Raw genomic sequence first — 114,025 nt, forward strand, 5'->3', positions numbered from 1 at the left:
CGAAGTGGTGGCCAGCAGACCGCCACCCGCGTGCACGCCACCACGCGGCTTGCCCTGCTCGTCCTTCTTCTCGTGGTCCTTCTTCGAGCCGTCGTCCTCCTTCGACGACTTGTGCTCCTTGTCCCAGTCGTCACCCGAAGTGGTGGCCAGCAGACCGCCACCCGCGTGCACGCCGCCGCGGGGCTTGTCGTGCTCGTCCTTCTTCTCGTGGTGCTCGCTGCTGTACGAGGAGTCGCCCTTGTCCCGGTCACCGGCGTTGAAGGCGTAGGCAGCAGGAGCCGTGATCGCGAGAGCCGCCGTAACGGTGGCTGAGGCAAACACAATGCGAGCAGAACGCATGAGGGTTTCCTTCCATCGCGACCACGTCAGTCGACTTGTGTCGGCTTATGGATCCGTAGCGCGACACCAACACCGTCAATCGACAGACCGCTGCGCACCACCTGGGCGGGTATCTGGGTGAACAGACCTCCCAGCCCGGCGTCCGCCGGGCGCCTCAGCCGCTGAGGGAAACCGGTGCGGCCGTCGCCCCGTCAGACCGGTGCGGGGGCGCGGCCGCCGCGGCCGCGCCCAGCAGCCCCGCGTCGGTGCCCGTGAGTGCCGGGGCCACCGTCAGGCGGCGTACGAAGGAGAGGGTGGCGTAGTCGCCCAGGGCCCGCCGCAGCGGCGCGAACAGGACCTCGCCGGCGCCCGCCACTCCCCCGCCGATCACCGCGACCTCGATTTCGACGAGCGTCGCGGTGGCGGCTATCCCCGCGGCGAGGGCCTGGGCGGCGCGCTCGAAGGACGCGACGGCGATCGGGTCCCCGGCGCGCGCGGCGGCGGCCACCGCGGCGGCCGTGGCGTCGCCGTCGGGGCCGGGCCGCCAGCCGTTGCCGAGGGCCCGGCGGGCGATGTTGGGGCCGCTGGCGATCCGTTCGACGCAGCCGCGCGACCCGCACGGGCACGGGTCCCCGTCCAACTCGACGCTGATGTGGCCGATGTGGCCGGCGTTCCCGGTGGGGCCCGCGTGGAGCCGGCCGCCCAGGACGAGTCCGCCGCCGACGCCGGTGGAGACCACCATGCAGAGCGCGTTGTCGTGGCCGCGGGCGGCTCCCTGCCAGTGCTCGGCCGCGGTCATCGCCACACCGTCCCCGACGAGTTGGACGGGCAGGCCGCCGGTCGCCCGGCGCACCCGCTCGACGAGGGGGTAGTCGCGCCAGCCGGGAACGTTGACGGGGCTGACCGTACCGGCGGAGGCGTCGACCGGACCCGCGCTGCCGATGCCGACCGCCGTGACGGCGGCCCACAGCGGCGAGGCGGCGAGCTGGGCCAGGACCGCCTCGACGGCGCGCATCACCGTCTCGCCGTCCTCACGCGCCGGGGTCGGCCGCTGGGCCCGTACGAGAATCCCGCCGTCGCCGTCCACCAGGGCACCGGCGATCTTGGTGCCTCCGATGTCGAGCGCGGCGGTGATGTCCGAGTGCATCGGTGTGTGGTCCCCCGTGAGAGCTGTCAGTTACCGGCGCGTACCTACGCGTACCCGCGAGTACCTGCGAATACAGACCTTGTTCAAGAAGAGTCTGCCTCAGTAGGCCAGCGTTGACAACGTTGTCCAGGGCCTATGCTCGACGCCAACAGGCTGATACACCCGTCCATCTCACTATCCGAACACTCGTCTCACCCGACCCTCCGACCGTCGGACCATCACATCCGACCCCCGACGCCTAGACCCCGACCCCGACTCCGACTCGACTCCGACCCTCCGACTTTCCGACGATGACGACAGGAAGCAGGAAGCGCACTGTGGCCCAGACCGCCCGCCGCCCCGACCACCGCTACGGCACCCGGCCCACCATGAAGGACGTGGCCGCCCGCGCGGGTGTCGGACTCAAGACCGTCTCCCGCGTGGTGAACGGCGAGCCGGGCGTCACCCCCGACACCGAACGCCGCGTCCAGGAGGCCATCGAGGCGCTCGGCTTCCGCCGCAACGACAGCGCGCGGGTGCTGCGCAAGGGCCGCACCGCCTCCATCGGGCTGGTCCTGGAGGACCTCGCGGACCCGTTCTACGGGCCGCTCAGCCGTGCCGTCGAGGAGGTCGCCCGCGCCCACGGGGCTCTCCTGATCAACGGCTCCAGTGCGGAGGACCCGGACCGGGAGCAGGAATTGGCGCTGGCGCTCTGCGCGCGCCGCGTGGACGGGCTGATCGTGATCCCGGCCGGTACCGACCACCGGTACCTGGAGCCGGAGATCAGGGCCGGTGTCGCCACCGTCTTCGTGGACCGCCCGGCCGGGCGCATCGACGCCGACGTGGTGCTCTCCGACAGCTTCGGCGGCGCCCGCGCGGGCGTGGCGCACCTGATCGCGCACGGGCACCGCCGGATCGGTTTCATCGGCGACCAGCCGCGCATCCACACCGCCGTGGAGCGGCTGCGCGGCTACCGGGCGGCGATGGAGGACGCGGGGCTGGCGGTGGACGACTCATGGGTCTCGCTCGGTTCGACCGAACCGGAGCGCGTGCGGGGCGCGGTCGCCGCGATGCTGGCCGGGCCCGAGCCGGTGACGGCGCTGTTCGCGGGCAACAACCGCGTGACGGTGACGGTGGTACGGGAGCTGGCCGGGCGCCCGCACCCGGTCGCGCTGGTCGGTTTCGACGACATCGAGCTCGCCGACCTGCTGGGCATCACCGTCATCGCGCAGGACGCGGCGGCGCTGGGCCGCACGGCGGCGGAGCGGCTCTTCCGGCGGCTGGACGGCGCGGACGACGCCCCGGCGCGAGTGGTGCTGGAGACGACGCTGATCCCGCGCGGCTCGGGCGAGATCGCGCCACCGTCGTCCTGACGGGAGCCGACCGCTCGCCGCCAGGGTCGCCGCGCGGTGAGGGACGTACGGGAGCTCCGTGGCGGCGGAGTGGCCCCCTTTCGCGCGTTTCGGCGGGGGGCCACGGTCACGTTCCGGGGAGCGGGTCCTGGTCGACGGTGTGCTCGGGCGGGGCGGGTGGTCGGCGGTTGGGGTCGCAGGCGGCGCCGTAGCCGTTCAGGCGGGAGGCCGGTGTGGTGAGTTCACGGCCGCAGCGTCGGCAGTAGCGGTGTCGGTAGCCGGTTGCGGGGTCGTCGACGAGGGTGGGCTGCCGGGGTGTGTGGTGAGGGGCCATGGAGTCGAGTGTGCAGCCTGTTGCCGACCGGGGGGAACGGCCGTAGCCGCTCCCCCCTCGCCGCGCGGGGCTCTGCCCGTACTCCTCGACTCCTCGTGAGTCGCACCCTCGTCGGCAGCGGCAACGAGCTTCCCGTACCGCTCGGCCGACGGCTGGTCAGCACACCGGCAGGCCGGGCACCGGCGCGTCGTTGTCACCGCCCTGGATGTAGACGTCGCTCACCCACACGCCGGCGTTGCCGCTGTCGTCGTCCGTCTTGGCCCACCACACGTTGGTCCACTCGCCGTGGGTCTCGCGGCGGCCGAGGTTCGACTGGCAGAAGAAATAGTTGGTGCCGGCGTTGAGGACACCCGCCTCGCTGCCGTCGGCGCGGTACGACTTCGCCCTGGCCCACACCTGGCAGTTGTACTTGCCGCCGCCGATGGAGTGGCACACGGGTGCGGGGGCGGGCGCGGAGGACGGCGCGGGGTCCGCCCCACCGCCCCCGCCCGTGTCCGTACCCCCGCCCGTGCCGCGCGTGGGCGGCTTGCGCGTCGGCGCGGGCGACGGGGAGGCGTCGGGCGCCTTCCCGGACGGGGTGCCGGACACCGGCGTGGCGGCGGACTCCGACGGCTCGGCGTCGTCGCCCGGTGTCGCGGCGGCGGAGGGTGACGCCCCGGCGCCCTGGCCGAGCGCGCGACCGGGGTCGCGCGTACCGGACGTGGGATCGGCCTGACCGCCCACGAGCGCCTGCCCACCCGCCGGCTGGTCGCGCTCCATGAGGACGTACGTCACGCCTCCGCCCGCCAGCAGGACGGCCGCGGTCGCCACGGCGACGAGGAGCCTGCCGCGGCTCTTGCGACGCGCCGCCGCACGCTCCGCCCGCCCGGCCACCGGAACGGCCGTCGGAGCGGCCGACGGCCCCGGTATCGGCCCAGGCCCCGGCCCCGGTACCGCACCCGCCGCCGACACCGGAGGCACCGGACCCGGGCCCGCCGCGGGCGGCGGGCCGAAGCCCTGCGGCCGGTGCGGCACGGCGTTCAGCTCGGTGGGCACGTACGCCGACGGGGGCACCGTCCGCGGCGCCCGCCCCTCCCCCACCTCCGCGAGGAGCCGTGCCGCCGTCGCCGCGTCCGGGCGCCGCGCGGGGTCCTTGTCCATGAGCAGTCGCAGTACGGGGCCGAGGGCCCCCGCGCGCTGGGGCTCGGGCAGCGGCTCCGCGACGATCGCGCTGAGCGTCGACCACGTCGACGTACGGCGGAAGGGCGAGGAGCCCTCGACTGCCGCGTACAGGGTGGCGCCGAGCGCCCAGATGTCGGAGGGGGGCCCCGGCTCGTGGCCCTGGGCGCGCTCGGGGGCCAGGTAGTCGAGCGAGCCGACGATCTCGCCGCTGCGCGTGAGGTGGGCGGTGGAGCCGTCGCCGGGGTCGTCCATGGCGGCGATGCCGAAGTCGGTCAGGACGACGCGGCCGGTGCGGTCCAGCAGGACGTTTCCCGGCTTGACGTCGCGGTGCAGCACGCCGACGGCGTGGGCGGCGCCGAGCGCCTCCATGACGCGGGCCCCGATCGAGGCGGCCTCACGCGGGTCCATGACGCCGCGCTCGGCGAGCACGTCGTCCAGGGAGGGCCCGTCGACCAGTTCCATGACGATGACGGGCCGGCCCTCGTGGTCGGCCACGTCGTGGACGGCGATCACCCCGGGGTGGCGTACGCGCGCGGCGGCCCGGGCCTCGCGCTGCATCCGCAGCCGCAGGTCGGCGAGCTCGTGCCCCGAGGAGTCCGTGTACGTACGAAGCTCCTTGAGGGCCACTTCGCGGCCCAGCACCTCGTCGAGCGCGCGCCAGACGACGCCCATGCCGCCGCGGCCGAGCTGCCGGATGACCCGGTAGCGCCCGGCGATCAATTCGTTCTCCCCCGAAGACACCGCTGGCCCGTCCCCTGTGTCGCGATTCCCGTCCGAATACGCGTACAGAGTACGGGCCGGCGGTGACAGCCCCGGCGCCTAGTGCGCCGTGGCCGTCAGATCCCCGCGCCGCGGAGCGGCGAAGCCGTCCAGGTCGGCGCGGGAGAGCCCGGTGAGTCGGGCGACCTCGTCGGTGTCGAGGGCGCCGCAGTCGATGCCGCGCAGCAGGTAGGAGCTGAGGGCCTTGGCGGTGGCGGGCTCGTCCATGACGTCGCCGCCGGCGTGGTTGGCGTACGCGGCCAGGCGCTTGGCGGCCTGCTCGAAGCCCTCGCGGTAGAAGGCGAAGACGGCGGCGTAGCGGGTCGGAAGGTGGCCCGGGTGCATGTCCCAGCCCTGGTAGTAGGCGCGGGCCAGGGCGCGGCGGGTGAGGCCGTAGTGGAGGCGCCAGGCGTCGTGGACCTTCTCGGTGGGGCCGACCGGGAGGACGTTGGTGGAGCCGTCGGAGACGCGTACGCCGGTGCCGGCGGCGGCGACCTGCATGATCGCCTTGGCGTGGTCGGCGGCCGGGTGGTCGCTGGCCTGGTAGGCGGCGGAGACGCCGAGACAGGCGCTGTAGTCGAAGGTGCCGTAGTGGAGGCCGGTGGCACGGCCCTCGGCGGCGTCGATCATGCGGGCGACGGTGGCGGTGCCGTCGGCGGCGAGGATGGCCTGGCTGGTCTCGATCTGGATCTCGAAGCCGAGGCGTCCGGCGTCGAGGCCGTGGGCCTTCTCGAAGGCCTCCACGAGCCGGACGAAGGCGCTGACCTGCTCGGCGTAGGTGACCTTGGGGAGGGTGAGGGCGAGGCCCTCGGGCAGGCCGCCGCGCTCCATGAGACCGGTGAGGAAGACGTCGGTGGTGCGGATGCCGCGGTCGCGTACGGCGGCCTCCATGCACTTCATGCGGATGCCCATGTACGGCGCGGCGGTGCCCTGCGCGTACGCCTCCGAGATCAGGCGGGCGGCGCGGGCGGCGTCGGCGTCCTCGTCCTTGCCCCCGTAGCCGTCCTCGAAGTCGACGCGCAGGTCTTCGATGGGCTCGCGCTCCAGCTTGGCCCGTACGCGCGCGTGGACGTCGTCGGCGAGCTCGTCGGAGAGGCCGAGGACGGCGGCGAGGGAGGCGGCGTCGGGGGCGTGCTCGTCGAGCATGGCGAGGGCCTGGTCGCCCCAGGAGCGGATGGTGCCCGCGTCGAAGACCTCACCCGGTACGTACACCGTGTGGACGGGCTGGCGGGTGCCGGGGTCGCCCGGGTAGCGGCGGGCGAGCTCCTCGTCGACCGAGACGAGGGAGGCGCTGATGCCCTCGCTGACCGCTCCGGCGAGGCTCGTCGCCACCTTCTCCTGCTGACCCTGACCCATTCCCACACCCTCCACTTTCCACTACACGGAAACAACAATCCGTATGGTGAAGTTAATGGGTGTCCGTGACCTGCGTCAATGGTCCCTCCAACGGGCCGGGGCCGCGCGGTGAGGTCACCGCGCGGCCCCGGGCCACGTCTGCACGCGTCTGCACGCGCCTGTACGCGTCTGCCGAACGATCCGAGGGATCAGCCCTTGCGGGACTTGACCTCTTCGGTCAGCTGCGGGACGACCTCGAAGAGGTCGCCGACCACGCCGTAGTCGACCAGGTCGAAGATCGGGGCCTCGGCGTCCTTGTTGATGGCCACGATGGTCTTCGAGGTCTGCATGCCCGCGCGGTGCTGGATCGCACCGGAGATACCCGCCGCGATGTACAGCTGCGGCGAGACCGACTTGCCGGTCTGGCCGACCTGGTTGGTGTGCGGGTACCAGCCGGCGTCGACGGCGGCACGCGAGGCGCCGACGGCGGCACCGAGCGAGTCGGCGAGCTCCTCGATGATCGAGAAGTTCTCGGCGCCGTTGACGCCGCGGCCGCCGGAGACCACGATCGCGGCCTCGGTCAGCTCGGGGCGGCCGGTCGACTCGCGCGGGGTGCGGGAGACGACCTTGGTGCCGGTGGCCTTCTCCGAGAAGGAGACGGCGAGGGCCTCGACGGCGCCCGCGGCCGGGGCGGCCTCCACGGCGGCCGAGTTCGGCTTGACCGTGATGACCGGGGTGCCCTTGGAGACACGGGACTTGGTGGTGAAGGAGGCGGCGAACGCGGACTGCGTGGCCACCGGGCCCTCGTCGCCGGCCTCGAGGTCGACGGCGTCGGTGATGATGCCGGAGCCGATGCGGACCGCGAGGCGGGCCGCGACCTCCTTGCCCTCGGCGGAGGACGGGACGAGCACGGCGGCGGGCGATACGGCCTCGTACGCCGACTGCAGCGCGTCCACCTTCGGCACGACGAGGTAGTCGGCGAACTCGGGCGCGTCGGCGGTCAGGACCTTGACCGCGCCGTGCTCGGCGAGCGTGGCGGCGGTGGCCTCGGCACCGGAGCCGAGGGCGACGGCGACGGGCTCGCCGATGCGGCGGGCGAGGGTCAGCAGCTCCAGCGTGGGCTTGCGGACGGCGCCGTCCACGTGGTCGACGTAGACGAGAACTTCAGCCATGGGACTTCAATCTCCTGCGATGCGAAGAGTCTGGGGGCGGGTGAGTGGCTCGCGCGAGCCCTAGATGAACTTCTGGCTCGCGAGGAACTCGGCCAGCTGCTTGCCGCCCTCGCCCTCGTCCTTGACGACCGTGCCGGCCGTGCGGGCCGGACGCTCCGCCGCCGAGTCGACCTTGGTCCAGGAGCCCTCGAGGCCGACCTCGTCGGAGTCGAGCTCCAGGTCCTCCAGGTCCAGGGACTCCACCGGCTTCTTCTTGGCGGCCATGATGCCCTTGAAGGACGGGTAGCGGGCCTCGCCCGACTGGTCCGTCACGGACACGACGGCCGGCAGCGCCGCCTCCAGCTGCTCGGACGCGGTGTCGCCGTCACGGCGGCCCTTGACGGTGCCGTCCTCGACCGAGACCTCGGAGAGCAGGGTGACCTGCGGGACGCCCAGGCGCTCGGCGAGGATCGCCGGCAGGACACCCATGGTGCCGTCGGTCGACGCCATGCCGCAGATGACCAGGTCGTAGCCGGTCTTCTCGATGGCCTTGGCGAGCACCAGCGAGGTGGCCATGACGTCCGAGCCGTGGATGTCGTCGTCCTCGACGTGGACGGCCTTGTCGGCACCCATGGACAGCGCCTTGCGCAGCGCGTCCTTGGCGTCCTCGGGGCCGACCGTGAGCACGGTGATCTCCGCGTCGTCCGCCTCGTCGGCGATCTGCAGCGCCTGCTCGACCGCGTACTCGTCCAGCTCCGACAGCAGGCCGTCGACGTCGTCGCGGTCGACGGTCAGGTCATCGGCGAAGTGCCGGTCGCCGGTGGCGTCGGGCACGTACTTCACACAGACAACGATCCTCAAGCTCACGCCGGCTCTCCTACACATCGTCATAACTGGGCTGCCTTGTTGCACGCAGCATAGGCGCCTGATGGGACGGTTTCCGCTCGGGGCGGCGGCCGCCCCGGACGAAATATTACTCGTCAGTACACCCAGTGCTTTCCCAGTAAGCAAGCGCTTTGAACTGTGACCTTGCCAACGCTGAGTAACCGGGGTGTACGTCCAGGATCCCTCAGTCCCGCAGGCCGCTGAACCGCCCCTGGTGGTAGAGCAGCGGCCGCCCGGCGCCGTCCGGGTCGCCGGCCACCGCCTGGGCCACGACGATGCGGTGGTCGCCCGCCGGGACGCGGGCCACGACGCGGCACACCAGCCAGGCCAGTACGCCGTCCAACAGGGGTACGCCCTCGGGGCCGGGGTACCAGCGGGTCGGCGGGGCGAAGCGGTCGGCGCCGCTCCGCGCGAAGGTGGCGGCCAGCTCGCTCTGGTGCTCGCCGAGTATGTGCACGCCGATGTGCTCGGCCTCCGCCAGCACCGGCCAGCTGGAGGACGAGGTGCCCACGCCGAACGAGATCAGCGGGGGCTCGGCGGCGACGGAGGTGAGGGAGGTCGCGGTGAAGCCGACGGGCCGCTCGCCGTGGGCCGTGGTGCCGTGCGCCGTGATGACGGCGACACCCGCGGCGTGCCGCCGGAAGACGGAGCGGAGGAGGTCGGGGGTGGCGTGCTGCTGCCGGAAGGGAACGTCGAGTTCGGACGGGGCCGTCATGGGACGCCAGCCTTTCGATGCGCGGCGGGTGCGGTCAAGGGAGACTCCGCGAAGTAGGTGCGAGATGCATCACGGCCGGTCACACGGCGTGCCCGAGGGCCGCGATGACGTCGGCCCTGCGCGGCTGGCCGGCCGCCCTGCGGACGATCCGGCCCGCCCGGTCCAGCACCAGCACGGTGGGGGTCCTGGCGATGCCCAGGGCGCGCACGAGCCCGAGGTGCTCCTCGGCGTCGATCTCGACGTGGACCACGCCCTCGACCATGTCCGCCACGTCGGCGAGGATCCGCCGGGTGGCGCGGCACGGCTGGCAGAAGGCGCTGGAGAACTGCACGAGGGTGGCCCTCTCCCCGAGGGCCTGCCCCAGTTGCCCGGGCCCCAGCACGCCGCCCGCGTCCGCCACGTCCTCCACACCCTCCACGTCCTTCGTCACCGCTCCCTCACCTCGTCCGACGTCGCCGTCCCGTGCAGCGCCGACGGGGCCCCGGCTGATTCCCGCAGCCCCCGTGAGCGGCCACGACGTGACAAGAATCTCCTCTCCCGACGGCGCCAGGACTGGCCTGCGGGCCGGACATGCGGCACGATCTGCCCCATGCCGGATACCTACGGCTGCGTAACTTCCGCCGGGAGAACCTCCCCAGGCATCGACGAAGAAGGGTCTTCTCCTGTGGCAGAACTCGTCTATCGGCCGGTCATCGGCGCCGCTCTCACGATGTTCAAGGCGCTCGACCTGAAGATCGACACTCAGGGTTCGGAGAACATCCCGCGCAGCGGCGGGGCGGTGCTGGTCAGCAACCACATCAGCTACCTGGACTTCATCTTCTCGGGTCTCGCAGCACTGCCGCAGAAGCGCCTGGTGCGCTTCATGGCCAAGGACGCGGTGTTCCGGCACAAGATCTCCGGGCCGCTGATGCGCGGCATGAAGCACATCCCGGTCGACCGCGAGCAGGGCGAGGCCGCCTACCACCACGCGCTCGAGTCGCTGCGCGCCGGCGAGATCATCGGGGTGTTCCCCGAGGCGACCATCTCGCAGTCGTTCACGCTCAAGAGCTTCAAGTCGGGCGCGGCGCGCCTGGCCCAGGAGGCGGGTGTGCCGCTGATCCCGATGGCGCTGTGGGGCACCCAGCGGCTGTGGACCAAGGGCCGGCCGCGCAACTTCAAGCGCAGCCACATCCCGGTGACGATCCGGGTCGGCGAGCCGGTGGAGGCGCCCACCGACCAGTACGCGGGCGCGATCACGCGGCGGCTGCGCGAGCGGGTGCAGGAGCTGCTGGAGGCGGCTCAGCGCGCGTACCCGGTGCGGCCGAAGGACGCGAGCGACACCTGGTGGGTCCCGGCCCACCTCGGCGGTACGGCTCCGACGCCGGCCGAGGTGCGCGAGGCCAGCTGAACCGCGGCGGCAGCGCGCCGGGCCGGCCGGGCGCCGCGGCGCTCAGAGCTCCGTCGGAAGCGTCTTCCACAGGTACGCACGGTCGCGGGCGGCCCGCAGGGCGCTCAGGACGACCGGGTGCGGTGCCGCGTACAGCACCGGGTAGTCGATCTCGCCGAGCTCCGGGCGTACGGGGAAGGCCAGCTGTTCGCGGTCCAGGCTGAACCGGGCGTCGACCCCCGGCTTGTTGCCCCGGGCGTCCTGCCGGGCCCAGGCGCCCCGGCCCGGCAGCCGGACGGCCACCAGGCCGTGCAGCACCGGATCGGTGCCGTCGTCTTCGGTGAGCCGCTGGTAGCACAGGGCGGTGGGGATGGAGCGGGCGCGCAGCAGCGCGGCGAGCGCGTGGGACTTGGCGTAGCAGATGCCGACGCGCAGTTCGAGCACGTCGGAGGCGCGCCACGGGACGCGCGGGTCGTCGACGTCGGCGGAGTGCCCGATGGTGTCACGGACGTATGCGAAGGCGGCTTTGGCGTATGAATATGCGTCGACGTGCTCTACGGTGAGTCGCGCCGCGATACCCCGTACCAGCGAGTGCTCGTGGTCGATTGCCTCATCGGCCGCGAGATACGCGGAGAGTTCCGGGGTGTGCTGAATCAGCTCCATATCCCCAAACCTAAGGAAGCGACCGGCCGGAAGTCAATGAATTTCCGGCCGGTCGCATATTCATGCACTGCATCGAAGGTCGCTGGGAAGCGCCTCAGCGTGCCATCTCTTCCTTCAGCGCCAGGACGAAGGTGTCGATGTCGTCCTCGGTCGTGTCGAAGGAGCACATCCAGCGGACGTCGCCCGCCGACTCGTCCCAGAAGTAGAAGCGGAAGCGCTCCTGGAGCCGTCGGGTGACCTCGTGCGGCAGCCGCGCGAAGACCGCGTTGGCCTGCACCGGGTACAGGATCTCGACGCCGTCCACCGCGCGCACGCCCTCCGCGAGGCGCTGAGCCATCGCGTTGGCGTGCCGGGCGTTGCGCAGCCACAGGTCCTTGGCGAGCAGCGCCTCGAACTGCACCGACAGGAACCGCATCTTGGAGGCCAGCTGCATCGACATCTTGCGCAGGTGCTTCATGTGGCGGGCCGCGTCCGGGTTGAGGACGACCACCGCCTCGCCCATGAGCATGCCGTTCTTGGTGCCGCCGAAGGTCACGACGTCCACGCCGACCGCGTTGGTGAACGCCCGCATGGGGACGTCCAGCGAGGCGGCCGCGTTGGCTATCCGGGCGCCGTCGAGGTGGACCTTCATGCCGAGGCCGTGGGCGTGCTCGACGATCGCGCGGATCTCGTCGACCGTGTAGACGGTGCCGAGCTCCGTGTTCTGGGTGATCGAGACGGCCTGCGGCATGGCGCGGTGCTCGTCCTCCCAGCCGAACGCCTGCCGGTCGATGAGCTCCGGCGTCAGCTTGCCGTCCGGGGTCGGGACGGTCAGCAGCTTCAGCCCGGCCATGCGCTCCGGCGCCCCGCCCTCGTCCACGTTGATGTGCGCGGACTCGGCGCAGATGACCGCGCCCCAGCGGTCGGTGAGCGCCTGGAGGGCCGTGACGTTGGCGCCGGTGCCGTTGAAGACGGGGTACGTCTCGGCGGTCGGGCCGAAGTGGCTGTGCATGATCCGCTGGAGGTGCTCGGTGTAGACGTCCTCCCCGTACGAGACCTGGTGGCCTTCGTTGGCGAGGGCGAGCGCCGCGAGGACCTCCGGGTGGGCGCCGGCGTAGTTGTCGCTGGCGAAGCCGCGTACGGTCGGGTCGTGGCGCCGCCGGGCGTCGGTCCTGACGGCGGCGGGGGTCACGGCTTGGGGGTCAGCCACAGGCGCTGTCCATTCACTTCCTCGGCGGGCTTCTCCCAGACGCCGGCGATGGCGTCGGCCAGGTCCTTGGCGTCCGTGAAGCCCGCGAACTTCGCATTCGGGCGCTCGGCGCGCATGGCGTCGTGCACCAGTGCCTTGATCACCAGGATGGCAGCCGCCGCCTTGGGCCCCGCCTCGCCCCCCGCCTTGCGGAAGGCGTCGCCGAGGGCGAGGGTCCACGCCTCGGCCGCCGCCTTGGCGGCGCCGTACGCGGCGTTGCCCGCGGTCGGCTTGGTCGCTCCGGCGGCGCTGACCAGGAGGTAGCGGCCGCGGTCGCTGCGCAGCAGCCCGTCGTGGAAGGCGAGCGAGGTGTGCTGGACGGTGCGGATCAGCAGCTTCTCCAGCAGCTCCCAGTCGGCGAGGTTCGTCTCCGGGAAGGAGGCGCTGCCGCGCCAGCCGCCGACGAGGTGGACCAGGCCGTCGATGCGGCCGAACTCCTTCTCGGTCTTGTCGGCCCACTCGCGCGTGGCGTTCAGGTCGAGGAGGTCGACGATGTCGCCGGTGACGGTGGCTCCGCCGTGCATGTACCGGGCGGCGTCGACCGCCTCGGCGAGGCGCTCCGGGTCGTAGTCGGCGCCGACGACCGTCGCGCCCGCCGCCGCCAGCCGCAGCAGGGTGGCGCGGCCGGCCGGGCCCGCCGCTCCGGCCACCGCGATGACCGCGCCTTCGAGCGCTCCGTTGCCGTTCCCGTTGCCGTTGCTGCTCATGGGCGTCGCCTCCTCCTGCGTACGAGAGCTCACGCGGCGACCTGCTCGGCGCTCTGCGCGGTGATCCCCTTGGTGGAGGCGATCACGCTCTTGAGCTTCTTGGCGAGGGCCTCATAGAACATGCTGAGCGGAAACTCGTCCGGAAGCACGTCGTCCACCAGTTTCCGCGGCGGCAGGCTCAGGTCGAGGGCGTCGGGGCCCTTGGCCCAGCGGGAGCCCGGGTGCGGGGCGAGGTAGGTGGAGACGAGGTCGTACGCCGCGAACCAGTGGACGAGCTTGGGGCGGTCGATGCCGTCGCGGTAGAGCTTCTCGATCTCCGCGCACAGCTCGTTGGTGACCTGCGGGGCCCGCTCCCAGTCGATCTTCAGGGTGTTGTCGGTCCAGCGCAGCACGTCGTGCTTGTGGAGGTACGCGAAGAGCAGCTGACCGCCGAGGCCGTCGTAGTTGCGGTTGCGGTCACCGGAGACCGGGAAGCGGAACATCCGGTCGAACAGCACGGCGTACTGCACGTCGCGGCCGTGCGCGTTGCCCTCGGCGTCCAGCTTCACGGCCTCCTTGAAGGCGGTGAGGTCGCAGCGCAGCTCCTCCAGGCCGTACATCCAGAACGGCTGGCGCTGCTTGATCATGAAGGGGTCGAACGGCAGGTCGCCGTGGCTGTGGGTGCGGTCGTGGACCATGTCCCAGAGCACGAACGCCTTCTCGCACCGCTCCTGGTCGCCCAGCATCTCGCGGATGTCGTCGGGCAGGTCGATGCCGAGGATGTCCACGGCCGCCTCGGTGACGCGGCGGAAGCGCGCGGCCTCGCGGTCGCAGAAGATGCCGCCCCAGCTGAAGCGCTCGGGGGCCTCGCGGACGGCGATGGTCTCCGGGAAGAGGACGGCCGAGTGCGTGTCGTACCCGGAGGTGAAGTCCTCGAAGGTGATGCCGCAGAAGAGCGGGTTGTCGTAGCGGGTGGCCTCCAGCTCGGCGAGCCACTCCGGCCAGACCATGCGCAGCACGACGGCTTCGAGGTTGCGGTCCGGGTTGCCGTTCTGCGTGTACATCGGGAACACCACGAGGTGCTGCAGGCCGTCGACGCGCAGGGCGGCGGGCTGGAACGCGAGCAGCGAGTCCAGGAAGTCGGGCACGGCGTAGCCGCCCGCGGCCCACTTGCGCAGGTCGGCGACGGCGGCACGGTGGTACGCGGCGTCGTGCGGCAGCAGCGGCGACAGTTGCTCCACGGCGGTGGCGACGCGGTCGAGCGCGGCGTCGACCGTGGCGCGGGCGGGGGCGCCCTCGGCGTCGAGGTCTATGGAGCCGTCCGCGGACTGCCAGGTGCGGATCTCTTCCACGGCATTCTTGAGCGCGGTCCATGCCGGGTGGTCGATCACCCTGGCGTCGGTCGATTCAGCCACGCCGACAGCGTCCTGCACAAGAATTTCCGTCATCACTCTTCCTCCACGGGAGAACCTCGCGTTAAGGCACCGTATCCATGGGCGGTTCTTCGCCACAAGGGGCTCAAGAATAAATTATCCTGCCGACCCCCCGTGGTCGCCGCTGTTTTTCCTGTCAGAGGGGGTTCGGGCGGCGGCATCACGCGCCGGACGGTGGTACGTCCCCGGGCATGGTTCCGGCCACGACCGCCTCCACCCGTTCGTGGCGGCCGGAACGGCACGCCCACGGACGAGTGAAGGCGGGTGCGCCGGGGGCGCACGGGAAGGGAAGCGGCCTACTCCATTCCGCCCCCGCGCGACCGGTTCCGCATCAGGAGGGCGCCGTTAGGCTGCTGCGACCGTGTCGCGTGGTCCTGGACTGGGAGCCGGACCGCGCCCCCCGGCCCATCGAAGGAAGCGAGAAGACCTTGAGTTTCCTCACCATCGGTCATCGCGGAGTCATGGGTGTCGAACCGGAGAACACCCTCCGCTCCTTCCGCCGCGCCGAGCGCGTCGGCATGGACGCCATCGAGCTGGACCTCCATCTGAGCAAGGACGGGGCGCTCGTCGTCATGCACGACGCCGACGTCGGCCGGACGACCGACGGCACCGGCCCCATCGCCGACAAGACCCTCGACGAGCTGCGGGCCCTCGACGCGGGGATGGGCGAGCGGATCCCCGTCTTCGAGGAGGTCCTGGACGCGGTGGACGCGCCGCTCCAGGCGGAGATCAAGGACGTGGCGGCGGCCCGCGCGCTCGCCGAGGTGATGCACCGGCGCGACCTGACGGGCCGGGTCGAGGTGTCGTCCTTCCACGACGAGGCGGTCGCCGAGATCGCCCGGCTGGTGCCCGGCGTACGGACCGTGCTCATCGCCAGCCGCTGGGAGGCGGACATCGTGGAGCGGGCGCACGCCGTGGGCGCCGCCACGCTGGCGCTGAACATCCGGCGGCTGACCCTGGAGACCACCGAGCGGGCGCGGGAGGCGGGGCTGCGGATCATCGGCTGGGTGGTCAACACGCAGCAGCACCTGCGGCTGGCGCGGGCGCTGGAGCTGGACGGGGTGACCACCGACCACCCGGAGATCCGCCGCACGAGCCGCTTCACCGCCTGAGCGCCCACCGCGTCCGCGCAGGCCGCCTGGTCCCGTTCGTCACAGGTGTAACCGAAATGCGCTCGGGAACCCGCGAGGTGTCCCAGCCATCCCCAGGACACCGGAACGGACGGAACGGACACATATGAGCAGCGGCTTCATGGGCCCGGAAGGCTTCGGCCCCGACGCCTTCAGCGAGTTCCTGGCCCGTTTCTTCGGCGGCGGAACGTCATCGTCCGGATCGGGCCGGTCCGGGCCCCGGTACATCGACATCGGCCGGCTCATGAGCGAGCCGGCCCGCCGGATGGTCGGCGACGCCGCCTCGTACGCGGCCGAGCACGGCAGTCCGGACCTGGAGACCGAGCACCTGCTGCGGGCCGCGCTGACCACCGAGCCGACCCGCGACCTGATCGCCCGCGCGGGCGCCGACCCCGACGCGCTGGTCGCGGAGATCGACCGGACGGCCGGTGAGGGACCGCCGCAGTCGCGGATCGCCGTCACCCCGGCGGTCAAGCGCGCGCTGCTCGACGCCCACGACCTGGCCCGGCACACCGGTGCCTCCTACATCGGCCCCGAGCACGTGCTGGCGGCGCTCGCCGCCAACCCCGACTCGGCGGCGGGCCGCATCCTGACGCAGGCGCGGTTCGACCCCGGGTCCGTACCGGGCGCGTCCGGCGCCCCGCGCGTACCGCCCGGCGGCTGGTCGGACTCCGGCGTGGACCACCGGCCGCTGCCGCAGCGCAGCACCCCGAACCTCGACAAGTACGGCCGCGACCTCACCGACATGGCCAAGGAGGGCCGGATCGACCCGGTCATCGGCCGCGAGCTGGAGATCGAGCAGACGGTCGAGGTGCTCTCCCGGCGCGGCAAGAACAACCCCGTCCTGATCGGGGACGCGGGCGTCGGCAAGACGGCCATCGTCGAGGGGCTGGCGCAGCGCATCGTCGAGGGGGACGTACCGCACACCCTGCGCGACCGCAGGGTGGTGGCACTGGACCTGTCGGGCGTCGTGGCCGGGACCCGCTACCGCGGCGACTTCGAGGAGCGGATGAACGCGATCATCGACGAGATCCGCTCCCACACGGACGACCTCGTCGTCTTCATCGACGAGCTGCACACGGTCGTCGGCGCGGGCGGCGGCAGCGGCGGTTCGGAGAGCGGCTCCATGGACGCGGGCAACATGCTCAAGCCCGCCCTCGCCCGCGGCGAGCTGCACGTCATCGGCGCCACGACGATGGAGGAGTACCGCCGCTACATCGAAAAGGACGCGGCGCTCGCCCGGCGCTTCCAGCCCATCCTGGTCCCGGAGCCGAGCCCCGAGGACGCGCTGGAGATCCTGCGCGGGCTCCAGGACCGGTACGAGGCCCACCACCAGGTCCGGTACGCGCCCGAGGCGCTGCTCGCGGCCGTCGAGCTGTCCGACCGGTACATCACCGAGCGGTTCCTGCCGGACAAGGCGATCGACCTCATCGACCAGGCGGGCGCGCGCGTGCGGCTGCGCGCCAACTCGGGCGACGCGGACATCCGGGTCCTGGAGCGCCAGCGCGAGCAGCTGCTGCGGGACAAGGACCAGGCGGTGGCGGCGGAGCAGTACGAGAAGGCCACCGAGCTGCGCGACCGGGTCCAGGACATCGAGGAACGGATCAAGGCGGGGCGCGGCGAACCGGCGGCGGGCGACGGCCGGGTCCTGGAGGTCACCGCCGAGGACGTCGCCGAGGTGGTCAGCCGGCAGACGGGCATCCCGGTGAGCAGCCTGACCCAGGAGGAGAAGGAACGGCTCCTCGGCCTGGAGGACCATCTGCGCAAGCGGGTCATCGGCCAGGACGAGGCGGTCACCGCCGTCTCGCAGGCGGTCCTGCGCTCGCGGGCGGGCCTCGCCGACCCGAGCCGCCCGATCGGCAGCTTCCTCTTCCTGGGCCCGACCGGCGTGGGCAAGACCGAGCTCGCGCGGGCGCTGGCGGACGCGCTGTTCGGCAGTGAGGACCGGATGGTGCGCCTGGACATGAGCGAGTTCCAGGAGCGCCACACGGTCAGCCGCCTGGTCGGCGCGCCCCCCGGGTACGTCGGGCACGAGGAGGCCGGTCAGCTGACGGAGGCGGTGCGCCGCCACCCGTACTCGCTGCTGCTGTTGGACGAGGTGGAGAAGGCCCACCCGGACGTCTTCAACATTCTGCTCCAGGTGCTGGACGACGGGCGGCTGACCGACTCGCAGGGCCGCACCGTCGACTTCAAGAACACGGTCATCGTGATGACCAGCAACCTCGGCTCGGAGGCCATCGGCACCGGCCGCGGCCAGCTGGGCTTCGGCGCGACGGACACCGAGGCGGAGGACGAGGCGATGCGCGAGCGGGCCCTGCGGCCGCTGCGCGAGCACTTCCGCCCCGAGTTCCTCAACCGCATCGACGAGATCGTCCTCTTCCGGCGGCTCGACGAGGACCAGCTGCGGCGGATCACCGACCTGCTGCTGGAGGAGACGCGGCGGCGGCTGCGCGCCCAGGACGTCACGCTGGAGTTCGAGCCGGAGGCGGTCGACTGGATCGCCCGCCGCGGCCACCAGCCCGAGTACGGCGCGCGCCCGCTGCGCCGCACGATCCAGCGCGAGGTGGACAACGAGCTGTCCCGGCTGCTGCTGGACGGCCGCCTCCCGGCGGGCGCACGGGTGCGGGTCGGCGTGGACGACGGACGGCTGACGTTCCGCACCGAGGAGCCGGCCGAGCCGGGCCCGTCCTAGGCTTCCCGCTCCGCCGCGGCCTGGAGGTCCTTGACCACGAGCTCCTTCACCAGCAGCTCGAACTCCAGGTCGTCGCGCTGGGGCACGCCGAAGCGCTCGTCGTCGTACGGGAAGGGGCTCGTTTTCCCGGTACGGCGGTAGCCGCGCCGCTCGTACCAGGCGATCAGCTCCTCGCGGATCGAGATCACCGTCATGTGCATCTCGCGCACGCCCCACTCGGCGACGGCCAGGCGCTCCGCCTCGGCGAGGATCCGCCGGCCGAGGCCGCCGCCCTGGAGGCCGGGGCGGACGGCGAACATGCCGAAGTATGCGGCGTCGCCTCGGTGTTCGAGCTGGCAGCAGGCGATGATCGCGCCGTCGCGCTCGAAGGCCAGCAGGCGGGAGCCGGGCGCGCTGATGATCTCGCGTACGCCCTCGGGGTCGGTCCGCTGCCCCTGGAGGTAGTCGGCCTCGGTGGTCCAGCCCGCGCGGCTGCTGTCACCGCGGTAGGCGGACTGCACCAGCTCGACGAGCGCGGGGACGTCGGCCTCGACGGCGTCGCGGTAGGTCAGCTCCGGGGCGTCCTGCGGCGGTGCGGTGTCCATGACCCTCCTCGGTACGGGTGTTCCGCGTGCGAGGGTAACCCGGTCGGGTGACGCGCCTCGCGCGCTCCCCTCATACGACTCTGCGCCCGTATGCGCCTGCGGCGGGGCGGGCATCCTCCCCCGAGCCGTCTCGTCGAACGGGGAGGTACGCCGTGCACGGACCCGCGATGTCCGGCTGGCTGCTGGTGGCGCTGTGCGCGGTGACCGGCGCGTACTGCCTGGCGCGGATGAGGCGCTGTGCCGGTGCCGAGCGTTCGGCGGCGGCGGGCGAGGCGCTGATGGGCTTCGGGATGGCGGCGATGGCGGTGCCCTTCTCCGCGCCGGGGGCCTGGGCCGTGTACGCCGTGGTGTTCGGGGCCGCCGCGCTGCACGCGCTGTGGTGGGCGGCCCGGCGCGGGACCGGTCACCTGCACCACCTCGTCGGGTCGCTGGCCATGGTGTACATGGCGGTGGCGATGTCCGGCGGAGGCGGCGGGGCGCACGCGGGGCACGGCGTCGCGGGCGGCTCCGGGGTACCGCTGCTGACGGGCGCGCTGCTGGCGTACTACGCCGTCTATGTGCTGCGGGCCGGGAACCGACTGGTCCCGATGGCCGTTCCGGGAGCAGGGGCGGTACCGCTAGGAGTGGCCGGACGGGGGGAACCGGCGGGGGCCACGCCCGGGATGGTGCTCGCCTGCCGGGTGTCCATGGGGCTGGCGATGCTGGCGATGCTGCTGTCGCTCTGACGCCTCTGCGAAACCGTGGCGTGCGTCACTTGGGGCGCGAGACCGTACCGAGGGGTAGGCCGCGCTCTTAAGGTGAGGCCCATGGTGGTCTCCCTCGCGCTGCTCACACTCGGCGTTCTGACCGCATGCGCGTCCCCGCGGCTGCTGGCCCGGGCCGACTGGGCGGAACGCGAGCCGGTGGTGGCGCTGTGGGTGTGGCAGTGCGTGGTGGCCTCGGTGCTGGTGAGCTTCGCGCTGTCGATGACCTTCAGTGCGGCGGCCGCCTGGCACGCGGTGCGCGGGCACGTCTTCGCACCCGCGCCGCGGGGCGTGGTGGAGGCGTACGCCCTGGCCGAGAACGGCCCGTGGTCCGCCGTGCTCGCGGTGCTGCTGGCCTGCGGCGGGCTGTGGAGCGCGGCCATGCTCACGCGCGAGATACGCCGGGCCCGGGCGCGCCGCCGCCGCCGTCGCGCGGAACTCCTCGTGCGGGCGCCGCTGTTGCCGGGCGAGAAGGGGTACGAGGACCCCCTGGTGCCGCTGGAGGGCAGCCGTCCGGACGCCTGGTGGCTCGCGGGGGCCGAGCCGCGGCTCGTCGTCACCACGGCCGCCCTGCGCCGCCTGAAGGGCCGTCAATTGGATGCGGTGCTCGCCCATGAGCAGGGCCACGCGCGCGCCCGGCACGACTGGCTGCTGCACTGCTCGGCGGCGCTGGCGACGGGCTTCCCCCAGGTGCCGGTGTTCGCGGCGTTCCGCGACGAGATGCACCGGCTGGTGGAGCTGGCGGCCGACGACGTGGCGTCGCGGCGGTACGGGCGGCTGACGATCGCGCTGGCGCTGGTGGAACTGAACGAGCACCGGGGCGTGTTCGGCCCGGGTCCCGCCCCGGACGCCCAGCTGCCGCAGCGGGTGAACCGCCTGCTGGCGGCCGCCCCGCGCCTCACGGCCGCCCGCCGCCTGCGCCTGACGGCGGCCGCCGCGCTGGTCCCCGTGGTACCGGTGCTGGTGGCGTTCGTCCCGGCGCTGCGGGCGCTGGGGTAGGCCGGTTCGTCGAGCACCGCGGCCCCGGTCGCCTCGGGACACGGTACGACCGGGTCGGTGTGTCCTGACCCGGTCTCACCGGGCCCGTCACTCGCGTAGGTCCTTGTTCAGGACGACCTGCCTGATGTGGGACCTGAGGAAGGTGAGCGTCAGTTCGGCCCGACGGGCGATCCACTGCTCTGTCGCAGGAGCGGGCACACCATAGCGACGCCGCCTGATGTCATCCACGACGTCGGCGGGGGCGCCCATGTCGGTGAGCACCCCGAGAGCGTCGGCCTTGGTGATCAGCTTGCCGTCCCGCAGCGTCGTTGCCGCCCTGGCCAAGGTCAGCAGGCCGAGGTCGATCCAGATGTCGCGCATCCACCACTCCGGGTGAGATAGGGCCGGCAACCAGAAGCTCTCCAGATCCTTGACGATGAAATCAGCGAGCTGCCCGTCGGTCACCGGCGGCAGGATGCCTGCGGGCGGCCGGCCGTACAGGACCAGCCCGAAGTCGTGCAGTTCACGTCTGGTCACCGGAGTGACCGGTCGGCGCATCAGCTCCTCGTGCGCCCACGTGAGGTGGCGGTGCGTGGCATCAGCCAGCTCCGTGACCGCGGGATAGCTGCAGTGCAGCTTCGACGCAAGCGTGATGTCCCTGCCCAGGTTCTGGTGCAGCTCTTCCAGTCGCCGTTCCTCCGCTGCCGTGCACGGTCGGCCTACGACCGCGATCAGGTCGAGGTCACTGCGGCCCGGCTGGTAATCGCCTCCAGCGAGTGACCCGTGCGCCCAGACGGAGATCGGCGGCACGACCGACCGGAGTGCACTGACGAAGCGCTCGATGAGCTGCTCGGTGATCTGGTCCCCCATGGGAGAAGCCTGGCCCACAGGGTCGCGGAAAGGAACCCGGAGCCGGAGCTGGATCTTTCCCGTCGCGTGGGAGCCTCGGTTCTGCGCCTGCGCGCCCCTACCCCTCGCGAGCTTCGCAAGCGGAGTGCCTGTTAGCGGGCCCCGTCGTCGGGGAGGATCAGATCATGCGCTCCCCCACACTCCCCCCGCCCACCCGCACCCCCTCCGCCTCCGCCGCCGCGCTCGGGTCCGGTGCCCTCGCGGGGGTGCTGCTGGTGCTGGTGGCGGTTGAATGGGGGCCGCTGGTCGCCTTCGACCGGGCGGTGGCGGACGGGCTGCACGACTCGGCCGTACGGAGCCCGGTGCTCACGCGCGTCAACCGGGTGCTGAGCGACTGGGTCTGGGACCCGTGGACCATGCGTGCCCTGACGGCCTTGGCCGTGGTGTGGCTCTGGCGGGCCCGGGAGCGGCTCCTCGCGGTGTGGACGGGGGCGGTGAGCCTGTTCGGGGCCGCCCTCCAGCAGACGCTCAAGACGGTGGTGGGCCGGGACCGCCCGCAGTGGCGCGACCCCGTGGACACCGCGCACTTCGCGGCCTTCCCGTCCGGGCACGCCATGACCGCCGCCCTCACCTTCGGGCTGCTGCTGTGGCTGCTGGCGCGGTACGGACGGGGTCCCGGCACGCGCGCGTGGCGCGGGGTCGCGGTGGCCGGCGCCGTGTCGGTGGCGGGCGTCGGGCTGACCCGGGTGTACCTCGGTGTGCACTGGGCGACGGACGTCCTGGGCGGCTGGCTCCTCGGCGCCTGTGTGGTGGCCGTCGCCGTCCTGGCGTACGAACGGACGGTGTTGTCGCGCCGGCGCTGAGCGGGCAGGGATACCGGCATGACGATCACGTGCGTCCTCTTCGACTTCTCCGGAACCCTGTTCCGCATCGAACCGGCCGAACGCTGGCTGCGCGCCGTCCTGGACGCCTCCGGGATCGCCGCCCCGCCCGACGCCGTCGCCCGCTGGGCCGAGGAGCTGGAGGCCGCCGGGGCCCTGCCGGGCGGCAGCGCCCCGCGCCGCATCCCGGAGCACCTGGCGGAGTGGTGGGCGACCCGTGACGTCACCGCGGACCACCACCGCGCCACGTACACCGCCCTGGCGCGCCAGGTACGGCTGCCGGACCCGGCGCTGTACGACGCGCTGTACGACCGCCACATGACGCCGGAGGCCTGGGAGCCGTACCCCGACGCGCGCGAGGTGCTCGCCGCGCTGCGCGAGCGGGGGGTGGGCGTCGCCGTGGTCAGCAACATCGGGTGGGACCCGCGCCCGGTGTTCCGCGCGCACGGGCTGGACCGGTTCGTGGACGCGTACGCCCTCTCGTACGAACACGGGGTCCAGAAGCCGGACGGGCGGCTGTTCCGGACGGCGTGCGAGGCGCTGGGGAGGGAGCCGCGGCAGGCGCTGATGGTGGGCGACGACCGCTATGCGGACGGCGGCGCGGCGAAAGTCGGCTGCGCGGTGCACTTCGTGGACCACCTGCCGGCGCGTGAGCGGCCGGCGGCGCTGCGCCCGGTGCTGGAGCTGCTGTAGGCCATGGGACCGGACGATCCCCCGCGTCGCCCGGTCCGCATGACACCAGCCCCCGCCGGACGGCCACAGGGGCGTCGCGCGAGGGTGCCCTGAGTATATTGGCTGAGAGCCAGTCAACGCAGGAGTTAAAGCATGTCCCCGCGGAGCGCATCGGTCAATGAAGAACTGCGGCGGCGTTCCCGGGAGCGGCTGCTGCAGGCGACGGTGGAGCTGGTCGGCGAACGGGGCTACGAGGCGACCACGCTCGCGGACATCGCGGACCGGGCGGGCTCGGCGCGCGGTCTGGTCTCGTACTACTTCCCCGGCAAGCGCCAGCTCCTGCAGTCCGCGGTGCACCGGCTGATGCACCTGACCCTGGAAGCGGCCCTGGAGCGGGAGCCGCGCACCGACGACGGGCGGGAGCGGCTGGCGCGCGCCATCGACGCGATCCTCGACCTGGCGGTGCAGCGGCCGCTGCTGATGCGCACGCACATGGCGGGGATCCTCCAGGCCGAGGGGTTCGTGCAGTGCCCCGAGCAGCAGCGGCTGGCGGCCCTGCTGCGGGACACGGTGGCCCGCTACGGAGTGCGTGACGTCGACGCGGACTACCCGCTGCTGCGGGCGCTGCTGATGGGCGCGGTCTTCGCGGTGCTGCTGCCGGGCGCGCCGATGCCCCGGGCGCGGCTGCGCGCGGAGCTGTTCCAGAGGTACGGGCTGGACTGGGAGCTCGGCGTTCCGCCGGACGACGGGGCGCCGTCCGGCGGAACGCGGGGCGAGGCGGTCGGTCAGTCGTCGTAATCGCCGTCGTTGTCGTTGTCGAAGTCGTCGAAGTAATCGGGCTGCGTCTGCACGTTGAGCTCGTGCATGCGCACGCGCTTCGCCGGGTCCGTACGCCGGTCGTCGAGCCGGAGGACGTCGAAGCCCTTGCGCTCGTCGTTCGAGTAGATGTGGCCGTTGTAGTAGTACGCCGACCAGGAGCCGCCGGTGGTCAGCTTGTCGGTGGTGAGCGGGCCCCGCTCGAAGTAGGCGATCTCCCTGGGCTTGGCCGAGTCGGTGAAGTCCCAGACGGAGAGCCCGCCCTGGTACCAGGCCTGGACCATGATGTCCCTGCCCTTGACCGGGATGAGCGAGCCGTTGTGGGCGACGCAGTTCTCGGTGTCCGCCTGGTAGCGGTCGATCTTGAAGTAGCTGCGGAAGACGAGCTTGCGCTGGTCGCCCTTGCCGACGATGTCGTAGATGCCGTCGGCGCCGCGGTTCGGGCCGGTGCGTTCGTTGCAGGTGGCGCCGACGCCGCCGCCGAGCTCGTCGGTGAAGACGACCTTGTTCGCCTTCTGGTTGAAGGTCGCCGAGTGCCAGAAGGCGAAGTTGACGTTGTCCTGGACGCGGTCGATGACCTTCGGGTTCTCCGGGTCCTCGATGTTCATCAGGATGCCGTCGCCCATGCAGGCGCCGGCGGCGAGGTCCTTGGAGGGCAGCACCGTGATGTCGTGGCAGCCGGTGGTCTTGGAGACGCCCGGGTTGGTGGGCCCGCCGGGGTTGCCGCCGCCGTCGGGGCCCTCACCCGGGAAGAGCACCGGGAAGTTCACCACCGCCGCCTTCTCGGGCGCCTTGCGCGGCACCTTGATGATCGAGATGCCGTCGTGCGGCGGTTGGCAGTCGGGGAAGGCGGCGCTGGGCGCGTACGAGGAGACGTACACGTAGACGTTGCGGCGCTCCGGCACCAGCGTGTGGGTGTGTGAGCCGCAGGCGGTTTCGACAGCCGCGACGTACCTGGGGTTGCGGACGTCGCTGATGTCGAAGATCTTCATGCCCTCCCAGGACGACTTCTCGGTCGCGGGCTGCGACGTGCTGCTGCAGGAGCTGTCGCTGCGCGAGGAGTCGGTGGAGAGGAAGAGCAGGTCGCCGGAGACCGATACGTCGTTCTGGGCGCCCGGGCAGAGGACCTGGGCGACGGTGACCGGCGCCTTGGGGTTGCTGATGTCGAAGACGCGGAAGCCGTCGTAGTTGCCGGAGAAGGCGTACTTCCCCTGGAAGGCGAGGTCGGAGTTGATACCGGTGAAGGCGTCGTGCGGGACGTTGGCGAGGTGGGTGATGTTCGCGCTGTGGACCACCTGGTCCACGCCGGGTATCTCACCGCTGCGGATGGCCGCCCGGACTTCCGCTTCCGCTTGCGCGGAGACGCTCTCCGGGGTGGCCGGCACGTCCCCGGGGTCGGGTGTGGCGGCCGCGGGGCCGGCCGTCAGCAGGGTGGCGAACAGTCCGGCCGCGGCGGTGGCCACGGCGAGACGTCTGCGCCGCCGCGCGTGAGTGGTGCGCAACGAGGTCACTGCGTCCTCCCTTGGATCCGTTCGGAGTCGAACGGGTTGCGGACCCCGGCAGTATGTTGCTTTGCATGCACATCTCAACAGAGCGCCTACGCGGTCGTTGAGGAAAGTTTCCGACCGGGGGGCGCGCGAAGGGGCCGCCCCGGGGCAGGATGACCACCGGCCGGCCCACGTGTCCCTGGAGGTTCGCCATGTCGCACCGCATCAGTGCCGCGCGTGTCCGCGGCTCCGCCGTCGCCGTGGCGGCCCTCGCCGCCGTACTGGCCCTGGGCGCCTGCGAGTCGGCGCCGCCGGCGCGATCCGACGACGGAGCGCGGGCCAGGGCGGGCGGCGACGGTGGCGGGGGCGGCGTGGTGGTGGCGCCCGGAAAGCCCGGCGAACCGGCCAGGACCCTGTCCCCCGAGCAGGCCGCCAAGGAGCGCCCCGACGACAGGCCGAACACGGCGGACGTCACGTACACCCGCATGATGATCGCCCACCACGGCCAGGCGCTGACCATGGCCGCCCTCGCGCCGAAGCAGGCCGCGTCGGAGCGGGTGAAGAAGGTGGCGGCGCGGATCGCCGCGGCGCAGCAGCCGGAGATCGACGCGATGAAGGGGTGGCTGGAGAGCAACGCGGGCCCCACGCCGCCCGCCGACCGAGGCCGAGGAGACGCCCACGATCACGCCCACGACCACGGCTCCATGCCCGGGATGGCCACCGAGGCGCAGCTGGCCCAGCTGCGCGCGGCGCGCGGCACGGCCTTCGACGAGCTGTTCCTGAAGCTGATGATCACCCATCACCAGGGCGCGATCACCATGGCCACGGAGGTGCTGTCCCAGGGCAACAACGTCCAGGTCGAGGAGATGGCGAACGACGTGATCGCGCAGCAGACCGCCGAGATCAACCGGATGCGCTCCCTGTAGGCCGGGCAAGCCCGGGCCCGGCCGGGCTCCCGCCCCGTACGGCTCCCGCCCCGCACGGCTCCGGCATCTCCCGCGACGGGCGCGGCGGTGCGATGCTGGAAATCCCTCCGGGAAGGAGCGCGGCCGTGCTGCGAATCGCCGTCGTCGGATCCGGGCCGAGCGGGGTCTACACCGCCCAGTCGCTGGTGGAACAGACCCGCGTGCCGGACGTCCGCGTCCACGTCCTGGACCGGCTCCCCTGTCCGTACGGGCTCGTACGGTACGGGGTGGCACCGGACCACGAGAAGATCAAGTCCCTGCAGAACAACCTGCGCACGGTGCTGGAGCACGAGCGGATCGGATTCGTCGGCAACGTCGAGGTCGGCGCCCGGGGCGTGGCCCCCCGGCGGCTGCTGGAGCTGTACCACGCGGTCGTGTACTGCGTCGGCGCGGCGCGCGACCGCAAACTGGGTGTGCCGGGCGAGGACCTGCCGGGCAGCTACTCGGCCACGGACTTCGTCTCCTGGTACAGCGCCCACCCGGACGCGGCCGGGAACGGCTTCGGCGTCGCGCTCGCCGCCCGCTCGGCGGTCGTGATCGGGGTCGGGAACGTCGCGGTGGACGTGGCGCGGATCCTCGCCCGCGGCCCGGAGGAGCTGCACCCCACCGATGTGCCGCAGGCGGCGCTGGGCGCGCTGGCGGCGAGCCGGGTGCGCACCGTGCACATGGTGGGCCGGCGCGGGCCCTCGCAGGCCAAGTTCACCACCAAGGAGCTGCGCGAGCTGGGCGCGATGCCGCAGGCCCGGGTGGAGGTGGACCCGGCGGACCTGGCGCTCGACCCGGCGTACGCGGACCCGGCGGCCCTGCCGGCGGTGAACCGGCGCAATGTGGAGGTGGTACGCGCCTGGGCGGAGAGCACGGCTCCGGAGCCCCGGGAGCGGGTCATCCGGGTGCGGTTCTTCCTGCGGCCGGTGGAGGTGCTGGAGCGCGGCGGCCGGGCGGCCGGGGTGCGCTTCGAGCGGACCGTGCCGGACGGCGCGGGCGGGGTGCGCGGGACCGGCGCGTACGAGGACGTCGAGGCCCAGCTGGTGCTGCGGGCGGTCGGCTACCGCGGGGTACCGCTGGAGGGGCTGCCGTTCGACGCCGCGCGCGGCACGGTGCCGCACGCGGCGGGGCGGGTGCTGCGGGACGGCGCACCGTCGCCCGGCGAGTACGTCGCGGGGTGGATCAAGCGGGGCCCGACGGGTGTGATCGGCACCAACCGGCCCTGCGCCAAGGAGACGGCCACCTCGCTGCTGGACGACGCGGCGCTGCTGCTGCGGCGCCCGGTGGCGGACGACCCGCTCGCCGCGCTGCGGAGCTGGGGGCTGCGGCCCGTGGAGTGGCCGGGGTGGCTCTCCATCGAGCAGGCGGAGGCGGCGCTGGGCCACACCCTGGGGCGCTCGACGGTCAAGATCGCCGACTGGGCGGGGCTGCTGGGAGCCGCCGGGGTGCCCGCGTAGCCCGCGGGGCGGCGTCCTGGTCGGGACCGGGGCCATGCCCGCGTAGCCCCAGCGGCGGCGTCCGGGTGGGGTCCCGGGCGGTGTCCGGGTAGGGACACCGCATGCAGACGTTCCTGCCGTACCCCGGTTTCACCCGTTCGGCGGAAGCCCTGGATCCGCGCCGGCTGGGCAAGCAGCGGGTGGAGGCGCTCCAGGTGTTCCGCGGGCTGACCGTGCCCGGGTACGGGTGGCGCAGGCATCCCGCGGTCCGCATGTGGACCGGCTACGAGGAGGCCCTCGTCCGCTACGGCCTGGACGTCTGCCGCGTCTGGACGGCCACCGGGCGCTCCGACACCTGCGCCGCCACGCTGATGCGCGACTTCCGCGCCTGGCGGCGGCCGGGAGAGGACGAACCCCGGCCGCAGGGCGCGCTCGCCGCGGCCGGGGAGCTGCCCCCGTGGCTCGGTGACCCCGCCTTCCACCTGAGCCACCAGTCGGCGCTGCTGCGCAAGGACCCCGACTTCTACCGCGGCCACTTCCCCGGGATCGCGGACGACCTCCCGTACGTCTGGCCGGCGTCCGACCGGGACCCGGAGGCCGTCCGCGAGCCGTAGCCGCGGTCAGTGCCCGGCCACGGCCTCCAGCGGGCTCAGCGCGGCCGCCCGGCGGGCCGGGACGGTGGCCGCGGCCGCGCCGATGACGAGGGACAGCAGGCCGATGAGGAGCAGCGTGCCCCAGGGCGGCGCCAGCGCGTACTGCTCCATCGCGCCGTTGGCGAGCGAGCCGACCGACCAGGCGCCGAACAGACCGCCCGCCATGCCGAGGAGGGTGCCGAACGCGGCGACGCCCACCGCCTCCAGACGGATCATCCGCCGGACGCCGGTGCGGTCCATGCCGAGCGCGCGCAGTACCCCGATCTCGCGGGTGCGCTCCGCGACCGACATGGCCAGGGTGTTGACGATGCCGAGCGCGCCGATCACGACGCCGATGGCGAGCATCCCGTACATCACCTTCAGCAGGTCGCCCAGGGTGCCGGCGGCCTCGGCGACGAGTTGTCCCTGGCCCTGCACCTTCAGCAGGGGGCTGTTGCCCACGGCGGCGCGCAGCTGCCGCTCCACGGTCTCCGGGTCCGCGCCGTCGTCGGTGCGGACGAGGATCCGCTGGACCGAGCCGGGGAGGAAGGCGTTCTCGGCCACCTCCGTACGGTCGCCGAGCGCGTCGCGGGCGATGGGGTTGTCCTGGTAGACGCCCACGACGGTGTACGGCTTCGGCTCCTGGTGCCGGCCGACGCGGGCGTCCAGCCTGCCGCCCGTGGTCAGGCCGAGGTCCCTCGCGAGGGTGCGGGAGAGGGCGATCCGGCCGGGCCCGAGGTCCTCGGCGGAGCCGCTGACGAAGTCGAGCTTCATGACGGCGTCCAGGGTGCGGGGGTCGACACCGGAGATCTCCCGGACTCCGCCGCCGGTGAAGAGGGTGGAGTCCGTCACGGCGCTCGCGGTCCGTACGCCGGCGGTGTCGGCCACCCGCCGTACGGCCGCCGGGTCGACCGCGGTCGTGGTGGAGCGGGTGCTGATCACGTAGTCGGCGCCGAGCCCGGCCGCGGCCTGGCGGTCGAGGGCCTGCCCGGTGGAGTGGCCGATGACGGCGAGACCGCTGACCAGCGCGGTACTGATCATCAGGGTGGCGGCGGTGGCCGCGGTGCGGCGCGGGTCGCGCAGCGCGTTCTCACGGGCGAGCCGCCCGGTGATCCCGTAGCGGACGGTCAGGCGTCCGATGAGCCGGATCACGGGCGCGGCGAGCAGCGGAGCGAGGACGATCAGGGCGGCGAGGACGAGGGAGCAGCCGAACATCGCCGTCCGCAGGTTCTCCTCCGAGGCGTCCTCCGCCCGCGTGAGCGACACCAGCAGACCTGCGCCAAGGACGAGGAGGGCGAGGCCCGTCGCGCCGCGGAGCCGGGACCGCGACCGGGCGGGGGTGGGAGGCTGCGCGGCCGTACGCATCGCCTCGACGGGCGCGACCCTCGCCGCCCGGCGGGACGGCAGCCACGCCGCGAGCACGGTGACGCCCACGCCCACCCCCAGCGCCGCCACGAACGAGCGGGGGCCGACCACCAGGGGGCCTCGCGGCAGCACGTTCGCGCCGGTGCTCAGCACGTCGGGCAGTACGGCGGCGATGCCGAGCCCGAGCAGGAGGCCGCCTGCGGAGGCGACGAGGCCGACGAGCAGGGCCTCCAGGAGGACGGAGCGGGACACCTGGCGGCGCGAGGCGCCGATGGCCCGCAGCAGCGCGATCTCACGGGTGCGCCGCGCCACGAGCATGGTGAAGGTGTTGACGATGAGGAACGAGCCGATGAACAGCGCGACCCCGGCGAAGACCAGCGGCACCTTCTCGTAACCCCGGGTCAGCGTGTCGACGAGGAGGGCCTGCTGGGCGGCCTGGGCGGCGCCGGTGGTGGCCTCGGCGCGGTCGGCCGGGAGCACCTCGGTGACCCGGCGGGCGAGCTCGGACGGGGCGGTGCCGGGTGCGGCGGACAGGTCGATGCCGGTGTAGTGGCCCGGGGACGCGAACAGCCGTTGCGCGGTCGCCCGGTCGAAGAGGGCGAGGGTGCCCCCGGCCGTGACCCGGGTATCCCGGGTGGTGACGATGCCGACGAGGCGCTTGGTCATGACGGGGCCGTCGGTGGCCAGGGTGATCATGTCGCCCAGGCGGAAGCCGCCCGCGGCGGCGGTGCCGCTGTCCACGGCCACTTCAGCGCTGCCGGCCGGGGCACGGCCCTCCACCACCGGGTGGCGGCTGTCCTCGCCGTCCTTGTCGGCTACGTAGGCGGCGGCCAGGTGGGACCACGCCCGGTCGGCTCGCAGCGGGGTGCCGTCCGCCGCGTTCAGGACCGCCGAACCGTCGACCGACGGTCGTACGGCGGCGACACCGAGTACCTCGGCCAGTCGCCGTACGAGCGCGTCGTCGAGCACGCCCCCGGCTCCCTGGCCGGCGGCGGGGGCGCCGGGCGGGGGCGGCTTCTCGGTCACGGTGACGGCGATGCCGGCGAAGCTCTTCGAGGCGGCGGCGCGGTGGGCCGCGGCGGTGGTGTCGGCGAAGACGAGGGTGCCCGAGACGAAGGCGACGCCGAGCATGACGGCGAGCACGGTCATCAGCAGCCGGGCCTTGTGGGCGCGTACGGTGCGCAGGGCGGTGCGGAACACGGTTCTGGTCGGTCCTTTCCGCTCAGCCCTGGCGGGAGCGGTCGCGGGGGTGGGAGGGGGAGGACGCGGGGTACGTCTCGTCCACGATCCGGCCGTCCGCGAGGAACACCACGCGGTCCGCGTACTCCGCCGCGACGGGGTCGTGGGTGACCATGACGACCGTCTGGCCGAGCTCGCGCACCGAGTCGCGCAGGAAGCCCAGCACCTCGGCCCCGGCACGGAAGTCGAGGTTTCCGGTGGGCTCGTCGCCGAAGACGATCGCGGGGCGGGAGGCCAGGGCGCGGGCGACCGCGACGCGCTGCTGCTGGCCGCCGGAGAGCTCGGCGGGCCGGTGGCCGAGGCGCTGGGAGAGGCCGACCATGGAGACCACGCGGTCCAGCCACTCCGGGTCGGGGCGGCGCCCGGCGAGGGCGAGCGGGAGCGTGATGTTCTCCAGCGCGGTCAGCGTCGGCAGCAGGTTGAACGCCTGGAAGATGAAGCCGATCCGGTCGCGGCGCAGCCGCGTGAGCCGGCGGTCGTCGAGCGTGCTCAGTTCGGTGGTGCCGACGCGCACGGAGCCGGAGCTCGGTGCGTCGAGTCCGGCGGCGCAGTGCAGCAGGGTGGACTTGCCGCAGCCTGAGGGGCCCATGATGGCGGTGAACTCGCCTTCCCGGAAGGCGATGCTGACCCGGTCGAGGGCGACGACGCGGGTGTCGCCGCTGCCGTAGACCTTCGTGAGGTCGGTGGTGGCGGCGGCGATGCCGGTCGTCGGGTGGAACGCCAGGGGGGCGGCGGTCACGGGGACCTCCTCTTCGAGTGCGGGTGCGGAAAGGTGCACGTCGAAGGGTGTCCGGCTGATGTATCGGGGTCTGGACCGGCGTGTATCGGGGGCCGCGCCGCTGCGTATCGGTTCTGTATGAGCCGGTCGGCGTGGTCGCGCAAGGCGTCAGTGCGCAGGCAGGCGCAAGGTGACGACGGCGCCGCCGTCCGGGTCGTTGTCGAGACGCAGGTCGGCGCCGAGGACCCGGGCCTGTCCGAGGGCGATGGTCAGGCCGAGGCCGTGGCCGGAGCCGCGTTCCACCGCGCCCGTGTGGAAGCGGCGGGGGCCGTGCAGCAGGAGGTCCGGCGGGAAACCGGGGCCGTGGTCGCGTACGACGACCGTGCGGCCCTCGACGGTGACCCGTACCGGGCCGGCGCCGTGCCGGTGGGCGTTGGTGACCAGGTTGCCGACGATCCGCTCCAGGCGGCGCGGGTCGGTCTCCACGGTCGTCCCGGCCTCGCCGGTGCCCTGGGTGACCTCAGTGCCCTCGGTGACCTCAGTGCCGGTGACGTCGGTCCTCTCGGTGACTTCGGTGACCTCCGTGTCGAGGCCGGTGCGGGCCACGGCCTCGGAGACGACGGCGACGAGCGGCACCCGGGCGCGTACGGGCTGCTCGGCACCGGCGTCCAGGCGGGAGATCTCCAGCAGGTCCTCGACCAGGCCCCGCAGGTCGCGTACCCGGGCGCGGAGCAGGTCCTCCGTCTCGCCCGGCGGCAGCAGGTCGGCCGCCGCCAGCAGACCGCCGACGGGGGTGCGCAGCTCGTGGGCGACGTCCGCGGTGAACTGCCGCTCGGTACGCAGCCGTCGGGCGAGGCTGTCGGCCATCCGGTCGACGGTGGCGGCGATCTCCGCCACCTCGTCGCGGCCCTTGGGGGGCCCGGTCCGGGCGTCGAGGTCCCCGGCGGAGATCCGGCTCGCGGTCTCGCCGACCCGCCGCAGCCTGCGGGCGAGCAGCCCGGCCCCGTAGACGGCGAGCGGCGCGGCCGCGGTGAGCGCGACCAGCGAGGCCACCGTCATGGTGATGTCGAGGCGGCGCAGGGTGTGGAGCTCGGGGCTCATGTTGACGCGGACGGCGAGCACCGGGCTGCCGGGGCCGCCGGTGCGCTGGGCGGCCCAGACGCTCGGGCCCAGGTTCCCCTCGACGCGCCCGTCGTGGGCGGTGTGCCGGTCGCCGTCGGCCGGGTCGCGCAGGGCGGCGGGCAGCTCGGCCGGGGCGAGCTCGGCGCCGTCCGCGAGCGTTCCGGTACGCCGGTACACGTCCATGGCCGAGTAGAGCGTGTTGAGGGCCTGTCCCTCGGCGCGGGAGCGGATGTCCTGCGCGGTCCAGAGGTGCACCAGCACGCCCACGGCCGCCACGACCAGGCAGGCCGTGGCGGCGGCCAGTGCGGCGATCTTCCAGCGCAGGGACGCGCGGGCCGGGCGGAGGAAGACACGGCCCGGGCGGAGGGAGACACGGCCCGGCCTCGGCCGGCGGAAGGGACGCACGGCGGCCTCAGCGCCTGAACTTGTAGCCGAAGCCGCGGACCGTCTCGATCCGGTCGCGGCCCAGCTTGCGGCGCAGCCGCTGCACACACAGGTCCACGACCCGGCTGTCGCCGTCCCAGCCGTACTCCCACACGTCGCGCAGCAGGGTGTGCCGCTCCAGTACGACGCCGGGGTGGGCGGCGAACGCGAGGAGCAGCTTCAGCTCGGTCGGTGTCAGCGCCACGGGACTGCCGGAGAGGGACACCTCCATCCCGGCCGTGTCGATGGTCAGGTCCCCGAAGACCAGCACCTCGCGCTCCTCACCGGGCGTCCGCTCGGGCGCCGGGGCGGCGGCGGAGGCGGAGGCGGGGGCGTAGGTCGCCCGCCGCAGGAGCGAGCGGATGCGTGCGACGAGTACGTACGTGTCCACGGGCTTGACCACGTAGTCGTCCGCTCCGGCCTCCAGACCGGCGACGACGTCGAGCCCGTCGCCGCGGGCCGACATCATCAGGACGGGCACCAGGCTGGTCTCCCGGATCCTGCGGCACAGGCCGATCCCGTCGAGGCCGGGCAGCATCACGTCGAGGATCAGCAGGTCGAAGGGCTCGTCGCGGAAGAGCTCCAGGCCGGTGAGGCCGTCGGCGGCGGCCCTCATCTCGTAGCCGTAACGCTCCAGGGCGACGGTGAAGGACCGGCGCATCAGGTCGTCGTCCTCCACCAGCAGCACGCGAACGGGGTGCGAGGACGTCCGGGCCGGGGCGGGGGAGGACACGGGCGGATGGCTCCTGTTCGGACGGGTCGGTGGAACGATACGGCAGACGCCGGCGCCGACCGCTCAGGAGCCGTCGAGACGGGCGGCCTGCCGCTCGGCGGCGGCGAGGACCGCGTCCAGCAGTCCGGGGAAGAGCGCCTCCAGGTCGTCACGGCGCAGGCCGTTCATCTTGGCCGTGCCCCGGTAGGTCTGGCGGATGACACCGCTCTCGCGCAGGACGCGGAAGTGGTGCGTGGTCGTCGACTTGGTCACCGGAAGCTCGATGTGCGAGCAGGCCACCTCGGACTCCGCCAGGGCCAGTTCCCGTACGACGCGCAGCCGCATGGGGTCGGCGAGGGCGTGGAGCACGGCTTCGAGGCGGATCTCGTCGCGCGCGGGGTGCGCGAGTTCGCGCGCGCCGGAGCCTGCGGTGCCGGAGCCCGCGGCGCCCCCGCCTCCGGCGGTTCCGGTAGTTCCGGCGGTTCCGGTTCCTCCGGAGCTGCCGGCGCTTCCAGTGGTCACAGCGGTCACGGCAGGCACGGTGGTCACGGGGGCTCCAGGTTCCTCGGGTTCCTGCATTGTACGAGAGGCCTCGTAGTTTGACAGGTGGCGTACTACGACGGTTATCGTATGAGGCGTACCGACCGGCCCCGCCGCGCATTGGAGTCCGCCGTGAGCGCACTGTTCGAGCCCCGCACCCTGCGATCGCTGACCATCCCCAACCGCGTCTGGATGGCGCCCATGTGCCAGTACAGCGCCGAGGCCGTCGGCCCGAACGCGGGCGTCGCGGGTGATTGGCACTTCGCGCACTACGCGGCCCGCGCCGCCGGCGGGACCGGCCTGATCCTGCTGGAGGCCACCGCGGTCTCCCCGGAGGGCCGGATCAGCCCGTACGACCTGGGCCTCTGGAACGACACCCAGGCCGAGGCGCTGCGCCGGATCACCGGCTTCCTCAAGGGCCAGGGCACGGTCCCGGGCATCCAGATCGCCCATGCCGGGCGAAAGGCCTCCACCGAGCGCCCCTGGAAGGGCGGCGCCCCGGTCGGCGCCGACGCGCACGGCTGGCGGCCGGTCGCCCCGAGCCCGCTGCCCTTCGACGAGGGCCACCCCGTACCGGAGGAGCTGACGCCGGAGCAGATCCGCGACATCACCGGGCAGTTCGCGGCCGCCGCGCGGCGCGCGCTCGACGCGGGCTTCGAGGTCGTCGAGATCCACGGCGCGCACGGGTACCTGATCGGCGAGTTCCTCTCGCCGCACAGCAACCACCGCACCGACGCGTACGGCGGCTCCTTCGAGAACCGCACCCGCTTCGCCCTGGAGGTCGTCGACGCGGTACGGGAGGTGTGGCCCGAGGAGCTGCCGCTGTTCTTCCGGATCTCGGCCACCGACTGGCTGGAGGAGCGGGCGGGGTGGACGGCCGACGACACCGTGCGGTTCGCCGCGCTGCTCAAGGAGCACGGCGTGGACCTGCTCGACGTGTCGACCGGCGGCAACGCGCCGCACGTCCGCATCCCGGTCGGCCCGGGCTACCAGGTGCCGTTCGCGGCACGGGTGAAGGCGGAGACGGGGCTGCCGGTCGCCGCGGTGGGCCTGATCACCGAGGCCGCGCAGGCCGAGAAGATCGTCGCCAACGGCGAGGCGGACGCGGTACTGCTCGGCCGTGAGCTGCTGCGCAACCCGTCGTGGGCCCGGCACGCGGCGCGCGAGCTGGGCGGCGAGGTGCACGTGCCCGACCAGTACCACCGGTCGGTCTGACGCCGGGGCCCGGCAGCGCCACCCGCACCGGGGCGGCGGCACCGGCCCGACACGGGGCGCGATGCCGGCCCCCACGCCGTGGCCGGCACCGGGGCGCGACACTGGGACCAACCGGTCGGACACCCCCGTTGACCTGTGCTGACGCCGCCGGGAGGGGTCACTGTCAGTGGGTGGGTGCACACTGGCCCGTATCCGCGACAACGGCGTCCTGGAGGTGTCGGCCATGACCGACGTACTGCTCACCGTAGGCACACGCAAGGGACTCTTCATCGGCCGCAGGCGAGACGGCCGATGGGAGCTCGGCGGCCCGCACTTCAACGCGCAGGCCGTGTACTCGATCGGGATCGACACGCGCCGGAGCACACCGCGCCTGCTGGCGGGCGGGGACAGCGCGCACTGGGGACCGTCGGTGTTCCACTCGGACGACCTGGGCGAGACGTGGACCGAACCGCGGCAGCCCGCGGTCAAGTTCCCCAAGGACACCGGCACTTCGCTGGAGCGGGTGTGGCAGCTGCACCCGGCGGGGCCGGCCGCGCCCGGCGTGGTCTACGCGGGCACGGAGCCCGCCGCGCTCTTCCGCTCCACGGACGAGGGCGAGACCTTCGAGCTGGTGCGCCCGCTGTGGGAGCACCCGACCCGGTCGCGGTGGGTTCCGGGCGGTGGCGGGGAGGCCGTCCACACCGTCGTCACGGACCCGCGGGACCCGGACGCCGTGACGGTCGCGGTGTCGACCGCCGGGGTGTTCCGCACCCGGGACGGCGGCGCGACCTGGTCGCCGTCGAACGACGGCGTCTCGGCGGTCTTCCTGCCCGACCCGCACCCGGAGTTCGGGCAGTGCGTGCACAAGATCGCGCAGGACGCGGCCGACCCGGACCGGCTGTACCTTCAGAACCACTGGGGGGTGTACCGCAGCGACGACGGCGGCGCCAAGTGGACCGACATCGGCGCGGGCCTGCCCTCCGACTTCGGCTTCGCCATGGTGGCCCACCCCCACCGGGCGGGCGTGGCGTACGTGTTCCCCATCGCCGCCGACGCCGACCGGGTCCCGGCGGACCACCGCTGCCGGGTCTACCGCACGAGCGACGCGGGCGGGACCTGGGAGCCGCTGTCGGCGGGTCTGCCCGAGGGCGACCACTACGGCACGGTGCTGCGGGACGCGATGTGCGTGGACGACGCCGACCCGGCGGGCGTGTACTTCGGCAATCGCAACGGCGAGCTGTACGCGAGCGCGGACGACGGCGACAGCTGGCAGCTCCTCGCCTCCCACCTGCCGGACGTGCTGTGCGTGCGGGCCGCGGTCATCGGCTGAGACCGGGTGGGGTCCACGTCTCGGGCGCCGGGTGAGAGGGGGTTCGCTGCGCCAGTAGAGTGACGGCCGTGGCAGCACGACCGTTGAATGAAATCGTCGAGCCGGGGTGGGCGCAGGCCCTCGCGCCGGTGGCCGAACGCATCGCCGCGATGGGCGACTTCCTCCGCGCGGAGATCGCCGCGGGACGCACCTACCTCCCGGCGGGGGCGAACGTCCTGCGGGCGTTCCAGCAGCCGTTCGACGAGGTGCGGGTCCTGATCGTCGGCCAGGATCCGTACCCCACACCGGGACACGCGGTGGGGTTGAGCTTCTCGGTCGCTCCGGAGGTGCGGCCGTTGCCCGGCAGCCTGGAGAACATCTTCCGGGAGATGCACACGGACCTGGGGCTGCCCCGGCCCTCCAACGGCGACCTGACGCCGTGGACCCGGCAGGGCGTGCTGCTGCTCAACAGGTCGCTGACGACGGCGCCCCGCAAGCCGGGCGCGCACCGCGGCAAGGGCTGGGAGGAGGTGACCGAGCAGGCCATCAGGGCGCTCGCCGCACGCGGCAAGCCGCTGGTGTCCGTGCTGTGGGGGCGCGACGCCCGCAATCTGCGCCCGCTGCTCGGCCGGCTCCCCGCGATCGAGTCGGCGCATCCGTCGCCGATGTCGGCCGACCGCGGCTTCTTCGGCTCGCGCCCGTTCAGCCGTACGAACGAGCTCCTGCTCCAGCAGGGCGCCCAGCCGGTCGAGTGGCGCCTGCCGTGACGCGGCGCGGCGTCGCATGAGCGACCGCGTGTGGGTGCTGGGCGTCGACTCCGGCGGGTCGGGGCTGCGGGTCGCCCTCGGGGCCATCGCCGGGGACACCGGTCGGGACACCGGTCGCGTGCGCGCCGTCGACGTCGCCGTAGTCGACAGCGTGGCGTTCGCGGAGCCGGTACGGACCGGGGAGCGGGGCATCGACGCCGGGCACCTGCTGGAGCGGCTGGTGCCCGCCGCCGAGGGCCTGCTGGCCCGGGCCGGTGTCGCCGTGCGCCCGGCCGCCGTCACCGCCGTCGCCGTCGGAGCCGCCGGGATGGCGACCCTCGGGGACGACCTGCGCGCCAAGCTGCCCGCCGCGCTGCGCGGTTCGCTCGGCGTGGACCGCCTCGCGCTGGCGGCGGACGCCGTCACCGCGTACGCCGGGGCGCTCGGGCAGCGGGCGGGCGCCGTGGTCGCGGCCGGCACCGGCATGATCGCGCTCGGCACGGACCTGTCGGTCTGGCGCCGCGCGGACGGCTGGGGCCACCTGCTGGGCGACTGCGGCAGCGGCGCCTGGATCGGCCGCGCCGGGCTGGAGGCCGCCCTGCGCGCGTACGACGGGCGGCGTGGCGGCTCGGCCGCGCTCCTGGCGCGCGTCGAGGCGGTGTTCGGCGACCCCAAGGGCCTGCCAGGCCGGCTGTACCCGCGCGGCGACCGGCCGGCGGTGCTGGCCTCCTTCGCGCCCGAAGTGGCACGGTGCGGCGCGGAGGGCGACCCGGTGGCGTCCGGCATCCTCGCCGGGGCCGCCCGGCACATCGCGGAAGCCGCTGCCGCGGTCTGCCCGCCCGGCGCCGACCGCGCCGACGCGGCCGACGCGGCCGACCCTGTCGGCCCGGTTGAAGTGGCGCTGACCGGCGGGCTGTTCGCGATGGGCGACGCCCTGCTCGTCCCCCTGCGGGCCGAGCTGGCGGAGCAACTGCCGTACGCGCGAACCGTCTCCGCCGGCGGCGATCCGCTCGTCGGCGCGCTGAGCGTCGCGGCGGCGCTCGCCACGGACACGCTGCGGCTGCCCCGGGAGCCGGGCATGCTCGAGACAACCGGCTGGTAGCCGACTGTTCGGGCATAGCCGGACAGAGGGCACGCGAGGGCCCCCTCCCCACGCGAGGGAGCAGCCAAAACCAGTAGCATGCGGCGACATGAGCTCCCCCACTGGGCCCGCTTCCGGCCTGCCTGTACGAATGCCGCGACCCCGCCAGTCCGGGCGGCACCGTCGCCCCGAACCCGTGGCGGCGCCCGAGGGCGCGCCCGCGCTCGTTCTCGCCGTTCCCGGCGCACCTTCCGCCGCCGTACGCGGGCTGGCGGAGGAGGTCGTGAGCATCGCGCGTTCCGAGCTGCCCGGCCTGGAGGCCGGGATCGGTTTCCTGGACGGCGACGACGCCGAGTACCCCACGCTCGCGGCCGTGGTGAAGCAGGCCGCCGCGCTGCGCGTCGAGCGGTACGAGCTGGCGCAGGCCGCCGGCCGTGAGGTCGCCGAGCCCGAGGGCCCGGCCGCCGTCGTGGTGCCGCTGCTGGCGGGCCCGGACCACGCCCTGATGGCGCGGATACGCGATGAGGTCGCGAACAGCGGTGCGCCCGCCCATCTGACCGATGTGCTGGGCCCGCACCCGCTGCTCGCGGAGGCCGTGCACGTCCGGCTGTCCGAGGCCGGGCTGGCCCGTGCCGACCGGGCACGGCTGTTCACGGTCGCCACGGCGGCCGACGGCATCGTCCTGGCCACGGTCGGCGGCGAGGAGGCCGTGCAGGCGGCCGGCATCACCGGCATGCTGCTGGCCGCGCGGCTCGCCGTCCCGGTGATGGCCGCCGCGCTGGACCAGGAGGGTTCGGTGGCCGCGGTCGCCGAGCAGCTGCGCGGCTCCGGTTCGCAGCAGCTCGCGCTCGCGCCGTACCTGATCGGGCCGGAGCTGGGCCAGGGCCTGCTGGAGGAGGCCGCGCAGGCCGCGGACTGCCCGGTGTCCGAGCCGCTGGGCGCGTACCCGGCGGTCGGCAAGCTGGTGCTGTCGCAGTACTCGGCGGCGCTGGGCCTCGCCCCGCAGCCGCAGGGCGCCCCGGTTCACTGACCCGCGCGCCCGGGCCGTACGAGGACCGCAGGGACCGTAACGGAAGGGCCCGCACCCGATGATGACGTCATCCGGTGCGGGCCCTTCGCGCGCCCTGCGGCCGGCGGGCGTCAGGTGAAGACCACCGGACGTCAGGTGAAGACCACGCAGGAGGCCGCCGGGACCTCGACGGCGCCCGCCCGGTACGGCACGCCCGTCTCCGGGTTCACGTCGAACCAGGTCACGTCGCCGGAGCGCTCGTTGGCCACGTACAGCCGCCGCCCCTCGGGGTCGAGCGCCAGGTCCCTGGGCCGGCGGCCGCCGCAGGGCACCGTGGTGACCGGCTCCGGCTTCTCGCGGGTCTCGTCGAGGGCGAGGACGGCGATGCTGTCGTCGCCGCGCACCGCTGCCCACACGAAGCGCCCGTCGCGCGCGACGGCGATCCCGGACGGGTGACTGGGGGTGTACGCACCCGGGGGCAGGACCGGGGTGGCGCCGACCCGTTCGAGGACGCCCGCCTGCCCGTCCCAGCGGCATACGGTGAGGGTCGGCTCCAGCTCGCCGAGGACGTAGACGTGGCCGCCGTCCGGATGGAAGGCCAGATGGCGGGGCCCGGTGCCCGGGGCCAGGGAGGTCTCGGCGAGCCGCAGGAGGGCGCCGCCGGCGAGCACGTACACGTGGACGGAGTCGGTGCCGAGGTCCACGGCGAGCAGCCGTCGGCCGTCGGGCGCGGGCACCACCTGGTGGGCGTGCGGGCCGGCCTGCCGCTCCGGGTGCGGGCCGGAGCCATGGTGCCGGTGTACGACGCCGGTGGCGGCGTCCGGTACGCCGTCGGCCCCGAGGGGCAGGGCGCTGACGCTGCCGTCGGAGTAGTTGGCGGTCAGCACGTGCCCGGCGACGAGCGCCAGGTGCGTGGGGCCCGCGCCGCGCACCCGGGCGGGTGCGCCGATGAGGCGGGGGGCGGCCCCGGTGACGTCGAAGGCGGCGACGGCGCCGTCCGGGGTCTCGGACACGGCGTAGAGCAGGGCGCCGCCGGGCGCGGCGGCCAGGAAGGACGGGTCCGGGAGCTCGTCCGTGGCTCCGGTGACGGTGAGCGCCCCCGTCTCGGGGTCGAGGTCGGCCGCGACGACGCCACGCCCTCCGGCCGACGTGAACGACCCGATGAAGGCCCTCCGGCCCCGGCGCCGGCCTCGGTCCCCGCCCTGGCCTCCGCCCTGGCCCCGGCCCCGTTCTCGGTCCTGCTCCTCTGCGTACCGCACGTGCGCCGCCCCTCTCCCCCGGGCCGACCACCCGGCACGGCCGACGCTAGCAGGTCCAGACCAATCGGTGGGCGCTCCGGTCAGGGCAGGGTCTGGAACGCGGCCGACGAGCGCGGCGAGGAGCGCAGCGGCACGGCCAGGTCGACCAGGACCCGCTCCAGCCCGTGGAGGTGCTGCAGCGCGGCCTCGGTGACGGGGTGGTGGTGGTGCGCGGCCGGCGCGGCGGCGGGCGCCGCCTCCGGGACCGCCTGCTCGGCCCGCTCGGCCTGCTCGGACCGCTCGGCCTGCTCGGCGCCCGGCGCGGGCACCACCAGCGCCTGGAGGGCGATCTCCACCCGCCAGCACGCGGCGGCGAGCCGCGCGTCGTGCGAGGCCTCCGGGTCCGCCGCGACCGACGTGAGGCCGCGCACCTCGCGGGCGCAGTCGTCCAGCAGAGCCAGGACCCGGCGGGCGCGGGACTTGCGGGCGCGCAGCGGGCTCAGCGGATGCACGAGCGGCGCCAGGGAGAGCCGAGCTCGCCCGAGCAGCACCTCCAGTTCGGCGGCGAGCGGCGCGGGGTCCGCGTCCGGGTCGCCCGCGAGGCGCCGCGCGGCCGAGGTGGTGCAGCCGTGGACGCAGCGCAGGGCGTGGGCGATCCAGGCGTCCGTCGTCGCGTGCGTGGTGATGGGCAGCACGAAGAGCACGGCCAGCGCCGCCCCGGCCAGCCCCACGCCGGTCTCCACGAGCCGCAGGGCCAGCAGGCCGGTGTCCAGCACGCCGAGCAGCCCGTACAGCAGGCTCGCCATCACGGTGACGGCGAGCATCATCCAGGTGTACGAGACCGCCGCCGTGTAGAAGATGCCGAAGACGCAGAGCCCGATCAGGGCGGCGGTGGCCACGGGTTCACCGTGCAGCGGGACGGCGACGAGCAGACCGGCGCCGATGCCGATCACCGTGCCGAGGACCCGGCGGAAGCCCCGTACCAGCGTCTCGCCGCGGGACGTCGTGTTGACGAAGATCCACCAGGCGGCGCCCACCGCCCAGTACCAGCGCTCGTGCGACAGCACCTGGCCCACGACCAGGGCGAACCCGGCCGCGACCGTCGCCTGCACCGCCTGCCGGGTGGTCGCCCGGCCCAGCCACCGCCCGCCGTCGAACGGCGTCGGTACGGCGGCGGGCGGCGCGAACCGCCGCTCGTAGCACCACAGGCCGAACCGTACGGCCGAGGAGGCGAGCAGCGACAGCAGGACGGCGGCGTACAGCTCGGGCAGCTGCCCGGGCACCGTGCCGAGGAACTGGGTCACGAAGAAGGCCATGAAGGCGAACACGCCGAGCGAGTGGCCGCGCGGCCCCCAGCGCCGGGCGTACACGCCCGCCCCCACGATGGCGAGGAACGCCAGGTCGCGCGCGAGCGGCTGGTCGTGCAGCACGGCGGCCAGAGCCAGGACCGGGAGCCCGACGACGGGCAGCAGCGCGGTCGTGACCGCCTGGCCGCGCACCGTCGCGTCCGTCACGGTGAAGAGGGCGAGCAGCGCCGCGAGGCCGCCGGTGATGGCGGCGACCAACGAGTGGCCGGCCGTCCCGCACAAGCCCACCGCCAACGCGATGCCGAGGACGGCCCGCGTGGCGCTGCGCAGCCGCAGTCGCCCGGGGTCCGGAGCCACGAACACCTTCTTCAGCACGGTTTCCCGGCCCTCCTTCACGTACATGACATGGCATGAAAAAGGCGCCGCGGAGTCCGCAGCGCCATCGATGGGTCCATCACAACACTGTCTCGCCCGTTGGCTCAAGTGGCCCCTCAATCACTGAGCCAATGGCCCAGTGAGACCCGACAAGCGTGCGCCAACGGGGAGCCAACGGCCCTCACCGGCGGCGAGGGCAGCCCGTCACGCGCGAGGCGTTCCGCAGGCGCGGCCCAGCGCTGCCACCACCGTTCCGAGCAGCGAGGACGCGGCGAGCAGCCCCAGGCGGTACGCGTCCGCGGAGCCGTCCCAGGTCAGCTCGCCCTGCTCGTGGACGACGAAGCCGTCGTACACCATCCACGCCACGACCGCGGCGAACGGCACCGAGCGCAGACTCGCGCGCAGACTCACCAGGGCCGTGAGCACGCAGTACGCGGCGAGGGCGGGCACCGGGTGGTGCAGCCACCGCACGGCGCCGAGCACGGGCAGGAGCCCGGCCGATCCGAGGGAGACGGACGCGCACACCACCGGCGTGGGGTACGCCGTCCAGGGCCCGGACCCGTCACGTGCCGAATGCCTCGCGGGCATCACGCCCTCCTCGCTCCGCCCCCGCATGTCGCCGACCCCCTCAGCGCAGCGGACGGCCGCCTCCAGGGCAACGCTCTTTCCAGCCGTGCGCCGCGTTCAACCGGCCGTCCGCGCAGCCGGCCGCGCGTTCAACCGGCCGTCCGTTCAACCGGCCGTCCGTTCAACCAGCCGTCCGCTCAACCAGCCGTCCGCTCATCCGGTCCGGGGGCCGCGCAAGCTGTGCCGCCGCATCAGCCGCGCGATGTCCTTCGCCGTCACGATCCCGACCAAACGTTCTCCGTCCACGACGAGGAAGCGCCCTCCGGCGCCCGGGCGGAGTTTGTCGAGGGATTCGGCCAGCGGATCGTCCGGGGCGGCGAGCGCGCAGCGCGACAGCGGAGTGGCCACGTCCCGCACGCGCAGCTCGTCCCTGCGCGCTTCCGGTACCGCGGCCAGCCGGGCGACCTCCACGACCCCGCTGGGACGGCCCTCGAAGTCGACCAGCGGCACGGCGGAGTGGCCGCACCCGGCCGCCACCTCGTCGATGAAGGCCCGCACGGTCAGCCAGTCGGCGCCGGTGACCACCGGGGCGGACATGGCGTCGGCCATCCGTACGCCGCGCAGGGCCGTACGGAAGACGGCACGCTGCCGTTCCGCACCGGCGACGACGGTGATGAACAGGCCGATCACGACGAGCCACAGGCCGCCGGTCATCCCGCGCAGAACGGAGAACCACCCCAGGATCATGAGCAGCACGCCCATGACCTGGCCGCTGCGGCCGGCCGCCCGTTCGGCGCGGTCCCGGTCACCGGTGCGCCACCACAGCGCCGCCTGCACCACCCGGCCGCCGTCGAGTGGGGCGGCGGGCAGCAGGTTGAACACGCCCAGCAGCAGGTTCATCCAGCCGAGCCACACCAGGACGGCGGCGGGCACGGGCCAGCCGGTCAGCCCGTGCAGTGCGACGCCCGCGCCGAGCGCGGCTCCGCCGACGGCCAGGCTGGCGAGCGGCCCGCTGACCGCGACCGCGAACGCCGCCACAGCCGTCTTCGGACTGTCCATCCGGGTGACCCCGCCCAGCGCCCAGAGGGTCACGTCGTCCACGGAGATCCGCTTCCACCGCGCCACCGCGGCGTGCGCGGCTTCGTGGAGCAGCACGCTGCCCATGAGCAGCAGCGCCCCTACGGCGCTGGCGACGGTGTAGACCGCGTCCGGGTGCCCGGGAGCCCAGGCGGGCAGGGTCCGGCGCCCCAGTCCGTACGCGAAGAGGACCGCGAGCAGCGGGACGCTCCAGTGCATCCGCAGCGGTACACCGCATACCCGTCCGACACGGAGTGAGCCCTTCATCGTCGCTCGTCTCCCCCAGGGAACCGCAGGCCGGGCGTCCGGCCGAGCGGCGCGGCGCCCTGCTCCATTGTCCTCCCCGGCGGGGTAATGGCGGCATATGTCCGGTTCATTGGGGGCAAGTGCTCGTCATGATCGGCGACGCGGATGATGACGACACGAACGGCGACGAGCAGGCGTCCGGGCGGCGGTCGGGCGAGAGCGGGCACCGGACGGTTCCGCACACGGCGGACGTACGGATCGAGGCGTGGGGTTCGTCCCGGGAGCTGTGCCTGGCCGAGGCGGTGCTGGGGATGGTGGAGTGCTTCGCCGACCTCGGCGGCGTCCGCCCGACGGCGGTGCGGCGGGTGCGGTTCGACGAGACCGACGACGACGATCTGCTCGCCGCGCTGCTCGACGAGGTCATCTTCCGGCTGGAGGTGCACGGGGAGGTGCCCGTGGACGTCGAGGCGGAGATGACGGACGGCGGGCTGGACGTCCGGCTCGCGGTCGCGGAGCTCTCCCGGGTCCCGGTCATCGGCGCGGCCCCGAAGGCCGTCTCCTGGAGCGACCTCCACCTCGCCCCGGGCCCGTACGGCTGGACGTGCGCGGCGACCGTCGACGTCTGACCACCGGGGGCGGGGACCGGCCATCAGCTCCTTCACCACCCGGGGTGGGTAGCGGGGACCGGCAGCCCTTCACCACCCGAGGCGGGGGAACTGCCGTCAGCCCTTCACCACCCCCAGCGGCACCAGGCGCACCACCTTGCGGCACAGGCCCGCGCCCTCGCTCGCCTCGACCACCTCCGAGACGTCCTTGTACGCCTCCGGTGCCTCCTCGGCCAGGCCGCGCCAGGACGCCCCGCGCACCGCGATGCCCCGCGACTCCAGGCGGGCGCGCAGCTCCTCACCGCGTACCGCGCGCAGGGCCGCGTGGCGGCTCAGCACCCGGCCGGCGCCGTGGCAGGTGGAGTGGAACGCGTCGCCGCCCGGCACGCCGGTCAGGACGTACGACGCGGTGCCCATGGTGCCGGGGATGAGGACGGGCTGACCGGCGGCGCGCAGGTCCTCGGGGAGGCCCGGGTGGCCGGGCGGGAGGGCCAGGGTGGCGCCCTTGCGGTGGACGCAGAGGGTGCGGGTCCCGCCGTCCACCGCGTGGCGCTCGATCTTGGCGAGGTTGTGGGACACGTCGTACACCAGGCTCAGCCGGGCTCCGGCCGTGCCGCGGAAGACGCGGCGCGCCGCCTCGCCGAGCATGTGGCGGTTCGCGCGCCCGTAGTTGGCGGCCGCGGCCATCGCCCCGAGGTAGGACCTCCCCACCGGTGAGCCGACCGGGGCGCACGCGAGCTGCCGGTCGGGCACGGTGATGCCGTAGCGCGCCATCGCCTTGTCCATCGTCCGCACGTGGTCGCTGCACACCTGGTGCCCCAGCCCGCGCGAACCGCAGTGGATCATCACGCACACCTGGCCGAGGGCGAGGCCGAAGGTGCGGGCGACCTCCTCGTCGTACACCTCGTCGACCGCCTGGAGCTCCAGGAAGTGGTTGCCCCCGCCCAGGCTGCCGACCTGTTCGAGGCCGCGCTGCATCGCCCGCTCGCTGACCTCGCCGACGTCCGCGTCGGGGACCGCCCCGGCGTCCTCGCAGCGCAGCAGGTCCCGGTCCTCGCCGTGGCCCTCCTCGACGGCGTACCGCGAGCCGCCCTCCAGTACCCGCCGCAGCTGCCCGGTCCCGCCGAGGTGCCAGACCGCACCCCGCCCGGGGCCGTGGGGGGCCGCCCGGCCCAGGCCGTCCATGAGCCGCGCCAGTACGGGCGCCAGGGCGCCCCGGTCGCAGTCGGCGGCGAGGAGCCGCACCCCGCACGAGATGTCGAAGCCGACGCCGCCGGGTGACACCACCCCGCCGTCGTCGACGTCGGTCGCGGCGACACCGCCGATGGGGAAGCCGTAGCCCCAGTGGATGTCCGGCATGGCGTACGAGGCGGTGACGATGCCCGGCAGGGTCGCCACGTTGACGACCTGCTCCAGTGATTTCTCGGCGTCCCGCAGCAGCCGCCGGGACGCGAACACGACCCCGGGGACCCGCATGTCGCGGTGCGGTGCGATGCGGAAGCGGTAGGGACGCTCCTCCGTGATCTCCATCGCGGCCTCCCGACCATCGCGCGCCGCGTACCCGCGCGCCGACCTGTCATGCCGACCCGCCACCTCGGGGTGCCGGGGATTGTTTGGCCGGGGGCCGCCGGTGCACCCGTCAGCGTGACGCAACGGACGTGACGCAACAGAGGAGGCGAGGAAGATGACCACATCGGTCAAGGACATGCTGAACACGTACCCGGCCGACCTCGGCGGTGTGGACCGCGAGGCGATGGCCAGGTGCATCGAGGAGTGCATCGCCTGTGCCCAGGCGTGTACGGCCTGCGCCGACGCCTGCCTGTCCGAGGGCATGGTCGGCGACCTGACCAAGTGCATCCGTACCGACATGGACTGCGCCGACATGTGCAACACCACCGCGTCGGTGCTCTCCCGGCACACCGGGTACGACGCCAACATCACGCGCGCGGTCGTGCGGGCGTGCGCCATCGTGTGCAAGGCGTGCGCGGACGAGTGCGAGAGCCACGCCGACATGCACGAGCACTGCCGGGTCTGCGCGGAGGCGTGCCGGCGGTGCGAGCAGGCGTGCAACGAGCTGCTGGCGAGCCTCGGCTGAGGCACACCCCCTGCCCACCCGTGGGAACGGGGTACTGTCACGTTCCGTGGCAGTGGACGAACTCGACACCCGGATTCTGCGGCTGCTGATCGAACAGCCGCGCACGAGTGTGCGCGAGTACGCCCGGATCCTGGGCATCGCGCGCGGCACGCTCCAGGCGCGCCTGGACCGGATGGAGCGCGACGGGGTGATCACCGGCACCGGGCCGGTCCTCTCCCCCGCAGCGCTGGGGCATCCGGTGCTGGCGTTCGTGCACATCGAGGTGACGCAGGGATATCTGGACGAGGTCGGCGAGGAGCTCGCCGCCGTCCCCGAGATCGTGGAGGCGTTCTCGATCACCGGCGGCGGGGACCTGCTGACGCGTGTCGTGGCCCGGGACAACGGCCATCTGGAGGACGTCATCCAGCGGCTGATCCAGATCCCGGGCGTGGTGCGTACGCGGACGGAGATGGCGCTGCGCGAGCGCGTGCCGCACCGGCTGCTGCCCCTGGTGGAGGCGGTGGGACGGGCCTCGCGCCCGCAGCGCCCGTGACCGCCTCCTCCCGCACGGCGGTCCTCTTCGATCTCGACGGCACGCTCGTGGACAGCGAGCCGAACTACTACGAGGCCGGGCGCCGGCTGCTGGAGAGCCACGGCGTCACCGGCTTCACCTGGGAGCGCCACACCGACTTCATCGGCATCGGGACGCGCGAGACGCTGGAGATCCTCAAGGAGGAGTACGGGCTCGACGCGCCGGTCGACGAGCTGCTGGCCGCCAAGAACGGCCATTACCTGGAGCTGGCGCGCGCGGCGACCGGGGTGTTCCCGCGGATGCGCGCGTTCGTGGAGCTCCTGCACCGGAACGGTGTCCCGATGGCCGTGGCGTCCGGCTCCTCGCGCGCCGCGATCGAGGCGGTGCTCGACGGCACGGGCCTGGGCGCGTACATCGCCACGCTGGTCTCCGCCGAGGAGGTCGAGCGGGGCAAGCCCGCGCCGGACGTGTTCCTGGAGGCGGCACGCCGACTGGGCGTGGAGCCGGCGCAGTGCGTGGTCGTCGAGGACGCCCCACCCGGCGCGGCGGCGGCCCACGCGGCCGGGATGCGGTGCATCGCCGTTCCGTACGTACCGTCGACGGCCGACGACCCGGCGTTCCGGACGGCGGGGCTGCTGCTGCGCGGCGGGCAGGGGGAGTTCACGGCGGTGGCGGCGTACGACTTCGTACGGGGCCGCTAGAGGACGTCTTGTCGATCAGGCCGGATCAGCGAGCGGCGTCTGGTGCATGGGGTCTCGCCAGGCCCATGCAGTTGCCTTTGAGCGGCGGGGATCGTCGCCCCGCGCGGGTGACGGGGTGGGACGCGGGCCGGCGGGTGCGGATCGGGATCCTGGTGAAGGTGTTCACCGCCGAGCTGGTCGATGCGGCGCGTCAGGACCATCACGGTGCTTCCGCGACCGGCTTCAGGTCGTGGATCGCAAAATGCAGCTGTGCGTCGTCCGTGGAATCCGCCCACAGGCCCTCTGCGTCGAGTACCGAGGCTGCGACCATGCGTGCTTCGGCGACGAGTTCGGGGTCGTAGTCGAATCCTGGCCACGGCAGCACCGGAAAACCGTTCGTCTCTCCGAAACGGCGCACCTGCTCGATGTCGCCCAGGACTGCGGACGGCAGTGATTCATTGGCCCAGGCCCAGAGCCAGGTCTGCTGGGGCAGGCTCACACTGCCGATCATCGTGAGTCGTCCCGTGAGAAACGCCTTGCCCCTGCGGGACCACGTGATCCGCGCGTCGTCGAGTGACCAGTGGTACTGGACATCCCCCGACAGGCCGTAGCGCTCAACCATCAGGGCCTGCCGTGGGCGGGCTCGCTCACGAGCCGCGAGCACCACCTCATCCCAGTCGGAATGGTCGTGCGGCGTGCCGTCCTCCACCGTGCCTCCTCGCGCAGAACTGTCGGCGAGATCCTCCCATCCCCTTCCAGCCGAGCGTGACAAGGGGCGAGCCTCATGCCGCGAGCGCAGGACCGCGCTGGCCCTGAGCTCTTCCAGGGGCTGCCGTCGGCGTGCGACGTTGAGACCACTGCATTGGTCTCCCCAGGCCCCCGGGGCCAGAGGGGGTGGCTGGCAAGACGGAGAAGGAAGCGTCGTGAGCCCGGCAAGATCGGCGAGACACTCCCTGGCGACCAGCGTGAGGGCACACTGCTCCCATGACCGCACCGGATGCCAAGACCGACCTCCGCGCCTCCCTCCAGTCCGCGCGGGACGCCTTGCTGTGGAAGCTCGAAGGGCTTTCGGAGTACGACGTCCGCCGACCTCTGACGCCGACCGGGACCAACCTCCTGGGCCTGGTGAAGCACGCGGCCGGCGTGGAACTGGGCTACCTCGGAGACACCTTCGGGCGGCCGTCGGGCGAGCCGCTGCCCTGGCTGGACGAGGGCGCGGAGCCGAACGGGGACATGTGGGCCACCGCCGACGAGTCGCGTGCGTGGATCGTGGACCTCTACCGCCGGGCGTGGGCGCACGCGGACGCCACGATCGACGCGCTGCCGCTCGACGCGGTGGGCCGAGTGCCGTGGTGGCCCGACGACCGGGACGAGGTGACGCTGCATCAGGCCGTGGTGCGCGTGCTGGCCGATACGCACCGGCACGCCGGGCACGCCGACATCCTCCGCGAACTCCTGGACGGCGCCGTGGGGGTGAAGCAGGGCAACGACAGCATGGCACCGGGTGACGCGGCGTGGTGGGAGGAGTACCGGGGCCGGCTGGAGCGCACGGCGCGGGAGGCCGACCGGGCCGGGTGACGGCGCATCGGCCCGGTCCGCCACCGCCACGCGCGCTCCCGTACGCGCGGTCAGAACCGGGCGTGGGAGGTGATGTCCGCGCGGAACTGGTCGATCATCGCGGGCGTCACCGTGGGCCGGCACTGGGCGATGGCCTCCAGATAGTCCTCGGTGCTCGCACCCGGCGCCTGGTCGTGGTCCTGGCCGGCGCCGCCGCGCAGGTCCCGCTCGAAGGCGGCCTGGGCCGCGATCCGCGCCGCGTGTTCGATGTCGGCGGGTGTGAACAGCTCGCTCGCCGCCACCAGGACGGACACGTCGACGTCGGCCCGGCCGTGCGTGTAGCGCGACCAGATCGCCGTGCGCGCCTCCTTGTCCGGCGTACCGATCGGGATCAGGTAGTCGAAGCGGCCCGGGCGCAGGAACGCCGGGTCCAGCGAGCGGATGGAGTTGGTCGCGCAGACCAGCAGCCGCTCGTCGCCCTCCCGGAAGCGGGGGATCAGCTTCAGCAGCTCGTTGGTCACGCCGTGCATCCCGCCGGGCTGCGCGGGCTCGGTGCGTACGGGTGCGATCTCCTCCACCTCGTCGATGAAGACGAGCACCCGCTCCAGCTCCGAGATGCGGGCGAACGCGCTGCGCAGCGCCGCCGCCAGGTTGCCCTCGTCGGCCAGCCGGGACGGCAGCAGCTCCACGAAGGGCCAGCCCAGCCGGGAGGCGATGCCCCGGGCGAAGGTGGTCTTGCCCGTTCCCGGCGGTCCGAAGAGGGCGATGGCGCGCGGCGGCTGCACCCCGTGCCGGGCGGCGCGCTCCGGCTCGGCGAGCGGCAGCACGACGCGCCGCTCGATGAGGTCCTTCTCCGGCTCCATGCCGGCCACCTTGGCCCACAGGTCGGCGGGCAGGAACCGCCCGCCCAGGTCCTCCAGGAGGTTGGCGGCGGGGCCGTGCAGCGGCTCGACCTTCTCGAAGTACGCGACGGCCGGGCGCCGGGTGTAGCCGGCGTTGATCAGGCCCTCGCCGAAGAGGTCCTCCTCGGGCAGGACGTAGGCGATCCGGCCGACCCGGGCGGCGAGGAGCCGCCGCTCCAGCTCGACCAGGAGGGCGCTCGCCAGGCCCCGGCCGCGCCAGGCCGACGCGATGGCGATCCGCATCACCCAGGCGCGCTCCCCCGCCACGCAGGCGAGCGCCGCGCCGATGGGCACGCCCTGGTGGACGGCGACGACGGCCGGCTGGCGGGAGGTCAGCGCGCCGATGCACTCGGCGAGCGAGAACACGGACTCCTGGCCGAGCTCGGCCGTGGTGTCGATCAGGTGGACGACCGCCGCGAGGTCGCTCTCTCGGTAGTCGTGTATGAGCCAGTTCACGCGGTACCCCCTCGTTCGTGATGTTCCGGCGAGGCTAGGGGGCGTGGGCGGACCGGCTCCTGTGCCGGTCTGCACAAGCGCGTGGCGCCGAGTACGCCGCCGTGTCGGTGGACGGACTCCGTCGAGGTGGTGGACGCGGCGGGCCGCGACTCGCGAGGATCCGGGGGACACACGGTGCCGGGGCGAAGGGGTGGAACGCGCGCATGGGGAAACACTGGGCGGACTTCCAGTACGAGATCTACCTGAACGGCATGAAGGGCGCCGTGCCGCGCCTGCCCACCGACCTCACCCGTCTCGAGGAGCTCACCGAGCGGCGCCTCGGGCCCGGCCCGGTCGGTTACGTGGCCGGCAGCGCGGGCAACGGCAGCACCGCGGCCGCCAACCGGGCGGCGCTGGAGCGCCGGCGGATCGTGCCGCGCATGCTGCGCGACGTGCACGAGCGGGACCTGTCCGTCGGGCTCCTCGGCCGCACACTGCCCGCGCCGCTCGCGCTCGCGCCCGTGGGCGTCCTGTCGATCCTGCATCCGGACGCGGAGCCGGCCGCCGCCCGCGCGGCCGCCGCGCACGGCGTTCCGTACATCCTGTCGTCCGCCTCCAGCACGCCGATGGAGCAGGTCGCCGAGGCGATGGGCGACGCGGAGCGGTGGTTCCAGCTGTACTGGCCCAAGGACCGCGAGGTCGCCCGCTCCTTCCTGGACCGGGCGAAGGCCGCGGGCTTCAGCGCGCTGTTCGTCACGCTGGACACGCCGCTGCTGGCGTGGCGGCCGCGCGACCTGGACCAGGCGTACCTGCCGTTCCTGCACGGCGTGGGAACCGCCAACTACTTCACCGATCCGGCGTTCCTCGCCGGTCTCGCCAAGCCGGTGCACGAGGACCCGAACGCCGCCGTCCTGCACTTCGTGAGCATGTTCGCCGACCCCGCCAAGACCTGGCCGGACCTGGCCTTCCTCCGGGAGAACTGGGACGGGCCGATCGTGCTGAAGGGCATCCTGCACCCGGACGACGCCCGGCGCGCCGCCGGGGCGGGCGTGGACGGGGTGGTCGTGTCCAACCACGGCGGCCGCCAGGTGGCCGGTTCCGTCGCCGCCGCCGACGCCCTGCCGCGCGTGGCGGAGGCGGTCGGCGACCGGCTGACCGTGCTGTTCGACAGCGGCGTCCGCACGGGCGACGACATCTTCAAGGCGCTCGCCCTGGGCGCCCGGGCGGTGCTGGTGGGGCGACCGTACGCGTACGGGCTCGGTCTCGACGGCCAGGCGGGCGTCGAGCACGTCATCCGCTGCCTGCTCGCCGAGCTGGACCTGACCCTGGCGCTGTCCGGGCACTCCACGCCCACCACGCCGGGCCCCGACGACCTCTTCGAGGAGTGGACACCGTGAAGAACGTCCTTGCCGTCGTCCCGTCCCACGTCGGCGGCCGCACCGCCGGTGCCGCGCTCGCCGGGCTGTTCCCGGGCGAGGCCCGCGTCACCGTCGTCGAGACGGCCGACGAGGACCCGGTCGCGCTGCGCGAGGCCGACGTCCTGATCACCGCCCTCGCCCCGGTCACCGCCGGCCACCTGGCGGCCGCGCCGCGCCTGGAGCTGGTCCAGTGCGCCGGCCACGGCTACGACTACGTCGACGTGGCAGCCGCCCGGGCGCGCGCCGTCACCGTGTCCACGATCGGCTCCAGCGCCGCGGAGAAGCAGAACGTCGCCGAGCAGACCTTCGCTCTCATGCTGGCCCTCGCCAAGCAGCTGATCCCCGCCCACACCGCCCTCGTCGACGGCGACTGGGCGCTGCCGCGCCTCCAGCGCTCCCTCACGGAACTGTCCGGCAAGACCCTCGGCATCATCGGCCTCGGCCGCATCGGCACGGAAGTCGCCCGCCGCGCGGCCGCGTTCGACATGCGCGTCCTGTACGCCGGCCCGCGGCGCGCCACCCCGGAGGCGGAGTCCCGCGCGGGCGGCGCCCGCCACACGGACCTCGACGAGCTGCTGCGCGCCTCCGACTACGTCACGCTCCACGCCCCGCTCACCGACGCCACCCGCCGTCTCCTCGGCGCCGACCGCCTGGCCCTCCTCAGGCCGACCGCCTTCGTCGTCAACACCGCCCGCGGCGCCCTCATCGACCAGGAGGCCCTCGCGGACGCCCTCGCATCCGGCACCCTCGCCGGCGCGGGCCTCGACGTCTTCGACCCGGAACCGCCGCCGTCGACCCTGCGGTTGCTGAAGGCCCCGAACGTGGTGCTCTCCCCGCACGTGGGCGGCGTCACGCGCGAGACGCTGGTCCGCATCGCCCTGGCCGCGGTCGAGAACGTCACCGCCTACGTGGCGGGGAAGCCGCCGCGGGATGTGGTGTCGTGAGGCCACGCCCGCCTGCTGCCCCCTACCGGCTCAACCGACACTTCTGCCGACTTCTACCGACTGCGGGAATTCCTGAAGCGTCCGGAACGAAGCAGTCCGCGGCATCCGTCGACGATGAGAGCCGTTCCCGACAGGACGGCGAAGATCGAGTAGGGGACGGTGGTGAGGGTGTCGGTGAGGTAGAGGGCGAGCAGCACCATGCCGACGGCGATTGCCGCGTACGACATCCATCCGTTCACGATGGCGTTTCCCCCTAGCCGAGAAACGACAGCCGCACCTGCCGGTCCGGGTTGTCCTTGTTCGTGTCGACCACGCACACCGACTGCCAGGTGCCCAGCGCCATCTCGCCGTCGATGACCGGGATCGTCGCGTGCGGGGGCACCAGGGCGGGGAGGACGTGGTCGCGGCCGTGGCCGGGGCTGCCGTGGCGGTGCTGCCAGCGGTCGTCGGCCGGGAGGAGGGTGTGGAGGGCGGCCAGGAGGTCGTGGTCGCTGCCGGAGCCGGTCTCCAGGATGGCCACACCGGTGGTGGCGTGCGGTGTGAAGACGTTCAGCAGGCCGTCCCGGCCCGCCGCGACCTCCCGCAGGAAGGACGCGCAGTCGCCGGTCAGGTCGTGGACCGTCTCCTTGGGGCCGGTGGTGATCCGCAGCGTACGGGTGGTGAATGCGTCGCTCATGCGTCCATGGTGTCACCGCGCGGCACGCCGTGCGGTGCCGTCGACGTGACGAGTCGTCAGTCGCCACCATGGGGGTATGGAGATCGACGGGGTGTCAGCCGAGGGGGCGCTGCCGGAGGCCGCCGATGTCGTGGTGGTCGGGGGTGGGGTCATCGGGGCGAGCGTCGCGTTCCACCTCGCGGAGGCGGGGGTCGGGCGGGTGCTGCTCGTGGAGCGGGACGCGCCGGGGTCCGGGTCGTCCGGGAAGCCGATCGGCGGGGTGCGCGCGCAGTTCTCCGATCCGCTGAACGTACGGCTGGGGCAGCGCAGCCTCGCGGCGTGGCGGGCGTTCGGGGAGCGGCCCGGGGCGGTGGTGGGGCTGGAGAGCGTCGGCTATCTGTTCCTGCTGGCCGACGAGGCCGAGGTTTCGACCTTCCGGCGGGCGATGGAGGTGCAGCACGCGTACGGCGTGCCGAGCCGGCTGCTGAGCCCGCGCGAGGCGCACGGGCTGTGCCCGTACGTCGATCCGTCGTCGTTCGTGGCCGCCGCCCACTCCCCCGCCGACGGGTACGCGCTGCCCGGTGCCGCCGTCCGCGGTTACCTGCGGGCCGCCGCGTCGCTCGGCGCGACCGTACGGAGCCGGTGCGCCGTCACCGGGATCGAGACCTCCGGCGGGGCCGTCCGCGCGGTGCGCACCAGCGCCGGGACCGTGCGTACCGGGGTGGTGGTCTGCGCGGCCGGGGCCTGGTCCGGGGAGGTGGGCGCGATGGCGGGGGTGGAGCTGCCGGTCACGCCGCTGCGCCGGCAGATCGCCCTCACCGGGCCGCTGGACCCGGCGCCGTCGCGGGTGCCGTTCACCCTGGACTACGGCTCCACGCTGTACTTCCACGGCGACGGCGCGGGCGGTCTCGTACTCGGGCTGTCCGATCCCCGTCAGGAGCCCGGCTTCGGGCGGGAGTTCAGCGAGGAGTGGCTGGACCTCTTCCGGGAGGCCGCCGCCCGGCGCGCCCCCGCGCTCGCGGACGTGCCGGTACGCGGCGGCTGGGCGGGCCTGTACGAGATGACGCCCGACCGCGACGCGCTGATCGGTGAGGCGCGCGGCGTCAGCCGGTTCCTGTACGCGACGGGGTTCTCCGGGCACGGCTTCCTGATGGCACCGGCGGTCGGGGAGGTGGTGCGGGACCTGTACCTCGGCAGGACGCCGTTCGTCGATGTCGCTCCGCTCGCCGCCGACCGCTTCGACGGCACCGCGTCCGGGGCCCGCGCGGAGGCGCACATCATCTGACCCGGTGGAGGGGAAGATGCACACGCCTCCCTTGGTTAGTGGAAAGGTGAACGATTTCCGGGTGTACGACGTGGTCGTCGTCGGCGCGGGACAGGCCGGGCTCTCCGCCGCGTACCACCTGCGCCGCACCGGGCTGGAGCCGGGCCGGGACTTCGTCGTCCTGGATCACGCTCCGCGCCCCGGCGGCGCGTGGCAGTTCCGCTGGCCCTCGCTGACGTACGGCAAGGTGCACGGCATGCACCAGCTGCCCGGCATGGAGCTGACCGGCGCCGATGACGGGCGTCCGTCGTCGGAGGTGATCGGCGGGTACTTCGCGCGGTACGAGGAGAGGTTCGACCTGCGCGTGCGCCGCCCGGTCGAGGTGGCGGCGGTGCGGGACGGCGGCGAGGGCGGCCTGCTGCTGGTCGAGACCTCGGAGGGGACGTACGCGACGCGCGCCCTGATCAACGCAACCGGGACCTGGGACCGGCCCTTCTGGCCGCGCTACCCCGGCCAGGAGACCTTCCGGGGGCGGCAGCTGCACACCGCGGACTACCCGGGGCCGGAGGGGTTCGCGGGTCTGCGGGTGATCGTGGTGGGCGGCGGGGCCTCCGGCACGCAGCACCTGATGGAGATAGCGGACGTCGCGGCGGAGACGACCTGGGTGACGCGCCGGGAGCCGGTGTGGCGCGAGGGTCCGTTCGGCGAGGCGGAGGGCCGGGCGGCGGTCGCGCTGGTGGAGGAGCGGGTACGGCGCGGACTGCCGCCGCAGAGCGTGGTCAGCGTGACGGGGCTGCCGGTGACCGACGCCGTCCGGCGGGCCAGGGAACGCGGGGTCCTGGACCGGCTGCCGATGTTCGACCGGATCACGCCGACGGGCGTGGCCTGGGAGGACGGGCGGACGGTCGACGCGGACGTCATTCTGTGGGCGACCGGTTTCCGGGCCGCCATCGACCACCTCGCGCCGCTGCGGCTGCGTGAGCCGGGTGGCGGCATCCGTCTGGAGGGCACCCGTGCGGTACGCGACGAGCGCGTGCACCTGGTCGGGTACGGGCCGTCGGCGTCGACCATCGGCGCCAACCGGGCCGGGCGGGCCGCCGTGCGGGACATCGGGCGCCTGCTGGAACGCTCCGGCGAGCGCGCACCGGTGCGGGTGCCGGCGCCACGCGCCGTCCCGGGCCGCGCGCCCGACCGGGTCTCCGCGTGAGCGTCAGCTCGCCGCCGCTGTCCTCCGGGCCTCGTTGAACTCCTGCACGTTCCGCTGGTGCTCGGCGTAGTCGGCGGTGAAGCGCGTGTCACCGGAGCGGACGGTCACGAAGTACAGCCAGTCGCCGGATGGCGGATTGATCGCCGCGTCCATCGCCTGCTCGCCCGGGTTGTCGATGGGGGTGGGCGGGAGGCCCTGGCGGTTGTAGGTGTTGTACGGGCTCTCCGTCCGGGTGTCCGCGTGCGAGGTGTCGAGGGTGGAGCGGCCCAGCGCGTAGTTGAGGGTGGAGTCCATCTGGAGGGCCATGCCCTGCGCGAGCCGGTTGTAGATCACTCGCGCCACCTTGCCCATGTCCTCCACGGTGTCGGCCTCGGCCTGCACGATGCTGGCGATGGTGACCGTCTGGTAGAGGCTCACGCCGTTGCGCTGCGCGCCCACGCTGACGCGGTCGGCCCCGAACCGTTCGTGCGCGGTGCGCACCATGTAGTCCAGCAGGCCGCGCGCGGTCGTCTTCTTGTACACGGGGTACGTGGCCGGGAAGAGGAACCCCTCGGGGTTGCCCTGTGCGTCGGTCGGCAGCTTGAGCCTGCCGCTCTCGGCGACCTTCCGCGTGGTGCCGGGCGGGGCTTTGAGCGCCTTGTCGACGGCGGCGTACACCTGGGTGGCCCGCCAGCCCTCGGGGATGAGGAGCATCCTCGGCTTCTCGGGCGGCGGTGGGGCCGGGGCCTCGCCTCTGAGCAGCAGCAACGGCACCAGCACCGCGGCGGCCGTGGCGACCACCAGACCTGCGGCGAGGGACAGCTTGCCCCGGCGGGTCATCCGGGACCTGCGCCGGGGCGTGCCCTGCGGGGACTCGTTCACCATGCGGGCACGCTAACCCGGGCCGTACGCCGAATCCGGCAGCCGGCCGCGCCCCGACACGTCGACCACCGAGTCGGCCCTGAACACGCGAACGCAGGATCGGATGTTCGCCTGAACGTGTGATCGCATCCGGTTTCCGGGCGGAACCCGGCTGCGGCGCATGATGCTTACGGTGCGCAAGCGACGGGCTGCAGACCTCGGTTGCGTCGTCCCACACATGCACGAAGCACAAGGAGAACGCACCATCATGAACGTGCTCACCGATCTGCTGGCCGGTTTCATCCACTTCGTGGGCTGGCTCGTCTGACGATCGCTCGACCCGGCGCCGCCGCTCCCCCGTCCCACGGGAGCGGCGGCGCTTCCGTGTGTGCGGGCGTAGGGGCGCCGGGGGTCATGGCGTTGCCGGGGCGAGTTCCGCGTCGCCGCGGACGAGCGCGGCGTACCGGCCGTCCAGGGCGAGGAGGTGGTCGTGGGTGCCGCGTTCCGCGATGCGGCCGGCGTCGAGGACGACGATTTCGTCGGCGTCCCGGACGGTGGAGAGCCGGTGCGCGATGGTGATGGTGGTGCGGCCGGCCGAGAGCGCGTCGATCGCCTGCTGCACCGCGTGTTCGGTGCCGGTGTCGAGGGCGCTGGTCGCCTCGTCGAGGATGAGGACCGGCGGGTCGCGCAGGATGGTGCGGGCGATGGCGAGGCGCTGTTTCTCGCCGCCGGAGAAGCGGTACCCGCGCTCGCCGACGAGGGTGTCGTACCCGTCCGGCAGGGAGGCGATGTGGTCGTGGATCTGGGCCGCTCGTGCGGCTGCCTGGATCTCCTCGTCGGTGGCGTCGGGCCGGGCGAAGCGCAGGTTGTCGGCGACGGACGCGTGGAAGAGGTAGGTCTCCTGGGAGACGACGCCGACGGCCCGGGCGAGGCTGTCGAAGTCCAGGTCGCGTACGTCGACGCCGTCGAGGGTGACGCGGCCGCCGGTGACGTCGTAGAGCCGGGGCACCAGGTAGCTGAGCGTGGACTTGCCGGAGCCGGTGGGGCCGACGACGGCGAGGCTGCCGCCCGCCGGGACGGTGATGTCGATGCCGTGGAGCGTCTCGCCGCTCTTCTCGTCGTACCGGAAGTCGACGTCTTCGAAGCGGACCTCGCCGCGGATCGTGTCGAGGCGGACCGGCTTCTCCGGCTCGGTGATGTCGACCGGCAGGTCGAGGTACTCGAAGATGCGCTGGAAGAGCGCGAGGGAGGTCTGGATCTCGACGCCCGTGGAGAGCAGGCTGACGGCGGGCCGGAACAGGCCCTGCTGGAGCGAGACGAAGGCGACGAGCGTGCCGATGGAGAGGGCGGCGCCGCCGGCCTGGAGCGCGAGTCCTGCGGCCCAGTAGAGCAGCGCGGGCATGGCGGCCATGACGATGCCGATAGTGGACATCCGCCACCGCCCGGCCATGGAGGAGCGCACTTCGAGGTCGACGAGCCGCTCGGACTCGGCGGCGAAGGAGCGGGTGAGGGAGTCCGCGCGGCCCATGGTGCGGCCGAGCAGGATGCCGCTGACGGAGAGCGACTCGGTGACCGTGGCGGCCATCGCGGCCATCTGCTTCTGCCGCTGGGTGGTGATCGCCTTGCGCTCGCGGCCGACGCGGCGGCTGATCCACACGAACAGCGGAAGCAGCAGCAGGGAGACGACGGTGAGCCGCCAGTCCAGCGCGAGCATCGCGACGACGGTGGCCACGACGGAGGTGAGGTTGGAGACGAGGGAGGTGGCGGTGGAGGTGACGGTGGCCTGCATGCCGCCGATGTCGTTGGCGATCCGGGACTGGACCTCGCCGGTGCGCGTGCGCGTGAAGAAGGCGAGCGGCATGCGCTGGAGCTGGGCGTAGACGGCGGTGCGCAGGTCGTGCATGACGCGCTGGCCGACCGTCGTGGAGATCAGCGTCTGGAGTACGCCGAAGACGCTCGTCACCACGGCGGTGAGGATCATGCCGAACGCGAGCAGCGTGAGCAGTCCGGTGCGGCCCTGCGGGATGGCGGTGTCGAGGATCTCGCGGAGCAGGAACGGCGAGGCGACGGAGACGAGCGACGAGGCCGCGACGAGCAGCCCGACGACGGCGAGCCGGGTGCGGTAGGGACGGAAGAGCCGGAGGATGCGCCGGATCTCGGCCGGCGGTTGTTCCGGATCGGGGGGCGGTGGTGTCCAGGTGGACTCGGCGTGGATGCGCATGGGCTCCTTCGGGCTGGGCGCGCCGCCGGGCTCGGCGGGCGCGCGGGTGGGTGACGCGCACGTCGGTGACGTACGGGTCGGCGACGCGCACGTCGGCGGTCGCGCACTTCGGTGACGCGCGGGTCCACGCGACACCGTGTCCGTGCCACGCGTGTACGTGAGCACGTGCGTCCGCGGGCACGCGCGCCCGGACGGCCACGTGGGTGGCACCCACGCGGACGACATGGACGCCGGTGCGCCCGTGTCAGGCACGCCCGCGTCGCGGGTGTCCCCTCGCGGCGCGACCGACGACGGCGACCGACGACGCGGCGAACGGCACAACGAACGAAGCAACGAACGAGGCGACGAACGAGGGCGACGACACCACGAACGATTCAGAGCTTAGCTCATTGTTACCTACCTTCACAATGAGCGTAGTCCTGATAGTCTTCCGTCATGAACTCCCCCGACGCCGACGGCCTGCTGGCCGAGCAGCTGCTGCGCCTGACCCGCCGGCTCCACCGCAGCCAGCAGCGCCAGCTCGAGTCGGCCGACGTCGCCATCACCCCGGCCCAGTCCCGGCTGCTGCGGATCGTCGCGCACTACGACCGCCCGCCCCGCATGGCGGACCTCGCGGCCCGGCTGGAGGTCGTGCCCCGGGCCGTGACGAGTCTGGTCGACGGCCTGGAGGCGAGCGGCCGGGTCCGGCGCGTCCCCGATCCGGACAACCGCCGGGTGATACGGATCGAGCTCACCGACACCGGCCGGGACACGCTGCGGCGGCTGCGCAGCGCGCGCCGGGCGGCCGCAGAGGACATCCTGGCTCCGTTGACCGCCGAACAGCGCGAGGTGCTCGGCGGCCTACTGTCCGCCCTCGTCGACGGGGTGCCGGAGCGGCGGCGCTGCTGAGACGAGGCCCGACGTCGAGGGGACCGTGACATGCCGTTGCTGGAGCCGAACCCGGACAGGCTGCGCCCCGGCGTGCGGCGGACACCGTCCCCCGACCGCGTACCGGATCTGGTGGCGCACGGTTCGCCCGGGCGGCTGCGGGACGAGCTGCTCGCCCTCCTGGGCCCCGACAAGGTGCTGTGGCGCGTCTCCGACCTCGTGCGGTACGCGTCGGACGCCAGCCCCTACCGCTTCGTGCCGCAGATCGTCGTGGTCGCCGAGACCACCGACGACATCGCCGCCCTCCTGGCGTACGCCCACGACAAGGGCCGCGAGGTGGTCTTCCGGGCCGCCGGCACCAGCCTCAACGGCCAGGCGCAGGGCGAGGACATCCTGGTCGACGTGCGCAAGCACTGGGTGGGCGTCGAGGTGCTGGACGGCGGCGCCCGCGCCCGCATCCGGCCCGGCACCGTCGTCGCCCGGGCCAACGCCACCCTCGCCCGGTACGGCCGGGTGCTCGGTCCCGACCCGGCGAGCGCCGCCGCCTGCACCGTCGGCGGTGTCGTGGCGAACAACGCCTCCGGCATGACCGCCGGTACCGAGCGGAACTCGTACCGCACGGTCTCCTCGCTCACCGTCGTCCTGCCCTCCGGGACGGTCGTCGACACCGGCGACCCGGCCGCCGACGAGAAACTGGCACGCGCCGAGCCCAAGCTGTGCGAGGAACTCCTCGCGCTGAAGGCGGAGATCGAGGCCGACACGGAGCTGACGGCCCGGATCCGCGCCAAACACCGGCTGAAGAACACCAACGGCTACCGGCTGGACGCCTTCCTGGACGGCTCGACACCCGTCGAGATCCTGCGCGGGCTGATGGTGGGATCCCAAGGCACCTTCGGCTTCATCTCCGAGGTCGTCTTCGACACGCTGCCGCTCGACCGCGAGGCCTCCACCGCGCTGCTGTTCTTCCCGTCCCTGCCCGCCGCCGCGGCCGCCGTGCCGCGGTTCACCGAGGCCGGCGCGGTCGCCGTCGAGCTGATGGACGGCAACGCCATGCGGGCCTCCGTCAGCGTGGCGGGGGTGCCCGCCGACTGGGCGGAGCTGCCCGGGGAGACCACCGCGCTGCTGGTGGAGTTCCGGGCGCCCGACCGGGCGACGCTGGCGGCGTACGAGCGGGCCGCCGACCGGGTGCTGGCGGGTCTGGAGCTGGTGGCGCCGGTCGCGTCGGTGACCAACCGGTTCACCCGGGACGCGGCGGCCATCGGCGGGTACTGGAAGGCGCGCAAGGCGTTCGTCACGGCGGTCGGCGGCTCCCGTCCGCCCGGTACGACCCTGATCACCGAGGACTTCGCCGTCCCCCCGGCACGCCTGGCCGAGGCGTGCGAGGCGCTCCTCGCGCTCCAGCGGGAGCACGGCTTCGAAGCGGCCGTCGCGGGCCACGCCGCCCACGGCAACCTCCACTTCCTGCTGGCCTTCGACGCGGCCGACCCGGCCGACACCGACCGCTACGCCGCCTTCATGGACGCCTTCTGCACCCTGACGGTCGAGCGGTTCGACGGCTCCCTGAAGGCCGAGCACGCCACCGGGCGCAACATCGCCCCGTTCCTGGAGCGGGAGTGGGGGCCGACCGCCACCGAGCTGATGTGGCGTACGAAGCGGGCCATCGACCCGGAGGGGGTGCTCGCGCCGCGGATCGTCCTGGACCGCGACCCGCGCGCCCATCTGCGCGGCCTGAAGACGATCCCCACGGTGGAGGCGCTCGCCGACCCGTGCATCGAGTGCGGCTTCTGCGAACCGGCCTGCCCCAGTGCCGACCTGACGACCACTCCCCGCCAGCGGATCGTGCTGCGGCGCGAGATGATGCGGCAGAGCCCCGGCTCACCGGTCGAGGACGGCCTGGCGGCGGCGTACGGCTACGACGCCGTGGACACGTGCGCGGGCGACTCCGTCTGCAAGCTCGCCTGCCCCGTGGGCATCGACACCGGCGCCCTGATGAAGCGGTTGCGCCACGAGCGGCACTCCGCGCGCGAGGAGCGGGTGGCGGCGCTCGCCGCCCGCAACTTCAAGGGGGTGGAGGCGGCGGCCCGGCTCGCCCTGTCGGCCGCGGACGCGGCCGGCGACCGGCTGACCGCGTCGGTGGCGGGCCTGGCACGCCGCGTCATCCGGCCCGACCTGGTCCCCGAGTGGCTGCCGGAGGTCCCCGGCGCGGCCCGCGCCCGTCTCCCGCGTACGGAACGGACCGGCGCGGCCGCCGTCTACTACCCGGCCTGTGTGAACCGGATCTTCGGCGCACCCGACGGCTTCGAGGACCCTCTCCTCCCCCTCCCCCAGGCCGTCGTCGCGCTGTCCGCGCGGGCCGGGCGGCCCGTGTGGATCCCGGACGACGTGGCGGGCACCTGCTGCGCCACGATCTGGCACTCCAAGGGGTACGAGGAGGGCGCGCGCGTGATGGCGAACCGCGTCGTGGAGGCCGTCTGGGGCTGGACCGCCGGAGGCCGCCTGCCGCTCGTCGTCGACGCGTCCTCCTGCACGCTGGGGCTCGCCCGGGACGTGGTGCCGTACCTCACCGACCGCAACCGGGCGCTGCACGGCGAGCTGACGGTCCTCGACTCGGTCGTGTGGGCCGCCGACGAGCTGCTGCCGCGCCTGGAGGTACGCCGCCGGGCGCGCTCCGCCGTGGTCCACCCCACCTGCGCGATGCTCCACCTCGGCGACCAGGACCGGCTGACGGCGCTCGCCGCGGCCTGTGCCGAGGAGGTGTACGTACCGGACGACGCCGGCTGCTGCGCCTTCGCGGGCGACCGCGGCATGCTGCACCCCGAGCTGACGGAGTCGGCGACGGCCCGCGAGGCGGCCGAGGTGACGGCCCGCCCCTTCGACGCGTACCTCTCGGCCAACCGCATGTGCGAGATCGGCATGGACCACGCCACGGGCCGCCGCTACCACTCAGCCCTCCAGGAACTGGAGCGGGCGACCCGTCCCTGAACCGGCCCCGCGCCTCCACGAAGACCGCGAGAGCCCGCGAGGGCGCACGAGAGTCCATGGGCTCGTCCCAAGAGTCCAATCCGCGCTCTTGCGCACCCTGAGCCACGACCGCCAGGGTCCTTCCCGGGATTCATGAACCCATCCGCGCACATCACGTACGTACGGGAGGTTCGATGAACGACGCAGCACCCGGGAACCAGGACTCGCCCAGCCGTCGCTCCGTCCTGCGGACCACGGCGGGCGTGGCGGGGGTGGCGGGGGCCGCCGGGCTGGGCCTCGGCGCACTCGGCGGCCCCGCCGCGGCCGACACGCCCGGGGACGTACCGGCGCCCCGGCGCCAGGGCAGCACCATGGCGGGCGTGCCCTTCGAGCGGCGGTCGACCGTACGGGTCGGGATCATCGGCCTCGGCAACCGCGGCGGCAGCATGATCGACCTGTTCCTCGCCCTCCCCGGCGTACGGGTGGTGGCGGTGTGCGACCCGGTCAGGGCGAAGGCCGAGCAGGCGGCCGCCAAGGTGGTGAAGGCCGGTCAGCCGTCCCCGGCCGTCTACGCCAAGGGCGAGGACGACTACGCCCACCTCTGTGCGCGCGGGGACGTCGACTTCGTCTATGTGGCGACCCCGTGGGACTCGCACTTCGAGATGGCGAAGGCGGCGATGCTGGCGGGCAAGCACGTCGGCGTCGAGTGCCCCCTCGCGATGCGCCTGGACGAGCTGTGGGCGCTGGTGGACCTGTCCGAGCGGACCCGCCGCCACTGCATGCAGCTGGAGAACTGCTGTTACGGCAGGAACGAGATGCGGGTGCTGCGCATGGCGCACGCCGGCGTGTTCGGGGAGTTGCTGCACGGCGCGGGCGCGTACAACCACGACCTGCGGGAGCTGATGTTCTCGCCCACGTACTACGAAGGCCCGTGGCGCAGGCTGTGGCACACGCGGCTGCGCGGTGATCTGTACCCGAACCACGGCTTCGGGCCGGTGGCCAACTACATGGACGTGAACCGGGGCGACCGGGTCGTCAGCATCAGCAGCTTCGGTACGCCGGCGCTCGGGCTGGCCGAGTACCGGGAGGCGAACATGCCGCCCGGGGACCCGAGCTGGAAGGAGACGTACGTCGGCAGCGATCGCACGATCAGCATGGTGACGACGGCGAAGGGCCGGGTGATCCGGCTGGAGCACGACGTGTCGACGCCGCATCCGTACAGCCGGATCAACAGCCTGGGCGGGACGAAGGGCGTCTTCGAGGACTACCCGGCGCGCATCTACGTCGAGCCGGACCACAAGGGCCACCAGTGGGGCGACTTCTCGGCGTACGCGGCGGAGTTCGACCACTGGCTGTGGAAGGAGCACGCCAATCCGCCCGGCGGGCACGGCGGCATGGACTACCTCATGGTCTTCCGCCTCATGCAGTGCATGAGGCTCGGGCTGGTCCCGGACTTCGACGTGTACGACGGGGCGACCTGGACGGCGCCGGTGCCGCTCAGCCACGCCTCGATCAAGGCGAAGGGCGCGCCGCAGCAGATCCCGGACTTCACGCGGGGCGAGTGGAGGAAGCCCCGCTCCGGAATGGATTCGGTCAAGCCGGAGTGACGCGGAACCGCGGGGCCCGCCGGCGTCGGCGGGCCCCGCGGTTCCGCCTCCTCAGCAGCGGCGGCGGTCCACCGTCAGCGTGCCCTGGACGGCGGTCAGGGTGCGGTCGTAGCAGCCCGCCGAGCCGTGCAGCCGGTAGCGCTCGGTGGTGGTGCCCACCGCGTGCCGCTGGTCGCGCGGCACGTTGGCGGTGTACGTCGCGTCGCCCGTGTACGTGTCGTCGAGGCGCGTCCAGGCCGTCCGCTCGCCGCCGCGCAGGACGAGGGTGTCGGCGCGGTCCCCGAGCGTGAGGACGGTGCGCAGCCGGTCGCCGGCGCCGAGCGTCGTCTCGCCGTCCATGGTGTAGGTGCGGTGGGTGCGGGTGACGGTCCGGCCGCTGGTGACGGTCTCGTCGTCCGTCCAGCCGGCCGTCAGCGCGTCGGTGGTCTCGCCGTCGGTCCAGCGGTGGACGGAGGTGTGGGCGAGGGACCGGGTGACGGTGGTGGCGACGCGGCCGTGCGAGGTGTCGAGGTACCCGGCGATGTCGAGCCGGTGCGCCGCCTCGGTGGCGAGGCGGTGCTCCCGGCCCGGTGTGTACGCCGTGGAGTTGGCGGGCGCGCCGGTGACGTGGCGGGTGAGCGCGCCGGTGACGACCTCGCGTCCTTCGTCCTGCCAGAGCAGGAGGTTGGTGGGCGTGGACCAGCCGGGCGCGCCGGCGGGCACCCCGGCGACGGTGACCTCGATCCGGTGCGGCCGCCCGTCGTTCAGCAGCGCGGCGAACGGTGTCAGGTCGTACACGACGGGCTTGATGTCGAAGGCGCGCGGCGCGGGGGTGACGTACCAGAGGAAGGGGTTGGACCAGCCGCCCGTCCAGACCGTGGGGAAGGGGGCGGCGATGCCCGCGAGGCGTCCGTCGACGCTGATCCGCACTTCGCGGTGCGGGCCTTCGGCGGCCTTGCAGGAGTAGGGGGCGGCCTCCGGGACGGACAGGTACCAGTACTCCTCGCAGCCGCCGCCGGAGCCGGTGGCGTACACCTCGGCGAGGATCCGTTCGGCGTTGCGCGGCAGCGCCGGTGACGGGGTGTCGAGCGGGATCACCCGGTCGGGGGCGTCGGTGGAGGTGCCGGGGCCGTACGCGGGGTGCGCGTAGAAGGTGAGCGTCACCGTGACGTCGAGGACGCCGGTGTACGTGTCGTCGACGACGTTCCCGATGAGCATCTCGACGGGGCCCGGGCGGCGCAGGGTGTCGCTGTAACGGGTGATGTCCTTCTCCACCGACCAGGTGATGCCGTCCGGGGAGGGCTGCGGGGTGGAGGTCCGGAAGACCTCGACGCCGCCGACGGTGAGGTGGCCGAGGCGGTCGTACTGCCGTCCTTTCACGCTGCCGTCGAGCCGCAGGACCACCGCGCTCCAGCGGTCGCCGCAGCCCTTCGGAGGCGTGTAGGCGCCCCGGTACGGGGTGAAGTCGCGGAACTGCGCCTTGGCGAGGGGCACTTCGCAGGAGCGGACGCCGGTGGGGCGCGGGACGGGCGGGGCGGCGGTGACGGGATCGTGCCAGTCGGTCCCGAACTCGGCCGGGGGCTGCGGCTGTTCCGCCGCGGCCGCGGGGGCGAGGGCGGAGGGGAGCAGCGCCGCCGTGACGGCCAGCAGGGTGCCGCGGACCGTGAGGCTGAGCATGCTCATGACTGTCCGTTGTCTCATGGGCCGCGAGTGAAGCGCGCGTCACGGGAGTGCGCCAGACAGCCCGGTGGACCTTGGCGCGTTTCGTTCCGTCCTGCCGGAAAATCGATTGCCGACCCCGCGTCCGGACGGCGAACCTTGCACGGTTTCCCCGCCGCCCGTCGCGAGATCCCTGGGACGTCATGCAGATTCAGCACCTTCCGTACGCCGATCCAGGTGACCCCGACGTGAGGTCGGGCACGCGTTTCCTCGTCTGGCTGGGCCGCAACCAGCTGGGCGGCCAGCTCGCGTCCCTGGCCTGGGGCCTGGTGCTCCAGCTCGGCATCGCCGGACTCCCGATCGGCGTGGGCCTCGCGGTGCAGGCGGTCGTGGACGGGTCCGCGGACCGGCTCGCGGGCGCGGGCGCGCTGCTGGCGCTGCTCGGCGCGGCCATCGCGGTGGGCGACACCATGCAGCACCGCACCGCCGTCACCAACTGGATCACCGCTGCCGCCCGGGTGCAGCAGTTGCTGTCCCGGAAGACCGCCGAGCTCGGCGCGGTGCTGACCCGGCGCGTCGCCGCCGGCGAGGTCGTCGCCGTGTCCACCAGCGACGTCGAGAAGATCGGCTGGTTCGTGGAGGTGCTGTCGCGGTTCGGCGCGTCGGCGCTCACGCTGGTCGCGGTCTGCGTCGGCCTGGTCTTCTACGCGCCCGCGCTCGGCGTCGTCGTGGCCATCGGCATCCCGCTGCTGGCGCTGGCGCCGCTGCCGCTGCTGCCGCGCGCCACCCGGCGGGCGGACGTCCAGCGCGAGAAGGCCGGCCGCGCCACCGAGCTGGCGTCGGACACGGTCGCGGGCCTCCGCGTCCTGCGCGGCATCGGCGGCGAGGAGCTGTTCCTCGGCCGCTACCGCGAGGCGTCCCAGGAGGTCCGGAAGGCGGCGGTGCGCAGCGCCCGCATGTGGGCGCTGATCGCGGCGGTCCAGGTGCTGCTGCCGGGACTGCTGCTGATCGGTGTGGTGCTGTACGGCGCGCGGCTGGCCCTCGACGGGCGGATCGCGGTCGGTGAACTGGTCACCGTCTACGCCGCGGTGACCCTCACCCACTACCCGCTGCGGACGGTGGAGGAGATCGCGATGGCGTTCGCCTTCTCGCGGCCCTCCGCGAAACGCGCGGCGCGCGTGCTGTCCCTGACGCGTACGACGACGGTCACCGGCGCCCACGGGGCCGGGGCCTCGCCGGGCGGCGATCTCTACGACCCGGTGACCGGGCTGCGCGCCCCCGAGGGGCTGTTCACCGCCGTGGTGTGCGGCGATCCGGACGCCGCCGGGCGGCTGGCCGACCGGCTCGGGGGGCATCCGGCCGAGGAGACCGACGGCCATGCCTCGGTGCTGCTCGGCGGGGTCCCGCTGGACGAGCTGCCGCTCGACCGGGCGCGCGCCCTCGTCCTCGTCCAGGACAAGGACCCGGTACTGCTCTCCGGCACGCTGCGGGAGCTGCTGGACGTGCCGTCGTCGGGTGCGGTGAGCGCCGGGGAGGCGCTGGCGGCGGCGGAGTGCGGTGATGTGCTGGACGCGCTCGCGCAGGCGTCGGTGGGCGCGGACGGCGATCCGATGCGGACGCGGATCACCGAGCGCGGCCGGTCGCTTTCCGGTGGGCAGCGCCAGCGGCTGGCGCTGGCCCGTTCGCTGGTGACCGACCCGGGCGTGCTGGTGCTGGACGAGCCGACGTCGGCGGTGGACTCGCACACCGAGGCGCGGGTCGCGGCGGGGATCGCGCGGCTGCGCGCCGGGCGTACGACGGTGGTGCTGGCGTCGTCCCCGCTGCTGCTGGACCGGGCGGACCGGGTGGTGCTGGTCCACGAGGGCGCGGCGGTGGCGGTGGGCACGCACCGCGAGCTGCTGCGCACGGAGCCCCGGTACCGCGCGGTCGTCACCCGCGAGACCGACGACGTACCGCCCGTGGCCGAGCCCGGACACGCGCTGGTGGATGTGGAGGAGAAGGCATGATCGGCATGGCACCGCCGGCGTACGACCCGGCGGCTCCCGAGACCGCGACGACGCTGCCGGTGGGCGGTGCCGCGACGGTCCGCGCGTACGTGGCGGAGCTGCTGCGCCGCCACCGGACGGCGTTCGCGGTGCTCGTCGCCGTCAACGCGGTCGCGGTCATCGCCTCGATGGCCGGCCCGTACCTGCTCGGTTCGCTGGTGGAGCGGCTCGCCGCCGGTACGCGCGAGCTCCATCTGCCGGTCACCGTCGCGGTGTTCGTGGTCGCGCTGGTGGTGCAGACGGTGTTCGTGCGGCTGGTGCGGCTGCGCGGGGCGATGCTGGGCGAGGAGATGCTGGCCGACCTGCGCGAGGACTTCCTCGTACGGTCGGTGGGGCTGCCGCCCGGCGTGCTGGAGCGGGCGGGGACCGGCGACCTGCTGTCCCGGATCACCACCGACATCGACCGGCTCGCCAACGCCATGCGCGAGGCGGTCCCGCAGCTGGCCATCGGCGTGGTGTGGGCGGGGCTGCTGATCGCCGGGCTCGCGGTGACGGCCCCGCCGCTGGCGCTCGCGATCCTGGTGGCGGCGCCGCTGCTGATCGCGGGCTGCCGCTGGTACTTCCGGCGGGCGCCGTCGGCGTACCGCTCGGAGGCGGCGGGGTACGCGGCGGTCGCCGGGGTGCTCGCCGAGACGGTCGACGCGGGCCGCACGGTCGAGGCACACCGGCTGGGCGCGCGGCGGATCGCGCTGTCCGACCGGCGCATCCGGGAGTGGACGGCGTGGGAGCGGTACACGCTCTTCCTGCGGTCCGTGATCTTCCCGGTGATCAGCGTCACGCACACCACGATCCTCGCCTCGGTACTGCTGATCGGCGGGTTCTTCGTGCTGCGCGGCTGGCTGGACGTGGGCCAGCTGACGACGGGCGCGCTGCTGGCGCAGATGCTGGTGGAGCCGGTCGGGATCATCCTGCGCTGGTACGACGAGCTCCAGGTCGCGCAGGTGTCGCTGGCCCGGCTGGTGGGCGTGCGCGAGGTCGAGCCGCACGCCGGGGACCCGGCCGTACGGCCCGACGGGCGCGCGGTGCGGGCGGACGACGTGCGCTTCGGGTACCGGGACGGTGTGGACGTGCTGCACCGGGTGTCGCTGGACGTCGCACCGGGCACGCGCCTCGCCCTGGTCGGCCCGTCGGGCGCGGGCAAGTCCACGCTGGGCCGGCTGCTCGCGGGGATCTACGCCCCGCGCGCGGGGCGCGTCACGCTGGGGGCGGCGGAGCTGTCGAGGATGCCCGCCGAGCGGGTCCGCGAGCACGTGGCGCTGGTCAACCAGGAGCACCACGTCTTCGTCGGCACGCTCCGGGACAACCTGCGGCTCGCGCGGACGGAGGCGCGGGACGCGGAGCTGTGGACGGCGCTGGCGGCGGTCGACGCGGAGGCGTGGGCGCGGGCCCTGGCGGACGGCCTGGACACCGAGGTCGGCTCCGGCGGGCTGGCCCTGACCCCGGCGCAGGCCCAGCAGATCGCGCTGGCCCGCCTGGTGCTGGCCGACCCGCACACCCTGGTGCTGGACGAGGCGACGTCGCTGCTGGACCCGCGCGCGGCCCGGCACCTGGAGCGGTCGCTGGCGCGGGTGCTGGACGGGCGGACGGTGGTGGCGATCGCGCACCGGCTGCACACGGCGCACGACGCGGACGTGATCGCGGTCGTCGAGGACGGCCGGATCAGCGAGTTCGGCAGCCATGACGAGCTGGTCGCGGCGGACGGGGCGTACGCGGCGCTGTGGCGCTCCTGGCACGGCTGACATGGCTACTACGGCCGATGCGGCTGATGCAGCCGATGAGGAGCGGGGCCCGGACCCGAACCGGGCCCCGGGCCCCGGGTCCCGGGCCCCGGGCCCCACCGGTCAGTGGGCGCCGTGGACCTCCAGGGCCGCGCGGACGGCCGACTCCAGGGCGCCTTCGATCCAGGCGGGCTTGACCGAGGTGTGGCAGCCGGCGAAGTGCAGCGGGCCCTCCTGGGTGCGCATGTCCAGCAGGATCTCGGTGTGCTGGCCGGGCAGCAGGACGGACGCCTCACCGTAGGCGTACGGGTCGCGCTGCCAGCTCTGGGTGCGGCCGACGCCGGTGAAGAAGACCTCCAGCCGCTGTCCGTACACCTCCTGCATGCCGCGCAGGGCGAGCGCGTAGCGGGCCTCGTCGTCGTAGGCGTCCCAGCGCCTGGCGTCGTCCGCCCAGCTGTAGGAGGCGAGGACGACCCCGCCGGCGCTGCCGGGGACGGGGTGGGAGGGGTTGAACATGAAGCGGTTCGGGTTGTCGGTCACCGACCCGCCGCCGATGACCCCGGCCGCCTCGGGCTGGTCGCGGGAGACCCAGGCGTTCGCCGCGTAGTGCGTGCGCTGGTCCTCGGAGAGGTGGCCCCGGGGGACGGAGGGGTGCGCGCCGAGCAGCCGCCCGTCCTGCGCCACCTGGCCCTTGCGGTACCGGTCGTACAGCCCGGGCTCCATGGCGTCCAGTTCGCGGCGCCAGTCGCCCTCGTCGAACTCCCACCAGCGGCGGCTGAATTCGAGGAGCACCTTGGTGGCGCTGTCGTAGTGCACCTCGGTGATGGCGCGGCGCTTGGCGTACGACAGCGGGGGCGAGACCTGGACGTGCCGGAAGCCGGAGAAGGGGATGGTGACGATCGCCGCGTCCCCGGTGAACCGCTCGTGGACCACCGTGCCGCCCCGGCCCTCGGAGACCGTGTCGACGGCCACGCGCTCCCCCTCGTCCCGGGTCTCGATCCGGGTGACGCGGCGGTCGAAGCGGACGTCGTCGCGGACCTGCTCCAGGAGCGCGTCGGCGAGGACGGCGGTGCCGCCGTTCAGCTCGTAGAAGGCGGTGCCGGGGCTGATCAGCGCCTGGCTGATGAAGCTGTGCAGGAAGGAGAGCGGCAGCCTGGAGGTCATGTTCTCCAGGGTTCCGATGAGGTCGATGGTGCGGGTGTCGAGCCCCGCGTACTCGGTCAGGAACCGGTACATCGACCAGTCGCCGAACCGCTGGACGACCCGGGCCCAGCCCTCGAGCAGCTCCGGCATCGGCTTGTCGGCCCGGGTGCCGTCGGGGCGCAGCGTGCTGTACTCGTCCCGCACGGGGTCGAGGGCACGGCGCACGATGACGGCCGCCGGGACGTCCTCGTACTTCTTCGGTACGCCGAAGGAGCGGTTGATCGCCCGGGGGTCCTTGGCGTAGTCGGCGCGGCGGGCCCTGATGCCGTTGACGCTGATCCAGGTGCGGTAGCGGGGTGTGCCGCCCGGGTCGGTGTCGACGTAGCGGAAGGGCCGCCGCTCGATGCCGAGCCGGTCGATCAGGCCGATGACGAGCGGGTGGCTGCCGGGGATGCGCATGGCGCCGGCCTCAGCGTACTGCTTCGGATCGGCGAAGGCCTGGGCGGCGTCCTCGTGACCGCCGGTGCGGAAGGTCTTGATGCGGCCGCCGGCGCGGTTGCCGTTGGCCTCGATGACGGTGACGTCGTGGCCCGCGCGCTTGAGCAGGTGGGCCGCGACCATGCCGGCCGGTCCGGCGCCGAGGACCAGCACCTTCTTGCGTCCCGACGCACCCTTGGGCAGTCCGTCACCGAGCAGGATCTTCTCGTACCGCGGGACCAGGGGCTTGTCGTCCTCGTCGAGTACGAGGAGGGCGCGGGCGACGGCGAGGCAGGTCTGCCGGTCGGCGGTGGAGCGGGGCGCGGCGGCCGCCGGCGCCTGGACGGCCGGGGTGACCGGTGCGGCCGTGGCGGGTGAGGCGGGGAGCAGGGTGGTGGCGGCGGCCGTGGAGGCGGCGGCGGTCAGCTGACGGCGTGTCAGGTGTGGGGAATCCATGATCAGAAGAAAGCGGATCTTGGGGGTCCACGACGGGGCTTCGCACCCCTTTCACCCGAACGGGACGATCAGATGAAGTTCAGCGCCGACGCGCCGCCCACCCCGCCCAGCAGCATGAACGCCGGCATCAGCACCTTGAGCTCCACCCAGCTGCCCGCGCGGAACCGCATCCCCTTCGGCGGCCCCAGCGCGTACCAGCGCTTGCCCTTGACGGGGATCGGCCACAGGATCGGGCAGCCCGAGACGGTCAGGGCGTCGCCGATGTCGTGGACGAGGGCGCCGAGCACGATGGGCAGGCCCAGCCACAGGTAGTCCATGCCGGGCTCCGTGAAGAGCCAGTTCGAGCCGTAGCCGGGCTTGTCCAGGATGCCCGCGAGGATCCAGGCGCTGGTGGCGCCCAGCAGCCACACCAGGACGTCGCTGGACATGCGGGCGGCCCGCCACAGCAGGCCCTCGACGGCGAGCACCAGGTGGACGAAGAGGATGGCGAGGACCGCCCAACGGTCGCAGGTGACGGCCAGCGCGGACGCCCCCGCGCCGCACAGCACCGCCCACACCCAGGTGTGCGTGAGGGTGCGGTGGCCGCCGCTGCGGCGGGCGTCGGCCCGCGTCTTGGTGGCCTTGTAGACGGCGTACGACAGCTTGTCGACGATCTCGCACAGCCCGCGCGAGATCGGGCCGAAGGCGCGCGAAATGGTCGCCGACTTGTGGTCGAGGTCGGGCGCGAGGGCCGCTCCGGCGCAGATCAGGGCGCCGACGACGAGCACCGGCCAGGGCATCGGATGCCCGGCCGCGGCGGTCGCGGCCCCCACCCCCAGCCACGCGGCCGCGCCGGAGAGTGAGTGTGCCGGTCCCATCATGTGCGTTTCCCCGCCCCGTTTGGATCTGTCGTGCGCCCCCGTTGACGGGACAGGGTATCGCTCTGTGATCTTCGTACCGGTGGCCGGTTCCCACTCCGGGGGGTCCGCCAGGCAAGATGGGGGCGTGACCCTTATCGATCAGCTGCCGCCCGACGCCGACCCCGATGCCCTCTTCGAGGCCTTCTCGTCATGGGCCGAAGGCCAGGGCATCACGCTCTACCCGGCCCAGGAGGAGGCGCTGATCGAGGTGGTCTCGGGGGCGAACGTGATCCTCTCCACCCCCACCGGATCCGGAAAGAGCCTGGTCGCGGCGGGTGCCCACTTCACCGCGCTTGCGAACGACCAGGTGACCTTCTACACCGCGCCGATCAAGGCGCTGGTGTCGGAGAAGTTCTTCGACCTGTGCAAGCTCTTCGGCACCGAGAACGTCGGCATGCTCACCGGCGACGCGTCCGTGAACGCCGACGCGCCCGTGATCTGCTGCACGGCCGAGGTGCTGGCCTCCATCGCGCTGCGCGACGGCAAGCACGCCGACATCGGCCAGGTCGTGATGGACGAGTTCCACTTCTACGCCGAGCAGGACCGGGGCTGGGCGTGGCAGATCCCGATCCTGGAACTGCCGCAGGCGCAGTTCGTCCTGATGTCGGCCACCCTCGGCGACGTCTCGATGTTCGAGAAGGACCTCACCCGCCGCACCGGCCGCCCGACCTCGGTGGTCCGCTCGGCGACGCGGCCGGTGCCGCTGTCGTACGAGTACCGGATCACGCCCATCACGGAGACGCTGACCGAGCTGCTGGAGACCAAGCAGGCGCCGGTCTACATCGTGCACTTCACGCAGGCGCAGGCCGTCGAGCGGGCGCAGTCGCTGATGAGCATCAACATGTGCTCGCGCGAGGAGAAGGACAAGATCGCCGAGCTGATCGGCAACTTCCGCTTCACCACCAAGTTCGGCAAGAACCTCTCGCGGTACGTCCGGCACGGCATCGGTGTGCACCACGCGGGCATGCTGCCGAAGTACCGGCGCCTGGTGGAGAAGCTGGCGCAGGCGGGGTTGCTGAAGGTGATCTGCGGTACGGACACCCTCGGCGTCGGCGTCAACGTGCCGATCCGCACCGTGCTGTTCACGGCGCTCACCAAGTACGACGGCACCCGCGTGCGCACGCTGCGCGCCCGTGAGTTCCACCAGATCGCGGGCCGGGCGGGGCGCGCGGGCTTCGACACGGCCGGGTTCGTGGTCGCGCAGGCGCCCGAGCACGTCATCGAGAACGAGAAGGCGCTCGCGAAGGCGGGCGACGACCCGAAGAAGCGCCGCAAGGTGGTCCGCAAGAAGGCACCGGAGGGCTTCGTCGGCTGGACCGAGAACACCTTCGAGAAGCTGATCGCCTCCGAGCCGGAGCCGCTGACCTCACGCTTCCGGGTGACGCACACCATGCTGCTGTCGGTGATCGCCCGCCCCGGCGACGCCTTCCAGGCGATGCGCCACCTGCTGGAGGACAACCACGAGCCGCGCAGGAACCAGCTGCGGCACATCCGCCGCGCCATCGCGATCTACCGCTCGCTGCTGGACGGCGGGGTCGTCGAGCAGCTCGACAAGCCGGACGCCGAGGGCCGCACGATCCGGCTCACCGTCGACCTCCAGCAGGACTTCGCGCTCAACCAGCCGCTGTCCACCTTCGCGCTGGCGGCGTTCGAGCTGCTGGACCCGGAGTCCCCGTCGTACGCCCTCGACATGGTGTCGGTGGTCGAGTCGACGCTGGACGACCCGCGTCAGATCCTCGCCGCCCAGCAGAACAAGGCGCGCGGCGAGGCGGTCGGCGCGATGAAGGCGGACGGCGTCGAGTACGAGGAGCGGATGGAGCGGCTCCAGGACATCTCGTACCCGAAGCCGCTCGAAGAGCTGCTGTGGCACGCGTACAACACGTACAAGAAGTCCCACCCGTGGGTCGGCGACCACCCCGTCTCGCCGAAGTCCGTCATCCGGGACATGTACGAGCGGGCGCTGTCCTTCACCGAGTTCACGTCCTTCTACGAGCTGGCGCGCACCGAGGGCATCGTGCTGCGCTACCTGGCGTCCGCGTACAAGGCGCTGGACCACACCATCCCGGACGACCTGAAGACGGAGGACCTGGAGGACCTGATCGCCTGGCTCGGCGAGATGGTGCGGCAGGTGGACTCCTCGCTGCTCGACGAGTGGGAGCAGCTGGCCAACCCGGAGGTGGAGACCGCCGAGGAGGCCCAGGAGAAGGCCGACCAGGTCAAGCCGGTCACGGCCAACTCCCGCGCCTTCCGGGTGCTCGTGCGCAACGCGCTGTTCCGCCGCGTGGAGCTGGCGGCGCTGGACCGCTTCTACGAACTCGGCGAGCTCGACGCCGAGTCCGGCTGGGACGCGGAGGCCTGGGAGCAGGCGATGGACGCGTACTGGGAGGAGTACGACGAGCTCGGCACCGGCCCCGACGCGCGCGGTCCCAAGCTGCTCTCCATCGAGGAGGACCCGGCCCACGGGCTGTGGCGCGTCCGGCAGACCTTCGCGGACCCCAATGGCGACCATGACTGGGGCATCAGCGCGGAGGTGGACCTGGCGGCCTCGGACGAGGAGGGCCGGGCGATCGTGCGCGTCACCGACGTCGGCCAGTTGTAGGAGGACCCCGTATGACCAACCCCGCCGAGCGACTCGTCGACCTGCTCGACCTGGAGCAGATCGAGGTGAACATCTTCCGTGGCGCGAGCCCGCAGGAGTCCCTGCAGCGGGTCTTCGGCGGCCAGGTCGCCGGCCAGGCCCTGGTCGCGGCCGGCCGCACCACGGAGGGCGACCGGCCGGTGCACTCGCTGCACGCGTACTTCCTGCGGCCGGGCATCCCGGGCCTGCCGATCGTGTACCAGGTCGAACGGGTCCGGGACGGGCGGTCGTTCACCACTCGCCGGGTCACCGCGATCCAGCGCGGTAAGACGATCTTCAATCTGACGGCCTCCTTCCACCAGCCGGAGGAGGCGGGCTTCGAGCACCAGCTGCCGCCGCGCCTGGACTTCCCGCCGCCGGAGTCCCTGCCGTCGGTCGCCGACGAGATCCGCGAGCACCTGGGGGCGCTGCCGGAGGCGCTGGAGAGAATGGCGCGCCGCCAGCCCTTCGACATCCGGTACGTGGACCGGCTGCGCTGGACGCAGGAGGAGGTCAAGGAGGCGGACCCGCGCAGCGCGGTGTGGATGCGCGCGGTGGGCCCGCTGGGCGACGACCCGCTGGTGCACACGTGCGCGCTGACGTACGCCTCCGACATGACCCTGCTCGACGCGGTGCGCATCCCGATCGAGCCGCTGTGGGGGCCGCGCGGCTTCGACATGGCGTCGCTGGACCACGCGATGTGGTTCCACCGGCCGTTCCGCACGGACGAGTGGTTCCTGTACGACCAGGAGTCCCCGATCGCGACGGGCGGCCGGGGCCTGGCCCGCGGGCGGATCTACGACCGCGAGGGGCGGCTGCTGGTGTCGGTGGTGCAGGAAGGGCTGTTCAGGCGGCACTGACCGCCGCGGCTCCCCGCCGGGCTCGGACCTTCGATGACGACGGTTTGGTGAACGACGGCTGCGAGAGCGGCGGGTTCGGGAACGACCGGTTCCAGAACGGCAGGTGTTCGTAGGCCGACACGACGCGTGATGCGCGGGCGAAACGATCACATGCGGCAGTATCGGGGCCATGGACGCAGTGGGCCGAGCCGAGCGCTCCCTCGGCCGGCCCCGGGTCCTTTCCCCCTCCCCGCTCTGGATCGTGCAGGTCATGCCGCGCAGACTCCGTGTCCTCTTGCTCGCGCTCTTCGCCTCCCTCGTGCCTCTCGCGTTCCTCGCGCTGCCGGCGTCCGCCGTCCCGGCACAGGCCGCCCAGCAACTCCCCGGCGGCAAGGCGAACTTCGTCGTCGCCGTCGGCCACATGACCGCGGGCTCCCGTGCCAACCGCGTGCGGCTGGGCACCTACTCCTTCGACACCGCCGACGGCACGGTCGCCGCCCGCATGCACCGGTGGGAACACACCGAGCCGCGCGCCCGGGCCGGCACCGGGACCGTGCCCGACGAATCGTGCTCCACCACCTCCCTCTCCACCACCGCCACGCTGGTCCGCACCTGTGAGATCCAGACGGCGGGCGGCTTCGCCGCCGAGCCCACCGACCTCGGTTCGGGCCGGTACCAGCTGGAGACGGAGACGGTCGAGGGCCGGCCGACGTCCGTCCTGTGGATCTTCTGGGACACCACCCCGCCCAGGACGGAGAAATGGGCGGTGGAGACCACATCGGCGCTGGCCCGGCTGTCCTTCCTGTACGCCAGCGACGCCACGGCCGGGTACGGCTACGGCAGCAACGCGCCGTTGACGACCCGTCAGGCGATGACGGCCGTGCGGGACCACCCGGCCCCGCTCCACCTCCAGGCACTGACGTGGGCCCACGACCGGGTCGACCCCGCGAGCGGCCTGTTCCAGCACCGGTCGTTCGAGACCTGCGTGCGGACGACCTGGTGCCTGACGCTGCTGCAGCCGACGTCCACGCGCGCCTGCCAGGCGACCGGCGGCTGCCCGGACTACGGCGGCGGCACCCCGGCGAACGTCACCTCCATCCAGTACTACCTGCAGTCGCTGTCCCCCCAGGACCGGCGGGACACCCTGTGGCACTGGTGCACCTGCCTCGCCCTGGAGCAGGGCCGGACCTGCTACACGGGCAACTCGCACGTGAAGCCGATACTGCAGATCATCGACGACGCGGGCACCTTCCGCGGCTGGGTCGGCGTCGAGGCGTCCTTCTACCCGTTCGCCGACGCCGACCCGCGCTCCCACGACATGCTCGGCGTCTTCCGCCTCGCCGACTGGACGACGTGACGCGGGTGACCGGGCCGGGGCGGGGCGGCGCCGGCCGGCCTGCTTTCATGGAGTCCGTCCGTACCGTGCCCGCTCTCCCCCTGCGAGGAGCCCCCCATGTCCCTGTACGACATCCCGCTGCGCACCCTGTCCGGCGAGCCGACGAGCCTCGCCGAGTACAAGGACAAGGCGGTGCTGATCGTCAACGTCGCGTCCAAGTGCGGTCTGACGCCGCAGTACGAGGGGCTGGAGCGGCTGCAGCAGCGGTACGCCGGCCGGGGGTTCACGGTGCTGGGCGTGCCGTGCAACCAGTTCGCGGGCCAGGAGCCGGGCACGGCGGAGGAGATCGCGACCTTCTGCTCGGCGACGTACGGGGTGACGTTCCCGCTGCTGGAGAAGTCGGACGTCAACGGGGACGGTCGGCACCCGCTGTACATCCAGCTGACGAAGGCGGCGGACGCGGACGGCGCGGCGGGCGACGTGCAGTGGAACTTCGAGAAGTTCCTCGTCGCGCCGGGCGGTGAGGTCAGCCGGTTCCGTCCGCGCACCGAGCCGGAGGCGCCGGAGCTGGTCGCGGCGATCGAGGCGGCGCTGCCGGCGGCCTGACGCGCGTCAGCGGGCCGGGGCCGGGCAGGCGGACCACAGGCCGGCGCCGGTCTGGCGGGCGGCTTGTTCGGCCCTGGTCATCGTGGGCCAGTACTTGTCGTTGGGTTCGAACAGCACCTTGGTGGCGTGGCCGCTGCGGACGAGGGACTCGTTGACGAAGACCTCCTTCTCGTTCCACACGTAGAGCAGGTACCGGTCGAAGCGGTCCTTGAGCTCGATGTCGCGTTCCGTGCGCAGTCTGCTGCCGATGGGGAGCAGTTCGGCGGTGCGCGCCGTGGCCTGGCGGCTGTAGCACTCGCCGCGCTCGGGGGTGTCGATCTCCAGCAGGCGTACGCGCGCGATCTCGCCGTCGGGGATGACGCGGCCGTCGCCGCGTACCTCGACGGTGTCGCCGTCGATGACGCGCAGGACGACCGGTCCGCGCTGCCTGGGCTCGGGGTTGCCGGGCTGTGCCGCAGTGGGGGCCGCGGTGGCGAGGCCCAGGACGGATGCGGCCGCGGCCAGGACGGCGGTGGTCCGGCTGCGGGGCGAGGAGCGGTGCATGGCGCCCCCTCTCAGCGGGGTTTCCGTCCTCCCAGTACAGCACCGTGACGGAGGCCGGGCGACCTCGACGTTTTGGCGCAACACCATTGACTTCTCCGGTGTACCCACCAGTAACCTCCTCTCGCGCCCCCCACGCGGCCCTCTTCGAGGTAGGTCATGAAGAAGCACCTGCTTTCCGTCGCCGTCGCGGGCACTCTGCTCGGCCTGAGCACCGCCGCCCCGGCCGACGCCACCGCCACCGCCACCGCCACCGCCACCCGGCATCCCGTGCTGTTCGTGCACGGGTACAACTCGTCCGGCTCGTACTGGAACACCATGGCGGACCGCTTCCGTGCGGACGGCTGGCCGTCCACGCACCTGCGGCAGTGGAGCTACGACTGGCGCCAGTCCAATGCCACCACCGCGCAGGAGGTCGCGGCCCAGGTCGACCGGCTGCTCGCGGAGACCGGCGCGTCCCGGGTCGACGTCGTCACCCACTCCATGGGCGGGCTGTCCAGCCGCCACTACACCAAGGAGCTCGGCGGCAGCGGGAAGACCGACGCCTGGGTATCCCTGGGCGGCCCCAACCACGGCACCGACGCCGCCGAGTCCTGCTACGACACCTCGTGTACGGAGATGCGCATCGGCTCGGCCTTCCTCACCGCGCTCAACTCCGGCGACGAGACCCCCGAGGGGGTTCGCCATGCCACGTGGTGGTCACCGTGTGACGGCTTCATCAACCCGGACAGCACCGTCGCCCTGAGCGGCGCGGCCAACACCCGGACGGCCTGCCTCGGGCACAACGCCCTGGGCACCGACCCGGTGGTGTACAGACAGGTCCGGGACTTCGTGCACCGCTGACGGCGCCGCCCGGGCCCGTCCGCGCGCTTGCGCCGCCGCGCTCAGGCCGCCGCGCTCAGGCCGCCGCGCTGAGGGTGTCCGCGAGGCGGTGGCGGGCGGCGCGGGCCGCCGGGAGGGCGGTGAGGGCGATCGCGCCGAGCACGGCGGCCGCGGCGAGGGCCGCGAGGTGCGGTGGGGTCGGGGCGTGGGCGATCCCCGCGCCGATGCCGGTGGCGTGTGCCTCGTGGTCGATGAGCCAGTGCGCGAAGGGCACGCCGAGGGCGGTCGCGAGGAGTGCGGCGGCCAGGGCCGTACAGCCGATGGCCGTCACGGTGACGGCCGCGATCTGGCGCGGGGACAGGCCGATGGCCTTGAGGGCCAGCAGGTCGCGTTCGCCGTCGCGCAGGCTGCCGCCGATCGCGGTGGACAGTTCGGTGAGGCCGATCAGGGCGAGCACGGCGATCAGGCCGACGACGACGCCGCGCAGTGCCGAGAGGCGGTCGGCGGGGGTGGTGACCTCGTGGACGTCGAGCCGGCCTTCGGAGGCGGCGGCGAGTTCGGCTCGGACCGCGCGCGGGTCGGCGCCGGGGGCCAACTGGAGCTGGTAGAGGGTGGCGCGCAGGGCGGGGTCGTTCTCGCGGAGGGTGTCGAGCGAGGTGGAGATGACCCGGCCGCCGTTCTCCGGCTCGATGCTGCGGCCCACCAGGTGCAGCACCTGCGGGTGGCCGCCGACCGTGACGCGGACCCAGTCGCCGACGCGTACGCCGAGGTGGTCGAGGAGCCCCTGCCCGGCCACCGCCTCGTCGGGGCCGTGCGCCGGGCGGCCCTCGGCGATGGTGTACGGGTAGGGCGCGGCGCGGGTGCCGAGGCCGCGCAGGGCGATGGTGCCGGTCTGGCCGGGCACGAGGGCGGCGACCTCCAGGCCCGGGTGCGCGGCCCGGACGGCGGGGTGCTCCGCGAGGAGCGCGGCCGCCTCGCGGTCGGTGAGGCCCGCGCCGGGGCGGGCGGTGAGCGCGGCGGCGAGGCCCAGCTGTTCGGGGCGGCTGTCGAAGCGCTCGATGGTCGTCCAGGCACCGAGCGCCACGATGATGAGCAGCAGCGGCAGCGCGAGCCGGACGACCGTGGCCGGGGCCCGCCGGCCGCGCCCGAAGGCCTGGTGCCATCCGAGGACGAGCGGGGCCGGCACCCCGGCCCCGAGCGCCGCGCGGCCGGCACGCGAGAGACCGGCCCCGGGGGCCGCGCCCGCGGGCAGCACCGGTACCGGTTCCACGCGCCCCGCGCGCCACGCGGCGAGGCAGGTCGCCGCGCCGATGAAGAGCACCGCCGCGACGGGCACCGCGAGCAGCGCCGCCGTATGGCCGGGCAGCCCCTGCCAGACCGCGACCGCGTCGCCGAGGCGGCCCGGCAGGCGGGCGCCGAGCGCCTGGATGAGCACGGTGGCGAGGACCGCGCCGAGGGCCGCGAAGGCGAGGTGCTGGACCAGGAAGACGCGTACGACCTGGCCGGGGGTGAAGCCGATGGCCTTGAGGACGGAGACGTCCCGCAGATGGCCGCGCACCCGGGTGCTGATGGCGCCGAACACGGCGAGCGCGGCGGCGATCAGGGCGCCGAGGCCGAAGAGCCCGAGGACCTGGCCGAGGAGCCGGGTGTCGCCCTGCGCCTCGCCGCGGGTCTGCTGCCAGGTGGTGACGTCGGTGACGGCTCCGGCGCCGAGGGTCGTGACGGCGCGCTGCACGGCGTAGCCGGTGGCGTCGGGGTCGGCGAGCCGCAGCCCGACGACCTGGCCGCCGGTGCGGTCGGCGGGCACGGCGGACGGCGGCGCCCACACGGTGCCGGGCCGTTCGCCCGGGCGGTAGCGGGGTTCGGCGGTGTCCGCGACGCCGACGACGGTGAGCGGGGTGCCGGAGGGCAGGGTGATCCGGTCGCCCGGTTCGGCCCACAGGGCGCGGGCGAGGGTGGACTCCAGGACGACGCCGTCCGGGACGGCGGGGTCGAGCCAGCGCCCGGAGGCGAGCAGGGGGCGGCCCGTCGCGGGCGGCCGGGCGCCCGCGGCGCGCAGTTCGACGGCGGCCCGGGCGCCGCGCGAGGCGACGGTGGTCGTCGCGGTGCGGTAGGGGCCGGCGGTGGCCTCGACGCCGTCGAGCGAGGCGAGCCGGGCGGCGTCGGCGGCGGGACCGGTGTGGATCCAGACATGGGCGCCGCGCGACTGGGCGAAGAGCCGCTGCCAGGGGTTGGTGGCGTAGCCGAAGAGGGCCGTCGCGAGGAGCAGTGAGGCGACGATGCCGGCGGTCGCGGCGATCATGAAGAGCGCCTCGCCCCGGTGGGTGCGGAGGTCGGCGTGCGCCCAGCGCAGCATGGCCCGCACGCCGGTCAGTCCTTCAGTTCGTTGAGTTCGAGGACGCCGGACAGGCCGCGGCCGGCGGCGCGCGGCGGGGTGGTGCCGAGTGCGGCGTCGTCGGCGATGCGGCCGTCGAAAAAGCTGATGACCCGGTCGGCGGCGCTGGCGAGCCGCGCGTCGTGGGTGACGAGCACGATGGTCTGGCCGGCCGCGTGGAAGCGGGTCAGCAGCCGCATGACCTCGCGGGTGCCCTTGCTGTCGAGGCTGCCGGCCGGCTCGTCGGCGAGGAGCAGCCGGGGCTGGTTGACCAGCGCGCGGGCGAGGGCGACGCGCTGCTGCTGGCCGCCGGAGAGCTCGCCGGGCATGCTGCGCTCCTTGCCCTCCAGGCCCAGCTCGGCGAGGAGCTTCTCGCGGGCGGCGCGGGCCTGCCGGGCGGAGCGGCCGGCGAGGAGCGCGGGCAGCTCGACGTTGTCGGCGACGGTGAGGTTGGAGACCAGGTTGAAGAACTGGAAGACGATGCCGATGCTGCGGCGCCGCTCCACGGCCCAGCGGGCCTCGCTGTAGCCGTCGGTGCGTTCGCCGTCGAGCCAGAGGGAGCCCTCGTCGGGGCGCTGGAGCCCGCCCAGCAGGTGCAGCAGGGTGGACTTGCCGGCGCCGGAGGGTCCGGTGACGGCGACGAACTCGCCGCGCCGGACGGTCAGGTCGACGCCGCGTACGGCGTGGGCGGGCGCGCCCTCGCCGTGGTGGGTCTTGACGAGCCCTTCGGCGCGCAGCAGGGGTATCGCGTGGGAGTCCGTCACTGCAGCTCCTCCAACTCCTCCTGGCAGCGCTCCAGCCAGTCGAGGTCCGCCTGGAGGTGGAGCATGGCGCCCTCGATCAGCAGGTGGGCGATGCGGTTGTCCCGGTCTTCGGTGGCGGCCAGCTTGGAGAGGTTGCGCATGGTGTTGAGGTACTCGCGGCGCTGTCTGTTGATGAGGGCGATCTGGTCGGCGAGGCCGGTCCGGGGGGCGAGCGCGAGTTTCATGAAGAACTCGTCGCGGACCCTCGGTTCGTCCGCCGTCTCCTCGAACCAGGCGCGCAGCGCTTCCTGCCCGGCGTCGGTGAGGCGGTAGATCTTCTTGTTGGGGCGGCTCTCCTGGGCGATCTCCTCGCCCTCGATGAGCCCGGACTTCTCCAGCCGGCCGAGGGTGACGTAGACCTGGCCGACGTTGGTGGGAGGGTACGCGGCGCCCAGCAGCTGCTCAAGGTCCTGCTTGAGCTCGTAGCCGTGGGCGGGTCCGCGGGCCAGCAGGGCGAGGAGGGGAAGCCGCACCGGTGCCGTCCTCCTCCGCGTGCTCCCAATGTGATGTGAGCTCTAGTATCGCCCATGCCTAACGGGTATACATGCCCTGACGCCGGACGAAGGTGTACGGCGCCGTGCTCAAGGAGGAACCTATGCGGTGGATGCGCGCCGCCGGTAGGGGGCTCCTCGCGGTCGCCGTCGTCCTGAGCGGGTACGTGGCCTCGGCCGCGCCCGCGAGCGGCGAGCGGGCGGCCGAGGTGCGCGGCGACGGGCGCGGGCCCCTCACGCTGGCCACGGCCGGGGACCTCACGGGCTATCTCGGCCCGGTGCTGGAGGGCTGGAACCGCGACCACCCCGGCGAGCGGGTCACGCTCGTCGAGCTGCCGGACTCCGCCGACGAGACCCGCGCGCAGATGATCACGGACCTGCGCCCGGGCGGGGGCCGCTTCGACGTCCTCAACATCGACGTCGCCTGGACCTCGGAGTTCGCCGCGGCGGGCTGGATCGCGCCGCTGGAGCGCGACCGCTTTCCGCTGAAGAGCTTCCTGCCGCCCGTGGTGGACACGGCGACGTACGACGGGAGGCTGTACGCCGTCCCGTACGTCACCAACGCCGGGATGCTCTTCTACCGCAAGGACCTGCTGGACCGCGCGGGCGCCGGTCCGCCGCGCACCTGGGCGGAGCTGGAACACCAGGCCCGGACCATCGCGCCGAGGTTCGGCGTGGGCGGGTACGCGGGGCAGTTCCTGCCGTACGAGGGGCTCACGGTCAACGCCGCCGAGGCGGTGTACTCGGCGGGCGGCACGATCCTCGGCGACGAGGGCGAACGGGTCACCGTGGACTCCGCCGCGGCCCGCGCCGGGCTGGGCTTCCTCGCGCGCGGGGTGCGCGACGGCTGGATCCCGCGCGAGGCCCTGGCGTACAAGGAGGAGGAGTCCCGGCAGGCCTTCCAGGACGGCAGGCTGCTGTTCCTGCGGAACTGGCCGTACGCGTACGCCGGCGCCTCCGGACCGGGGTCGAGGGTGGCGGGGAGGTTCGGCGCGGTGCCGCTGCCGGGGCCCGACGGGCCGGGCACGAGCGTGCTGGGCGGCTCCAATCTGGCGGTGAGCACCCAGGCGCGCCACCCACGGTCGGCGCGCGACCTCATCGCGTACCTGACCGGCGAGGAGGTGCAGCGCCGTGTCCTGACGGAGGGCGCGCTGCCGCCGGTGCGGGCGGAGCTGTACCGGGATCCGGCGCTGGTGCGGGCGTTCCCGTACCTGCCGACGCTGCGGGCGAGCGTGCTCGCGGCGGCGCCGCGCCCGAAGAGCCCGCACTACGAGCAGGTGAGCCTCGCGGTGCAGGCGGTGGCGCACGACGTGATGGCGCAGCACCAGTCGCCCGAGGCGGCGGTGCGGCGGCTGGCCGGCGAGCTGGCGGCCATCGCCCGCCGCCGCTGACGGCTCCGCCGGACCTGCTACATACCTGTTAGGTATCGACGCCTGCCATACCCCTCCTTTCCAGGAGGGGTAAATCGGTATATACACCCCCAACTTTCTGCTGTTTGCCGCACGTTCATTGACACTCCCTTGGCCGGGATACCTAACATGCATGCATAACCGCTACCCGCTCTGGGTGGCGTGCACCCCTTCACGAAGAAACAGGTCAACGGGTGATGCTCACAGCACTCAGCAGCCGCCACTGGTGGCGCGACGCGGTGATCTACCAGGTGTACGTCCGCAGCTTCCTGGACAGCACCGGCGACGGGATCGGCGACCTCGCCGGGGTCCGGGCCGGCCTGCCGTACCTCAAGAAGCTCGGCGTCGACGGCATCTGGCTGAGCCCCTTCTACCCGTCCCCGCAAGCCGACCACGGCTACGACGTCGCCGACTACTGCGACGTCGACCCGGTCTTCGGCGACCTGAACGAGTTCGAGCGGCTGGTCGCCGCCGCTCACCGCCTCGACATCAAGGTGCTCCTCGACATCGTCCCCAACCACTGCTCCAGCGAGCACGCCTGGTTCCGCGAGGCGCTCACCTCCGGCCCCGGCAGCGAGGCCCGCGCCCGTTTCCACTTCGCCGAGGGGCGCGGCCCGGACGGCGACGTACCGCCCAACAACTGGCACGCCATGTTCGGCGGCCCGGCCTGGACCCGGGTGGTCGAGGCGGACGGCACGCCGGGCCAGTGGTACCTGCACATGTTCACGCCCGAGCAGCCGGACCTGAACTGGCGCAACCCCGAGGTGCCCGCGCACTTCGACGACGTCCTGCGGTTCTGGCTGGACCGGGGCGTCGACGGCTTCCGCATCGACGTCGCCGCCGGGCTCTTCAAGCACCCGGAGCTGCCCGACTCCCCCGACCCCGAGGCCGACGCCCGCACCCGCGACTCGGTCAACCCGCTCGCCTGGAACCAGCCCGAGGTGCACGAGGTCTGGCGGGCCTGGCGCGCGGTGTGCGAGGAGTACACCGCCCGCGACGGCCGCGAGCGGCTGCTGGTCGGCGAGGTCTCCGTACCCACCGCCCGCGAGCACGCCAAGTACGTCCGCCCCGACGAGCTGCACCAGGCGTTCTTCTTCGACCTGCTGAGCGCGCCGTGGGACGCCGACACCTTCCGCAAGGTCATCGACGAGGCCATCCGCGACATCGCGGGCACCGGCTCCACCGTCACCTGGGTGCTCAACAACCACGACCAGGTGCGCACCGTCACCCGGTACGGCGAGTCCGGCACCGAGGGCAGCGGCCTGGGCGCCGCCCGGGCGCGGGCCGCCGCGCTGCTGATGCTGGCGCTGCCCGGCGCCGCGTACATCTACCAGGGCGAGGAGCTGGGCCTGCCGGAGGTCGTGGACCTGCCGGACGAGGTGCTCACCGACCCGATCTTCCGGCGCACCGGCAGCCGGGCCCGGATCCGCGACGGCTGCCGCGTGCCGCTTCCCTGGTCGGGGCACGCCTCGCCGTTCGGCTTCTCCACCGGGGCCGAGGGCGCGCGGCCGTGGCTGCCGCAGCCGGGCTGGTTCGCCGAGCACGCCACCGAGCGGGCGCTCGCGGACACCCGCTCCTTCTGGCACCTGTACCGCGAGGGCCTGCAACTGCGCCGCGCGCTGCCGCAGTTGGGCGAGGGCACGCTGCGGTGGCTGGACACGCCGCCCGGCGTCCTCGCCTTCGTACGCGGCGACGGCCTGGTCTGCGCCGTGAACTTCACCACCGCCCCGGTGCCCGCCCCGGTCGCCGGCGCCCCCCTGCTGTCCAGCGGCATCTGCCCGGACGGCTCCCTGCCCGGCTCCACCGCCGCCTGGTGGATCAGCGAGGACCACACCACCACCCCGAAGGGATCACAGAGATGACGCGACGACGGACAGTGCTCGCCCGCTGCTCGGCCCTCACCCTCACCCTGGCACTGGGCGCGACCGCCTGCGGCGGCGGCCCGGTCAGCGCGGGGGGAGGGAGCAAGGAGCTCAGCGGCCAGACCCTCAACGTGGCCGGTGTGTGGTCGGGCGCCGAGCAGAAGAACTTCCAGAAGGTGCTGGACGCCTTCACCGCGAAGACCGGCGCGAAGACGCAGTTCACCTCGACCGGCGACAACGTCTCCACCGTCGTCGGCAGCAAGATCGAGGGCGGCAACGCCCCCGACGTGGTGATGGTCCCGCAGCTCGGGGTGTTGCGGCAGTTCGCCGAGGAGAAGTGGCTCACGCCGCTCTCCCCGGCCACCGTGAAGGCCGTCGACGCCAACTACGCGCCGGTGTGGAAGGAGTACGGCTCCGTCGACGGCAAGCTCTACGGGCTGTACTTCAAGGCCGCCCACAAGTCGACCGTCTGGTACAGCCCGGACGCCTTGGAGCAGGCGGGCGTCACGCCCCCGAAGACGTACGAGGAGATGCTGAAGGCGGGGCAGGCGGTCTCCGACTCGGGTCTGCCGGCCTTCGCGGTCGCCGGTGAGGACGGCTGGACGCTCACCGACTGGTTCGAGAACGTCTACCTCTCCCAGGCCGGGCCCGAGAAGTACGACCAGCTCGCCCGGCACGAGATCAAGTGGACCGACCCCACGGTCGTCAAGGCGCTCACCACGCTCGGCGCGCTCTTCTCCGACAAGAAGCTGATCGCGGGCGGCCAGAAGGGCGCGCTCGCCACCGACTTCCCCGGCTCCGTCGAGAAGGTCTTCGGCCCGGAGCCGGAGGCCGGGATGGTGTATGAGGGCGACTTCGTCGCCGGGATCGCCAAGGACCAGTTCGGGAGGAAGATCGGCGAGGACGCGCGGTTCTTCCCCTTCCCGGCGGTCGCGGGCGGCAAGGCGCCGGTGGTCAGCGGCGGCGACGCGGCCGTCGTCCTGAAGGACGGCAAGAACCAGAAGGCCGCCATGGCGTTCCTGGAGTTCCTCGCGACACCGGAGGCGGCCGCCGCGTGGGCCGGGGCGGGCGGTTTCCTCTCCCCCAACAAGAAGCTGGACCTCGCCTCGTACGGGGATGACACGCTGCGCGAGACCGCCAAGTCGCTGATCGCGGCCGGGGATTCCGTGCGCTTCGACATGTCGGACCAGGCCCCGGCGGCGTTCGGCGGCACGAAGGGCGCGGGCGAGTGGAAGCTGCTGCAGGACTTCCTGCGCGACCCGAAGGACCCGGCGGCCACGGCGGCGGCGCTGGAGGCCGCGGCGGCCAAGGCGTACAAGCCGAACCAGGGCTGAGGCGAGAGTCATGAGCACACTCACCGCCCCTCCCCCGCCCGTCGCCAAGAGCGGGCCGGGCGCGCCCCGGCCCGTGGACGGCCGGGCCCGCGCCCGGCGGCGCCGGCGGACCATCGCCGTGGTGTTCGTCCTGCCCGCGCTGCTGCTGCTCGGCGCGCTGGTGGTCTACCCCGTGGTCTTCTCGGTCGGGCGCAGCTTCTTCGACGCGTCGGGCACCCGGTTCGTCGGCGGCGGCAACTACGCCGAGATGTTCCGCGACCCGGCGACGCTCACCGCCCTGCGCAACAGCGCGATCTGGGTGGTCGTCGCGCCGACGCTGCTGACCGGGCTCGGCCTGATGCTCGCCGTGCTGGTGGAGAAGGTCCGCTGGGCCACCGCCTTCAAGCTGCTGCTGTTCATGCCGATGGCGGTCTCCTTCCTGGCGGCCGGGATCATCTTCCGGCTGGCGTACGAGGAGGACCCCGACAAGGGCGTGCTCAACGCGGCGGTGGTCGGGGTGCACGGCGTGTTCGAGGACTCCTCCTCCTACCCGGAGGCCCGGCCCCGGGAGGGCGAGGGCCTGGACCGGGCGCCGGACGGTTCGTACCGCACCGCCGAACCGGTGGCGCCCGGCGCGACGGTGGCACTCGGCCTCGTCGGCGTACCGCCCAAGGAGCTGCCGGCGGAGGCGAAGGCCGCGGCCGCGGGGCCGGAGCCGGGTCCGCGTGAGGTGCGCGGCACCGTCTACCTGGACTTCACACCCGGCGGCGGGGGGCGCCCGGGCGTGGTGGACGCCGCCGAGCGGGGTCTGCCGGGGATGACGGTCGAGGCGGTACGGGACGGCAAGGCCGTCGCCACCGCGACCACGGCGGCCGACGGCTCCTTCCGCCTCGCGGACCTGGGCCCGGGCGCGTACACCGTGCGGCTGCCCGCGGCGAACTTCGCGCCGCCGTACGAGGGCGTCTCCTGGCTCGGCCCGGCACTCGTCACGCCGGCGATCATCGGTGCGTACCTGTGGATCTGGACGGGCTTCGCCATGGTGCTGATCGGCGCCGGGCTGTCGTCGCTGCCGCGCGACTGCCTGGAGGCGGCGCGGATGGACGGCGCGAACGAGTGGCAGGTGTTCCGGCGGATCACCGTGCCGCTGCTGGCGCCCGTGCTGACGGTGGTCTTCGTGACGCTCGTGATCAACGTGATGAAGGTCTTCGACCTGATCTACATCATCGCGCCGGGCCCGGTGCAGGAGGACGCCACCGTGCTGGCCACCCAGATGTGGCTGGTGTCCTTCGGCGGCGGCAACGACCAGGGGCTCGGCAGCGCGCTGGGCGTGCTGCTCCTGCTGCTGGTGATCCCGGCGATGGTGTTCAACGTCCGCCGTTTCCGGAGGAGTCAGTCATGAGCGCGAACACCGTACCGGCACCGGCTCGGGGCGGCGGCAGGCTGCGCCGGTGGCTGGGGAACAGCCTGGTGCAGGCGTTCCTGGCCCTGGTGGGCCTGATCTGGATCACGCCGGTCGCCGGGCTGCTGCTGTCGTCACTGCGCTCGGCGCGGGACAGCGCGTCGAGCGGCTGGTGGACGGCGCTGGCCGAGCCGGGGCAGCTGTCGCTGGCCAACTACGCGACGCTGCTGGACAACGCGGGCATCACCCGGGCCTTCTGGAACACCGTGCTGATCTCGGTCCCGACGACCGTGCTGGTCGTGGTGGTGGCGGCGCTGGCCGGATACGCCTTCGCCTGGCTGGAGTTCCCGGGCCGGGACTGGATCTTCCTGCTGGTGGTGGCCCTGCTGGTGGTGCCGGTGCAGGTGGGCCTGCTGCCGGTGGCGAAGCTCTTCGGGCAGCTGGGGCTGTTCGGCACGATCCCGGGCGTGGTGCTGTTCCACGTGGCGTACGGTCTGCCGTTCGCGATCTTCCTGCTGCGCAACTACTTCGCCGACATCCCGCGCGAGATGCTGGAGGCGGCGCGGATGGACGGCGGCGGCGAGTGGCGGATCTTCACCCGGCTCGTCCTTCCGGTGGGCCGCCCGGCCCTCGCGAGCCTGGCCATCTTCCAGTTCCTGTGGGTGTGGAACGACATGCTGGTGGCGCTGCTCTTCGCCGACTCCTCGTCGCAGCCGCTGACGGTGGAACTGCAGTCGCAGGTACGGCAGTTCGGCTCCAACATCGATGTGCTGGCGCCGGGGGCGTTCCTGTCCCTGGTGGTGCCGGTGGTGGTCTTCTTCGCCTTCCAGCGGCACTTCGTGCAGGGGGTGATGGCGGGTTCGGTGAAGTGAGACCCTGACAACCCGAGGCCCGCGGGGTGTGCCCCCGCGGGCCTCGGGTTGTCAGAACACGGGCAGCGCGGTGAGCGTCGTGCTGTCGCGCACGAAGACGCGGTGGGCGTCGCCCACCATCCAGCAGCGGTCGGGTTTCCGCAGGCCGCGGAAGCCCCAGATCGTCCCGCCGCTGTCCTCGCGGTGGCGGGCCGCCACCCCGGCCTCCGTCCTGGTCCCATCGACCTCGAATATCCAGAAGCCGTTGCCTTGGAGGACCAGCGGGGTGCGGGGGTGCCCCTCCGGGAGGAGGCCCCAGTCCCAGGTGACGGTCTCGCCGCTGCGGACGTCGAAGCGCAGCGGGGAGCCCAGCGCGGCCACGTAGACATGGCCGCCGTGCAGCGCCGGCGGCCCCCAGCGCATCGGCGTGCCGTCCTGCCGCGAGAGGTCCGCGATCCACTGCTGCTTGCCGGTGGTGATGTCCACGGCCCTGAAGCGGTGGCCCGAGAGGAAGAGCGTACGGCCCGACGCCAGGGTCTCCACCCGCTCGTCGGACTCCTGGCCCACCTTCCAGACCGTGCGGCCGTCGCCGGTGTCGAGGACGGTGACGTCACCGGCCTTGGTGGTGACGGCCAGGTGGCCGTGCGACACGGTGCCACGGGGCTGGGCCTCCCGGCGGAGGTCGGTGTCGAGGCGCACGGTCCAGCGGAGGCGGCCGTCGGAGCGGCCGACGGCACGCACCCGGTTGTCCTCGGTGGCCACGTACACCGCGTCGTCGTCCACGCCGAGGATCGAGGACGCCTCGGCCGGCGCCGTCCACTTCGGTTGGCCGGTGGAGGCGACGAAGGTCAGGAGCGTGCCGTCCCCGCCGATCCCGGCCACCAGCCGGTCGGAGAGCGACGCGTACCGGTGCACGGCCCGGGCCTCGGGCGCGGTCCAGCGGCGCTTGCCGTCGACGACGCCGTACGCCGTGATGCCGCCGTCGGAGGTGCCGGCCACCACGACGTCCCCGACCGGGAGGGGTCCCGGGGACTCCTCGGCGAGGACGTCCTTGAGCGTCCAGAGGGGCTCGGGCGACTGCCCGATGACGAAGTCCCCCTTCTTGGCGTCCAGCAGCCGACCCATCGGCGCCTTCACGGCGGGCGGGATGTCGAAGAGCGCGTTGGTGCGGCGGGGTCTCGTGCTCCACCAGACGGCCGCCGCGCCTCCCGCCGCGAGCACGGCGCCGCCCGCCGCGGCCGTCGTGAGGAGACGGCGGCGCGACACGGAGCGCGGGGCCTGGGTGGCGGTGCCCGGCACTGTCGAGGTGAGCGTTCGCAGGCCGAGTTCCCGCGTGGTGATGTCCTGCGCGATGGGGCCGTGCCGCCAGACGCGCCCCGCCCCACGGGGCGGGGCGGCCATGCGGACGAGGTCCTGCGGGGTGGGCCGAGCCGTGGGGTCCTTGGCGAGGCAGGGGCCGATCAGCGGGATGAGGGCCGCCGGGACGCGGTCCAGGCGCGGGGCGCCGTGGACGACCTCGTACTGGACGGCGGCGATGTTGGCGCCCTCGTACGCCCGCTGCCCGCTCGCCGCGTGGACGAGGACCGCGCCGAGCGAGAAGACGTCGGCGGGCGGGCCGACCCGGTGCCCCAGGACCTGCTCGGGCGCGCCGAAGCCGGGGGTGACCGGGACCTGTCCGGTGGTGGTGAGGGTGAGGCCGTGTTCGGGGCGGGCGATGCCGAAGTCGATGACGCGGGGGCCGTCCGACGTCAGCACGATGTTGGCCGGCTTGAGGTCGCGGTGGACGAGACCGGCGGCGTGGATGTCGTGCAGGGTCCGCGCGAGCGCTTCGGCGAGGGCGCGCACGGCGGGTTCGTCGAGCGGTCCGTACGCGCGGACCGCCTGCTCCAGGGTCGGGCCGGTGAGGAACTCGCTCGCGATCCACGGGCGCCCGCCCTCCGTCCGCGCGTCCAGGACCCTGGCCACCCCGGGGCTGGAGACCGCCTGCGCCATCCGCGCCTCGCGGACGAACCGCTGGGCGAGGTTCTGGTCGTGCGACAGGTGGGGGTGCAGCACCTTCACCGCCGCGGCCCGGCCCTCGCCGTCCTGGCCGACGTAGACCTTGCCCATGCCGCCCGCCCCCAGCACACCGAGCAGGCGGTACGGGCCGAGGCGGACCGGATCTCCGAATTCCAGCGGGTTCATGGCGGTGATCAGTACTCTCCGTGGTTCATCGCAGCGGGTATCCGGCTACGGAGGACGGGCCCACGGCGATGAGCCGCTGGGCGGATTCATGGGTGTAGTAGCGGGCCGGGGCGGCCTTGACCGTGCCCTTCGAGGCGCCCGTACGGAGGTCGGCGGCCAGCAGCCCGGACGGCGAAGGGCTGTAGACGGCGTCGCGGCCGACGACGGGCGCGTAGGCGAGCTCCGTCTCCGCGGTCTGACGGCCCTTCTGCGCCCACAGCGCCTTCCCGTCGGCGGCGGTGACCGCGACCAGGCCGCGCCCGCCCTCGACGGCGTACACGACGCCATTCTTCACGGTGGGCGGCCCGAACCGGGCCTGCGGCGTCGCTCCCTCGTGGCGCCAGACCACGTCGCCGCTGCGGAGGTCGAGCGCCCGGAGCCCGCCGGCCGCCGGGTAGACGTGCCGGTCGTCCACGGTGAGGACGGCGCGGGCGAAGGGCGCTCCGGGGCCGTCGAGCGGGGTGCTCCAGCGCGCCTTCCCGGTGCCGGCGTCGCGCACGACCAGGCTCAGGTCGCCCTGCTCCGACTGCTGTACGAGCACGAGGAACCCGCCCGTGACCTGGGCGGCGAGGAAGTGGAGACGCTCGGTGGCGTTGGACCGCGCGGGGAGCGGATCGGCCCACAGCTTCCTGCCCGTACGGCTGTCGAGGGCCGCCAGGAACCACGCCTGGTCCTTGCGGAACTCCCGCACGGACTGGGGGCCCCGGCACGCGGCCACGTAGACGGCACGCTGCCCGGCGCACAGCAGCTGCGTGCCGAGGGGGACGCCGCTCAGGTCGGTGGGTCCCGCGAGCGGGTTCGTCAGTTCTCCCGTCGCGGGATCGACGGTGGCGACCTTCAGCGGCTCACCCTCGGAGGCGTAGTCCAGGGCGAGGACGTGTGCGCCGTCGGCAGCCACGCGGTGAGGGAACACCAATTCCTGCGTCCAGCGGACCTTGCCGGTGCGCGGGTCCAGGCCCTGGAGGGAGCTGCCCTCGTACGGGGCGATGATCAGGTCCTTGAGGACGATCGCGTCGGGAGGCAGACGGTCGGGGTTGCTCCGGGCCTCGACCTGCCAGAGCAGCTCCCAGCGGGGCCCGGTTGCGGCGGTGCCCACCGGCTTCGGCGCGGCACTCCCGCCGCTGTTGCCTTCGGGCTTCCCGGTCCCCAGCCAGGCCCACGCACCGGCTCCCGCCGCGGCCAGGCCCGCGACGGAGCCGCCGCTCAGCGCGAGGAGCCTGCGGCGGGAGAGGCCGGTTCCACGGCCCGGCGCGGGGGCCGTGGCGGCGACGGTCTCGTACGCCGGGGGCGGCAGGCGCGTGGGGCGCACGTGCCAGACCGCCGCCGAGCGGCGGGCGATCTCCATGAGGAGCGGTTCGGGGAGGCACTCGGCGAAGTACTCCGGCTCGGTACCGAGTCGGGCGGCCAGCTCCATGGTGGAGGGGCGCTGGGCGGGGTCCTTGGCGAGGCAGTGGGTGAGGGCGGGGAACAGGGCTTCGGGGACGCCGGACAGGTCCGGTTCGGCGTAGCGCACGCGGTAGAGGACGTCGGCGGGCTGCCCGGTGCCGAAGGGGCCGTGGCCCGTGGCGGCGTGGACGAGGACGCTCGCCAGGGCGAACACGTCGCCCGCCGGGGTGTGTTCCCGGCCGGTGGCCTGCTCGGGGGACATGAAGGCCGGGGTGCCGGCGGCCGCGCCCGTACGGGTCAGGTGGGCGTCGCCGATCGCCCGCGCGATGCCGAGGTCGATGACCTTGGGGCCTTCGGCGGTGACCATGATGTTGGACGGCTTGAGGTCGCGGTGGACCACTTCCGAGGCGTGCAGCCGGGCCAGCGCCCGGCACAGTCCGGCGCCGAGCGCGCGGACCGCCGGTTCGGGGAGGGGGCCGAAGGAGGCGACGGCTTCGTCGAGGGGCGGCCCCAGCAGGTACTCCGTCGCCATCCACGGCGTCGTGGCCAGCGGGTCGGCGTCGAAGACGCGGGCGCCGTGGACGCCCCCGATGACGCGCGCCGCGTCGACTTCGAGGCGGAAGCGGGTACGGAAGGCGGGGTCGCCGGCGATGTGGGCGTGCACCGTCTTCAGGGCCGCGGTGCGGCCGTTGAGGGAGCGTGCGAGGTAGACGGTGCCCATGCCGCCGCCGCCCAGGCGGGCGATGAGGCGGTAGGCGCCCAGTTGGCGCGGGTCGTCGTGCGTGAGCGGCGAGAACATACGGTGCGTCAGTCCAGGGCGGTCGCGGGCGGGGCGGGGGCGGTCGTGGTGACGGCCGCGGCGAAGCCGTCCGTCGCGGAGGGCGTGGCGGCTTCTGCGGCGAGTACCTGCGCCGCCTGCCGGGCGAGGGCGACGACCACCCGGGCGGGCAGGGGCGTCGGATGGCCCGCCGTGTCGAGGACCGTGGGTACGGGGCTCGTCGGGGAGCCGGACGATCCGGGCGACGCGAGGGCGGCGTGCACCTGGTGGGCGGCCGGCCGGCCGGCGGGGTCACGGGCGAGGCAGCCCGCGATCAGGTTCCGCAGGGAAGGGGGGAGTTCGGCGTTCTCGGGCACGGTGTGCCCGGTGCTCGCGTACGCCAGGACCGCGCCCAGGCCGTACAGGTCGCCAGGTGGGCGGGGCCGGCCGCCGGAGGCCTGCTCCGGCGCCAGGCTGCCGGGCTCCAGGCCGGGCAGGCCCCAGCGCCGCTCGCCGTCGGGCGCGGCCGCGCGTACGGCTCCGAAGGCGGTCAGCCGGACGCCCTCGGCGGTGATGAGCACGGCGGACGGGGAGAGCCCGGCATGGGTGACCCCTTGGTCGTGGAGGGTGGCCAGCGTCCGGGCGAGGGCCGCGCCCAGGGAGCGGACGGCCGGCCCCGGCAGCGGACCGCCGTGGGCGTCGAGCGCCGCGGGCAGGGCGAGCGCGGGCACGTACGGGGCGGCGCGCCACGGGAGTCGGCCGTCCCGGCCGGTCCAGGTGACGCCCAGCAGCCCGGGCGCGGTGTGGCGGCGTGCGTTCTCGGCCTCGGCCCACCAGCGGTCCGGGTCGGCGTCGGCTCGGGGGACGGCGAGGAGGACGGTGTCGTCCCCCGAGGCACTGCGCGCGAGGTAGCGGCGTTCCGGGACGGCCGCCCGGGCGGTCTCGGGGTCGAATGCCCCGAGCACCAGGTAGGGGCCGATCCGCACCGGATCATCCTGACGCGGGCGTTCCATGTGCGATCCCCCTCGTACCGTGCGCCGAGCCCGGCGAGTCTAACCGGATATCAGTTCGGCGGGGCCGAGGGGGCGGTGGCGTACGCGGTCCGTCAGCGGATCGGCATGCCCGACAGCGTACGGGCGATGACCAGGCGCTGGATCTCGCTGGTGCCCTCGAAGATGGTGTAGATCGCGGCGTCGCGGTGCATGCGCTCCACCGGGTACTCGCGGGTGTAGCCGTTGCCGCCGAGGATCTGGACGGCCTGGGCCGTGACCTTCTTGGCGACCTCGCTCGCGTACAGCTTGGACATCGAGCCCTCGGCGGAGGTGAACGGCTTGCCGGTGGTGGCCATCCAGGAGGCGCGCCACACCAGGAGGCGGGCGGCGTCGATCTGGGTGCGCATGTCGGCGAGCTGGAAGGCGACGCCCTGGTTGTCGATGATCGGGCGGCCGAACTGCTCGCGGGTCTTGGCGTAGTCGAGCGCCACTTCGTACGCGGCGCGGGCGGTGCCGACGGCCATGGCGCCGACGGCGGGGCGGGAGGCCTCGAAGGTGGCCATGGCGGCGTTCTTCACACGCTCGCCCCCGTCCTTGCCGGCCTGCCTGGCCTTCTCTCGGGCGCGGGCGAGGCGCTCGTCCAGCTTCTCCTTGCCGCCGAGGAGGCAGGAGCCGGGGACGCGTACGCCGTCGAGGACGACCTCGGCGGTGTGGGAGGCGCGGATGCCGTGCTTCTTGAACTTCTGGCCCTGGGAGAGGCCGGGGGTGTTCGGCGGGACGATGAAGGACGCGTGGCCCTTGGAGCCGAGCTCGGGGTCGACGACGGCGACGACGACGTGGACGTTGGCGATGCCGCCGTTGGTCGCCCAGGTCTTGGTGCCGTTCAGCACCCACTCGTCCGCGGCCTCGTCGTAGACGGCGCGGGTACGCATCGAGGCGACGTCCGAGCCGGCGTCGGGTTCGGAGGAGCAGAAGGCGGCGACCTTGACGTCGTCGGCGTCGCCGTACATCTGCGGTATCCAGGTGCCGATCTGCTCCTCGGTGCCGTTGGCGAGGACGCCGACGGCCGCGAGGCCGGTGCCGACGATGGACAGGGCGATGCCCGCGTCGCCCCAGAAGAGCTCCTCCATCGCCATCGGGATGCCGAGGCCCGTGGGGTCGAAGAACTGCTGGGCGTAGAAGTCGAGGGAGTAGATGCCGACCTTGGCCGCCTCCTGGATGATCGGCCAGGGGGTCTCCTCACGCTCGTCCCACTCGGCCGCCGCCGGGCGCATCACGTTCTCGGCGAAACCGTGCAGCCAGTCACGGACCTGCTTCTGGTCGTCGTTGAGGTCGAGCGTGAACTCGGCGGCCATGTTCCCTCCCAGGGTGTTACTAACGGTAACCGCAGTCTGTTACCGGTAAGTAGCCGCTGTCAACCGGCAGCGGCGCGCGGGCGGGTGTTACGTTGCGCAAAGCCTCAGGACATCGCACGGGCGGGGAGAAGCACTATGGACACCACACACCGGACCGACCAACAGCGGTCGGCCGACCAGCGGCGACGCGAACTGCTCGAGGCCGCCGACCGCGTGGTGCTCCGCGACGGACCCCAGGCGTCGATGAACGCCATCGCCGCGGAGGCGGGCATCACCAAGCCGATCCTCTACCGCCACTTCGGCGACAAGGGCGGCCTGTACCGCGCCCTCGCCAAGCGCCACACGGACGCCCTGCTGGCCGCGCTGCGCGCCGCGCTGGACGCGCCGGCCGACCGGCGCCGGCGGGTGGAGGCGACGCTCGACACCTACCTCGCCGCGATCGAGGCGCGCCCGCAGGTGTACCGCTTCCTGATGCACCCGGCGGAGGAGTCCGGCCAGACGCCGGAGCAGGGATTCGACGTCGGCCGCCACTCGGCGCCGCTGCTGCGCCGCATGGGCGAGGAGCTCGCGGAGGTCATCGCGGAGCGCATAGACCTGGGCCCGGGCAGTGAGGCGCTGGCGCGGGTGTGGGGCCACGGCATCGTCGGCATGATGCACGCGGCGGGTGACTGGTGGCTCGGCGAACGGCCGTGCTCGCGGGAGGACTTGGTGCGGGGCCTGGCGGACCTGCTGTGGGGCCGCCTGGCGGAGGTCGACGACCGCGAGGGCGGCCCGGGCTTTTAGAGCGAGGCCGCTGCGCGGGGCTTTTCCCCCACCCCTCCCCCTACGCCTGGCGGCGTGGGGGCACCCCCACTTCCCGAACCGGGGCTTCGCCCCGGACCCCGTACGCGCTTCGCGCGTGTCCTCAAACGCCGGACGGGCTGACATTCAGCCCCGCCGGCGATTGAGGCGCGGGGGTCCGGGGTCGGAGCCCCCGGTTACGGGAAGGGGCGGGGTGGGGAACAAGCCCCGCGCAGCGGCGTCCTCAGCGTTCCCGCGCCCACGGCGCCCTGCGCGCCGCGCGCAGAGCACGGGCCCGGCGCCAGCCGGTGAGGCGGTCGGGGTACACCATGCCCTCCAGGTGGTCGCACTCGTGCTGGAGGCAGCGGGCGAAGAAGCCCGTGCCCTCCACCCGCACCGGCGCGCCCAGCCGGTCCACGCCCTCGACCACCGCGTGGTCGTAGCGCTCCGTGCCCGCCTCCAGGCCCGGCAGCGAGAGGCAGCCCTCCGGGCCGCGGACCGTCACCCCGTCCGCCTCGACCAGCCGCGGGTTGACGACATGGCCGAGGTGCCGGACATCGTCGTCATCCGGGCAGTCGTAGACGAACACCCGCAAACCGATACCGACCTGGTTCGCCGCGAGGCCGACGCCCTCGGCGGCGTACATCGTCGCGAACATGTCCTCGACGAGCCGGGACAGCTCGGGGCCGAAGTCGGTGACGGGCTCGCAGGGCGTGTGCAGCACCGGTTCGCCGAGCAGTGTCATGGCTCGTACGCGACCGGAACTGCCGGGGATCGGGCGGTTTCGCATGGCGTCAGCGTACGTTCCGCGTGGTTTCCGCGCGGTTTCCGCATAGGTTCGGCCGTCGCCCGACCGTTTCGGCAGGTGGCGCGGTTCGGGCGCCCGGGCGGATCTCGATAGGCTGAGCCCGGACCCACGCTAGGAGGAACAAGGACGATGGCAGGCAACACGGAGCCGCTGTCGCCGCGCGCCAAGCTGGCCGTGACGGCAGGAAAGGCCGCAGCGGCGGTGTCGCGTGCTGCGGGACGCGGCAGCGGATCGGTGATCGGCGGCAAGGTGGCGCTCAAGCTCGACCCCGACCTGCTGGGGCGGCTGGCGCAGCACCTGGACGTCGTCCTGGTGTCGGCGACCAACGGCAAGACGACCACGACCCGGCTGATCGCCGAGGCCCTGCGCGCCAGCGGCCCGGTCGTCTCGAACGCGCTCGGCGCGAACATGCCCGCGGGCATCACCTCCGCGCTCGCCGGCGGCTCGGACGCCAAGTACGGCGTCATCGAGGTCGACGAGAAGTACCTGGCCGGTGTCGCGCGCGACACCGAGCCGAAGGCGGTCGCGCTGCTCAACCTCTCGCGCGACCAGCTGGACCGCGCCGCGGAGACCCGCATGCTGGCGGAGAAGTGGCGCGAGGGGCTGGCCGGCTCGAAGGCGGTCGTGATCGCCAACGCCGACGACCCGCTGGTGGTGTGGGCCGCGTCGTCCTCCGCCAACGTGGTGTGGGTGGCCGCCGGTCAGGAGTGGAAGGACGACGCCTGGTCGTGCCCCGCCTGCGGCGGTGTCATGCAGCGCCCGGGCGACGACTGGTTCTGCGGCGAGTGCGGCTTCCGCCGCCCCGCCCCCAGCTGGGCGCTGAGCGGCGACCACGTGCTCGACCCGCACGGCTCGGCCTGGCCGATCCACCTCCAGCTGCCCGGTCGCGCCAACAAGGCGAACGCCGCCACGTCGGCCGCGGTCGCCGCGGTCTTCGGCGTACCGCCGCAGGTGGCGCTGGAGCGCATGTACCAGGTGCAGGCGGTGGCCGGACGGTACGACGTGGTGTCGTTCCTCGGCCGGGACCTGCGGCTGCTGCTCGCGAAGAACCCCGCGGGCTGGCTCGAAACGTTTTCGCTGATCGACGCGCCGCCGACGCCGGTGATCCTGGCCGTCAACGCCCGCGGCGCCGACGGCACCGACACGTCCTGGCTCTGGGACGTCGACTACCCGAGACTCGCCGGGCACCCGATCTTCGTGATCGGTGACCGCCGCCTCGACCTGGCGGTGCGCCTGGACGTCGCGGGCCTGGACTTCCGGGTGTGCGACACCATCGACGAGGCCGTCCAGCTGGCTCCGCCCGGCCGGATCGAGCTCATCGCGAACTACACCGCGTTCCAGGACGTACGCCGCCGCGTCGGCAACTGAGCACGAGCGATCGAGAGCCTCGAAGGACATGAGCATGAGCGACAGCAGTCTGCGGCTGGTGTGGGTCTACCCGGACCTGCTCAGCACGTACGGAGACCAGGGCAACGCGCTGGTGGTGGAGCGCCGCGCCCGGCAGCGCGGCCTGGACGTGCACCGGGTGGACGTGCGCAGCGACCAGCCCATCCCGACGTCCGGTGACATCTACCTGATCGGCGGCGGTGAGGACCGGCCGCAGCGGCTCGCGGCCGAGCGGCTGCGGCGTGACGGCGGGCTGAACCGCGCCGCCGAGAACGGCGCCATCATCTTCTCGGTGTGCGCCGGGTACCAGATCCTCGGCCACGAGTTCATCAACGACCTGGGCGAGCGCGAGCCCGGTCTCGGCCTCATCGACGTCATCTCGACGCGCGGCGAGGGCGAGCGGTGCGTCGGCGACGTGCTGGCCGACATCGACCCGCGCCTGGGCCTGCCCCAGCTGACGGGCTTCGAGAACCACCAGGGCATCACCCACCTCGGCCCGACGGCCCGCCCGTTCGCCCGGACCGTGTACGGCAAGGGCAACGGCACGGGGGACGGCACCGAAGGCGCGTACAACGACACCGTCTTCGGGACGTACATGCACGGGCCGGTCATGGCGCGCAACCCGCAGATCGCGGACCTGCTGCTGAAGCTGGCCCTCGACGTGAACGCGCTGCCGCCGACCGACGACCGGTGGTACGAGGCGCTGCGCGCCGAACGGATCGCGGCGGCGAGCCAGCCCGCCTGAGCGGGCGTCCGCTCGTCTGGCGGGGGGTCAATTGTCTGTTCCTCTGAAGAACGTCCAGTGGACGGACGCACGGTTCGGCCCCGTCACCCAACGCCGGTAGGGTGGCGGGGATCCAACCGGACGACGTGGTCCGGGAGTCGGCCCACGTTGCAAAGGTATTTCGGGCTATGCGCATTGGTGTGCTCACCTCCGGCGGCGACTGCCCCGGTCTGAACGCCGTCATCCGTTCCGTCGTACACCGCGCCGTCGTCGACCACGGCGACGAGGTCATCGGCTTCCACGACGGGTGGAAGGGCCTCCTGGAGTGCGACTACCGCAAGCTCGACCTCGACGCGGTGGCCGGCATCCTGGCCCGCGGCGGCACGATCCTCGGGTCGTCCCGCGTCCAGCCGGCGCACCTCGTCGACGGTGTCGAGCGCGCCAAGGGGTACGTCGCCGAGCTCGGTCTCGACGCCATCATCCCCATCGGCGGCGAGGGCACCCTCAAGGCCGCCAACCTGCTCTCCCAGGCGGGACTGCCCATCGTCGGCGTGCCGAAGACCATCGACAACGACATCGCGTCGACCGACGTCACCTTCGGTTTCGACACGGCCGTCGGCGTCGCCACGGAGGCGCTGGACCGGCTGAAGACGACCGCCGAATCGCACCAGCGGGTGCTGATCGTCGAGGTCATGGGCCGGCACACCGGCTGGATCGCGCTGCACTCGGGCATGGCGGCCGGCGCCCACGCCATCGTCGTCCCCGAGCGGCCCTTCGACATCGAGGAGCTCACGGCCCGGGTCGGCGAGCGGTTCCGCGCGGGCAAGCGCTTCGCGATCGTGGTGGTGGCCGAGGGCGCCAAGCCGCGTGAGGGCACGATGGCCTTCGACGAGGGCGGCAAGGACATCTACGGCCACGAGCGGTTCGCGGGTGTGGCCCAGCAGCTCGCGGGTGAGCTGGAGCGGCGCCTCGGCAAGGAGGCGCGCGCGGTGATCCTCGGCCACGTCCAGCGGGGCGGTACGCCGACGGCGTACGACCGGGTCCTCGCGACCCGCTTCGGCTGGCACGCGGTGGAGGCGGCACACCGGGGCGAGTTCGGCATGCTGACCGCGCTGCGCGGCACGGACATCGTGATGGTGCCGCTGGCGCAGGCGGTGGAGACCCTGAAGACGGTGCCCGCCGAGCGGTACGACGAGGCCGAGACCGTCCTCTGACCACCCGCATGGAACGTGAAACCTGAACGAACCGCCCCCGGTCGCAGACGCGGCCGGGGGCGGTTCTAGTCTTGTCCCCGCAAGCGGACAACCCCGTACGAATCAGGAGCCGGCGGATGGATCATCACAGCGGGCACGGCATGCCGATGGACCTTCCGCCGTTCACGCTGGGGCGGGCGCTCGCGTACTCGCCGGACACCTTCTTCCTGGTCGGCTGTCTGCTGGTGCTCGGCCTGTACGGGTGGGGCGTCGTCCGGCTGCGCAGGCGCGGCGACTCCTGGCCGGTCGGCCGGATCGTGTTCTTCACCGTGGGTGTGCTGACCGTGGCGCTGGTGATGTGCACCAAGCTGAACGACTACGGCATGGTCATGTTCAGCGTGCACATGGTGCAGCACATGGTCGTCAGCATGCTGTCGCCGATCCTGCTGCTGCTCGGCGCGCCCGTCACGCTGGCGCTGCGCGCGCTGCCGGTCGCGGCGCGGCGCGGCGGCAAGGGGCCGCGCGAGCTGCTGCTGGCCCTGCTGCACAGCCGCTACCTGCGGGTCGTCACGCACCCGGCGTTCACGATCCCGCTGTTCGTCGCGAGCCTGTACGGGCTGTACTTCACGCCGCTGTTCGACTTCCTGATGGGCTCGAAGCCGGGGCACATCGCGATGATGGTGCACTTCCTCGCGGTCGGCCTGGTGTTCTTCTGGCCGATCATGGGCGTGGACCCGGGCCCGCACCGGCCGGGCTACGTGATGCGGATGCTGGAGCTGTTCGCGGGCATGCCGTTCCACGCCTTCTTCGGGATCGCGCTGATGATGGCGTCGGAGCCGATGGTCGACGCGTACCGGAACCCGCCGGCCTCGCTCGGCATCGACGCCCTCACGGACCAGAGCGCGGCGGGCGGCATCGCCTGGGCGTTCAGCGAGATCCCCTCCGTGCTGGTGCTGATCGCGCTGGTGTACCAGTGGTACCGCTCCGAGCAGCGGCAGGCGGTCCGCAAGGACCGGGCGGCGGACCGGGACGGCGGCAAGGAGCTGGAGGCGTACAACGCCTACCTGGCGTCGCTGCACGCGCGCGGCCGGTAGCGGGGGCCGCCGGGCGCCTCCCGGCGGGTCGTGCGCGGCGGTAGCGCTGTGGGTGGCAGTGGGGCGACCATGGCCGTACGGCCCGTCGGCCCCACGGCCCAGGCCGGGAGGAGGGCACGCATGTCCAGACACACGTCCAGTCCCGCGAAGACGATGGGGGCGCTCACCATCGGCGCGCTGGTGCTGACCACGGCGTACACGGTGGCGCTCGGCAGCAACGGCTGGCTCTGGTTCGGGTGGGTCGTGCTCGGCCTGCTGACCCTCGGCGTCATCGCCCTCAAGGACACCTAGGGCCCTCTGGGACACCTAGGACTGCTCCGCGGGCGTCTTCCGGCGGCTCGATGCCCGCCGCCGGAGCGCCGCGGCCGCGCCCAGGACCAGGCCGACGGCGAGCACGACGAGCCCGCGCAGCCACACCTGGGCCTCGATCCGGGTGGCGAGCACGACGCACGAGGCCGCGCCGAGGACCGGCAGGACGACCGGCGCCCGGAAGTGGCCCGGGGTGCCGCCGGTGTCCCGGCGCAGGACCAGGACGGCGGTGTTGACCAGGAAGAAGACCACCAGCAGGAGCAGCACCAGCGTGGCGGCGAGGGTCTCGACGCTGCCCGTGACCGCCAGCAGCATCGAGAGCGCGGTGGTGGCCGCGATGGCCACCCACGGCGTACGCCGCCGGGGCAGCACCCGCGTGAGGAGAGCGGGCAGCAGCCCGTCGCGGGCCATGCCGTAGGTGAGGCGCGAGGACATGATGCCGGTGAGCAGCGCGCCGTTGGCGACGGCGACGAGCGCGATCGCGCTGAACAGCCACAGCGGCACGCCGCCCGCCGCCCTGACCACCTCGAGGAGCGGGCCGCTGGACTGCGCCAGGGTGCTGGTGGGGACGGCGGCCGATGCCGCGATGCCGACGAGGACGTACACGCCGCCGGCCGTGGCGAGCGCGCCGAACAGGGCGCGCGGGTAGGAGCGGCGGGGGTCGCGGGTCTCCTCGGCGACGTTGACGGAGGTCTCGAAGCCGACGAAGGAGTAGTACGCCAGCACCGCGCCGCTCAGGACGGCCGACGCCGCGCCCTTCTCGGCGGTGCCCAGCCGGGTGAGCCGGCCGGGGTCGCCGTCGCCGCGCAGCAGGAGCCAGGCGCCGAGCACGATGATGATCACCAGGCCGCTCACCTCGACGAGCGTGGCGACGACGTTGGCGCGGGTGGACTCGCGGATGCCGCGCGCGTTGAGCAGGGCCAGGGCCGCCAGGAACAGGACCGCGACGAGCGCGACCGGGACGGTGGCGAAGGCGGCGAGGTAGTCGCCCGCGAAGCCCCGGGCCAGTGCGGCGACCGAGACGACACCGGCGGCCAGCATGCAGAACCCCGCGAGGAAGCCGGCGAAGGGCCCGTAGGCGCGGGTGACGTAGTGCGAGGCGCCACCGGCGCGCGGGTACTTGGTGGCGAGTTCCGCGTACGACGCCGCCGTGAGCAGGGCCAGGGCGAGTGCGACGGTCAGCGGCACCCACACGGCGCCGCCCGACTCGGCGGCGACCTGGCCGATCAGGACGTACACCCCGGCGCCGAGGACGTCGCCGAGGATGAAGAAGTAGAGCAGCGGGGTGGTGAGCGCCCGCTTGAGCGGCCGGCCCTGCTGGGCCGGCCGCGCCGTGACTGCGGGATCCGTGGCTGTGGACATGCGGTCCGTTTTCCCTGGTGGGCCGGGAGCAAGCGGGACGTTCGTCCCGTCCGCGCCGGGCCGGACGGGCCGGACGGGCCGGACGGGCCGGGCGGGCCGGGCGGGTCTCACCTGCGCATGGGGCCCCAGGGGCGGCGCTGGCGCGCGACCTCGCGCTCGGCCTCCTCGATGACCTTGAGGTCGATCCAGCAGACCGGCTCGATGTCGCGGACCAGCGGCTCGTTGTCCGGGCCGCGGCCCACCTCGCGGCCGCGCAGGGCCCAGGGGCGTACGTCGCCGTCCCGTTCCTCGCGCAGGTGGCAGTAGTCGTAGAGGCGCCGGGCCACCCACAGCCGCACGGGGCGGTCCTCCCACCAGGTCTCGACCTGGAGGGGGTTCGCCGAGAGGCCGGGCATGGTGATGCCGGTGAGGTGGTCGGCGCTGTGCGTGTCCTTCACGTCGTCGGCGGGGCTGCGGGACCACCGGACGTAGAGCTCGCCGTGGCGTTCCACCAGGTCGCCCAGTTCCGCGAGGCTGCTCACCGTGGGCAACTCGGTCACGCCGTCGGGGGCCGTCCTGCGGCTGGGCGCCGCGTCGGTCTGGTCCATGGGGGGTCACGCTCCTCGTCGTGCCGACCGTCCTACCGGGACGTCCGCCGCGTACCCCTGGTGACGACCGGTGATTCCACCGATGCCGGTGTGGCGCGGGCGCCGGGACAGTGGCACCCCAGCGAACACGGCGGTTCCGCCCGGCGGTGATCCTGTCACCGCGAGCACACCGGGCTGCCCCGCCACGACCGAGAGGACGACTCAGTCGTGAAGAGATCCACTCTGGCGGCGTTCATCGCCACCACCTGCCTTGGCATGACCCTGACAATCACGCCGGGCGCGCAGGCCGCCGAGAACCCCTACGAGCGCGGCCCGGCACCGACCACCGCGAGCATCGAAGCCGTCCGCGGCCCCTACGCGGTCTCCCAGACGGAGGTCTCCTCCCTGGCGGTCACCGGGTTCGGCGGGGGCACCATCTACTACCCCACCACCACCGCCGACGGAACCTTCGGAGCCGTGGCCATCTCCCCCGGCTACACCGGGACCCAGTCCTCCATCGCCTGGTACGGCCCCCGGCTCGCCTCGCAGGGCTTCGTGGTCTTCACCATCGACACCAACACCACCCTCGACCAGCCGGACAGCCGCGGCCGCCAGCTCCTCGCCGCGCTGGACTACCTGACGCAGCGCAGCTCCGTACGCGGCCGGATCGACGCCACCCGGCTCGGCGTGATGGGCCACTCCATGGGCGGCGGCGGTTCGCTGGAGGCCGCCAAGAGCCGGCCGTCCCTCCAGGCCGCGATACCGCTCACCGCCTGGAACACCGACAAGAGCTGGCCGGAGATCAAGACGCCGACGCTGCTCATCGGCGCCGACAACGACACGATCGCGCCGGTCTCCTCGCACTCGGAGCCGTTCTACACGAGCCTGCCGAGCACGCTCGACAAGGCGTACCTGGAGCTGAACAACGCCAGCCACTTCGCGCCGAACACCTCCGACACCACGATCGCCAAGTACAGCATTTCGTGGCTCAAGCGGTTCATCGACAACGACACCCGCTACGAGCAGTTCCTCTGCCCGATCCCGCGGCCGAGCCTGACCATCGAGGAGTACCGGGGCACCTGCCCGCACACCTCGTGACACCAGGACGCGGTGCCCGGGCACAGAGTTGGACCGGCGGCGTTGGGCGCGTGCCCAACGCCGCTTCCGGCTGTCGTTACGCGGAAGTAACGTGCTGTGTGTGACCGGGATATACGGCCGGAGCGCTGAACTCGACGCCGTGGCGGCCCTGCTGGAGCGGGTGCGGTCCGGCCACGGAGGCGCCCTCCTCGTCGCCGGAGAGCCCGGCCTCGGCCGCACCGCGCTCCTCGACCACGCCGCCGCTCGGTTCGGGGACTACGGGCGCGTGGCGCACACGCGGGCGGTGGCGGTCGAGCGGGGCGTTCCGTACAGCGGGGTGCACGCGCTGCTCTCCGCCGCCGGGGTCCGCGGGGCGGCCGGTGTCCTGCGCGGCGGGCTGGAGCCGGGCGGACTGGCCGAGCTGCTGCGCGGGGCCGCCCCGGAGGCACGCCCCCTGCTGGTGTGCGTCGACGACGCGCACTTGTGGGACACCCCGTCGCGCGCCGCGCTCGGCTTCGCGGCCCGGCGCCCCGAGTCGCTGCGTACCGTCGGGCTGCTGGTGTCCGTGGCCGCGCACCGGGTGCGGGACCCCGAGTTCGCGGGGGTGCCGGTGGTGCGCCTCGCACCGCTGGCGGACCGGGCCGTGGCCGCGCTGGTGGACGAGCTGGCGGCCGGAATCACCGGCGGCGCCGCCGATCCGGCGGTGCGGGAGGAGCTGCTGCGGGAGCTGGCGTACGAGACCGAGGGCAATCCCGCGCTCGTCGCGGCGGTCGTCGGGGGCCTCACCCCGGCACAGCTCACCGGGGACGCGCCGCTGCCCCGGCCGCTCGTCGACGGCGGCACGCTCTCGCGGACGTTCGGCGGGCGGCTGTCGGGGCTGCCGCCCGACACCGGGTTCATGGTGCTGCTGGCGGCCGCCGCGCAGGAGCTCGCGCCGGGAGGCGGCGGCGCGGACGCGGCCGTGGTGCTGCGGGCCGCCCGGGCCGCCGGGATCGGGCCCGGGGCGCTGGACGCGGCCGAGGCGGCGGGCGTCCTGAGGATCGGGGAGGAGACGATCCGGTTCGAGAGCGCGCTGCTGCGGCGCACGGTCCTCGCGGGGGCCCCGCTGTCGCGGCGGCGCACCGCGCACGCGCTGCTCGCCGCGGCCCTCGGCGGCGAGGACCACCGGCTGCCGCACCTCCTCCACCGCGCCCTCGCCGCCGAGGGTCCGGACGCGGGCCTGGCGGCGGCGCTGGAGGCGGCCGCGGAGGCGGGCGGCACGCCGCCGGAGCGGGCGTCGGCCCTGGCCCGCGCCGCCGAGCTCAGCGGCGACGGCGCCACCCGGGCGGCGCGGCTGACGGCGGCCGCCGAGCTCGCCGTGGCGGCCGGGGATCCGCGGCGGGCGCGGGAGCTGCTCGCCGCCGCGCGGCAGGCCGCGCACGGAGCCGTGCGCGGCCGGGCCGAGCTGGTGCGCGGCACCCTCGCCCTGTACGACGGCCCCGTCGGTGACGCCCACGCGGAGCTGCTGGTGGCGGCCGCGCTGCTGGGCCCGTACGACCCTGAGCGCGCGCTGGCCGCGCGGCTCGCCGCCGTCGAGGCCGGGTGGGCGATGGGCGATGTGGCGGCGTGCCTGGCCGCGCTCGGCGGCGAGGGAGGGCCGCCGGAGCGTTCGCCCGACGAGCCCGGGGTGTCGTACGACTACCGGACCGGGCTGTACGCGGCGCTCGGTGGGCGGCTGGACCGGGCGCGGGAGCCGCTGCGCCGGGTGGTGCGCCGGGCCGCGGGGGACGACGACCCCGTGCGGCTGCTGCGGGCCGGGGCCGCCGCGCTGGTGCTCGGCGACAGCGCGGGCGCCTGCCGCGCCGGCGCCCGCGCGCTGGCGCTCGCCCGGGCCCGGGGCCTGACCGCGCTGGAGCCCCGGGTGCTGGAGCACCTGGCGTACGCGGAGCTGCGGGCCGGGCGGCACGCGCTGGCGCGGGCGCACGCGCGGCAGGGCCTGGGCGGGGCCCACCGGGCCGGGCTGCGCAACGTCGTCGCGCACCAGCACGCCGTACTCGCGCTGGTCGCATCGGTGGAGGGCGACGCCGGGGCCGTGGCGCGCCACGTGGGGCACGCCCTGGCGGTCGCGCGGGCGCACGGCCTGGCCCAGGCCGCCACGCTCGCCGAATGGGCGGCGGCCCGCGCCGATCTCGGACGGGGGCGGGCGGCCGACGCCGCCGCCCGGCTCGGGCCGCTGGTGCGGCCGGGGCCGCGCCGGGGCCACTTCGGCGTGCGGATGCTCGCCGTGCCGTGCTTCGTCGAGGCGGCCGTGCCGGCCGGGCTGTGCGGGGACGCGCGGGCGGCGGCCGCGGAGTTCGCCGTCTGGGCGGCGCTCGGCGCGGACGCGCAGGCCCCGGCGCAGCTGGCGCGGTGCCGGGCGCTGCTCGCGTGTGAGGCGGAGGAGGCGGACGCCCTCTTCCGGGAGGCGCTGCGCCGCCACGAGGAGGCGGGCGGCGACTTCGAGACCGCGCGCACGCTGCTGCTGCACGGCAAGTGGCTGCGGCGCCGGCGCCGTCCGCGCGAGGCGCGGGGCAGGCTGCGGGACGCCCTCGTCGCCTTCGAACGGTGTGGCGCCCTCCCCTGGGCCGAGCAGACACGAGCCGAACTCCGCGCCACGGGCGAGGCGTCGGGGCCCCGGCGGGAACCGGCCGGAGTGCTTCCGGTACTGACGCCGCAGCAGTTGCGGATCGCGCGCTGCGTCGCCGAGGGGGCCACGAACCGCGAGGTGGCCGCGTGGCTGTCGATCAGCCCGCGCACCGTCGACCACCACCTGCGCAACGTCTTCGCGCTGCTCCAGGTGCGCTCCCGGGTCGAGCTGGCGCGGCTGATGGACCGGGCGGACGGCGCCGGGGTGGCCCACCTGGCCGAGCAGGACGGCGCCGTGGCCTACGAGTAGGGGCGGGAGCCGCGGCTGTCCGCCCGCCGGCAGCCATCCGCCCCTCCCCACCACTGCTCGTATGATGATCGCCGCTGCAGTGGCACGGACGAGCACATCGACGGCGCCCAGGCCTGGGGCCTGCACCTCCAGGACGGGAAGCTCACCGTTCTCACCAAGGTGGACGATCACATGCTCGCCGACGGCGACCTCTTCGACGCCGCCACCGGCGAGGAACTCGACAACCGCGGGTTCCACGACCGGGTCTCCGTCGGGGACACGCTGTTCGAATACCGGGGGCTGCTGATCACCGGACAGGCGGGGTACCGGTCCTCGCCCTTCACCGCGTACGAGCGGTCCTGACGGCCCATCGGACGGCAGGGGGGCGCACGGCGGCGCACGAGGCGCACAGGGGGCGCCCGTTGGTCCGTACCGCGCGCCCCGTACGCCCCAGCGAAAGGTTCCTGCCCCCGCGTCCGGGGCAGTCGCATGTGTGGCATGCGAGCGCCCGGGAAGCGCCGGGCCGCCATCGGGAGGGGAACCGCCATGACGAAGGTGCTTGTCCTGCACAGCGTCGCCCTGTTGCGGTCGGCGCTGGCGGCGCTGCTCACCAGGGAATCGGAGGGGTCGGAGGAGTCGTTCGAGGTCTCCACCGGCGGCTGGTGCACGGCGCTGCGCGAGACGGAGTCGTTACGGCCCGACGTGTGCGTGGTCGACCTCGACTGTCCGGGCACCGCGACGCTGTGGGAGGACGGACGGTCCGGCGGCAGTGCGGCCCTCGGCTCCCGCAGCGGTCTGCTGGTGCTCGCCTCGGCGGGGCGCCCCGGTTCGCTGCGCAAGGCCTTCGAGGCGAGAGCGCTGGGCTACGTCGACAAGGACAGCTCCCCACGCCGCCTGGTGAGGGCCATCCGCAAAGTCGCGGCAGGCGAGCGGTTCGTCGACGAATCGCTCGCCTTCGGCTTTCTCGAGGCGTCCCGGATGCCGCTGACCGCGCGGGAGTTGAGCGTGCTGGCGCGGGCGGCGGAGGGCGAGTCCATCGCCGAGATCGCCAGAGGACTGCACCTGTCCAACGGCACCGTGCGCAACTACATGGCGTCGGCCACCCGGAAGGTCGGCGCGCGCAACCGGATAGACGCCATCCGTATCTCGCAGGGCGCGGGGTGGGTGTGAGGGCGAGCCGGACGGCTCACCCGTGGGAGACGCCCGCGAGATCGCGGTAGAGCGGCGAGGTGTCCAGCAGTTCCTCGTGCGGCGCGCACGCCGCCCGCGTACCGTCCAGCACCAGGACGCGGTCCGCCCGTACGGCCGACGACAGCCGGTGGGCGACGACGACCAGGGTGCCCGGGCGCGCGGCGAGCGTGCGCTCCGCGTGTTCCTCGGTCTCCGGGTCCAGGTGGCAGGTCGCCTCGTCGAGGAGGAGCAGCGGGGCCGCGGAGAGGTGGGCGCGGGCCAGGGCCAGGAGCTGCCGCTCCCCCTGCGACAGCCTGCCGGGGTCGACCACCGCGTCGAGGCCGCCGAGCCGCCGCACCAGGGGTTCGATGCGGAGCGCCGCGACGGTCTTCTCCACCTCGGCGGGCCGCGCACCGGGCCGCAGGTAGCGGAGGTTGTCCAGGACCGTGCCGCTGAAGACGTGGGCCTGCTGCGGCAGCAGGACGCGGCGCGGGTCCGGTCCGGGCGGGCCGTCGTGGACGCGTGCGGGGGCGCCGTCGACGAGGACCGTGCCCCCGGTCGGGGTGAGCAGCCCGGCCAGCACGGCCGTCAGCGTGGACTTCCCGATGCCGCTGGGGCCGACCACCGCGAGGTGCTCCCCCGGCTCGACGACCAGGTCGAGGCCGTCGAGCACGGGGCGGGCGCGGGGGCCGTACGCGAAGGTGACACCGCGCAGTTCGACGGCGGCGGCCGCACTGCCGCCGGGGCGAGGACTGTGCCGTATGGACGGCACAGCGCCCGGGAGCGCCGGCTCCTCCGTGCCGAACCGGTCCAGCACCACCAGGAGCCGGGTCCCCGCCGCGCCCAGCGCCGTCATCAGCGTGTGCAGCGCGGGCAGCAGCGCCTGGACGAGGTAGGTGAGCGCGCCGAGCAGGGCTCCCGCGGTGACCCCGCGCCCGAGCAGCCACGGCGTCGCCACCAGCAGGGCCACGACCGGCAGCCGCCCCGCCGCGCCCAGCGCGAGGGTGCGCACCCCCGCCCATCGGGCGAGGCGGCGCGACAGGCGCGCCTCCGCGCCGATCAGTGCGCCCACGTCCTCGGCGACCCGGTCCTGCCCGCCGCACGCCACCACGTCGCGGAGCCCCGCCCCCACCGCGCCGACCCGGGCGGACAGGGCCTCGTCCGTGTCGAGGAAGGCCCGCTGCGCGGCGGCCATCGGCGCCAGGGTGGCGAGGAACAGCAGCAGTCCCAGCAGCAGCGGCGGCACCACCACGAGCAGCAGCGCGGGCGCCAGCGAGGCCATCCCGAGCAGCGCGCCCAGCGCCGTGAAGACGAACGACCGGGCGGTGAGGACGAGTCCCGCGAAACTGTCCCGGGCCATCTCCGTCTGGTGCACGAGCCGCGAGACCGCCGCGCTGTTCGTGGCGGCGGCGCCGTCCGACCGCGCCGGGTCGGACACCGCCGCGGCCAGGGCCTGCGACACCGCCCGGCGCACCAGCCCGTCCCGCAGCGGCTCCACCAGACCGGCGAGCCCCGCGAACACCCCGCGTACGGCGAAGCCACCCAGCAGCGCCGCGGCCGCGGCGACCGCCAGCCACAGCAGGCCCGTGCCGGTACGCCCCGCGAGGAAACCGTCGTCCAGGGCGCGGGCGACGCCGTAACCGGTGAGGAAGGTGTGGGCCGATTCCAGCAGCGACCAGCCGACCAGGGTGAGCAGGGCGCGCCGTCGGCGCAGCAGGAAGCGGCGCCCCTGCGGGAGGACGCGGCGCAGCGGGCCATGGCCCGTCATGACGCGGTCCCGTCGGTCGTCACGGTTCCGTGGGTGACCGCGGTTCCGTCGGTCGCCGCGGTTCCGCCGGTCGCCGCGGTTCCGTCGGTCGCCGCGGTTCCGTCGGTCGTCGCGGCGAAGACCGCCCGGTAGGCCGGGTCCCGCCACAGCTCCGGGTGCGGCCCGGTGGCGCGTACACGGCCTTCGTCCAGCCAGATCACCAGGTCGGCGCGGGCCGCCGAGGAGAGCCGGTGGGCGATCACGAGCCGGGTGCCGTGGCGTACGTCGCGGGTCAGCGCCCGCTGTACCTCCCGTTCGGTGAGGGTGTCCAGGCTGGACGTGGCGTCGTCGAGGATCAGCAACCGCCCCGCATGGGCGAAGGCGCGCGCCAGGCCCAGGCGTTGGAGCTCCCCGCCGGACAGGGGCGCGTCCGGCAGCGGGGTGCCGTAACCGCCGGGCAGTCGCTCGATGAAGCCGTCCGCGCCCGCCGCGCGGGCCGCCGCGCACAGGGCGCCGGTCGGCGGCGTGCGCGCGCCGAAGGCCAGGGCGTCCGCGACCGTCGCGCCGAACAGCGCCGGGCGCGCGAAGGCGTAGCCGACCTCGCGGCGCAGCTCTCCCCGGTCGAGGAAGCGCAGCGGGACGCCGTCGAGCAGGACCTCGCCGTCGTCGGGGTCGGTGAGCCGGCCCGCGACGGCCGCCAACAGCGACTTGCCCGCCCCCGAGCGGCCGACCACCGCGACCGTCGCGCCGCCGGGCACCACGACGTCGATGCCGTGCAGCACGGCCGTTCCGTCGCGTACGACGCCGACGCCGCGCAACACGAGCGTGCCGGGGCCGCCCGGGGGCAGGCTCCCCGCCCCGTACGCGAGGGGCGGCAGCGTCAGCGGCTCGGTCGTGCGGCGGGCGGCGGTCCGGCCCCGGACCAGGGCGCCCAGCAGTCCGGCCACCGCGCCGACGCCCGCGGCGAGCGCCGCGTACCGCGAGGCCGCCAGCAGCTCGCCGACGCCGAGGGCGCCGGACGCGAGGCGCAGCCCGCCGACGGCGAGGACGAGGCAGACGAGCAGCGGCATCAGCACCCCGCTGCGGGCGACGGCGGCGCCGTACACGCGCCACATCCGCCGCCCCTCGGCGCCGAGTTCGGGCAGCGTGGACAGGACGCGCCGCCG

97 protein-coding genes and 2 pseudogenes (1 of these 99 running past the window's edge) are annotated in these 114,025 nt (G+C 73.6%); 51 read left to right on the plus strand and 48 right to left on the minus strand.

The genetic code is table 11. From position 1 onward, the window contains the following. Together AB0A69_RS14140 and AB0A69_RS14145 are read right to left on the minus strand one after the other, a co-directional pair. Positions 1-321 (minus strand): annotated as a pseudogene (locus AB0A69_RS14140) (hypothetical protein); the annotation flags it as partial. A 172-nt stretch (positions 322-493) separates the two neighbouring features. Beyond that, positions 494-1,465 (minus strand): ROK family protein, encoded by a 972-nt coding sequence (locus AB0A69_RS14145; protein ID WP_361420117.1) that lies wholly within the window; start codon positions 1,463-1,465, stop codon positions 494-496. A gap of 317 nt (positions 1,466-1,782) precedes the next feature. On the opposite strand from AB0A69_RS14145, the gene AB0A69_RS14150 reads away from it, so the two are divergent. Further along, entirely contained in the window at positions 1,783-2,817 is a 1,035-nt protein-coding gene (locus AB0A69_RS14150) for a LacI family DNA-binding transcriptional regulator (protein ID WP_361420120.1), read from the plus strand. 106 nt (positions 2,818-2,923) lie between these two features. Here AB0A69_RS14150 and AB0A69_RS14155 read toward each other — a convergent pair whose 3' ends face one another. The 7 genes from AB0A69_RS14155 to AB0A69_RS14185 all read right to left on the minus strand — a co-directional run bounded on the left by AB0A69_RS14155 (position 2,924) and on the right by AB0A69_RS14185 (position 9,536). Continuing rightward, on the minus strand, positions 2,924-3,130 hold the full coding sequence (locus AB0A69_RS14155) for a DUF6011 domain-containing protein (RefSeq protein ID WP_361420123.1): 207 nt from the start codon (positions 3,128-3,130) through the stop codon (positions 2,924-2,926). Between the two features lie 156 nt (positions 3,131-3,286). Further along, positions 3,287-5,032: a serine/threonine-protein kinase gene (locus tag AB0A69_RS14160; protein ID WP_361420125.1), complete on the minus strand. Its 1,746-nt coding sequence runs from the start codon at positions 5,030-5,032 to the stop codon at positions 3,287-3,289. Between the two features lie 78 nt (positions 5,033-5,110). Continuing rightward, positions 5,111-6,406 carry an aldolase/citrate lyase family protein gene (locus AB0A69_RS14165; protein ID WP_361420127.1) on the minus strand — a complete coding sequence of 432 codons (1,296 nt, stop codon included), beginning with the start codon at positions 6,404-6,406 and terminating at the stop codon, positions 5,111-5,113. A 188-nt stretch (positions 6,407-6,594) separates the two neighbouring features. Next, positions 6,595-7,557, minus strand: coding sequence for an electron transfer flavoprotein subunit alpha/FixB family protein (locus AB0A69_RS14170; protein WP_361420129.1), 963 nt, complete (start codon positions 7,555-7,557; stop codon positions 6,595-6,597). Between the two features lie 60 nt (positions 7,558-7,617). Beyond that, on the minus strand, positions 7,618-8,403 hold the full coding sequence (locus AB0A69_RS14175; RefSeq protein WP_361420131.1) for an electron transfer flavoprotein subunit beta/FixA family protein: 786 nt from the start codon (positions 8,401-8,403) through the stop codon (positions 7,618-7,620). 202 nt (positions 8,404-8,605) lie between these two features. Further along, positions 8,606-9,136 carry a flavin reductase family protein gene (locus AB0A69_RS14180; protein WP_361420134.1) on the minus strand — a complete coding sequence of 177 codons (531 nt, stop codon included), beginning with the start codon at positions 9,134-9,136 and terminating at the stop codon, positions 8,606-8,608. Between the two features lie 79 nt (positions 9,137-9,215). Beyond that, positions 9,216-9,536 carry a thioredoxin family protein gene (locus tag AB0A69_RS14185; protein ID WP_361420787.1) on the minus strand — a complete coding sequence of 107 codons (321 nt, stop codon included), beginning with the start codon at positions 9,534-9,536 and terminating at the stop codon, positions 9,216-9,218. Between the two features lie 264 nt (positions 9,537-9,800). Here AB0A69_RS14185 and AB0A69_RS14190 point away from each other — a divergent pair, with 264 nt between their 5' ends. Next, the gene (locus AB0A69_RS14190) at positions 9,801-10,523 is read left to right on the plus strand and encodes a lysophospholipid acyltransferase family protein (protein ID WP_361420137.1); all 723 of its coding nucleotides are present in this window, start codon (positions 9,801-9,803) and stop codon (positions 10,521-10,523) included. Positions 10,524-10,565: 42 nt separating this feature from the next. On the opposite strand, the gene AB0A69_RS14195 is transcribed toward AB0A69_RS14190, so the two are convergent. The 4 genes from AB0A69_RS14195 to AB0A69_RS14210 form a co-directional block, all read right to left on the minus strand. Further along, positions 10,566-11,165, minus strand: coding sequence for a transglutaminase family protein (locus AB0A69_RS14195; protein WP_361420140.1), 600 nt, complete (start codon positions 11,163-11,165; stop codon positions 10,566-10,568). Positions 11,166-11,259: 94 nt separating this feature from the next. Then, positions 11,260-12,354, minus strand: coding sequence for a low specificity L-threonine aldolase (locus tag AB0A69_RS14200; RefSeq protein ID WP_361420143.1), 1,095 nt, complete (start codon positions 12,352-12,354; stop codon positions 11,260-11,262). Next, entirely contained in the window at positions 12,333-13,100 is a 768-nt protein-coding gene (locus AB0A69_RS14205) for an SDR family NAD(P)-dependent oxidoreductase (RefSeq protein ID WP_361420146.1), read from the minus strand. Before AB0A69_RS14205 ends, AB0A69_RS14200 begins: the two co-directional genes overlap by 22 nt. Positions 13,101-13,129: 29 nt before the next feature. Then, on the minus strand, positions 13,130-14,527 hold the full coding sequence (locus tag AB0A69_RS14210) for a DUF6421 family protein (protein WP_361420149.1): 1,398 nt from the start codon (positions 14,525-14,527) through the stop codon (positions 13,130-13,132). Positions 14,528-14,940: 413 nt separating this feature from the next. Between AB0A69_RS14210 and AB0A69_RS14215 the strand changes: the two genes are divergently transcribed. Continuing rightward, positions 14,941-15,624: a glycerophosphodiester phosphodiesterase family protein gene (locus tag AB0A69_RS14215; protein ID WP_361420152.1), complete on the plus strand. Its 684-nt coding sequence runs from the start codon at positions 14,941-14,943 to the stop codon at positions 15,622-15,624. Positions 15,625-15,748: 124 nt separating this feature from the next. Further along, on the plus strand, positions 15,749-18,334 hold the full coding sequence (locus AB0A69_RS14220; RefSeq protein WP_361420155.1) for an ATP-dependent Clp protease ATP-binding subunit: 2,586 nt from the start codon (positions 15,749-15,751) through the stop codon (positions 18,332-18,334). Here the strand turns inward: AB0A69_RS14220 and AB0A69_RS14225 are convergent. After that, positions 18,331-18,918: a GNAT family N-acetyltransferase gene (locus AB0A69_RS14225; RefSeq protein WP_361420158.1), complete on the minus strand. Its 588-nt coding sequence runs from the start codon at positions 18,916-18,918 to the stop codon at positions 18,331-18,333. The genes AB0A69_RS14220 and AB0A69_RS14225 overlap by 4 nt on opposite strands. Positions 18,919-19,070: 152 nt before the next feature. On the opposite strand from AB0A69_RS14225, the gene AB0A69_RS14230 reads away from it, so the two are divergent. Together AB0A69_RS14230 and AB0A69_RS14235 are read left to right on the plus strand one after the other, a co-directional pair. Next, complete coding sequence (locus AB0A69_RS14230; RefSeq protein WP_361420161.1) at positions 19,071-19,643, plus strand: DUF5134 domain-containing protein; 573 nt, start codon at positions 19,071-19,073, stop codon at positions 19,641-19,643. 81 nt (positions 19,644-19,724) lie between these two features. Further along, a complete protein-coding gene (locus AB0A69_RS14235) occupies positions 19,725-20,660 on the plus strand; it encodes a M56 family metallopeptidase (protein WP_361420164.1) in 936 nt (311 codons plus the stop codon). A gap of 87 nt (positions 20,661-20,747) precedes the next feature. On the opposite strand, the gene AB0A69_RS14240 is transcribed toward AB0A69_RS14235, so the two are convergent. Beyond that, positions 20,748-21,509: a nucleotidyltransferase domain-containing protein gene (locus AB0A69_RS14240; protein ID WP_361420166.1), complete on the minus strand. Its 762-nt coding sequence runs from the start codon at positions 21,507-21,509 to the stop codon at positions 20,748-20,750. Between the two features lie 164 nt (positions 21,510-21,673). On the opposite strand from AB0A69_RS14240, the gene AB0A69_RS14245 reads away from it, so the two are divergent. From AB0A69_RS14245 to AB0A69_RS14255, 3 genes are all read left to right on the plus strand, one after another. Further along, a complete protein-coding gene (locus AB0A69_RS14245; protein WP_361420169.1) occupies positions 21,674-22,351 on the plus strand; it encodes a phosphatase PAP2 family protein in 678 nt (225 codons plus the stop codon). 18 nt (positions 22,352-22,369) lie between these two features. Beyond that, positions 22,370-23,062 carry an HAD-IA family hydrolase gene (locus AB0A69_RS14250; protein WP_361420172.1) on the plus strand — a complete coding sequence of 231 codons (693 nt, stop codon included), beginning with the start codon at positions 22,370-22,372 and terminating at the stop codon, positions 23,060-23,062. 132 nt (positions 23,063-23,194) lie between these two features. Further along, the gene (locus AB0A69_RS14255) at positions 23,195-23,839 is read left to right on the plus strand and encodes a TetR/AcrR family transcriptional regulator (protein ID WP_361420175.1); all 645 of its coding nucleotides are present in this window, start codon (positions 23,195-23,197) and stop codon (positions 23,837-23,839) included. Here the strand turns inward: AB0A69_RS14255 and AB0A69_RS14260 are convergent. After that, entirely contained in the window at positions 23,827-25,368 is a 1,542-nt protein-coding gene (locus tag AB0A69_RS14260) for a hypothetical protein (protein ID WP_361420178.1), read from the minus strand. The two genes, AB0A69_RS14255 and AB0A69_RS14260, sit on opposite strands and share 13 nt — an antisense overlap. Before the next feature lie 188 nt (positions 25,369-25,556). Between AB0A69_RS14260 and AB0A69_RS14265 the strand changes: the two genes are divergently transcribed. The 3 genes from AB0A69_RS14265 to AB0A69_RS14275 all read left to right on the plus strand — a co-directional run bounded on the left by AB0A69_RS14265 (position 25,557) and on the right by AB0A69_RS14275 (position 28,344). Beyond that, positions 25,557-26,270, plus strand: coding sequence for a DUF305 domain-containing protein (locus AB0A69_RS14265; RefSeq protein WP_361420181.1), 714 nt, complete (start codon positions 25,557-25,559; stop codon positions 26,268-26,270). Positions 26,271-26,395: 125 nt separating this feature from the next. After that, entirely contained in the window at positions 26,396-27,751 is a 1,356-nt protein-coding gene (locus tag AB0A69_RS14270) for an FAD-dependent oxidoreductase (protein WP_361420184.1), read from the plus strand. Between the two features lie 101 nt (positions 27,752-27,852). Continuing rightward, on the plus strand, positions 27,853-28,344 hold the full coding sequence (locus AB0A69_RS14275) for an MSMEG_6728 family protein (RefSeq protein WP_361420187.1): 492 nt from the start codon (positions 27,853-27,855) through the stop codon (positions 28,342-28,344). A gap of 6 nt (positions 28,345-28,350) precedes the next feature. On the opposite strand, the gene AB0A69_RS14280 is transcribed toward AB0A69_RS14275, so the two are convergent. From AB0A69_RS14280 to AB0A69_RS14300, 5 genes are all read right to left on the minus strand, one after another. Next, complete coding sequence (locus AB0A69_RS14280) at positions 28,351-30,927, minus strand: FtsX-like permease family protein (RefSeq protein ID WP_361420190.1); 2,577 nt, start codon at positions 30,925-30,927, stop codon at positions 28,351-28,353. 22 nt (positions 30,928-30,949) lie between these two features. Next, positions 30,950-31,705 (minus strand): ABC transporter ATP-binding protein, encoded by a 756-nt coding sequence (locus AB0A69_RS14285; protein WP_361420193.1) that lies wholly within the window; start codon positions 31,703-31,705, stop codon positions 30,950-30,952. Positions 31,706-31,852: 147 nt separating this feature from the next. Further along, positions 31,853-33,211: a HAMP domain-containing sensor histidine kinase gene (locus AB0A69_RS14290; RefSeq protein WP_361420196.1), complete on the minus strand. Its 1,359-nt coding sequence runs from the start codon at positions 33,209-33,211 to the stop codon at positions 31,853-31,855. 7 nt (positions 33,212-33,218) lie between these two features. Next, a complete protein-coding gene (cseB, locus tag AB0A69_RS14295) occupies positions 33,219-33,962 on the minus strand; it encodes a two-component system response regulator CseB (protein ID WP_361420199.1) in 744 nt (247 codons plus the stop codon). A gap of 63 nt (positions 33,963-34,025) precedes the next feature. Next, positions 34,026-34,325, minus strand: coding sequence for a helix-turn-helix domain-containing protein (locus tag AB0A69_RS14300; protein ID WP_361420789.1), 300 nt, complete (start codon positions 34,323-34,325; stop codon positions 34,026-34,028). A gap of 288 nt (positions 34,326-34,613) precedes the next feature. On the opposite strand from AB0A69_RS14300, the gene AB0A69_RS14305 reads away from it, so the two are divergent. From AB0A69_RS14305 to AB0A69_RS14325, 5 genes are all read left to right on the plus strand, one after another. After that, positions 34,614-35,696, plus strand: a complete 1,083-nt coding sequence (locus tag AB0A69_RS14305) for an NADH:flavin oxidoreductase/NADH oxidase (RefSeq protein WP_361420202.1) — start codon at positions 34,614-34,616, stop codon at positions 35,694-35,696. Positions 35,697-35,919: 223 nt separating this feature from the next. Further along, on the plus strand, positions 35,920-37,005 hold the full coding sequence (locus tag AB0A69_RS14310) for an exo-alpha-sialidase (RefSeq protein ID WP_361420205.1): 1,086 nt from the start codon (positions 35,920-35,922) through the stop codon (positions 37,003-37,005). Between the two features lie 68 nt (positions 37,006-37,073). Next, a complete protein-coding gene (locus AB0A69_RS14315) occupies positions 37,074-37,751 on the plus strand; it encodes a uracil-DNA glycosylase (RefSeq protein WP_361420208.1) in 678 nt (225 codons plus the stop codon). A gap of 16 nt (positions 37,752-37,767) precedes the next feature. Continuing rightward, on the plus strand, positions 37,768-38,832 hold the full coding sequence (locus AB0A69_RS14320; protein WP_361420211.1) for a BadF/BadG/BcrA/BcrD ATPase family protein: 1,065 nt from the start codon (positions 37,768-37,770) through the stop codon (positions 38,830-38,832). An 88-nt stretch (positions 38,833-38,920) separates the two neighbouring features. Beyond that, positions 38,921-39,841, plus strand: a complete 921-nt coding sequence (locus AB0A69_RS14325; protein WP_361420214.1) for a hypothetical protein — start codon at positions 38,921-38,923, stop codon at positions 39,839-39,841. Between the two features lie 131 nt (positions 39,842-39,972). On the opposite strand, the gene AB0A69_RS14330 is transcribed toward AB0A69_RS14325, so the two are convergent. The 4 genes from AB0A69_RS14330 to AB0A69_RS14345 all read right to left on the minus strand — a co-directional run bounded on the left by AB0A69_RS14330 (position 39,973) and on the right by AB0A69_RS14345 (position 44,651). Then, positions 39,973-40,983, minus strand: coding sequence for a lactonase family protein (locus tag AB0A69_RS14330; protein ID WP_361420792.1), 1,011 nt, complete (start codon positions 40,981-40,983; stop codon positions 39,973-39,975). Between the two features lie 176 nt (positions 40,984-41,159). Further along, on the minus strand, positions 41,160-42,740 hold the full coding sequence (locus tag AB0A69_RS14335; protein ID WP_361420795.1) for an FUSC family protein: 1,581 nt from the start codon (positions 42,738-42,740) through the stop codon (positions 41,160-41,162). A gap of 204 nt (positions 42,741-42,944) precedes the next feature. Continuing rightward, positions 42,945-43,328, minus strand: a complete 384-nt coding sequence (locus AB0A69_RS14340; RefSeq protein ID WP_361420217.1) for a hypothetical protein — start codon at positions 43,326-43,328, stop codon at positions 42,945-42,947. 192 nt (positions 43,329-43,520) lie between these two features. Continuing rightward, complete coding sequence (locus AB0A69_RS14345) at positions 43,521-44,651, minus strand: site-2 protease family protein (protein WP_361420220.1); 1,131 nt, start codon at positions 44,649-44,651, stop codon at positions 43,521-43,523. Positions 44,652-44,779: 128 nt separating this feature from the next. Between AB0A69_RS14345 and AB0A69_RS14350 the strand changes: the two genes are divergently transcribed. Beyond that, positions 44,780-45,256 carry an archease gene (locus AB0A69_RS14350; RefSeq protein WP_361420223.1) on the plus strand — a complete coding sequence of 159 codons (477 nt, stop codon included), beginning with the start codon at positions 44,780-44,782 and terminating at the stop codon, positions 45,254-45,256. Positions 45,257-45,352: 96 nt separating this feature from the next. On the opposite strand, the gene AB0A69_RS14355 is transcribed toward AB0A69_RS14350, so the two are convergent. Next, positions 45,353-46,765, minus strand: a complete 1,413-nt coding sequence (locus AB0A69_RS14355; RefSeq protein WP_361420226.1) for an RtcB family protein — start codon at positions 46,763-46,765, stop codon at positions 45,353-45,355. A 154-nt stretch (positions 46,766-46,919) separates the two neighbouring features. Between AB0A69_RS14355 and AB0A69_RS14360 the strand changes: the two genes are divergently transcribed. Genes AB0A69_RS14360 through AB0A69_RS14370 form a run of 3 tightly spaced genes read left to right on the plus strand, consistent with a single transcriptional unit; the run spans position 46,920 to position 48,542 of the window. Further along, complete coding sequence (locus AB0A69_RS14360) at positions 46,920-47,330, plus strand: four-helix bundle copper-binding protein (protein WP_361420228.1); 411 nt, start codon at positions 46,920-46,922, stop codon at positions 47,328-47,330. Between the two features lie 46 nt (positions 47,331-47,376). Further along, entirely contained in the window at positions 47,377-47,862 is a 486-nt protein-coding gene (locus AB0A69_RS14365; RefSeq protein ID WP_361420231.1) for an Lrp/AsnC family transcriptional regulator, read from the plus strand. Next, positions 47,859-48,542, plus strand: coding sequence for an HAD family phosphatase (locus AB0A69_RS14370; RefSeq protein ID WP_361420234.1), 684 nt, complete (start codon positions 47,859-47,861; stop codon positions 48,540-48,542). The genes AB0A69_RS14365 and AB0A69_RS14370 overlap by 4 nt, the downstream gene beginning before the upstream one ends. Positions 48,543-48,741: 199 nt before the next feature. Here AB0A69_RS14370 and AB0A69_RS14375 read toward each other — a convergent pair whose 3' ends face one another. Next, positions 48,742-49,230 carry a DUF6882 domain-containing protein gene (locus AB0A69_RS14375; protein ID WP_361420237.1) on the minus strand — a complete coding sequence of 163 codons (489 nt, stop codon included), beginning with the start codon at positions 49,228-49,230 and terminating at the stop codon, positions 48,742-48,744. 275 nt (positions 49,231-49,505) lie between these two features. On the opposite strand from AB0A69_RS14375, the gene AB0A69_RS14380 reads away from it, so the two are divergent. Next, positions 49,506-50,099, plus strand: coding sequence for a DinB family protein (locus AB0A69_RS14380; protein WP_361420240.1), 594 nt, complete (start codon positions 49,506-49,508; stop codon positions 50,097-50,099). A 50-nt stretch (positions 50,100-50,149) separates the two neighbouring features. On the opposite strand, the gene AB0A69_RS14385 is transcribed toward AB0A69_RS14380, so the two are convergent. After that, a complete protein-coding gene (locus AB0A69_RS14385) occupies positions 50,150-51,436 on the minus strand; it encodes a bifunctional GNAT family N-acetyltransferase/ATP-binding protein (protein WP_361420243.1) in 1,287 nt (428 codons plus the stop codon). 203 nt (positions 51,437-51,639) lie between these two features. Here AB0A69_RS14385 and AB0A69_RS14390 point away from each other — a divergent pair, with 203 nt between their 5' ends. Both AB0A69_RS14390 and AB0A69_RS14395 read left to right on the plus strand, forming a co-directional pair. Next, positions 51,640-52,812, plus strand: coding sequence for a lactate 2-monooxygenase (locus AB0A69_RS14390; protein ID WP_361420246.1), 1,173 nt, complete (start codon positions 51,640-51,642; stop codon positions 52,810-52,812). Beyond that, positions 52,800-53,777, plus strand: a complete 978-nt coding sequence (locus AB0A69_RS14395) for an NAD(P)-dependent oxidoreductase (protein ID WP_361420249.1) — start codon at positions 52,800-52,802, stop codon at positions 53,775-53,777. The genes AB0A69_RS14390 and AB0A69_RS14395 overlap by 13 nt, the downstream gene beginning before the upstream one ends. A 53-nt stretch (positions 53,778-53,830) precedes the next feature. Here the strand turns inward: AB0A69_RS14395 and AB0A69_RS14400 are convergent, their stop codons facing one another. Further along, positions 53,831-54,016, minus strand: coding sequence for a hypothetical protein (locus AB0A69_RS14400; RefSeq protein WP_361420252.1), 186 nt, complete (start codon positions 54,014-54,016; stop codon positions 53,831-53,833). 14 nt (positions 54,017-54,030) lie between these two features. Continuing rightward, the gene (locus tag AB0A69_RS14405) at positions 54,031-54,453 is read right to left on the minus strand and encodes a secondary thiamine-phosphate synthase enzyme YjbQ (protein WP_361420254.1); all 423 of its coding nucleotides are present in this window, start codon (positions 54,451-54,453) and stop codon (positions 54,031-54,033) included. Positions 54,454-54,529: 76 nt separating this feature from the next. On the opposite strand from AB0A69_RS14405, the gene AB0A69_RS14410 reads away from it, so the two are divergent. Together AB0A69_RS14410 and AB0A69_RS14415 are read left to right on the plus strand one after the other, a co-directional pair. Continuing rightward, positions 54,530-55,717 carry an FAD-binding oxidoreductase gene (locus tag AB0A69_RS14410; protein WP_361420257.1) on the plus strand — a complete coding sequence of 396 codons (1,188 nt, stop codon included), beginning with the start codon at positions 54,530-54,532 and terminating at the stop codon, positions 55,715-55,717. A 46-nt stretch (positions 55,718-55,763) separates the two neighbouring features. After that, positions 55,764-56,903: an NAD(P)-binding domain-containing protein gene (locus tag AB0A69_RS14415; RefSeq protein ID WP_361420260.1), complete on the plus strand. Its 1,140-nt coding sequence runs from the start codon at positions 55,764-55,766 to the stop codon at positions 56,901-56,903. A gap of 3 nt (positions 56,904-56,906) precedes the next feature. Here the strand turns inward: AB0A69_RS14415 and mltG are convergent, their stop codons facing one another. Further along, positions 56,907-57,767, minus strand: coding sequence for an endolytic transglycosylase MltG (mltG, locus tag AB0A69_RS14420; protein ID WP_361420263.1), 861 nt, complete (start codon positions 57,765-57,767; stop codon positions 56,907-56,909). A 388-nt stretch (positions 57,768-58,155) separates the two neighbouring features. Further along, complete coding sequence (locus AB0A69_RS14425) at positions 58,156-59,964, minus strand: ABC transporter ATP-binding protein (protein ID WP_361420266.1); 1,809 nt, start codon at positions 59,962-59,964, stop codon at positions 58,156-58,158. Between the two features lie 435 nt (positions 59,965-60,399). On the opposite strand from AB0A69_RS14425, the gene AB0A69_RS14430 reads away from it, so the two are divergent. The 3 genes from AB0A69_RS14430 to AB0A69_RS14440 all read left to right on the plus strand — a co-directional run bounded on the left by AB0A69_RS14430 (position 60,400) and on the right by AB0A69_RS14440 (position 65,399). Further along, positions 60,400-60,852 carry a MarR family transcriptional regulator gene (locus AB0A69_RS14430; RefSeq protein WP_355365265.1) on the plus strand — a complete coding sequence of 151 codons (453 nt, stop codon included), beginning with the start codon at positions 60,400-60,402 and terminating at the stop codon, positions 60,850-60,852. A 30-nt stretch (positions 60,853-60,882) separates the two neighbouring features. Then, positions 60,883-63,813 (plus strand): FAD-binding and (Fe-S)-binding domain-containing protein, encoded by a 2,931-nt coding sequence (locus tag AB0A69_RS14435; protein ID WP_361420269.1) that lies wholly within the window; start codon positions 60,883-60,885, stop codon positions 63,811-63,813. A 173-nt stretch (positions 63,814-63,986) separates the two neighbouring features. After that, positions 63,987-65,399 (plus strand): Gfo/Idh/MocA family oxidoreductase, encoded by a 1,413-nt coding sequence (locus tag AB0A69_RS14440; RefSeq protein WP_361420272.1) that lies wholly within the window; start codon positions 63,987-63,989, stop codon positions 65,397-65,399. Between the two features lie 51 nt (positions 65,400-65,450). Here AB0A69_RS14440 and AB0A69_RS14445 read toward each other — a convergent pair whose 3' ends face one another. Further along, positions 65,451-67,079: a peptide-N4-asparagine amidase gene (locus AB0A69_RS14445; protein WP_361420274.1), complete on the minus strand. Its 1,629-nt coding sequence runs from the start codon at positions 67,077-67,079 to the stop codon at positions 65,451-65,453. A 161-nt stretch (positions 67,080-67,240) separates the two neighbouring features. Between AB0A69_RS14445 and AB0A69_RS14450 the strand changes: the two genes are divergently transcribed. Next, on the plus strand, positions 67,241-69,043 hold the full coding sequence (locus AB0A69_RS14450) for an ABC transporter ATP-binding protein (protein ID WP_361420277.1): 1,803 nt from the start codon (positions 67,241-67,243) through the stop codon (positions 69,041-69,043). Then, positions 69,040-70,821: an ABC transporter ATP-binding protein gene (locus tag AB0A69_RS14455; RefSeq protein WP_361420280.1), complete on the plus strand. Its 1,782-nt coding sequence runs from the start codon at positions 69,040-69,042 to the stop codon at positions 70,819-70,821. Before AB0A69_RS14450 ends, AB0A69_RS14455 begins: the two co-directional genes overlap by 4 nt. A 102-nt stretch (positions 70,822-70,923) precedes the next feature. Here AB0A69_RS14455 and AB0A69_RS14460 read toward each other — a convergent pair whose 3' ends face one another. Both AB0A69_RS14460 and AB0A69_RS14465 read right to left on the minus strand, forming a co-directional pair. Further along, complete coding sequence (locus AB0A69_RS14460; protein WP_361420283.1) at positions 70,924-72,876, minus strand: FAD-dependent oxidoreductase; 1,953 nt, start codon at positions 72,874-72,876, stop codon at positions 70,924-70,926. A gap of 68 nt (positions 72,877-72,944) precedes the next feature. After that, the gene (locus AB0A69_RS14465) at positions 72,945-73,736 is read right to left on the minus strand and encodes a metal-dependent hydrolase (protein ID WP_361420286.1); all 792 of its coding nucleotides are present in this window, start codon (positions 73,734-73,736) and stop codon (positions 72,945-72,947) included. A gap of 124 nt (positions 73,737-73,860) precedes the next feature. On the opposite strand from AB0A69_RS14465, the gene AB0A69_RS14470 reads away from it, so the two are divergent. From AB0A69_RS14470 to AB0A69_RS14485, 4 genes are all read left to right on the plus strand, one after another. Next, positions 73,861-76,374 (plus strand): DUF3516 domain-containing protein, encoded by a 2,514-nt coding sequence (locus tag AB0A69_RS14470; RefSeq protein WP_361420289.1) that lies wholly within the window; start codon positions 73,861-73,863, stop codon positions 76,372-76,374. 11 nt (positions 76,375-76,385) lie between these two features. Then, positions 76,386-77,252 (plus strand): acyl-CoA thioesterase II, encoded by an 867-nt coding sequence (locus AB0A69_RS14475; protein ID WP_361420291.1) that lies wholly within the window; start codon positions 76,386-76,388, stop codon positions 77,250-77,252. A 250-nt stretch (positions 77,253-77,502) separates the two neighbouring features. After that, on the plus strand, positions 77,503-78,588 hold the full coding sequence (locus AB0A69_RS14480) for a hypothetical protein (protein ID WP_361420294.1): 1,086 nt from the start codon (positions 77,503-77,505) through the stop codon (positions 78,586-78,588). Positions 78,589-78,684: 96 nt separating this feature from the next. Then, positions 78,685-79,173 (plus strand): glutathione peroxidase, encoded by a 489-nt coding sequence (locus tag AB0A69_RS14485; protein ID WP_361420297.1) that lies wholly within the window; start codon positions 78,685-78,687, stop codon positions 79,171-79,173. Between the two features lie 6 nt (positions 79,174-79,179). On the opposite strand, the gene AB0A69_RS14490 is transcribed toward AB0A69_RS14485, so the two are convergent. Beyond that, entirely contained in the window at positions 79,180-79,716 is a 537-nt protein-coding gene (locus AB0A69_RS14490; RefSeq protein ID WP_361420300.1) for a thermonuclease family protein, read from the minus strand. A gap of 156 nt (positions 79,717-79,872) precedes the next feature. Between AB0A69_RS14490 and AB0A69_RS14495 the strand changes: the two genes are divergently transcribed. Then, complete coding sequence (locus AB0A69_RS14495) at positions 79,873-80,556, plus strand: triacylglycerol lipase (protein WP_361420303.1); 684 nt, start codon at positions 79,873-79,875, stop codon at positions 80,554-80,556. Between the two features lie 55 nt (positions 80,557-80,611). On the opposite strand, the gene AB0A69_RS14500 is transcribed toward AB0A69_RS14495, so the two are convergent. Genes AB0A69_RS14500 through AB0A69_RS14510 form a run of 3 tightly spaced genes read right to left on the minus strand, consistent with a single transcriptional unit; the run spans position 80,612 to position 84,185 of the window. Further along, positions 80,612-82,900, minus strand: coding sequence for an ABC transporter permease (locus AB0A69_RS14500; RefSeq protein WP_361420306.1), 2,289 nt, complete (start codon positions 82,898-82,900; stop codon positions 80,612-80,614). A gap of 5 nt (positions 82,901-82,905) precedes the next feature. Continuing rightward, entirely contained in the window at positions 82,906-83,673 is a 768-nt protein-coding gene (locus AB0A69_RS14505) for an ABC transporter ATP-binding protein (protein ID WP_361420309.1), read from the minus strand. Beyond that, the gene (locus tag AB0A69_RS14510) at positions 83,670-84,185 is read right to left on the minus strand and encodes a PadR family transcriptional regulator (protein ID WP_361420312.1); all 516 of its coding nucleotides are present in this window, start codon (positions 84,183-84,185) and stop codon (positions 83,670-83,672) included. The genes AB0A69_RS14505 and AB0A69_RS14510 overlap by 4 nt, the downstream gene beginning before the upstream one ends. 122 nt (positions 84,186-84,307) lie before the next feature. Here AB0A69_RS14510 and AB0A69_RS14515 point away from each other — a divergent pair, with 122 nt between their 5' ends. From AB0A69_RS14515 to AB0A69_RS14535, 5 genes are all read left to right on the plus strand, one after another. Beyond that, positions 84,308-85,594, plus strand: a complete 1,287-nt coding sequence (locus AB0A69_RS14515; RefSeq protein WP_361420315.1) for an ABC transporter substrate-binding protein — start codon at positions 84,308-84,310, stop codon at positions 85,592-85,594. 215 nt (positions 85,595-85,809) lie between these two features. Further along, positions 85,810-87,474 carry a glycoside hydrolase family 13 protein gene (locus AB0A69_RS14520; RefSeq protein ID WP_361420317.1) on the plus strand — a complete coding sequence of 555 codons (1,665 nt, stop codon included), beginning with the start codon at positions 85,810-85,812 and terminating at the stop codon, positions 87,472-87,474. Beyond that, complete coding sequence (locus AB0A69_RS14525; protein WP_361420320.1) at positions 87,471-88,808, plus strand: ABC transporter substrate-binding protein; 1,338 nt, start codon at positions 87,471-87,473, stop codon at positions 88,806-88,808. Before AB0A69_RS14520 ends, AB0A69_RS14525 begins: the two co-directional genes overlap by 4 nt. 10 nt (positions 88,809-88,818) lie before the next feature. Next, positions 88,819-90,186, plus strand: a complete 1,368-nt coding sequence (locus AB0A69_RS14530; RefSeq protein WP_361420323.1) for a sugar ABC transporter permease — start codon at positions 88,819-88,821, stop codon at positions 90,184-90,186. Then, positions 90,183-91,058: a carbohydrate ABC transporter permease gene (locus AB0A69_RS14535; RefSeq protein ID WP_361420326.1), complete on the plus strand. Its 876-nt coding sequence runs from the start codon at positions 90,183-90,185 to the stop codon at positions 91,056-91,058. Before AB0A69_RS14530 ends, AB0A69_RS14535 begins: the two co-directional genes overlap by 4 nt. Before the next feature lie 51 nt (positions 91,059-91,109). On the opposite strand, the gene AB0A69_RS14540 is transcribed toward AB0A69_RS14535, so the two are convergent. The 4 genes from AB0A69_RS14540 to AB0A69_RS14555 form a co-directional block, all read right to left on the minus strand. Continuing rightward, complete coding sequence (locus AB0A69_RS14540) at positions 91,110-93,221, minus strand: serine/threonine-protein kinase (protein WP_361420329.1); 2,112 nt, start codon at positions 93,219-93,221, stop codon at positions 91,110-91,112. Between the two features lie 25 nt (positions 93,222-93,246). Further along, the gene (locus AB0A69_RS14545) at positions 93,247-95,445 is read right to left on the minus strand and encodes a PQQ-binding-like beta-propeller repeat protein (protein ID WP_361420332.1); all 2,199 of its coding nucleotides are present in this window, start codon (positions 95,443-95,445) and stop codon (positions 93,247-93,249) included. Positions 95,446-95,453: 8 nt separating this feature from the next. Continuing rightward, positions 95,454-96,416 carry a serine/threonine protein kinase gene (locus tag AB0A69_RS14550; protein ID WP_361420335.1) on the minus strand — a complete coding sequence of 321 codons (963 nt, stop codon included), beginning with the start codon at positions 96,414-96,416 and terminating at the stop codon, positions 95,454-95,456. Between the two features lie 92 nt (positions 96,417-96,508). Further along, on the minus strand, positions 96,509-97,750 hold the full coding sequence (locus AB0A69_RS14555; RefSeq protein WP_361420338.1) for an acyl-CoA dehydrogenase family protein: 1,242 nt from the start codon (positions 97,748-97,750) through the stop codon (positions 96,509-96,511). A gap of 135 nt (positions 97,751-97,885) precedes the next feature. Here AB0A69_RS14555 and AB0A69_RS14560 point away from each other — a divergent pair, with 135 nt between their 5' ends. Then, the gene (locus AB0A69_RS14560) at positions 97,886-98,533 is read left to right on the plus strand and encodes a TetR family transcriptional regulator (protein WP_361420341.1); all 648 of its coding nucleotides are present in this window, start codon (positions 97,886-97,888) and stop codon (positions 98,531-98,533) included. A gap of 241 nt (positions 98,534-98,774) precedes the next feature. On the opposite strand, the gene def is transcribed toward AB0A69_RS14560, so the two are convergent. Beyond that, positions 98,775-99,320 (minus strand): peptide deformylase, encoded by a 546-nt coding sequence (gene def / locus AB0A69_RS14565; protein WP_361420344.1) that lies wholly within the window; start codon positions 99,318-99,320, stop codon positions 98,775-98,777. Positions 99,321-99,467: 147 nt separating this feature from the next. Between def and AB0A69_RS14570 the strand changes: the two genes are divergently transcribed. The 5 genes from AB0A69_RS14570 to AB0A69_RS14590 all read left to right on the plus strand — a co-directional run bounded on the left by AB0A69_RS14570 (position 99,468) and on the right by AB0A69_RS14590 (position 104,026). Next, entirely contained in the window at positions 99,468-100,706 is a 1,239-nt protein-coding gene (locus tag AB0A69_RS14570) for a MurT ligase domain-containing protein (RefSeq protein ID WP_361420347.1), read from the plus strand. Between the two features lie 34 nt (positions 100,707-100,740). Further along, positions 100,741-101,469 (plus strand): glutamine amidotransferase, encoded by a 729-nt coding sequence (locus tag AB0A69_RS14575; RefSeq protein ID WP_361420350.1) that lies wholly within the window; start codon positions 100,741-100,743, stop codon positions 101,467-101,469. A gap of 167 nt (positions 101,470-101,636) precedes the next feature. Then, positions 101,637-102,662, plus strand: coding sequence for a 6-phosphofructokinase (locus AB0A69_RS14580; protein ID WP_361420353.1), 1,026 nt, complete (start codon positions 101,637-101,639; stop codon positions 102,660-102,662). 116 nt (positions 102,663-102,778) lie between these two features. Next, positions 102,779-103,735 (plus strand): cytochrome c oxidase assembly protein, encoded by a 957-nt coding sequence (locus tag AB0A69_RS14585; protein ID WP_361420356.1) that lies wholly within the window; start codon positions 102,779-102,781, stop codon positions 103,733-103,735. A gap of 120 nt (positions 103,736-103,855) precedes the next feature. Then, a complete protein-coding gene (locus AB0A69_RS14590; protein WP_361420359.1) occupies positions 103,856-104,026 on the plus strand; it encodes a hypothetical protein in 171 nt (56 codons plus the stop codon). Positions 104,027-104,041: 15 nt separating this feature from the next. Here AB0A69_RS14590 and AB0A69_RS14595 read toward each other — a convergent pair whose 3' ends face one another. Both AB0A69_RS14595 and AB0A69_RS14600 read right to left on the minus strand, forming a co-directional pair. Beyond that, positions 104,042-105,406 (minus strand): APC family permease, encoded by a 1,365-nt coding sequence (locus AB0A69_RS14595; protein ID WP_361420362.1) that lies wholly within the window; start codon positions 105,404-105,406, stop codon positions 104,042-104,044. A 107-nt stretch (positions 105,407-105,513) separates the two neighbouring features. Further along, positions 105,514-105,993 (minus strand): DUF6098 family protein, encoded by a 480-nt coding sequence (locus AB0A69_RS14600; protein ID WP_361420364.1) that lies wholly within the window; start codon positions 105,991-105,993, stop codon positions 105,514-105,516. Between the two features lie 255 nt (positions 105,994-106,248). Between AB0A69_RS14600 and AB0A69_RS14605 the strand changes: the two genes are divergently transcribed. The 4 genes from AB0A69_RS14605 (at position 106,249) to AB0A69_RS14620 (ending at position 111,112) form a co-directional block, all read left to right on the plus strand. After that, positions 106,249-107,070, plus strand: coding sequence for a dienelactone hydrolase family protein (locus AB0A69_RS14605; RefSeq protein WP_361420798.1), 822 nt, complete (start codon positions 106,249-106,251; stop codon positions 107,068-107,070). 100 nt (positions 107,071-107,170) lie between these two features. After that, entirely contained in the window at positions 107,171-109,963 is a 2,793-nt protein-coding gene (locus AB0A69_RS14610) for a LuxR family transcriptional regulator (protein WP_361420367.1), read from the plus strand. Positions 109,964-110,122: 159 nt separating this feature from the next. Then, the gene (locus AB0A69_RS14615) at positions 110,123-110,305 is read left to right on the plus strand and encodes a hypothetical protein (protein WP_361420369.1); all 183 of its coding nucleotides are present in this window, start codon (positions 110,123-110,125) and stop codon (positions 110,303-110,305) included. A 183-nt stretch (positions 110,306-110,488) separates the two neighbouring features. Beyond that, positions 110,489-111,112 (plus strand): response regulator transcription factor, encoded by a 624-nt coding sequence (locus AB0A69_RS14620; RefSeq protein ID WP_361420372.1) that lies wholly within the window; start codon positions 110,489-110,491, stop codon positions 111,110-111,112. A 31-nt stretch (positions 111,113-111,143) separates the two neighbouring features. Here the strand turns inward: AB0A69_RS14620 and AB0A69_RS14625 are convergent. Both AB0A69_RS14625 and AB0A69_RS14630 read right to left on the minus strand, forming a co-directional pair. Further along, positions 111,144-112,880, minus strand: a pseudogene (locus tag AB0A69_RS14625) (ABC transporter ATP-binding protein); the annotation flags it as partial. After that, positions 112,877-114,025 carry the 3' portion of an ABC transporter ATP-binding protein gene (locus AB0A69_RS14630; RefSeq protein ID WP_361420375.1) on the minus strand. The gene runs 657 nt beyond the window's last position, so only the last 1,149 of its 1,806 coding nucleotides appear in the window; its start codon lies off the right edge, out of view — the gene reads right to left on this strand; its stop codon occupies positions 112,877-112,879. The gene AB0A69_RS14630 and the pseudogene AB0A69_RS14625, both read right to left, overlap by 4 nt.

It is taken from the genome of Streptomyces sp. NPDC045431 (assembly GCF_040646655.1).
Lineage (GTDB): Bacteria > Actinomycetota > Actinomycetes > Streptomycetales > Streptomycetaceae > Streptomyces.

Bases quoted from the DNA above. Each gene is read 5' to 3' on its own strand.
- AB0A69_RS14145 (WP_361420117.1), bottom strand. From the start codon at position 1,465: ATGCACTCGGACATCACCGCCGCGCTCGACATCGGAGGCACCAAGATC.
- AB0A69_RS14155 (WP_361420123.1), bottom strand. From the start codon at position 3,130: ATGGCCCCTCACCACACACCCCGGCAGCCCACCCTCGTCGACGACCCC.
- AB0A69_RS14165 (WP_361420127.1), bottom strand. From the start codon at position 6,406: ATGGGTCAGGGTCAGCAGGAGAAGGTGGCGACGAGCCTCGCCGGAGCG.
- AB0A69_RS14170 (WP_361420129.1), bottom strand. From the start codon at position 7,557: ATGGCTGAAGTTCTCGTCTACGTCGACCACGTGGACGGCGCCGTCCGC.
- AB0A69_RS14180 (WP_361420134.1), bottom strand. From the start codon at position 9,136: ATGACGGCCCCGTCCGAACTCGACGTTCCCTTCCGGCAGCAGCACGCC.
- AB0A69_RS14195 (WP_361420140.1), bottom strand. From the start codon at position 11,165: ATGGAGCTGATTCAGCACACCCCGGAACTCTCCGCGTATCTCGCGGCC.
- AB0A69_RS14205 (WP_361420146.1), bottom strand. From the start codon at position 13,100: ATGAGCAGCAACGGCAACGGGAACGGCAACGGAGCGCTCGAAGGCGCG.
- AB0A69_RS14210 (WP_361420149.1), bottom strand. From the start codon at position 14,527: ATGACGGAAATTCTTGTGCAGGACGCTGTCGGCGTGGCTGAATCGACC.
- AB0A69_RS14220 (WP_361420155.1), top strand. From the start codon at position 15,749: ATGAGCAGCGGCTTCATGGGCCCGGAAGGCTTCGGCCCCGACGCCTTC.
- AB0A69_RS14225 (WP_361420158.1), bottom strand. From the start codon at position 18,918: ATGGACACCGCACCGCCGCAGGACGCCCCGGAGCTGACCTACCGCGAC.
- AB0A69_RS14235 (WP_361420164.1), top strand. From the start codon at position 19,725: ATGGTGGTCTCCCTCGCGCTGCTCACACTCGGCGTTCTGACCGCATGC.
- AB0A69_RS14240 (WP_361420166.1), bottom strand. From the start codon at position 21,509: ATGGGGGACCAGATCACCGAGCAGCTCATCGAGCGCTTCGTCAGTGCA.
- AB0A69_RS14245 (WP_361420169.1), top strand. From the start codon at position 21,674: ATGCGCTCCCCCACACTCCCCCCGCCCACCCGCACCCCCTCCGCCTCC.
- AB0A69_RS14250 (WP_361420172.1), top strand. From the start codon at position 22,370: ATGACGATCACGTGCGTCCTCTTCGACTTCTCCGGAACCCTGTTCCGC.
- AB0A69_RS14255 (WP_361420175.1), top strand. From the start codon at position 23,195: ATGTCCCCGCGGAGCGCATCGGTCAATGAAGAACTGCGGCGGCGTTCC.
- AB0A69_RS14265 (WP_361420181.1), top strand. From the start codon at position 25,557: ATGTCGCACCGCATCAGTGCCGCGCGTGTCCGCGGCTCCGCCGTCGCC.
- AB0A69_RS14275 (WP_361420187.1), top strand. From the start codon at position 27,853: ATGCAGACGTTCCTGCCGTACCCCGGTTTCACCCGTTCGGCGGAAGCC.
- AB0A69_RS14310 (WP_361420205.1), top strand. From the start codon at position 35,920: ATGACCGACGTACTGCTCACCGTAGGCACACGCAAGGGACTCTTCATC.
- AB0A69_RS14320 (WP_361420211.1), top strand. From the start codon at position 37,768: ATGAGCGACCGCGTGTGGGTGCTGGGCGTCGACTCCGGCGGGTCGGGG.
- AB0A69_RS14325 (WP_361420214.1), top strand. From the start codon at position 38,921: ATGAGCTCCCCCACTGGGCCCGCTTCCGGCCTGCCTGTACGAATGCCG.
- AB0A69_RS14340 (WP_361420217.1), bottom strand. From the start codon at position 43,328: ATGCCCGCGAGGCATTCGGCACGTGACGGGTCCGGGCCCTGGACGGCG.
- AB0A69_RS14345 (WP_361420220.1), bottom strand. From the start codon at position 44,651: ATGAAGGGCTCACTCCGTGTCGGACGGGTATGCGGTGTACCGCTGCGG.
- AB0A69_RS14350 (WP_361420223.1), top strand. From the start codon at position 44,780: ATGATCGGCGACGCGGATGATGACGACACGAACGGCGACGAGCAGGCG.
- AB0A69_RS14355 (WP_361420226.1), bottom strand. From the start codon at position 46,765: ATGGAGATCACGGAGGAGCGTCCCTACCGCTTCCGCATCGCACCGCAC.
- AB0A69_RS14360 (WP_361420228.1), top strand. From the start codon at position 46,920: ATGACCACATCGGTCAAGGACATGCTGAACACGTACCCGGCCGACCTC.
- AB0A69_RS14380 (WP_361420240.1), top strand. From the start codon at position 49,506: ATGACCGCACCGGATGCCAAGACCGACCTCCGCGCCTCCCTCCAGTCC.
- AB0A69_RS14390 (WP_361420246.1), top strand. From the start codon at position 51,640: ATGGGGAAACACTGGGCGGACTTCCAGTACGAGATCTACCTGAACGGC.
- AB0A69_RS14405 (WP_361420254.1), bottom strand. From the start codon at position 54,453: ATGAGCGACGCATTCACCACCCGTACGCTGCGGATCACCACCGGCCCC.
- AB0A69_RS14410 (WP_361420257.1), top strand. From the start codon at position 54,530: ATGGAGATCGACGGGGTGTCAGCCGAGGGGGCGCTGCCGGAGGCCGCC.
- mltG (WP_361420263.1), bottom strand. From the start codon at position 57,767: ATGGTGAACGAGTCCCCGCAGGGCACGCCCCGGCGCAGGTCCCGGATG.
- AB0A69_RS14425 (WP_361420266.1), bottom strand. From the start codon at position 59,964: ATGCGCATCCACGCCGAGTCCACCTGGACACCACCGCCCCCCGATCCG.
- AB0A69_RS14430 (WP_355365265.1), top strand. From the start codon at position 60,400: ATGAACTCCCCCGACGCCGACGGCCTGCTGGCCGAGCAGCTGCTGCGC.
- AB0A69_RS14435 (WP_361420269.1), top strand. From the start codon at position 60,883: ATGCCGTTGCTGGAGCCGAACCCGGACAGGCTGCGCCCCGGCGTGCGG.
- AB0A69_RS14440 (WP_361420272.1), top strand. From the start codon at position 63,987: ATGAACGACGCAGCACCCGGGAACCAGGACTCGCCCAGCCGTCGCTCC.
- AB0A69_RS14445 (WP_361420274.1), bottom strand. From the start codon at position 67,079: ATGAGACAACGGACAGTCATGAGCATGCTCAGCCTCACGGTCCGCGGC.
- AB0A69_RS14450 (WP_361420277.1), top strand. From the start codon at position 67,241: ATGCAGATTCAGCACCTTCCGTACGCCGATCCAGGTGACCCCGACGTG.
- AB0A69_RS14455 (WP_361420280.1), top strand. From the start codon at position 69,040: ATGATCGGCATGGCACCGCCGGCGTACGACCCGGCGGCTCCCGAGACC.
- AB0A69_RS14460 (WP_361420283.1), bottom strand. From the start codon at position 72,876: ATGGATTCCCCACACCTGACACGCCGTCAGCTGACCGCCGCCGCCTCC.
- AB0A69_RS14465 (WP_361420286.1), bottom strand. From the start codon at position 73,736: ATGATGGGACCGGCACACTCACTCTCCGGCGCGGCCGCGTGGCTGGGG.
- AB0A69_RS14475 (WP_361420291.1), top strand. From the start codon at position 76,386: ATGACCAACCCCGCCGAGCGACTCGTCGACCTGCTCGACCTGGAGCAG.
- AB0A69_RS14480 (WP_361420294.1), top strand. From the start codon at position 77,503: ATGCCGCGCAGACTCCGTGTCCTCTTGCTCGCGCTCTTCGCCTCCCTC.
- AB0A69_RS14485 (WP_361420297.1), top strand. From the start codon at position 78,685: ATGTCCCTGTACGACATCCCGCTGCGCACCCTGTCCGGCGAGCCGACG.
- AB0A69_RS14490 (WP_361420300.1), bottom strand. From the start codon at position 79,716: ATGCACCGCTCCTCGCCCCGCAGCCGGACCACCGCCGTCCTGGCCGCG.
- AB0A69_RS14495 (WP_361420303.1), top strand. From the start codon at position 79,873: ATGAAGAAGCACCTGCTTTCCGTCGCCGTCGCGGGCACTCTGCTCGGC.
- AB0A69_RS14515 (WP_361420315.1), top strand. From the start codon at position 84,308: ATGCGGTGGATGCGCGCCGCCGGTAGGGGGCTCCTCGCGGTCGCCGTC.
- AB0A69_RS14520 (WP_361420317.1), top strand. From the start codon at position 85,810: ATGCTCACAGCACTCAGCAGCCGCCACTGGTGGCGCGACGCGGTGATC.
- AB0A69_RS14525 (WP_361420320.1), top strand. From the start codon at position 87,471: ATGACGCGACGACGGACAGTGCTCGCCCGCTGCTCGGCCCTCACCCTC.
- AB0A69_RS14530 (WP_361420323.1), top strand. From the start codon at position 88,819: ATGAGCACACTCACCGCCCCTCCCCCGCCCGTCGCCAAGAGCGGGCCG.
- AB0A69_RS14535 (WP_361420326.1), top strand. From the start codon at position 90,183: ATGAGCGCGAACACCGTACCGGCACCGGCTCGGGGCGGCGGCAGGCTG.
- AB0A69_RS14540 (WP_361420329.1), bottom strand. From the start codon at position 93,221: ATGAACCCGCTGGAATTCGGAGATCCGGTCCGCCTCGGCCCGTACCGC.
- AB0A69_RS14545 (WP_361420332.1), bottom strand. From the start codon at position 95,445: ATGTTCTCGCCGCTCACGCACGACGACCCGCGCCAACTGGGCGCCTAC.
- AB0A69_RS14550 (WP_361420335.1), bottom strand. From the start codon at position 96,416: ATGGAACGCCCGCGTCAGGATGATCCGGTGCGGATCGGCCCCTACCTG.
- AB0A69_RS14555 (WP_361420338.1), bottom strand. From the start codon at position 97,750: ATGGCCGCCGAGTTCACGCTCGACCTCAACGACGACCAGAAGCAGGTC.
- AB0A69_RS14560 (WP_361420341.1), top strand. From the start codon at position 97,886: ATGGACACCACACACCGGACCGACCAACAGCGGTCGGCCGACCAGCGG.
- def (WP_361420344.1), bottom strand. From the start codon at position 99,320: ATGCGAAACCGCCCGATCCCCGGCAGTTCCGGTCGCGTACGAGCCATG.
- AB0A69_RS14570 (WP_361420347.1), top strand. From the start codon at position 99,468: ATGGCAGGCAACACGGAGCCGCTGTCGCCGCGCGCCAAGCTGGCCGTG.
- AB0A69_RS14575 (WP_361420350.1), top strand. From the start codon at position 100,741: ATGAGCGACAGCAGTCTGCGGCTGGTGTGGGTCTACCCGGACCTGCTC.
- AB0A69_RS14580 (WP_361420353.1), top strand. From the start codon at position 101,637: ATGCGCATTGGTGTGCTCACCTCCGGCGGCGACTGCCCCGGTCTGAAC.
- AB0A69_RS14585 (WP_361420356.1), top strand. From the start codon at position 102,779: ATGGATCATCACAGCGGGCACGGCATGCCGATGGACCTTCCGCCGTTC.
- AB0A69_RS14590 (WP_361420359.1), top strand. From the start codon at position 103,856: ATGTCCAGACACACGTCCAGTCCCGCGAAGACGATGGGGGCGCTCACC.
- AB0A69_RS14595 (WP_361420362.1), bottom strand. From the start codon at position 105,406: ATGTCCACAGCCACGGATCCCGCAGTCACGGCGCGGCCGGCCCAGCAG.
- AB0A69_RS14600 (WP_361420364.1), bottom strand. From the start codon at position 105,993: ATGGACCAGACCGACGCGGCGCCCAGCCGCAGGACGGCCCCCGACGGC.
- AB0A69_RS14605 (WP_361420798.1), top strand. From the start codon at position 106,249: ATGACCCTGACAATCACGCCGGGCGCGCAGGCCGCCGAGAACCCCTAC.
- AB0A69_RS14620 (WP_361420372.1), top strand. From the start codon at position 110,489: ATGACGAAGGTGCTTGTCCTGCACAGCGTCGCCCTGTTGCGGTCGGCG.